74 protein-coding genes and 1 tRNA gene are annotated in these 101958 nt (G+C 50.5%); 47 read left to right on the top strand and 28 right to left on the bottom strand.

Annotation, left to right across the window (positions count from 1 at the left end):
* The first annotated feature begins 167 nt into the window (after positions 1–167).
* The gene (gene pheA / locus HY774_10930) at positions 168–1022 is read left to right on the top strand and encodes a prephenate dehydratase (protein MBI4748994.1); all 855 of its coding nucleotides are present in this window, start codon (positions 168–170) and stop codon (positions 1020–1022) included.
* A gap of 131 nt (positions 1023–1153) precedes the next feature.
* On the opposite strand, the gene HY774_10935 is transcribed toward pheA, so the two are convergent.
* A complete protein-coding gene (locus HY774_10935) occupies positions 1154–4327 on the bottom strand; it encodes an FHA domain-containing protein (protein MBI4748995.1) in 3174 nt (1057 codons plus the stop codon).
* A 579-nt stretch (positions 4328–4906) separates the two neighbouring features.
* Complete coding sequence (locus tag HY774_10940; GenBank protein MBI4748996.1) at positions 4907–5293, bottom strand: hypothetical protein; 387 nt, start codon at positions 5291–5293, stop codon at positions 4907–4909.
* 260 nt (positions 5294–5553) lie between these two features.
* Here HY774_10940 and queG point away from each other — a divergent pair, with 260 nt between their 5' ends.
* The 9 genes from queG to HY774_10985 all read left to right on the top strand — a co-directional run bounded on the left by queG (position 5554) and on the right by HY774_10985 (position 22591).
* On the top strand, positions 5554–6537 hold the full coding sequence (gene queG / locus HY774_10945; GenBank protein MBI4748997.1) for a tRNA epoxyqueuosine(34) reductase QueG: 984 nt from the start codon (positions 5554–5556) through the stop codon (positions 6535–6537).
* Positions 6538–6550: 13 nt separating this feature from the next.
* Positions 6551–7819, top strand: a complete 1269-nt coding sequence (locus HY774_10950; protein MBI4748998.1) for a hybrid sensor histidine kinase/response regulator — start codon at positions 6551–6553, stop codon at positions 7817–7819.
* 98 nt (positions 7820–7917) lie between these two features.
* Positions 7918–10245, top strand: coding sequence for a M20/M25/M40 family metallo-hydrolase (locus HY774_10955; protein ID MBI4748999.1), 2328 nt, complete (start codon positions 7918–7920; stop codon positions 10243–10245).
* A gap of 175 nt (positions 10246–10420) precedes the next feature.
* Positions 10421–11701, top strand: coding sequence for a hypothetical protein (locus HY774_10960; GenBank protein ID MBI4749000.1), 1281 nt, complete (start codon positions 10421–10423; stop codon positions 11699–11701).
* Between the two features lie 272 nt (positions 11702–11973).
* The gene (locus tag HY774_10965; protein ID MBI4749001.1) at positions 11974–17352 is read left to right on the top strand and encodes a GAF domain-containing protein; all 5379 of its coding nucleotides are present in this window, start codon (positions 11974–11976) and stop codon (positions 17350–17352) included.
* Between the two features lie 12 nt (positions 17353–17364).
* Positions 17365–19698: a response regulator gene (locus HY774_10970; protein MBI4749002.1), complete on the top strand. Its 2334-nt coding sequence runs from the start codon at positions 17365–17367 to the stop codon at positions 19696–19698.
* A gap of 125 nt (positions 19699–19823) precedes the next feature.
* Entirely contained in the window at positions 19824–20522 is a 699-nt protein-coding gene (locus tag HY774_10975; GenBank protein MBI4749003.1) for a hypothetical protein, read from the top strand.
* A gap of 323 nt (positions 20523–20845) precedes the next feature.
* Entirely contained in the window at positions 20846–22234 is a 1389-nt protein-coding gene (locus HY774_10980; GenBank protein ID MBI4749004.1) for a S8 family serine peptidase, read from the top strand.
* A 126-nt stretch (positions 22235–22360) separates the two neighbouring features.
* Positions 22361–22591: a hypothetical protein gene (locus HY774_10985; protein MBI4749005.1), complete on the top strand. Its 231-nt coding sequence runs from the start codon at positions 22361–22363 to the stop codon at positions 22589–22591.
* Positions 22592–22785: 194 nt separating this feature from the next.
* Here the strand turns inward: HY774_10985 and HY774_10990 are convergent, their stop codons facing one another.
* From HY774_10990 to HY774_11005, 4 genes are all read right to left on the bottom strand, one after another.
* Positions 22786–23460: a hypothetical protein gene (locus tag HY774_10990; protein MBI4749006.1), complete on the bottom strand. Its 675-nt coding sequence runs from the start codon at positions 23458–23460 to the stop codon at positions 22786–22788.
* A 79-nt stretch (positions 23461–23539) separates the two neighbouring features.
* Positions 23540–23926 (bottom strand): HEPN domain-containing protein, encoded by a 387-nt coding sequence (locus tag HY774_10995; GenBank protein ID MBI4749007.1) that lies wholly within the window; start codon positions 23924–23926, stop codon positions 23540–23542.
* Positions 23898–24227 carry a nucleotidyltransferase domain-containing protein gene (locus tag HY774_11000; GenBank protein ID MBI4749008.1) on the bottom strand — a complete coding sequence of 110 codons (330 nt, stop codon included), beginning with the start codon at positions 24225–24227 and terminating at the stop codon, positions 23898–23900. The genes HY774_10995 and HY774_11000 overlap by 29 nt, the downstream gene beginning before the upstream one ends.
* Positions 24228–24250: 23 nt before the next feature.
* A complete protein-coding gene (locus HY774_11005; GenBank protein ID MBI4749009.1) occupies positions 24251–24841 on the bottom strand; it encodes a dCTP deaminase in 591 nt (196 codons plus the stop codon).
* 267 nt (positions 24842–25108) lie between these two features.
* Here HY774_11005 and HY774_11010 point away from each other — a divergent pair, with 267 nt between their 5' ends.
* Entirely contained in the window at positions 25109–26323 is a 1215-nt protein-coding gene (locus tag HY774_11010) for a hypothetical protein (protein MBI4749010.1), read from the top strand.
* A gap of 107 nt (positions 26324–26430) precedes the next feature.
* On the opposite strand, the gene serS is transcribed toward HY774_11010, so the two are convergent.
* From serS to HY774_11025, 3 genes are all read right to left on the bottom strand, one after another.
* Complete coding sequence (gene serS, locus HY774_11015; GenBank protein ID MBI4749011.1) at positions 26431–27708, bottom strand: serine--tRNA ligase; 1278 nt, start codon at positions 27706–27708, stop codon at positions 26431–26433.
* A 107-nt stretch (positions 27709–27815) separates the two neighbouring features.
* The gene (locus tag HY774_11020) at positions 27816–28655 is read right to left on the bottom strand and encodes an amidohydrolase family protein (protein ID MBI4749012.1); all 840 of its coding nucleotides are present in this window, start codon (positions 28653–28655) and stop codon (positions 27816–27818) included.
* A gap of 69 nt (positions 28656–28724) precedes the next feature.
* Positions 28725–32396 carry a protein kinase gene (locus HY774_11025; protein MBI4749013.1) on the bottom strand — a complete coding sequence of 1224 codons (3672 nt, stop codon included), beginning with the start codon at positions 32394–32396 and terminating at the stop codon, positions 28725–28727.
* A 498-nt stretch (positions 32397–32894) separates the two neighbouring features.
* On the opposite strand from HY774_11025, the gene HY774_11030 reads away from it, so the two are divergent.
* The 9 genes from HY774_11030 (at position 32895) to HY774_11070 (ending at position 44197) form a co-directional block, all read left to right on the top strand.
* A complete protein-coding gene (locus HY774_11030; protein ID MBI4749014.1) occupies positions 32895–33536 on the top strand; it encodes an NADH-quinone oxidoreductase subunit C in 642 nt (213 codons plus the stop codon).
* 146 nt (positions 33537–33682) lie between these two features.
* Complete coding sequence (locus tag HY774_11035; protein MBI4749015.1) at positions 33683–34819, top strand: NADH-quinone oxidoreductase subunit D; 1137 nt, start codon at positions 33683–33685, stop codon at positions 34817–34819.
* A 256-nt stretch (positions 34820–35075) separates the two neighbouring features.
* Positions 35076–36341, top strand: a complete 1266-nt coding sequence (nuoH, locus tag HY774_11040; GenBank protein ID MBI4749016.1) for an NADH-quinone oxidoreductase subunit NuoH — start codon at positions 35076–35078, stop codon at positions 36339–36341.
* A gap of 190 nt (positions 36342–36531) precedes the next feature.
* Positions 36532–37143: an NADH-quinone oxidoreductase subunit J gene (locus HY774_11045; protein MBI4749017.1), complete on the top strand. Its 612-nt coding sequence runs from the start codon at positions 36532–36534 to the stop codon at positions 37141–37143.
* A gap of 29 nt (positions 37144–37172) precedes the next feature.
* Positions 37173–37574, top strand: coding sequence for an NADH-quinone oxidoreductase subunit NuoK (gene nuoK / locus HY774_11050; protein MBI4749018.1), 402 nt, complete (start codon positions 37173–37175; stop codon positions 37572–37574).
* 187 nt (positions 37575–37761) lie between these two features.
* Positions 37762–40149 (top strand): NADH-quinone oxidoreductase subunit L, encoded by a 2388-nt coding sequence (gene nuoL / locus HY774_11055; protein ID MBI4749019.1) that lies wholly within the window; start codon positions 37762–37764, stop codon positions 40147–40149.
* A gap of 210 nt (positions 40150–40359) precedes the next feature.
* The gene (locus HY774_11060; protein MBI4749020.1) at positions 40360–42072 is read left to right on the top strand and encodes an NADH-quinone oxidoreductase subunit M; all 1713 of its coding nucleotides are present in this window, start codon (positions 40360–40362) and stop codon (positions 42070–42072) included.
* A gap of 82 nt (positions 42073–42154) precedes the next feature.
* Entirely contained in the window at positions 42155–43786 is a 1632-nt protein-coding gene (locus HY774_11065; protein ID MBI4749021.1) for an NADH-quinone oxidoreductase subunit N, read from the top strand.
* A 36-nt stretch (positions 43787–43822) separates the two neighbouring features.
* Complete coding sequence (locus HY774_11070) at positions 43823–44197, top strand: hypothetical protein (GenBank protein MBI4749022.1); 375 nt, start codon at positions 43823–43825, stop codon at positions 44195–44197.
* Here HY774_11070 and HY774_11075 read toward each other — a convergent pair.
* The gene (locus HY774_11075; GenBank protein ID MBI4749023.1) at positions 44185–44652 is read right to left on the bottom strand and encodes a macro domain-containing protein; all 468 of its coding nucleotides are present in this window, start codon (positions 44650–44652) and stop codon (positions 44185–44187) included. The genes HY774_11070 and HY774_11075 overlap by 13 nt on opposite strands.
* A gap of 839 nt (positions 44653–45491) precedes the next feature.
* Here HY774_11075 and HY774_11080 point away from each other — a divergent pair.
* The 3 genes from HY774_11080 (at position 45492) to HY774_11090 (ending at position 50900) form a co-directional block, all read left to right on the top strand.
* A complete protein-coding gene (locus HY774_11080) occupies positions 45492–48413 on the top strand; it encodes a hypothetical protein (GenBank protein ID MBI4749024.1) in 2922 nt (973 codons plus the stop codon).
* An 87-nt stretch (positions 48414–48500) separates the two neighbouring features.
* A complete protein-coding gene (locus tag HY774_11085; GenBank protein MBI4749025.1) occupies positions 48501–48689 on the top strand; it encodes a hypothetical protein in 189 nt (62 codons plus the stop codon).
* Between the two features lie 48 nt (positions 48690–48737).
* Positions 48738–50900, top strand: coding sequence for a S9 family peptidase (locus HY774_11090; protein MBI4749026.1), 2163 nt, complete (start codon positions 48738–48740; stop codon positions 50898–50900).
* A gap of 114 nt (positions 50901–51014) precedes the next feature.
* Here the strand turns inward: HY774_11090 and HY774_11095 are convergent.
* Positions 51015–51088 (bottom strand) — tRNA-Glu (locus tag HY774_11095).
* Positions 51089–51250: 162 nt separating this feature from the next.
* On the opposite strand from HY774_11095, the gene HY774_11100 reads away from it, so the two are divergent.
* The 9 genes from HY774_11100 to cyaB all read left to right on the top strand — a co-directional run bounded on the left by HY774_11100 (position 51251) and on the right by cyaB (position 61049).
* Positions 51251–51523, top strand: a complete 273-nt coding sequence (locus HY774_11100) for a DUF4404 family protein (GenBank protein MBI4749027.1) — start codon at positions 51251–51253, stop codon at positions 51521–51523.
* Between the two features lie 335 nt (positions 51524–51858).
* On the top strand, positions 51859–52392 hold the full coding sequence (locus HY774_11105) for a cytochrome c (GenBank protein ID MBI4749028.1): 534 nt from the start codon (positions 51859–51861) through the stop codon (positions 52390–52392).
* A gap of 87 nt (positions 52393–52479) precedes the next feature.
* Positions 52480–53541, top strand: a complete 1062-nt coding sequence (ychF, locus tag HY774_11110; protein MBI4749029.1) for a redox-regulated ATPase YchF — start codon at positions 52480–52482, stop codon at positions 53539–53541.
* Positions 53542–53677: 136 nt separating this feature from the next.
* Positions 53678–54622, top strand: coding sequence for a signal peptidase I (lepB, locus tag HY774_11115; GenBank protein ID MBI4749030.1), 945 nt, complete (start codon positions 53678–53680; stop codon positions 54620–54622).
* A 120-nt stretch (positions 54623–54742) separates the two neighbouring features.
* Entirely contained in the window at positions 54743–55669 is a 927-nt protein-coding gene (locus tag HY774_11120) for a sugar kinase (GenBank protein MBI4749031.1), read from the top strand.
* Positions 55670–55780: 111 nt separating this feature from the next.
* On the top strand, positions 55781–56635 hold the full coding sequence (locus HY774_11125) for a diaminopimelate epimerase (protein MBI4749032.1): 855 nt from the start codon (positions 55781–55783) through the stop codon (positions 56633–56635).
* Between the two features lie 36 nt (positions 56636–56671).
* Complete coding sequence (locus HY774_11130) at positions 56672–57409, top strand: hypothetical protein (GenBank protein ID MBI4749033.1); 738 nt, start codon at positions 56672–56674, stop codon at positions 57407–57409.
* A 499-nt stretch (positions 57410–57908) separates the two neighbouring features.
* Complete coding sequence (locus HY774_11135; protein ID MBI4749034.1) at positions 57909–60020, top strand: anaerobic ribonucleoside-triphosphate reductase; 2112 nt, start codon at positions 57909–57911, stop codon at positions 60018–60020.
* 429 nt (positions 60021–60449) lie between these two features.
* Positions 60450–61049 carry a class IV adenylate cyclase gene (gene cyaB / locus HY774_11140; GenBank protein ID MBI4749035.1) on the top strand — a complete coding sequence of 200 codons (600 nt, stop codon included), beginning with the start codon at positions 60450–60452 and terminating at the stop codon, positions 61047–61049.
* An 84-nt stretch (positions 61050–61133) separates the two neighbouring features.
* Here cyaB and HY774_11145 read toward each other — a convergent pair whose 3' ends face one another.
* Both HY774_11145 and HY774_11150 read right to left on the bottom strand, forming a co-directional pair.
* Entirely contained in the window at positions 61134–61832 is a 699-nt protein-coding gene (locus HY774_11145) for an SDR family oxidoreductase (protein ID MBI4749036.1), read from the bottom strand.
* A gap of 249 nt (positions 61833–62081) precedes the next feature.
* Positions 62082–62270, bottom strand: a complete 189-nt coding sequence (locus HY774_11150; protein ID MBI4749037.1) for a twin-arginine translocase TatA/TatE family subunit — start codon at positions 62268–62270, stop codon at positions 62082–62084.
* 185 nt (positions 62271–62455) lie between these two features.
* On the opposite strand from HY774_11150, the gene HY774_11155 reads away from it, so the two are divergent.
* On the top strand, positions 62456–62872 hold the full coding sequence (locus HY774_11155; protein ID MBI4749038.1) for a M67 family metallopeptidase: 417 nt from the start codon (positions 62456–62458) through the stop codon (positions 62870–62872).
* A 75-nt stretch (positions 62873–62947) separates the two neighbouring features.
* On the top strand, positions 62948–63781 hold the full coding sequence (locus tag HY774_11160; protein MBI4749039.1) for a purine-nucleoside phosphorylase: 834 nt from the start codon (positions 62948–62950) through the stop codon (positions 63779–63781).
* A 115-nt stretch (positions 63782–63896) separates the two neighbouring features.
* Here the strand turns inward: HY774_11160 and HY774_11165 are convergent, their stop codons facing one another.
* Together HY774_11165 and HY774_11170 are read right to left on the bottom strand one after the other, a co-directional pair.
* Complete coding sequence (locus tag HY774_11165; GenBank protein MBI4749040.1) at positions 63897–64700, bottom strand: glycosyltransferase family 2 protein; 804 nt, start codon at positions 64698–64700, stop codon at positions 63897–63899.
* 230 nt (positions 64701–64930) lie between these two features.
* Complete coding sequence (locus HY774_11170; protein ID MBI4749041.1) at positions 64931–65986, bottom strand: class I fructose-bisphosphate aldolase; 1056 nt, start codon at positions 65984–65986, stop codon at positions 64931–64933.
* A gap of 470 nt (positions 65987–66456) precedes the next feature.
* Here HY774_11170 and HY774_11175 point away from each other — a divergent pair, with 470 nt between their 5' ends.
* A complete protein-coding gene (locus HY774_11175) occupies positions 66457–67242 on the top strand; it encodes a hypothetical protein (protein ID MBI4749042.1) in 786 nt (261 codons plus the stop codon).
* Positions 67243–67375: 133 nt separating this feature from the next.
* Positions 67376–68296 (top strand): tetratricopeptide repeat protein, encoded by a 921-nt coding sequence (locus tag HY774_11180; protein ID MBI4749043.1) that lies wholly within the window; start codon positions 67376–67378, stop codon positions 68294–68296.
* 91 nt (positions 68297–68387) lie between these two features.
* Here the strand turns inward: HY774_11180 and HY774_11185 are convergent, their stop codons facing one another.
* From HY774_11185 to HY774_11195, 3 genes are all read right to left on the bottom strand, one after another.
* A complete protein-coding gene (locus HY774_11185) occupies positions 68388–71546 on the bottom strand; it encodes an SBBP repeat-containing protein (GenBank protein ID MBI4749044.1) in 3159 nt (1052 codons plus the stop codon).
* Positions 71547–71758: 212 nt separating this feature from the next.
* A complete protein-coding gene (locus HY774_11190; GenBank protein ID MBI4749045.1) occupies positions 71759–72880 on the bottom strand; it encodes an XdhC family protein in 1122 nt (373 codons plus the stop codon).
* Between the two features lie 477 nt (positions 72881–73357).
* The gene (locus HY774_11195) at positions 73358–73732 is read right to left on the bottom strand and encodes a hypothetical protein (GenBank protein MBI4749046.1); all 375 of its coding nucleotides are present in this window, start codon (positions 73730–73732) and stop codon (positions 73358–73360) included.
* 399 nt (positions 73733–74131) lie between these two features.
* Between HY774_11195 and HY774_11200 the strand changes: the two genes are divergently transcribed.
* From HY774_11200 to HY774_11210, 3 genes are all read left to right on the top strand, one after another.
* On the top strand, positions 74132–75961 hold the full coding sequence (locus HY774_11200) for a peptidoglycan-binding protein (protein ID MBI4749047.1): 1830 nt from the start codon (positions 74132–74134) through the stop codon (positions 75959–75961).
* A 136-nt stretch (positions 75962–76097) separates the two neighbouring features.
* The gene (locus tag HY774_11205) at positions 76098–77219 is read left to right on the top strand and encodes a glycosyltransferase family 4 protein (protein ID MBI4749048.1); all 1122 of its coding nucleotides are present in this window, start codon (positions 76098–76100) and stop codon (positions 77217–77219) included.
* Positions 77220–77549: 330 nt separating this feature from the next.
* A complete protein-coding gene (locus tag HY774_11210) occupies positions 77550–81158 on the top strand; it encodes a sigma 54-interacting transcriptional regulator (protein MBI4749049.1) in 3609 nt (1202 codons plus the stop codon).
* A 345-nt stretch (positions 81159–81503) separates the two neighbouring features.
* On the opposite strand, the gene HY774_11215 is transcribed toward HY774_11210, so the two are convergent.
* Together HY774_11215 and HY774_11220 are read right to left on the bottom strand one after the other, a co-directional pair.
* Positions 81504–82709, bottom strand: a complete 1206-nt coding sequence (locus HY774_11215; GenBank protein ID MBI4749050.1) for a hypothetical protein — start codon at positions 82707–82709, stop codon at positions 81504–81506.
* A gap of 85 nt (positions 82710–82794) precedes the next feature.
* Positions 82795–83928, bottom strand: coding sequence for an FHA domain-containing protein (locus HY774_11220; GenBank protein MBI4749051.1), 1134 nt, complete (start codon positions 83926–83928; stop codon positions 82795–82797).
* 332 nt (positions 83929–84260) lie between these two features.
* Here HY774_11220 and HY774_11225 point away from each other — a divergent pair, with 332 nt between their 5' ends.
* Both HY774_11225 and uvrB read left to right on the top strand, forming a co-directional pair.
* Positions 84261–84644 carry a hypothetical protein gene (locus HY774_11225; GenBank protein MBI4749052.1) on the top strand — a complete coding sequence of 128 codons (384 nt, stop codon included), beginning with the start codon at positions 84261–84263 and terminating at the stop codon, positions 84642–84644.
* A 382-nt stretch (positions 84645–85026) separates the two neighbouring features.
* On the top strand, positions 85027–87021 hold the full coding sequence (gene uvrB, locus HY774_11230) for an excinuclease ABC subunit UvrB (protein MBI4749053.1): 1995 nt from the start codon (positions 85027–85029) through the stop codon (positions 87019–87021).
* Positions 87022–87199: 178 nt separating this feature from the next.
* Here the strand turns inward: uvrB and HY774_11235 are convergent, their stop codons facing one another.
* Together HY774_11235 and HY774_11240 are read right to left on the bottom strand one after the other, a co-directional pair.
* Positions 87200–87766, bottom strand: coding sequence for a hypothetical protein (locus HY774_11235; GenBank protein ID MBI4749054.1), 567 nt, complete (start codon positions 87764–87766; stop codon positions 87200–87202).
* Positions 87767–87943: 177 nt separating this feature from the next.
* On the bottom strand, positions 87944–88585 hold the full coding sequence (locus tag HY774_11240) for a hypothetical protein (protein MBI4749055.1): 642 nt from the start codon (positions 88583–88585) through the stop codon (positions 87944–87946).
* A 181-nt stretch (positions 88586–88766) separates the two neighbouring features.
* On the opposite strand from HY774_11240, the gene HY774_11245 reads away from it, so the two are divergent.
* Positions 88767–89651, top strand: coding sequence for a cation transporter (locus HY774_11245; GenBank protein ID MBI4749056.1), 885 nt, complete (start codon positions 88767–88769; stop codon positions 89649–89651).
* Between the two features lie 104 nt (positions 89652–89755).
* On the opposite strand, the gene HY774_11250 is transcribed toward HY774_11245, so the two are convergent.
* Both HY774_11250 and HY774_11255 read right to left on the bottom strand, forming a co-directional pair.
* Complete coding sequence (locus tag HY774_11250; GenBank protein ID MBI4749057.1) at positions 89756–90850, bottom strand: NAD(P)-dependent alcohol dehydrogenase; 1095 nt, start codon at positions 90848–90850, stop codon at positions 89756–89758.
* Positions 90851–90951: 101 nt separating this feature from the next.
* Positions 90952–91704 (bottom strand): SDR family oxidoreductase, encoded by a 753-nt coding sequence (locus tag HY774_11255; GenBank protein MBI4749058.1) that lies wholly within the window; start codon positions 91702–91704, stop codon positions 90952–90954.
* On the opposite strand from HY774_11255, the gene HY774_11260 reads away from it, so the two are divergent.
* From HY774_11260 to HY774_11280, 5 genes are all read left to right on the top strand, one after another.
* Positions 91703–91891 carry a hypothetical protein gene (locus HY774_11260; GenBank protein MBI4749059.1) on the top strand — a complete coding sequence of 63 codons (189 nt, stop codon included), beginning with the start codon at positions 91703–91705 and terminating at the stop codon, positions 91889–91891. The genes HY774_11255 and HY774_11260 overlap by 2 nt on opposite strands.
* A 34-nt stretch (positions 91892–91925) precedes the next feature.
* Positions 91926–92855 (top strand): AraC family transcriptional regulator, encoded by a 930-nt coding sequence (locus tag HY774_11265; GenBank protein MBI4749060.1) that lies wholly within the window; start codon positions 91926–91928, stop codon positions 92853–92855.
* Between the two features lie 385 nt (positions 92856–93240).
* The gene (locus tag HY774_11270; protein MBI4749061.1) at positions 93241–95328 is read left to right on the top strand and encodes a PAS domain S-box protein; all 2088 of its coding nucleotides are present in this window, start codon (positions 93241–93243) and stop codon (positions 95326–95328) included.
* Positions 95329–95438: 110 nt separating this feature from the next.
* Positions 95439–96557 (top strand): response regulator, encoded by a 1119-nt coding sequence (locus HY774_11275; protein ID MBI4749062.1) that lies wholly within the window; start codon positions 95439–95441, stop codon positions 96555–96557.
* 159 nt (positions 96558–96716) lie between these two features.
* Positions 96717–97880 carry a hypothetical protein gene (locus HY774_11280; protein ID MBI4749063.1) on the top strand — a complete coding sequence of 388 codons (1164 nt, stop codon included), beginning with the start codon at positions 96717–96719 and terminating at the stop codon, positions 97878–97880.
* A gap of 132 nt (positions 97881–98012) precedes the next feature.
* On the opposite strand, the gene HY774_11285 is transcribed toward HY774_11280, so the two are convergent.
* The 4 genes from HY774_11285 to HY774_11300 all read right to left on the bottom strand — a co-directional run bounded on the left by HY774_11285 (position 98013) and on the right by HY774_11300 (position 101726).
* Positions 98013–99137, bottom strand: a complete 1125-nt coding sequence (locus HY774_11285) for a nucleotidyltransferase family protein (protein ID MBI4749064.1) — start codon at positions 99135–99137, stop codon at positions 98013–98015.
* 366 nt (positions 99138–99503) lie between these two features.
* Positions 99504–100214: a glycosyltransferase family 2 protein gene (locus HY774_11290; protein MBI4749065.1), complete on the bottom strand. Its 711-nt coding sequence runs from the start codon at positions 100212–100214 to the stop codon at positions 99504–99506.
* Complete coding sequence (locus tag HY774_11295) at positions 100207–100887, bottom strand: glycosyltransferase (protein MBI4749066.1); 681 nt, start codon at positions 100885–100887, stop codon at positions 100207–100209. Before HY774_11295 ends, HY774_11290 begins: the two co-directional genes overlap by 8 nt.
* Positions 100888–101036: 149 nt before the next feature.
* Positions 101037–101726 (bottom strand): glycosyltransferase family 2 protein, encoded by a 690-nt coding sequence (locus HY774_11300; GenBank protein ID MBI4749067.1) that lies wholly within the window; start codon positions 101724–101726, stop codon positions 101037–101039.
* Positions 101727–101958: the final 232 nt, after the last annotated feature.

Consider the following 101958-nt stretch of genomic DNA (forward strand, 5'->3'; position numbering starts at 1 on the left):
TCATCCGCGACTGCCCTCGCTTGAGTTCTCCTCAGTCTATTTGTCAAAGATCGATGGTCAACTTCTCTTCCAACCCCACCAACTTCTCAATAAACCCGGTTGGATTTTTACAGATTGAGTTCTGCGACACGCTCTAACTACTAACCACTAACCACATTCTTCATTCCATGACTCCTCTTATTGCCTTTCAAGGCGAACCCGGTGCCTATAGCGAAATTGCCGCTGGACGACTTGGCCGTCCCGAAGGTCGCCGCCGGTTTGTTGATGTCTTCGAAGCTGTTACCACCGGACAGGTCGCACTTGGGGCAATTCCGCTTGAAAACAGCCTTGGCGGGACAATCCACGAAAATTATGATTTGCTCTTAAAATATCCGGTGCGAATTGTGGCGGAAACCTATGTCCCAATTAACCATTGTTTGATGGGACTTCCTCAAGCCGCTTTTGAGCAGACCCGGCAGGTTCTTTCGCATCCACAAGCACTTGCCCAGTGCGATGTCTTTCTGGCATCACATCCGGAGTGGGAGATTGTTCCGGCTTATGACACGGCAGGAAGTGCCAAAATGGTTCGGGAGGCGGGCGATCCAACCCGGTTGGCCATCGCCAGCGAACAGGCCGCCAGTCATTACCAGCTCCAGGTCCTGGCTCGCAATATTGCCAGTACCACCAATAACATCACCCGGTTTGGCTTTATTCAAGCTGAAGCAAACCTGTCTTCACTGCCGGTTCCACAATCATCAGACCTGATTTCGACCAGTCGAAAAACCACACTGGCCTTTACCCTCGCTCATAAGACGGGGAGTTTATTCCAGGCCCTGTGTGTATTTGCCTTTCGCGAAATCAATCTCACCAAAATTGAATCTCGTCCCTTTCGTGAACAGGCATTTAACTATATGTTTTATGTGGATTTTATCGAACCTGAGGACCCCAAGGTGAGTGCTCGCGCCCTTGATCACCTGACTGAAATCGCACCCTTTTTCAAAATTCTGGGCAGCTATCCCTGTGTGGGAACAATGGAGTTTTGACAAAGTGACATCTGACAGGATGACAGGATGACAAGGTGACAAAGTGACAAAGTGACAAGGTGACAAGGTGATTTTTTTCATCCCTCATCCTTCATCCCTCATCCCTTGAAAGAGAGCCCTGCCCCCTGACCTCAAAGCACATCCTTACTCTTTAAAACCAGACCGGTCAGGATCAGCAGTACAACAAAAAAGATGCCTAAAATGGCAAAGTTGAGCGGAATGCTGCCATAGGTGGTTCGAAATCCGACATATTCACGTTTGTCATCAGGTGGGTATTCGATTTTGGGGGCTTTGGGGGGATCCCCAAGGGATGGCATCGGACCTGGATTTCCACCGCCGCCATACATGGCATTATCAGCCCGGCGCTTATAGTCGGTGAGTTTTTGTTGTTCTTCCTCTCGGTACTCTTCCAAATCATCTTCAAATTTCTTGATTGCCCGATCATTGGCGGCTTTTACCCGCCCGATTTCTCCGTCTTCGTCATATTCGTCATTGATTCCCCGCATGACATCCAGATCGCTGATGTGTTTGAGCAGGTCATATGACCACATCGCCGGCATGGCAAACCCAATTGCCTCAGATGGACCTTTGTTTGGTAACACAAGTCCCCCGAAGAGAATCTGGGGAATCAAAACCAGCGGCACTAAACTTGTGGCAACTTCCGAAGTTCGAACACCAGCCGAAATCAGCAATCCAATCCCAATTCCGGTCATCGTTGTAAACAACATGCAGAGATAAATCAGCACCGGGTTTCCTGGAACGGCTTCGACCACCGCGCCAACGCCATAGAGCAAGGCACACTGCAACATGCCTATCAAAACCAGGATAATCAGCTTGGAAAAGATATAGGGCAGAATCCCTAAGTTTACCATTCGCTCACGTTTATAGACATTGTTTTCCTTGACGATTTCGCGAGCGGCATTCGAGCATCCAAACCAGAGGGACGACAATGCCAGAATAAAATAGGGGAAATCACGGGTCCAATCATTTCCAACCGCCAGGCCCATCAACAACGCAATCACCGGGGCTTGACCGAGCAAAATCAACAAGTTGAATTTATCAGCCCACATGACCTCAAAATAGCGCCGCGCCAGCACAAACATCTGGCGGAGACTCTGCCATAATGTGTTGTCATTGGTGGCTTTTCGGGGTGGTGGTTGGGCAGGCAAACGCTGCAACCCACTCAACGGCTGAATGATGTATTTTTGATACGCGGTGGATTGCTCAAATTTTCGCTGCCAGCCAATCGCAACCTGGTCGCTGTTTGGATCACCCAGGGTGTCAAACAGGTTTTTAATACTGTGAATGCCAAAATATTCGAGGCATTCCTGCGGTGGTCCATACCACACCAGCCGACCGCGCATCATCACCACGAGCTTGTCAAACAGCTTGACGTTCTCCATCGCGTGGGTGGTCAACACAACTGAATGCCCGGCCTCGGAGATTTGCCGGAAGAGTTGCATAATTTTCTCTTCCGTCCCTGGATCCAGCCCTGATGTTGGTTCATCCAGATAGATAATTGACGGCTTGGTGATCAATTCCACTGCAATTGAAACCCGTTTGCGCTGGCCACCGGAAAGCTGGGAAATCGGCACATTTCGCCGTGATGTTAACCCCGTCACATCGAGCACTTCGTTGATGATGTTGTCAATTTCAGCATTGGATGTGTCAGACGACAGGCGCATCTTGGCCACGTAGAACAGCGTCCGGTAGACCGTCAGTTCCCGATGAATGATGTCATCTTGTGGAACATAGCCAATTGATTGCTTAAAGCTATTGATGTTTTCATACAGGTTGAGGTTATTGACCAGAACTGTCCCCTGATCGGCTGGACGCATTCCGTTGAGGGCATCCATCAGGGTTGATTTCCCGGCACCGGATGGACCAATCAGCCCGACGAACTCATTGGCTGGAATTGATAACCGTATCCGATCCAACAACTTAATCATCCCTGAGCCATCGCGGTTTTTCACTTCCTTGGTGAGGTCAATCACATCAATCCGGGATTGGCTACGCGAGTCAAAGACCACGATTCCGGATGGATCCACCTGCAACATATAGGGCCCAATCTGAACCAGGTCGTTTGGGCGCACCTGACATCGGCTTACTCGCTGGCCGTTCACATACACGCCATTGGTGCTGCCGGTGTCTTCCACCGTCACCGTTCCACCCTGACGAACAAATTTGGCGTGGTGCTTGGAAATCTGCAGGACATCGAGCTGTAAATCAGTGTCAGAGCTGCGCCCAAGGGTGAGTACATCTTTGGTAAATTCTTTGCGGACAACGAATTGGCGGCGTTCACCTGGTGTGGCTCCAGTAGGGGGTTTCTGGCCGCGGACAATCACGGTACCCGCGCCTTCTTCGTGGGCACTGGCAATCACCATCGCAGCCGCCTGGGCCGGATTAACAAATCGAAGTTCTGGTCCGCCAAACCCAAGCTGGATTCGATTTCCATGGCGCAGGGGGGTGGGCGAAGCAATCCGTTGCCCATCCAGCAATGTGCCGTTAAATGACCCCAAATCACACAGCAGATATTCGCCGTTCCTGGCTTGAATTTCAGCATGGCGGCGGGACACGGTGGGAAACACGGCTGGATCCAACCGAATCTGGTTGGTTTCTTCCCGCCCAAGCAGCATCGTGCCGCTACTGGCAAGCTTGAATTGCTCCGTTCGATTCCCATTGAGCAACTCCAGGTACACACTGACCGTAACCGGACCATTTCCGCCACTGGATGGCGGTGATGAAAGGGACGGAGACGAAGGAGGGAGTGAAGGGGTTGACGAAAGTGGAGGTTGTGGTTCAGCCGGAGGCGTGAAACGCACCGAGGCCGGCGGCTGTCCACCACCCCCTTGTGAAACCGGACCAGGCATTCCCGAAGGTGGCCGTGTCATGGGCTGAACTGGTGGCGAAACCGCCGGAATGGCATTTGGACTTGAACTTACCCCGGCGGCAGGAGATGCCAGAGGTAGTGGTGAGACTTCGACTTGCCCGTGCGGATCAAAACTATCAATCCGGATCACCGGGCCACCTTGTCCAAACTGCACGATACACCCAGGTGTCAGCAGTACAGGTCGGTCAATTCGATAATTGTTGACAAATGTCCCGTAGGTACTTTGGAGGTCAGTCAAAACCAGCAAATCGTTATGGAGTCGAATCTCAGCATGCCGCCGCGAAACACCCGCATCATTTTCTCCGAATGCAAGCCGGCATTGGCTGGGATCACGACCAATATAAATTAAAGGGTCGCCAATTTCAGTTCGGGTGTTGGCCAAAGCCCCTTGTAAGTAGGTAATGACAAGTTTCATGGAATTGCCGCCTCAAAGCGCAGACACCAGATCAGCTTTGATCCAGGGCACCGCAGATGGGAATCTGCCAAAGCATGCCACAGGACTTGCACAGACCCATACTGGTCCGGAATCAGGCCGGACAACTATGGATCCAATCACAACCAGGGGTCAAATTTTTGGGAAAGAGATGAGGAACCGTGAGGTTGAATGCAGGCTGGAATGTACTATAGGGCTGGAAGAAGGAACAAGGGGGCGCTTCTGGCTAAGCGGCAAAATGACAAGGGGACAGGGGAACAAGGGGACAGGGGGACAAGGGGACAAGGTGACAGGGTGACTGAAGGACAGATTGTCACCTTGTCATTCTTTGGTCTGCCTGGAATTTCGATGAAATAAAGAACAAGTCAAACTCACTCCAATAGCAAGATAGCGAAAGAGCGAAAGAGCGAAAGAGCGAAAGAGCGAGCCTTGTGATTGGCTACATCGCTGTCAACAACGAAACTCTGTTCAGTGGATTTTCTACTTCGCTATTTCGCTATTCACTATTCGCTCTGCTTGCTACTTCGCTATTTGGCTCTGCTTGCTCTTTCGCTATTCGCTCTACTGATTGGCTGGCTTGCTGTAAGTGGTTGATTTGGTTCCGGATTTGGTCTGTCCGGTTTTATTGCTTGTGGCTGAACCAGTGCTGGTCTTGGTCACTGTTCCATCGCCGTTTTTATCGTAGTCAGTATCCTTGCTCGCGGTTCCGCGTACGCCGGTGGCGGTTCGCGTTTTTGAAGCACTTCCATTACTGGCTGATTTGCTGGTTTGGACATTGCCATATGCCCCGTTGACCTGCGAGTCACGCGAAGCGGTTCCGTTCCCAGCAGTTGCGGTTGTGGTTGATCCGTTCTTACTGGTCCGGGTTTTGGATTTCTGAGCCAAAGTGGCTCCGGTCGTTAAAAACAAGCACATCACGAGCACACTGACGAATTTTACTTTTTTCATAAACAATTCTCCTAAAATAAGTTGTGATAGCTGCATATAATCTGGAAACCACATTCTTGAGTGATTTCCGTACTGCGCAGCACCCTATCAGTGTCTGGGGGATGAACCTATCAAAACGACTTTAGTGACTGCAGTTTGGGTGTGAATGACCAAAAAAGAAGGATGAATGACAATCACTTCAAACTTGAAAAATTCCAAATATTTCCTACTCCCAATGTCTTCAGCCCCAGGCTCAAGATGCTTCAGCCCGATGAACAAATATGGCCGATCACTTCACCGAAAAAGTCAAAACCAAAGCGCTTGAACTGGGATTTACCAAAGTCAGCATCGCGGAGGCAGTTGAACTTACTGAAGAAAGCGCACGCCTGCGCGAATGGCTACAACTCGGATATCACGCCACGATGGGCTGGATGGAGCGCACGGTTGACCGACGCAGTGACCCACGGCTGTTCTTTCCCGAAGTCAAATCGGTGATTGTGGTCGCACTCAATTATTTTCAACCACACCAGCGTTCGGAAGATCCTCAAATTGGAAAAGTCTCGCGCTATGCCTGGGGGGACGATTACCACGACGTACTCACTGACAAACTGCAGCAGTTGCTGGCCTGGATGGAGCAAGAAAATCCTGAAGTTCGTGGAAAAATCTGCGTAGATGCCCAACCAGCCATGGATAAAGTCTGGGCCGTTCGGGCTGGTTTGGGATGGATTGGCAAACACAGCAACCTGATCACCATGGATCACGGATCCTGGGTTTTTCTTGGCGAATTGATGGTGAACCTGCCTCTGGAAAGCACGTCCAAACCGATTCCGGACCACTGTGGAAGCTGTACCGCCTGCCTCGATGCCTGCCCAACTGAGGCCATTGTCCAACCGTATGTGGTGGACGCCCGGAAGTGCATTTCATTTGCCACGATTGAATCGAAAGAAGATTCCTTGAATCTACCTACCGAAGGCTGGATTTTTGGGTGTGATATCTGTCAAGATGTGTGCCCGTGGTCGCGATTCTCCCGACCAACCTCTGAATCCCGCTTTTCCCCGCACGAAGATTTTCAGGCACCTGACCTGGCCCTATGGCAGCACCTGACGCCAGAGGACTTTGCCCGCAAGTTTACCGGATCGCCAATCAAACGTGCGAAGTACCGGGGGCTGCAGCGCAATATCGCCCACGTACAGTCACGATTGAGCGAAACGAAACCGGATGCCCCCCAGCCGGTTCCTGGTTGTGTACCTGAAACTGAAAAGTAAGGAGGTTTGGCCCATGACGGGAGGAAATCAATCTGTTTCCCAGGCCCGAGCGCTGAAACATCAACCACTTCAGACCAAGGACGTGGCAATGCCCCAAGGCGATATCTTTGTCATTGATGACAACCCAATCAATCTCAACTTGCTGGCCCATCTCCTGCGTGAGCGTGGCTATCAGGTTCGGATTGCGACCAGTGGCCGGCGTGGGATTGTGGCGGTCCGCACTTCAGTTCCGGATCTCATCATGTTGGATATCACCATGCCGGAGATGAATGGATATGAGGTCTGTGAGCAACTTAAATCAGATGAATTGTTGCGCGATATTCCAGTCATTTTTATCAGTGCTTTGGATGATGCCCTCGATAAAGTCAAAGCGTTTGAAGTCGGTGGGGTTGACTATGTGACCAAACCCTTTCAAATCGAGGAAGTTCTGGCCCGGATTGAAAATCAGTTGCGGATTTCTCACCTCCAGAAAGAACTGCGCGAAACCAATAATCAGCTTGAACGCCAGCGCGCCCAGTTGCTCGAAGCCAATCAGAAACTCAAAGATGTCGAGCAGGCCAAGGCCGACTTTACGGCCATGCTGGTTCATGACTTGAAATCGCCACTCACCGTTGTCAAAACCATGCTGGACCTGCTCCAGTTTGACGAAATCATCAACCAGGCAATTGCCGACCAGGGCTTGACGGATGTCATGGTGGCTTCCGAACGCAACGTAGACAAAATTCTCGACCTGATCCAGGAAATCCTTGAGTTTTCGCGCATCGAATCCCAGAACCTGAGCCTGGATATTGAACCAGTTAGCGTTGAAGGCATTCTCAATGACTGTGTGATCACCACCAGCGTCACTGCACTCCAAAACCACATCACCGTTGAAGCCGATATTCAGGAAAACCTGCCGCTGACCCTCGGGGATCGAGTCAAATTGGAGCGCGTGTTTTCAAACCTGCTTTCCAATGCGGTTAAATTCACTCCAACCAATGGAAAAATTACCATTGAGGCCCGGCAGATTAACCAGTCTGATTCTTCATCATCAAGTCCGAACCTGATTGCGGTTCACATCAACGATACCGGCGAAGGGATTCCAGCGGAAGAAGTTCCCTACGTCTTCGAACCTTACCGCCAGGCCACCAAACGCAAAGGACGTCTGGGTGTTGGACTCGGATTAGCCATCGTCAAACGGATTGTCACTGCTCACAAAGGCCAACTGTGTGTTGAAAGCCAGCTTGGGATCGGCAGCCGGTTCACAGTTTTGCTTCCAGTGCTTTCCGCATTGAGTGACTAGCGAATGAAAAGCGAGTAGCCAATCAAAGAGCCAAAACAAAATCACCCTGTCACCTGTCACCTGTCACCTGTCACCTGTCCGTTGTCACCGATTTCATCATGTCGTCTGACCACCCTTCGAACCGCACGTATTTTCTGACCTGGATTCTGGCCTTTTTCCTCCCACTGGCTATTGCCACGCTCAGTATTTTCCACATCACCACTCCGCCAGCCGTTATTCCGACAACGGCACCGCCGACTGAATTTTCAGCCGAACGGGCCATGACACATCTCTGGACCATTGCCCAGCGTCCGCATCCATCGGGATCTATCGAACACCAGAAAGTCCGTGAATATCTGGTTGCCCAGTTGCAAAACCTTGGGCTTCAAACCGAAGTCCAGGAAACAACAGCCCTGGTTGACGCCTGGGAGACAGCCGGCACGGTTCACAACATCATTGCCCGACTCCCTGGCACCAACCCAACCAAAGCCGTCATGCTGGCGGCGCATTATGATTCAGTTCCAACGGGACCCGGGGCCAGCGATGACGGCGCCGGCGTGGCGGGTATCCTTGAAGCCATTCGTGCCTTAAAAAGCAACGGCCCGCTTCGCAACGATGTCATTGTGCTTTTCACTGACTCTGAAGAACTTGGCCTGCTCGGGGCATCAGCGTTTGTGAAGGAGCACCCCTGGGCTAAAGACGTCGGCGTAGTGTTTAACTTCGAAGCACGCGGAAATCGTGGGTGTTCGTTGCTGTTTGAGACCAGCGAGCAAAACGGTTGGCTCATGGCGGAAGTAGCCAAAGCTGGGACCTATACCATTGGAAACTCTTTGTTTTATGAAGTGTATCGCCTCCTGCCAAATGACAGCGATATGACGATGTTTAAGCAAGGAGGCATGATCGGCTGCAATTTTGCTTTTTCGCAAGGAATTCTGTTTTACCATTCGGCGCTCGATCACCCGGCGTACATTGAACAGCGGAGCCTGCAACACCACGGCGGGTATATGCTGAACCTCACCCGGCATTTTGGAACGCTTGACCTGAGTAATCCTCCACGACAGGCAAATGTGGTTTATTTCGAACTTCCCTTTGGAAAACTGATCTGGTATTCGCAAATCTGGAATCTCATCTGGTTAGGTGGCTTGATCTTCCTGATACTGGCCGTCGGTGTGATTGGGGTGCGCAACCAGCAGCTTTCCCTGTCAGGGATGTTCCTTGGAATCCTGGCAATGGTGACAGTGTTGATCCCTCCAGCACTGGTAGTGTGGGGACTGTGGAGTTTGATCTATGCTCTTTCGGCTCACTATCAGACATTTTCCTATTTTGAGGATGCCTATCAGCAGCACTGGTATCTCCTTGGATTTACAGCCATTACGGTCGCAATCATTTCATTTCTCTGGATGACCGCCAGCCGAAAGGTCTCGTGGCCCAATCTGGCTTATGGGTCGCTGCTCATCTGGACTGTGCTGGCGATTATCACAACCCGATTTTTTCCAGGCGGGGCGTTTCTGTTCCTGCTCCCAACCCTGACCAGTGCCTTGAGCCTGGGAATTATCTTTTTGCGAAAGTGGGACGATTGGACCACCTGGCAACCTGGGGTGGTGTTGAGCCTGGGAATGCTTCCGGCGCTGTACTTTATGCCGCCGCTCATTTTGTGTCTGGTAGTAGCGTTGACGCTCAAACTGGCCTGGATTGCCATGATTGTGGTTGGGCTGTTGCTTGGGGTATTGCTCCCGCAAATTGGGGTTTTACATCTGACAGTCCCGAACCGGCTTCCCTGGCTGGCACTGGGAGTGGGAATGTTGTGCCTGATTACGGGTGGTTTAAAAACCAAAATTGACCACGATCACCGCCAGCCAAATATGATTTTTTATGCCTTGAATGCTGACACCAGCCAGGCTTTCTGGGGTTCAGACCTGAGCCCGGTGGACGATTGGGAACGCCAGTTCCTTAAAGACAATCCAACCCGTCGCACGCTCCCGGATTTTTTCCGGATGAGTTCAAGTGAATTTCAGGTCAATCCGGCAACCGTGGCGCCAGTCGAACCAGCAACGGTTGAAATTGTTTCCGACGAACGCACAGCCGACTCGCGAAAAGTGCAGATCCGGGTGCGATCTCCGCGACTGGCCGAGCGGTTGTTGTTGTATTTCGAAGAAACCGAACTTCGATCCCTGGCCGTCAATGGCAAATCTTTCCAAAAACTCCCCAAGTTTCAGACTAAATCTGGCCTGAAGTATAACTTTGACTATGTGGCCCCACCCGCTGAGGGTATCGTGATTGATCTCGAAACTGTTGGAAACAATCCCATCAAACTGGCGATTGTGGACCAATCCTTCCGGCTGCCACCACTTCCTGGGTTTATGTTCATCTACCGTACCGAAGAAATGATGCCCAGCATTCGAAGCCTGACCGATTCGACCTTTGTAGTGAAGACAGTGATGCTTTAGGGCTGGGTTTTGGGTTCTGGGTTCTCGAATAAGTCAGTGTGTCTCCCTGTCTCCCTTCTCTTGATTTCATCTTTTGAAACATCTAGCGGGTTTCTGCGCTGCGTAGCGGGACGTGTCAATCCAACCTTCCCCAGCCAATTCCAAATTTCGAATTAGCAGCAGAAACTACAGATTCATGAACACACCTTCCGAATCGCATTTCCCTGGGCGAATCGCATTTAGATTCGTCTTTATCTATTTCATTTCCTATAATTTGCGATTTTTATTAGCTGATCTTCCGTTCATCGAACCCCTTGGCAAACACTATGAAAACACCCTGCGCATTATTGTGCCCTGGGTTGGCAAGCACATCTTGCATTTACAGAATGACATCACCGTCTTTACTCGAGGCAGCGGAGACACAACCTATGATTATGTTCTGGTGTTGTGCCTGATTGTAATTTCAGCCGGAGCAGCCTTGAGTTGGACAGTTCTTGAACGAAAACCAGTTGATTATCAAAAACTCCATCAGTGGCTGCGGGTGTATGTGCGGTACTCGCTCGCGCTGGCGATGATTACTTATGGCGTCGTCAAAATCATTCCCGGAGGTCAGTTCCCCGCCCCAACACTTGACCGATTGTTGCAACCGTTTGGAGACGCCTCGCCGATGGGGTTGCTCTGGACATTTATGGGCGCGTCGAAGGGCTACAACATGTTCGCTGGTGCTGCGGAAATTGCGGGCGGATTGTTGCTCATCACGCCGCGCACGACTTTGCTGGGTTCGCTGGTGTGTTTCGGAGTGCTTACCAACGTTGTCATGCTCAACCTTTGTTATGACGTCCCGGTAAAGCTGTATTCCTTACATTTAGCAATGATGTCAATATTTCTGGTGTTTCCCGACGTGCGGCGGCTGGCGGATTTGTTGCTCTTCAATCGCCCGGTTGAACCAATCGAGCATCGCCCGTTGTTTACCCAGAAACGGCTCAATGTAGCGGCACAGCTTTTTGGCATCGGGTTTATGCTGCTCTTTACTGGCTGGTCGCTGTATGACTTACACACTGAACTCCAGGCAGAAACCAGTCCTGCCGCAAGATCACCATTTCACGGTATCTGGTTTGTTGAAGAATTTGAAGTTGATGGGCAGGTTCGTCCGCCGCTTTTGACCGATGGCGAACGCTGGCGGCGCGTCGTGTTTGATTATCCGGAATGGATGGCTATCCAGTTGGTGAATGATTCGCGCCGACGCTTTTTGTTGGACCTCAACCTGGAGAAGAAAACGCTCACGCTCGGCAACCGGGACAATCCGGACTGGGAAGCCGTGCTGACCTTTGACCGCCCGGAATCAGAAATCCTTTTGGTAGAAGGCGATCTGGACAACTATCATCTCCGCGCCCGGTTGCACCGCATCCCGGAGCCACAATTTTTGCTCAAGAATCGAGGCTTCCACTGGGTCACCGAGTATTCATTCAATCGCTAAAATAAAACTGAGAATGGTTGGAGATTTAGCCAGTTTGTTGGCCTCATTTTTTATTGGTTTCCGCTTCTATAAGGTAGGAATCAAAATCTCAGAAATCTGCTATAGATTTTCAGAATAAGAAACCACGAAACACACGAAATACACGAAAAAGAAATCCAAATCTTTCAATGGTTTCTGAACTATGACCCCGAAAACACCACGGAAATATTTATCTGAAAAGCTATAGCTGGCAAAAGACCTTATTCAGATCTTCCTCAGGTAAGAGGTGGCCCATGTCTGTAGGCTCACGAATTCTTTTGGTGACCAGCAATCCAACACTCCCAACTGAATTGCAGCGCACCTGGCCTGAGCATACTGCAATTCAGTTTGAGTCACTCATCCCCAACTCCGCAGGATGGGCAGTATTATGTCACGGAGATCAACTTGCTGAAGTAATCATCCTTGATCAAGCCTCTTTCAGTCATCAGGACCTGGAATTCAATGAAGAGAATCTGGTTCTCAAAACCAGGGAGTTGTCAGCGCAATCCGAAGTGATTTGGCTTGGTGATGGTCAGGGGTCGCTCAAAACCCAATTCTTGCAGTCAGGTGCTTTTGCTGTTCTCTCACCTCCCCATGACTTCGAAGATCTGATTCATTATGCTCACCAAGCAATCAAACTTCATCAATTCAAACAGGATGCTCAAGAAAAGCGGATTTTAAATACCTTACTGGACCGGGCCACACGGATTCTGAGTGGACATCAGCCAGACGAGGTTCTTGAGAGTATCTTGCAAGCAATTCAAAGCATTGGGTTTGATCGGGTTCGACTCTACACGTTTTCAGATGACAAGCAGTATCTGATCGGACAAAAACACATCGGCATGGACGATCAGTTTTTGCACTTATATCGTCGAATTGATGACGATCTCTGTATCAACATACTGTACAAAAATAACCAGCCGCAAATCTTCAAGCGGGCAGATGGATACCCAATTGTTTTTGAACCTGATGATGGAAACCTCTCCGAGTGGGGATGCGTGCTCATGGTTTATCAGGGCAATAAGATTGGCAAAATCTCTGTTGACAATAAGTTGAGCCGCCGCCCAATCCAGAAGAAAGCGTTGGAATATGTCCAGGGCTTTGCCGAACTGGCGGCGGCGGCGTTCCAAACGATCTGCCTGGTTACCGATGTCAAAACTCGGGTTGAGAACCTCAGCCGGTTTTTGCAGGTTTCCACCACCGTTATTTCAAGCCTTGAAATGGAAAAAACGTTGACCGCCACTTGCCAATCAGCGGTTCAACTTCTGGGTGTTGACCATAGCGGCTTTGTGGTTCGTGCTCCAGACGGTACCACAGCCAGAGTGATGGCGGAGTATCCTGGTCAAAACGCAATTGGCAAAGAAATTCGAATTGCCGGAATTCAGTTGGAAGAAGATCTGTTTCAGCAAGGTAAAGTAATCAATGTGCCGGATGTGACACAAGCTAAAGAACTTAGAAGCGTTCGGAATCTACTTCTGAGTCTCGGAGTTCAGTCATTGTTGGTTGTTCCAGTGGTGATTCGAGGCCGCGTGTTTGGTTCTTTAAGTCTTGATTCCACCAACCGAAAGCGCACATTTACCGATCATGAAATTGACCTGTGTACGGTGTTTGCCAAACAAGTCGCGATTGCAATTGAAAATGCCCGGCTTTATGAAGAAGCCACTCAGCAAGCGAAGGAAAGTACTCGACTGCGGGCGAATGCTGAACGTCACCGACAGATGCTTGATGCATTGAATCAGAAACTTTTTTCGATTCAGGCCATTAAGGAATTACCTCGGCTTCAAAAAGAAACCGTTCGCCTTGCCGCTGAACTCCTGGGATGCAGTGCCGGCGCACTGTTTGTCAACCACCTCCATTCCAGAGAGCTTGAGCTTGTCGCGGAGTACCAGCTTGGCACACACGTGCTGCAAACCCGGTTGTCACACCAGGAAGGATTGGTTGGAGAAGTGGCCCGGCTGAGAAAAACAGCTTCCACTTCAAACTATGCTGAGTGGCCAGAACGCGAAGCTATATTTCAATCCTTTGATTTCCAATCTGCAATGGCTATTCCGCTGATGAGGGCTGGGGAAGTCGAGGAAATCTTGTTTCTCGGCGATCAAATGCGGAAACGCGATTTCGATCCTATTGAGCAGGAAATACTAGAGCGCTTTGCAGCTCGGGCAGCAATTGAAATGGACACTTCCAAATTACTGAGCAATGAGCAGCGTATGCTCAGTTATTCAACGCTCTTCTTAAACCTCAGTACCTTTATCCTTACCTCACAGCAGCTTGATCAGATTTTACACGCCATTTTAACCGTGATCACTGCCGGGTATGGGCTTGGTTTCAATCGTGCAGCATTGTTTTTAAAAGACGGAAACCATTTAGTTGGAAAAATGGGGATTGGGCAATTAACTCGCGAAGAAAATCGGGAGGTTTGGGACAACCTTTCTCATCCACCAGACGCATTTCGGGCTTACCTGGATCAATTACCTACTGAATTTGCCCAAACTTCGGTCTTTGAAATCATTGATGGCCTACAATTGCCGATTGACCTCAGTTCTGATGACTGTTTTTCACAACTTATCTCAGAAAAGATCCCGTATGCCCATCTGGTTCAAAAAGAAGAGCTTGTTCACCTTCCAAAGACTTTTATCCAACATTTGAATCCCTCGGTGGAAGCCATCATCGTACCGCTCAAAGCTCAGGGAAAAATCCTTGGGCTGATTTATGCGGATAACGAGTTCATTGCCGACCCAATTACCGAAGTTACCCGGGAACTTCTTTTGACCCTGGCTGATACGGCAGCCCTGGCGATTCATCGAACCTTGCTCTTTCAGGAAACCGAAGAAGCGAGGCAGCAATTCCAGGACTCTTTGGTTGCCGCGATTGAAGTCAACACCGCTCAGGACCCGGTTGATGTGCTCGGAGATGTTGTGGAGCGGATTTTATTTGCCGAACGGGCGTCTCGCGTGGATTTGTTTTTGATTGATCAAGCCACGAAGGCCGCGCATTTGTTGGTCACGGTTGGAGAAGATCGCGATGATGATTCTTTCGATGAACTGATACGCCCAGAAGGTATCTCAATCCAGGTCTTTGAAGCAGGTGTTCCACAAATTATTCCGGAGATTGAAAAAGAGCCGCCAGGCCGATTAAATCTGAACCTGCTTGGGTCAACCTCCAAAGCTGCCTTGTGTCTTCCTTTTTCCCTCCCAGAGCGCAGAATTGGGGTGGTGTGGATTCTGTATGATTACCCACGCTCTTTCCCAGAATATGAAGTGACGGCACTGCAACACTACATGAATCTTGCCGCGTTGATATATCAGTTTAAGCGACGGAGCCGCAGGCAGGAAGCCTTGAGACAGGTGTCAGAAGCCCTGGCGAAAGTTCAAAATCTGGCGGAAACCCGACAACAAATCATTGAAGGCGTAGAAGGCATATTTGAAGCCAGTTCGGCGGTACTCTGGTCATATAATTCAGAACAACAAGCCTTTGACCCGCAAACCTCCGTAGTGGCTGGAATTTCAGATGAACTCTGGAACAAATTACAAAAATTCCCTCCGCGCCCAGAGGGTATGACAGCGACGATCCTCCAAAGAGGCTGGGTTGGGATTTCAGTGGTTGACGAGCATCAATATCCTTCGCTGAGTCCAGATATTCAGCAGTTGTTGAAGGAGGTCCAGGCTGTCAGCTTCCAGGGAGTTGCTCTCAAGGTGGGTGAAGAGATTTTTGGTGTGCTTTATATTAACTCTGACTCAGTTCAAAGCTTTTCCGAGGAAGCTCAACAAATTGCACGCTCTTTTGCCAGTCAGGCAGCGCTGGCATTGAAGAAAGCCAGATTGATTGAAGAATTGGAAAAAATCAAACAACTGGCTCAACGCATTGCAACCGCCATGACCCAAAATATTGACTCCACCCTGGAAGCCATTGCAGCGGGTATTCAGGATACACTCCGATGCGATGCCGTTACCCTGTATCCTTATAAAGAAGACGCTGTTGGTTCACGAACCGGGCGTATCAGCCATACCCCAAAATTTATCGGTGTGCGGAATCCAGACAAATGCGCTCGTCCTTCTGAAGTGACACCAGAATCAACGCTTTCCCGGATGCTTCACGAATTACCAGCCATCTACCCCGTACCGGATGTTGAACAGGATCCCTTGTTTTATCAGCGCTTTGCCCAGGAAGAAAAAATTCTATCGTGTGTTGGTATCCGTCTGGAAGTAAATCATCGCATCGTCGGCATTTTATTTGTCAACTATCGCACTCGACATCAATTTACTGACCAGGAGGTTGAAAATATTACATGGCTGGCCAATCTGGCGGCCATTGCCATCAGCAATGCACAACTGTTTTATGAGATTGAGCAAGAAGCCAAAATCCTGCAAGCCTTGTACGGCACCACAGAACCAACCAGGGGCTCATTGTTGAATCGGACATTTGAGGAAATCGTCAACCAAGCCTGTGAACTCACCAATATTGAGCAGGGGATTATTTATGCGGACATCCGGCTCGTTGAAGGCGAAAAGACCATCCTCAAAGCGTTCTTTCCCGAATCTGAATTGAGTGAACCTGCGCGACGGAATGCAGTGATTGATTTGCGAGACCCCAAAATTGGAGTTACCGGTCGTGCAGTGAAAGAGAAAAAAATACAAATCGTGCCAGATGTCTCAGATGATCCTGATTATCGGGAATCTCACCCGGAAACCAGATCTGAACTGACTATCCCTATCTTTCATGCCGATACCGTGGTTGGAGTGATCAATGTTGAAAGTAACCAAGCTCATTACTTCAAACTCGAACATTTATCAATTTTGATCATCTTGGCAGATGTAGCTGCTTTTGCCATCGAAAAAGCAGCCATGACGGAGCAGCTTATTAAAGCTGCAATGAAGGAAGAAATCATTAAGGAAAAAGCTCGACATAATCAAATTCTCTCATTGACGTTCGGTGGAATTGCCCATGAGGTAAAGGGTCATAGCATTGCCATCAAAGACAATGTAGAAGATCTGGTCGAGCGGTTTCGAGAAGGGGAATCCGTCTCTCAACAAGAAATTCTTGAAATTCTTGATCTTACTGAACGACATGCATCATCAATGACCCACATCGTCAATGATTTTCAATGGTTTGTGCATTCACATCGAGATACAACCGATGAATTTACTGAAACCGTTGATTTGGAAGATTTGATCAAGAGCGCCATCAAAGAAACAAAAGATCGTCTAAAAATAGAAGACCCGAATCCTTTACAGGTAAAAACAAAAACTGAAACGTCCATCATTCTTTCTTGCCGAGCTAATTTGCTTCGCCGAGCTATTATAAGCTTACTCGTAAATGCAGTGGAAGCTATTCAATCCATTAGCAAAGAGCTAAAAGATGGGGACGTTTGGGTTGAATTGGGTAAAAATCAGAATTCTACTCATTGTGTCATTTCAGTTTTTGATCGAGGTCCCGGCTTCTCTCCCTCGGAAGACCTGTTCGAACCTTTTTTTACAACCAAAGGTAGTCGGGGGCTAGGACTAGGGCTGGCTATTTGCAAGTTCATTATCGAAGCACATCGAGGAAGTATTGAAGCAGCCAAAAACGAATTGGGAGGCACAGTTTTCATGGTTACCTTACCAGTCCAACCTTTTTCTACACTCAATCAAAACTGAGGAGAAAACATTATGAGTGACATCACCATTCTAATTGTTGATGATCTGCCTGATCACCGCAGACCGCTCAGAAGAAGGCTTGAAACCAAGTTGAAAGTTCGTGTTTTGGAAGCTGATGGCCAAAAAGAAGCCTGGGACATTTTACAAGAACATCACCAGAATATTGCTCTGGTTGTGGTTGATCTTCATATGAAGACAGGTCCTGACGAAGGAACCCAACTTATCGAACAAATTGTCAACTCTGGGATGGATTGCCGGATTGGTGTTCGAACCGCTCATGGAAGAATAGATGATCAGGTTCTAAAAACTAGAACTCCAAGAGTTGATTTTTATGCGAAGAAAGATGATGGGATTGACTCATTACTTCAATATATTCAATCAGCTATCAATAGTTTACTTGACTTAAAAATTGCTGATCATCAGATAAATCAGAAGCACCAGGTCTTAGAAAGATTAAAGGAAAGCCAAAACATCCGGTGGACAGTTCTTGAACCCACAACAGATATTTCATCTGACTCTTCCTCTCAGGAAAAAATTGCGATACGGCTGTTTTTTGAAATGTGCAGTTGGCAATCAGCAAAATTCAGCACTCAGGAAGGTACTTTTTACAAAATCGAGGCAGAGGGAACGCGCCAAACAACCTCAGTTGGTTCTCCCGCACTCTTTGAGGCAATTCAATATATTGCACTGCCGTCTCCGACTACGGATCTTACAGCTCACGTTGTCGCTGGAACTGAAATTTGGCATCCCTGTGAAGGTAAATTTCGCATTTTGCCTCTTCCTGCACCATACATTGAGGGCCAGGAGCCAACTTATCAAATGAACCTTGGGGTTTATCTCAAGAATCAATTTTTACCGGAGGCAAATGTAAGGATCCAAAAGGAGAGCATCTTTTTTGATGGAGTACCCTGCGCATCTGTTTCTATTATCCCAGTGAGGCACAACCCTCGGGTTGGAAATCTTGAGATTCTTTCTTCAGTAGAGCTTGAAATCAATGGGAAGTCACAACCAGGTAGTGCTGACCAAAAGTTCCAGCCCAAGATAAACTCACCGCTACAAACCATTGTTTTAAATTGGGCAAATGCTTTGCGAGGATATACAGCTAAATCGTCATCTCGACTAACCTCAATGGCTATCAATTCCGAATTTGATGAAACAACAGACACACTTAAAATACCAGATTTGCCTGCCTTACCAACAAAACCAAATTATTGGATTTTTGGGACTCAAAAAGGCATTGAAGCCATTCAACCACTTCTTGATGAGCGCGGGAAAACTTTTAACGTCGTGCCGTTCATTCTTGGGGAAGGAAGACTCTCGTTCTCAAGTGACCTCTCCGCTGAGGAAAAAAGAAAGGCGATTCGGGACTTTTTACAGGAACAATCAGGTGAAACGACCAAACCCAATGACCGACCGGATTATGTTCTGCTGGTCGGCAATCATGAAGTTATCCCTCATTTTCACTTTGTGGAGTATCATTGTCTTGGTGACGGCACGCTCGACAAAAAAACTCGTCAAGAAATTCAAGGAATTCCGATCTTATCCGATTCGCAGTATACCTATTTCCCCGAGATCACTGATGATCCAGGCCCTCGCTTTGCCCTGGGACGGTTGCCGTTCAATGACCCTCAAAAACTGAGAGACTTGTGTGTCAACTATGTTGCAGGAAAGTTTTGCACACAACTTTCCAATCAATGGAGATTTTTTGTTGGCCTGGATCACGTTAAGCCAAATAAATTTCAACGGCATATCGAAGACCGAATCAGGCCGCTGGTTGGAAATAATGCTGATTTTCTGTATTTAGATAGTATGGTTGACCCCAACCGTATGGTTGAACTTGCGCTACGGAATCCCACCCGGTTTGTTACCTATCGGGGTCATGGTTCGTGCATTGAATGGCAAATCAACCCAAGCCTCAAGCCAACTTTTTTCCAAACACGTCATTTATCAGAAAAAAACTATGCAGTTCAGGGAGTAATGGGAATCGCCTGTTGTACCAACGCGCTTCGCCTTCATCCAGCAACCCAAGTCACGGGAAACAGCCGGTGCAATTTGGGCTATTGCAACACTCATCAAGAGCCGTTTGGCTATACCTGGGTCAAGAATCAGCTTTCTCCCTGGTATCTTGGCTCGACTTCTAAGAGCTTTTCGTTGGCCAACGATGTGTTCCATGAAGAGTTGGTTTGTCAATTGATTAAACCTTCTGTTTCAACCATCGGAAGTGCTTTCCGCTCTGCTTTAATTGAATTCTTGAAAACGACTGAGATGGAGGTTCAACCTCATGTCCGTGACAGTGTGGCGATGTACTTATTAATCGGCGACCCAGCCTGGCCACTGCAACGCTAGTTGGATAATCATAATTTTTAGAATCAATCGTTTACAGGTGAAACTGCTCGTTCGAAACCGTCTTGCCTTGCTGTCGTGAAAGGAGTAGTATGGCAACCCCGATATTAAAAGTTGAAGGTGACATGATGTCAAACCGTTCTTGGCTTGCAGTCGTGCCAGGGGGGGAAATCAATCAAGCTCCGTTGCGTGAACTTTCATATCAACCCGACCTGACCGACACTTCACGTGTTTGGATTCGACTCAATTACCAGGTGAAAGGGTTTTGGATCCATTCGAATCACACAACTTCCGACCAAACGATCCATATTCCAGGCGTGCGAGTAATGGCAACACCGGGCGCTCCCAAGCTGCCGATGGATGTGTTTTCAATTGCCATCCCTCGCAAAAGCCGTGTGTCTCAAGATGGACTCCGAGTCGAGGTGCGTCAGCAAACCAGTGTTCCAGGCACGTACCGGATTCCTCCGGAGCCGCCATTTCAACTCGAACGTGAATCTATTCCAGCAGCTCCGGATCCTGTGATTTACGAGTCTGGAGCGTTCTTCCCTGAGACAGTGGCGGCTTGCGGCAAAGTCTATACTATTGATGGCATGAATCAGGTGGTCATTTCTGTTTTTCCAATTGCCTACGCACCTCAACTCGGGCAGTTGATTGTAAGGAATTCCATTCAGGTTTCCCTCCTGTGCTTGAATGGCAGCGCTTACGCGCTCGACGAAGTGAAATGGCACTCTCCGGCAGTTCAAAGTATCGTCGGATACAATCATACATTTCTTCGGTCTCGATTCTCTGGAACAACCCGGCCAAGCGGCCCTGTCGCTGCTATCTAAAGGTACACCATCGAGTTATTACCTCAGATTGATCTGCCATTCCTGGTCAGACAGAGGGAATGTGTGTTTCTAAGGCGCAAATAACCCACACCATAAACACCTGAAGAGAAAAATACCTGTGGTCATTCAATCTATTTTCCGTCTTCATTTTCTCACTAATTTATACAACGGTATCTAATACAAACCTTCTTTAAAAAGCTATTTAGTAATTTTATCAACTGAACGAGTTAAATAAAGTCAGCGCCCTATTTCTCCCTGGGGTTTGGATCGCTGAACGTCCAAACCACCCTTCAACCCATCACCAATACAAGGAGTAATGCAGTATGGCTAAAGTACGTGTGCTTGTTGAAATTACACATTCTCAACCTGAAGCCTTTGCGGTTCGGGCTAGCTTGTTTGATTCTCCGGTTGACTCAGTCCGGGCAAGTGAAGGTTTATTAACGAATTTGGCTGGCTTTGGACTTGAGGTCACTGATGAGTTTCCACCGGTCCCCATGTTTGCCGACACTGTGGTTCAAGCGGAAACCGTTGGGTTTTCAGCGTTTGACAGCCCGGAAACAAGCCCTGATGCTGAAGCGGCATCAGTGGTCGTATCCTGTGAAGTCGAACGGTCCAAGCTTCAGGAACTACAGGCTCAAGCTGGGGTTCAAGTTTGGCCAGATGCCGAGATAACACTTTTCCCGGATGAATGCTGTTCCTGTAGCCTTGGATTCGAAAGTGATGACACAGAACATCCCTTCGATCTGGCTCGATCAAATGGCGGAACTGACTGCCGCCCATTTCGCCCAGGAGTTTCAATCCAGGTCATCCGCCAGTTGCTTTCAGTTGGAGCAGTGTGGAGAGATGGGTTTCGAGGTCAAAATATTGTCGTTGGAATCGTTGATGAAGGAGTCAACGGCCAGGTATACCCAGTGGTAGGCGGCTTTAGTTCTTCAGGTAGCCCTCGGCCAGGCAGTGCGGCCATTACCAGCCACGGCTCGATGTGTGCGGCTGATGTATTGGTCGCCGCCCCTGCCGCCAAATTATATGACTACCCGTTTATGCAATCTGCCTACTCTGGAACATCATTGCGCATGTTTCAGGCAGCACTGGATCAACGCCGTTTGGATGGCACACCTCATATCTTGAACAACAGTTGGGGCTTTCGCTGGGTTTCACAAGCCAGTTCTCCCGCCCACCCCAATTGGGATGCCAATCACCCATTTAATCGAAAAGTGCGTGAAGTTGTGGCTTCAGGTGCGGCTGTGTTCTTTGCGGCTGGCAATTGTGGCCAGCAATGTCCAAGTGGAAACTGTGTTCCTGGCGAGATCGGCCCAGGAAAATCCATTCTTGGACCAGGCAGTTTAAAGAATGTCATCACTGTCGCCGCTGTTAACAGCCGGCATGAGCGAATCGGATATTCCTCACAAGGTCCAGGATATTTCACCGCGCAAAAACCCGATATTGCCTCATATTCTCATCTGTTTGGCAATTTTGGCCCAGGTCGCCCCGGCGGTAACGATCCTCCCTTTGACAACGGCACAAGCGCCGCAACTCCGGTGGCAACAGGTGTTGCCGCGCTTTTAAGAAGTGCGCTGGGACCAATTCCGCCAGAACAGTTAAAACAGGCTTTGATCCAAAGTGCCATTAATCTTGGCGTACCTGGTTGGGACACGGATACCGGATTTGGAGTCATCAATGCTGGCGCTGCCTATGCTCTCTTGCGTCGGTAGCGGTTCGGGGATAAGGTAAAAGTCTCCTATGTCTGGAGTCACCACAATGACAAGGACTAAGCTCATGTCATTTTCCAGATCGCTAAAGCTATGGGAGTAAATTACCTGAGCGTTGGAGGTATGTATATGAAATGGTTGGTTTCAACTGTCCCCTCTATTGACCAAACTCAAATCCAACACAAACTTGCCCAATGGGATGCAACTTTAGATAACGAGATGCCACCAGTCAAAATGGACACGGGAGAGCAGGTTTTTGAAGTTGAAGGGCCACCTACTTTACCAGAGTTAGCTTCCCACGATGAGAGCATCGTATCAGTTGCCCCCAATGCGGAAATCGAATTGTTCTCTCGATTCTAAACCGCTTCAACAGAAGTGTTCGGCAAACTAATTGCTCAGGTTAAGAAGCCAGGATTGGTAGTCATTCAGGAATCCAGAGTGCTGAAAAACCCGCTCGCACGCGAGTGGCGCTGACTTCCAAGTCATCCTTATTTTGTTTCCTGCAACAACTTTGTCCAAACACTTCTGTTCCCTACTGATTTCTCATCAAGGATTTACTGAATAATCTCCCCTTCAGTCTTAAACCTTCGGTTGCTGGAATGAAACCGTTCGATCTTGCGTCGAATATCATTGCCAATGTCCTGGATTTCTTTGAAATCACTTTCGCTGAGATGTTTTTTGAGAATTTCAAAAACCTTGCCGAGTTCAACTCCATACTTGCCGAGCAAAATCTCAATATCGCTTTCGTAAATGCTGACCTTTTCAAGCCGTCCCTGACGATAGAGTGATGGCAATGCATAAAACTTCAGAATCAAGAGCCCTTCAACCGTCGCGCAAGGAATTGCCTTCCCGCCAAAATATCGCACTGTGGCGTATTTCTTTTTGATCAGATTGAACAATCTGTTCTTTGTCAAAAGGAAGTCAACTTTGAGCCCTTGAAACCGCCCATTGACGAAGGTCTCGGTTCGATTTTCAATCGAAATTTCGGAAAGCGAATTCAAATCTTTTGTGCTGATAATAAAATCAATATCTTGCGTGTTTCGGCCTTCAAAATAGCTCAGGAGTGCCACTCCACCCACAAGGAGAAATGAGATTTTTTTGGCTTCGAGGGTATTGAAAAACGCTTCGATAATCTCGGGCAACGCATGGGCCGAGGACGCCTTGCCTTCCCAGTTCTTCATATCAAATAAAACCCCATTTTTGATGATCTCTCCAATTGTGATATCCATATTCTTTTCTTCACTTTCCAGATCAACCTGGAGCGATTTCCGGCACTTTATCCGTTTGCCTGCAAAATGAGTAACTGGGCTATACTGGAAGTCCAAAAGACCCTCGTATCAGTTGACGAATCTGCCGGCATCGCCTCAATGCATCTTGAGCCACGGCTTTATTCGCTGAGCTTCCCGGGTATCGAAAAGAGACGGCATACGTTGTCAAAACCCCCAGATCAGTGCTTAATCCACCCCAGGTTGGTTCAACCGAAAGCACATCGTTCAAAAGTATCAACAAGTTATGAGTTCTTTGAATTGAAAGACCCGCTTCTTCAAGCCGGGCTTTCAGGTATTTTTCAGCACATTGTTGGGCATGAAAACAAGCAGCGTCGAAATTTGGGCTTTTTCGTGCTCTCAGTTCACGTTGTGCTGACACCCAATCGCCTTCTGCTTTGTCAATCCATTCGGTGGTTGTGAGCCTCATGAAGCACCTTTCCTTGACTGACAATTTCCTCTACAAAACGATCTCCAATGCTGAGACGTGCCTGAATCTGTTGGGGTGTCCGAACCAATAAATCCACAGCAATTGACGGATTAACCTGGGTAAGAATCTCGGCTGCTTTGAGAAGCGGATGACCTTCAAAAGGCATAACCACCAGTAAATCCACATCGGAATCCCACCGTGGCTGACCATAGGCGTGAGATCCAAATAAGACGATTTTCTCAGGATGAAACCGCTCAACAATTTGGTCACACAGACTTTGAATTTCACGTGTGGAAGTCATTACCGCTTCTCCTTTGCTTACATTCAGACTTTCGCCAGCGTTAGCCCCTGCTGGTCCTGGTACTTGCCGGAGCGGTCCTGGTACGACGTGGAGCATTCTTCGTCAGATTCAAAGAAAATAATCTGGACAAAGCCTTCTTCGGCATAGAGCCGCACCGGAAGGTTGGCGGCATTATAGAGTTCGACTACCAAACGGCCACGCCAGTTAGCCTCCAGTGGTGTTGTATTTACAATTAGTCCGCAGCGTGCATACGTCGATTTCCCAAGAGCAAGAGCAGTAACATTCCGTGGCATATGAAAGCGTTCAATCGTCACACCCAATGCGTAGGAATGCGGCGGCAACAGCCAATAATTTGAACCATCGGTGTCTTTGCGGAGTGGAATATCCAAAAGACTGCTCGAATCAAAGTTCTTCGGGTCAATTTCCGTTCCCTGAATTGGGGAAAACACTTTAAACTCATCTTTTGCCAGCCGGCAGTCATACCCGTAACTCGACAACCCGCAACTAATCACTTTGCGGTCTTCAACCTGGCGAATCAGTTTTGATTCAAATGGGGTAATAAGTTGGTTCTCTTCGCACATCCGAAGAATCCAGCGATCTGATTTGATAGCCACGAAATGTTCACCTGTTTTTTTGGAATTTAGTTTGTAGTCAGTAGTCAGTAGTTGATAAGTCAGTAGTCAGTAGAATTTAGTCAAAATCTTTTGGCAATGACCGAGATTCGTTCCGTGTGAAAATGTGATAACTGAAGATATTTGACACCAATTTACAAGGAAATCCTCGTGTTAGAAAACAGTCAAAGGATTCAACCAAATAAACTCAGTGAACTACTGACTACTGACTTATCAACTACTGACTACTGACTACTTTAGGATACCTATATGCGAACTCAGAACGCAATCTCTCGCAATCTCTGGTGTTTGATCCTTATCGTAGCGGCTGGCTTGACGCCCGTGGTTCAGGCTCAGTCGGGAAATCGTCGGTTGCCGCCTCCACGCGACATTGACCCGCCGGCCACAGTTTCGCCGAAACCAGCTTCGCAACCGGCCCAGACGGAACCAACCGTTACCGAACCACTCACCGAACGTGAGTTCTTTGGCTTGCTCCAGCAGGTTCAAAAACGTGGAGTCACCCAGGGAGACATTGCCGGAGCACTCGATGAACGTGGCATTGCTTTCGAAGCCACTGACGCCCTGATCGAACGCGCCCGCAAGGCCGGCGCCCAGTCGTTTCTGGTCGCGGCGCTCCTCCGGGCTGAGGATCGCCGCAAACGGGCCCGCTACGCCGATGAAACCGCGCCGCCACCTGGCCAGCGACCCGTCTTAAAACCGGCGCCAACCGAAACGGAACCGGACCAGCCGTTTGACCCCGAAGCAGCCGAACAAGAAATGCTCAGCCGGCTCTCTTTGCTGGAACAAACCCGCTATCACGTGCTCAAAAGCGTGGATGATTTCCCCAACTTCATCGTCCGTCAAAACATCCGCCGCCTGAAAAATAAGGGCGGCGGCTGGTATGAAGACGATGTACTGGGAACGGAAATTACCTACGAGCAAGGCGAAGGCGAAAAAGTCAACCTGTTGACCATCAACAATGTACCGACGTCAAAAACCTTTGCCAGCGTCGGGGGGTCAACTTCGATTGGTGAGTTTTCATCCCGGCTCCTGGCACCCTTTGTGCGGCAAAGCAAAACAGACTTTAAGGAGGCTGGGCGGGAAAATTATCGCGGGCGGGACTGTGCGATTTTTGATTTTTCCGTGGCACAGGAAAACTCAAACTACTCTATCGAGGGCGTGGGGCCAGACGGACAACGACAACAAATCATCGCGGCTTATGATGGTCGGATGTGGATTGATCGGGCATCAAAACGGGTGGTTCGGATCGAACAATCTGCGGTTCGGATGCCTCGCGACTTTCTATTTTCGCAGGCTGAAACCGCCGTCGAGTATGACTGGACCGAGATCGGAGAAAAACGGTACTGGCTACCAATTACGGCAGAAACCCTGATTGGCAGCGACCGCTATGACTACTATTCGCGCAACGTTATCAAGTTTTATGACTACCGCAAGTTTGAAGCGGATGTGAAGATATTGGATTAGGGTTGAAGACATTGGGCTAGGGGCTCAGGGTTGGGGGCAATCGAAGGGATGAGGGATGAAATAAAGCCAATTTCTTCAGCCCCCAGCCCTCAGCCCTGGTTTTTTCTCTACCGAATCACTTCCAACCCACCCAGATATGGCCGCAGGGCCTTTGGAATTTCAATCGAGCCATCTTCCTGCTGATAATTCTCCAGAATTGCCAGCCAGGTCCGACCGACAGCTAAACCCGAGCCGTTGAGGGTGTGGACCAGCTCCGGTTTGGCCCCGGCTTCACGACGAAACCGAATACTGGCCCGGCGCGCCTGAAACGCTTCGAAGTTTGAGCAAGACGAAATTTCGCGATACGTTTTTTGGCTTGGCAGCCAGACTTCCAGATCATAGGTTTTGGCCGATGCGGCGCCCATATCGCCCGTCGCCAGCACGACTTTGCGGTAAGGCAATTCCAGCCGCTGCAAAATCACTTCGGCATTGGCCGTCAGCTTTTCGTGTTCGGCATAGGATTCTTCAGGTTTGGTAAATTTCACCAGCTCCACCTTGTCAAACTGATGCTGGCGGATCAATCCACGCGTGTCGCGGCCATAACTTCCAGCTTCGGACCGGAAACACGGGGTGTAGGCGGTAAAGGAAATTGGCAGCTTCGCTCCGTCCAGGATTTCGTCCCGATAGTAGTTGGTCACCGGAACCTCAGCCGTTGGCGCCAGATACAGACCACGCTCATCTGTCAATTTGAACAAATCCGCTTCAAATTTCGGCAGTTGTCCGGTTCCAAACAGCGAAGCGGCGTTGATGATGAACGGCGGCAACATTTCCTGATAGCCGTGTTCCTGGGTGTGGATGTCGAGCATGAAATTGATCAGGGCACGTTCCATCCGGGCGCCCATGCCGTTGAGCACCGAAAACCGGGCGCCGGTGATTTTGACGGCCCGTTCCTGATCCAGAATGCCGAGTGCCACGCCCAGGTCTACGTGATCTTTGGGCTCAAAGGAAAATTCACGCGGTTCACCCCAGCGGGAAATTTCCTGGTTGGCCGATTCACCTCCGACTGGAACTGACGAATGTGGCATGTTTGGAATAGCGGTCACCACCTCACTTAGTTTGACTTCCACCTCAGCCAGTTCTTTTTCCTGGGTTTCGATGGTGACTTTCAGCTCTTTCATCTCAGCCCGTTTGCCGTCGGCTTCTTCTTTTTTGCCAGCTTTCATCAACGCCCCGATTTCAGGACTGACGCGGTTTAACAGGGCTTTGTTTTTTTCCGACTCACCGATCAATTGGCGGCGTCGGGCGTCAAGTTCAACAAATTCATCAATGGTTAAGGCACTCCCCCGATTGACGAGCATCTGTTTAACCTCGTCAAGGTGGGTGCGAATAAAATCAGCAGCAAGCATAAAATCCTCTTGTAAAAGGGTTCAGGGTTCAGGGTTCAGGGTTTTTGAAGGAATGAGAAATAAGGGTTGAGGGCTGAAATAAATCACCTTGTCACCTGGTCATCCTGTCACCTTGTTATTTCGGTCACCTTTGTTATCTTGTCATTGATCAGCCTCTCCGCATTGAGCCTGAAGAGTTTCGACTCGATTTCCGGCCCTAACTCAAGGCTGCGAAGACCTGCCAGTTGATCGGCATAGGGGTAGGGAATGTTCGGAAAATCTGAGCCGTACAAAATGCGATCCTGAAAGCGGAGAAAGAAATCGCGACCAGGGCAGTTTTTCTGAAAAACCGTGGCGTGAACACAGTTCATCGCCGTGTCAAAGTAAATCGTTTCAAAGTCTTCGGCAAGGGCTCGATAGTCGTCATATTCAAAAGCACCACAATGCGCCACGATGACCTTGAGCTTTGGAAACGTCTCAACGACACGCCGGAGCCGCTCAGCACCATCTTTGAGCAAGTACACGGGCCCCGAGCCAGGATGACAGAGCAGGATTTTTTCCATCCCTTCCATCACTTCATAAGCTGGGAAAAACCGTTCATCATCAAGCATTTCCTGTGACACAAACGGGTGGAGCTTGATCCCATGAAAACCATATTCCTCAAAAATCCGTTGCGCCACTGCCGCCGTGTTGCCATCACCAGCAAAAATTGTCCCAAATGGAATCAGTTCGGGGATTTCCTGGGCTGATTCACGCACAAATTCATTCAAAAAATGAGCCATTCCAGGGCGATGGGCATACACCAGCGACGTAAAGCGTTTAACGCCCTGCTGTTTGAGCGTGGCGACATGTTCTGGCCCATGGACCTTATAATGGACTTTCCACAGCCCGAAGCTTTCGGTTTCAAAATAATTCCAGATCGCTTGAAACACCCTGGACGGGAAAAAATGGACGTGAATATCAATCACGGGAACCTCCTGCTCTTGTTCAATATACCCGAACCTGAGTCAAATTCCAGTTGTGGGCGGTAGAGCGGTTCAATCGTTTCCGCTTGAATATGGGTTGAGGATTTCGCCGGTCACCTGGTTGTTGAGTGAGGTTTCCGCAGTCGAACGTGAGGGTATGGTAACGATTTGGGTTACCTGATCCGCGAGCGGCATGTCCAGTGGTTGCTGCAAGCTATCAAGGGCAACGGTGGGTTGATCCGCTAACCGTTGATGCGGGCCCTCAACCTCGTCATCAGTATCATACTCAGCAAACTGCTCAGTCAGTGCTCTGAGTAAATCCGCAAACTCACGTGCCGTTGGACGGGCCTCTGGTTGCTTGACCAGTGCCTTGAGGACGGCAGCATCAACTTCTGGTGGAATCGTTGGATTAATTGATCGGAGCGAGGGCGGCAATTCATTCAGATGCGCCACAATCAGATGATAGGCACTGTTGTTTTCACTCACAAAGGGCGGACGACCACATAGACACTCGTAAAACATGATTCCAACGCTATAAATATCTGATCGTCCGTCATAGGTGCCGTCCCAGAGTCGTTCAGGTGCCATATAAGTCGGGGTCCCCACGATGCCGCCGGTTACCGTTAATTTCTTTCCGCTGGCTTCCGAATCATCAAGCATCTTGGCTACCCCGAAATCCACAACTTTGACGACTTCGCCTTCCGGTGACCGGTGTAAAAAAATATTGGCTGGTTTGATGTCGCGATGGATGATCCCCAGGCGGTGGGCTTCGGCGAGTCCTTCACACACGGCGCGCATCACCCTCAGGGTCCGGCGGAGGCTCAATCGTTTTCGAATATGGAGTTCCTCGCTGAGCGAACATCCATCCAGCAACTCCATCACCAGATAGGCAATGCCTTCAGCCGAAATTCCAGAGTCAAACACCTGAATGGCATTCGGATGGTTGATGCGTGACGAAGAAACCCCCTCCAGGCGGAACCGTTCAACCGCATCCGCCGAATCGTTTCCCGGTGCCGGGCGAAAGACTTTGACGGCAATCGGACGATGAAGCACCAGATGCGTTCCACGAAACACAGCCCCAAAGCCGCCAGAGCCGATTTTCTCTTCAAGCCGGTACTTCCCTTCCAAAACCGTTCCCGGCAAGGCTTCTGCCAGAGCCGAGAAAATCCGGTCCGCCTGCTGATGAGAAATGATCAAATCCTGATTGGCCCGGTCGAGTGCGGCAACTTTCTGATCCAGTTCGGTATTTTTGCGCTCGGTTTCAAGCTTGGCGAGTCGAACCTGTTCAATATTTTCAGCCAGTTCGGCATTTTTCGTGGCCAGTTCGGCGGTGCGCTCGACCACGACGGCTTCAAGTTGGGCCGCTCGCCGATTGAGTGCCCGTAGTCGCAGCCGAACCCCGCCATACACGCTCCCGGCAATCAGAGCGAATCCAGCCAGATAGGCCCACGGTGTTTGGTACCAGTGCGGGCGAATTCTGAACGTAAAAGCGGCTCCGGTCTCATTCCAGACGCCATCGTTGTTGCAGGCCAGGACTCTGAACCGGTAGGAACGCGGCGGCAAGTTGGTGTAGCCAATCCGTCGTTGATCGCCGGTTTCAATCCACGCCCGGTCATAGCCTTCGAGCATGACCTTGAATCGAACTTTGGCTGGTGCCAGAAAACTGAGCGCAGTGTAGCGAAACTCCAGTTTGTCCGCCCCTGGCGCCAATTCGACTGATGCCGCCAAATCAACCGACTTCCCATCAACCAGAACCTGTTCGACCGCAATCGGCGGCGGAACCGGATTCCGCAGGATGTGATCCGGGTGAATCGTGATCAGACCGGCCACCCCGGCAAACCAGAAGCGCCCATCACGTCCACAAATCGCCGCCGGTTGGGCAATCCCGTTGCACTGGTTATTGCGCATGCCATCGTCACGGGTGAAGGCTTCATGGGTAAATGATGGACGCTTGCCATCGCAAAAATCCTCGATATCCTGTTTGCGTACCCGCGAAATGCCCCGATTGGAACTCATCCAGAGGTATCCGCTCCGGTCTTCCAGCATTGAAAACACGGCGTTATCCGCCAGCCCATTGCGAGTTGTAATCGGGGTCATCCGCCCGTTTTTGAGCCGGGCCAGTCCACCATTCGTGCTGACCCAAACAGTGCCAGCCGAATCAACCGCGAGTGAACGGACGGTGTCATCAGGCATTCCATCTTGAGAGTGCCACACGCGAAACGTCTCATCTTTGAAATAGTGCAACCCCAAAAATGACCCAACCCACAGACCATCGCCGATTTTGTCTTCCACCAGGACCACCACTGAGTTGTGTGCCAAACCATCCGCCGTGGTGTAGGTCCGAAAAGTACCGTTTTCATATCGGGTGAGGCCGCCAGCGCGAGTTCCAAACCACATCGTCCCGTGGCGGTCCTCCAGAATGGCATACACGGGTTGTTGCGTTTGCCCAGGGTGACCCTGAAAGGATGTCACCTGACCATTGGCAATCCGCACCACGCCAGAACCATTGAACCCAACCCAAATGGCCCCGGTGTGGTCTTCAGCGAGTGAGCGAATAAAATTGTTAAGTAAGCCAGTTTCAGCAGTATAGGTCACAACTGACCGATCAGGCTTGAGGCAATTAAGCCCATTGCCGTTGGTGCCGATCCACAAATTTCCCTGACGATCTTCAAGCACCACCCGCACGTTGTTATCCGCCAGCCCATGGCGCTTGTTGTAGACGGTAAACTTCTCATCTTTAAAGCAGTTGAGCCCGCCGCCAGTGGTACCAACCCAGAGATTGCCTTCCTGATCTTCATAAATGGTTCGGACCAGATCATTGGTCAGGCCGTCTTTTTGAGAAAAGTAGGTAAAATGTCCAGCGGTCAAGCGTCCTAAACCACCGCCTTCAAATCCCATCCACAAATTGCCATCTCGATCCCGATACATAACACTGATTTGGAGCGGCAGCAGGCCATCGGCAACGGTGTAGGTGGTAACTTTTCCGTTGACCAAATGATGGAGTTTCCCCAGGTTTGCCCCCCACAGGGTGCCATCGCGGTCCTGAAACAGGCAGGAATGTTGATTGTCAGCCAGGGCATCAAACTCACTGGCCAATGAAATCTTGACAGTTTCCGAAGGTGTGACCCGCACGATGCCGACATCCGGTGTAAAAGCCAGGAGCCCCTGCTCGGTTTCGCCAAACATCACGGAATGTTGGTTGAGAATGTCGAGAGATCCAGGAAATGAGGAAATTTTCCCGTTTCGGATCACGGCGTATCCGCCAAAGGTGTTGACCCAGATGGAGCCATCCTGTGCGGTATATACATCCTGGGTGACTTTATGGGGTAATCCGTCTTCGGTGGTATAACTGGTGAATCGGTGGTTCCGATAGGAAAGCAGTCCTGTGCTTGAAACCGCCCAGAGTGTTCCATCAAGTCCAACACAGATCGGACCGACGCTGTTTGATTTGAGTTCTGGGGTGTTTCGGGTATCAAAAACGGTGAACTGCACTCCGTCAAAGCGAACCAGTCCTTCATAGGTCGAAAACCAGAGGTATCCATCCGGGGTTTGAGCCAGGCGATGGACGGAATTTTGCGGCAATTCCTCCTGCCAGGTAAAAAACCCGTACTCAGTGATCGCTTTGTTTGGGTCAAGCGCAACCACTGGCGATGACAACACCAGACACCCAAGAAACGACCACACCCAGGCCAACCGCCAGGGGGACAGAGCTTTCCAGCTTTTCAAAATGAAGCGACCGAGCATGGGTGTTGTTTACCGAAATTATGAGTTATAAAGAGTCTATCTCATTGATTCACAAATATTTGACTATTTTATACTTCATAATTCATCGAAGTCTGGTTGTCGTTTGTCGTTTCGCCACCGAATGATTTGGATTGGCCTGGTGAAAAGAATGGCTGAAGAAAATTGCACTGAAGGCAGGCTTTCCGACCTGGATAGTACCCCGTTGATTGAAGAAAAAGAACCTGTTCCAACTGAATTTGGCTGAGCAATCAAGCCAGCACAGGGTTGAAATTTCAGGAATGGTCAGCCTGAGATTGCTCTTTCAGAAAGGAGAGCACATATCACGAAGAGGCTTAACTCAGGAAAAACTAGCCGTCGCCAGACTTTTCGTGTAGAGTTCCGGCTGCTCGTTGCCCCAGTGCGTCTCCAAAAAACTCTTTCCACCGCCTTCATCTCGTTGTTCAACCCAGCTCAACCGAGCACGCACAACCGAAACAAGTATCCCCTTGCGAGTGAACTATGTCGGATGAGACCCCGAAGGCCGAGAAGCCTAAACCAACTCCCCCAGCCAAACCCGCCGGAGGTGCCGCCAGGCCGACACCGACGAAGAAAGAAGCCGTCCAGGTTATTTTTGAACTGACCGGCGACCCGTTGATCGAAACCCTTAAAGCCAAATTTCCGGGTGCGATCAAGGAAGCGCAACTGATCCACAATCAACAGGTGATCCGTGTCGCGTTGGAGTCAACCTATCAGGTGCTGTGCTTTCTCAAATCAGAAGCCGACCCCGATTTTAATTTTTTGACCGACCTGACCGCCGTTCACTTCCCGGACCGTGGGTTTGAAGTCATTTATCAGTTGTATGCCATGGATGAAGCTCGTCGGTTACGGGTCAAAACTGATGTCACCGAACAGGACAGCGTTCCATCCGTGGTTGATCTCTGGAGCACCGCCAACTGGCTAGAGCGCGAAGTCTTTGATTTGTTCGGCATCCGGTTTGCCAATCACCCGGACTTGAGACGGATTCTGCTTCCGGAAGGCTGGGAGGGTCACCCATTACGCAAGGATTACCCGCTCGAATATCAGGATAATCAATGGGTTGCCGATCATTTAAACATCCTTGAACTCCCGGTCAATGCAGATTTGACGGGGAAATTTGAATAGAAAGCGAGTGGCGAGTAGCGAGTAGCGAGTAGTCAACCAAAATGAGTTTTAAGAACAGTTGAAGAAGCCCAGTTCAATTTCAATCTGATTTTATAACTCGCTACTCGCTACTCACTACTCGCCAGGTTCGCTACTTCGCTAAACCTATGACGAACCGCCCAGTTTCCAACTTTAACTTTGAAACCACGCTTCATCCAGATGAGATGATTGTGAGTATGGGACCGCAGCACCCAAGTACCCATGGGGTGTTGCGCGTGGTCTTAAAGCTCGATGGTGAAACAGTCACGGACCTGGATTGCGACATTGGCTATTTGCACCGTGGTGCGGAAAAGATCTTTGAACATCGGGTCTATCCGATGATTGCCCCCTATTTTGATCGGCTGGACTATATTGCGGCGGTTTCAAACGGGCTGGTGTATGTGGAAATCGTTGAAAAAGCCATGGCGATTGAAGTTCCTCTTCGGGCTCAGTATTTGCGCGTGATCTTGACCGAACTCAACCGGCTGTCGAGCCATTTGCTCTGGCTTGGCACCCACGCCCTCGACATTGGCGCGTTCACCATCCTGCTCTGGGCGTTTCGTGAGCGCGAAGAAATTCTTAAAATCTTTGAAAATTTCTTTGGGGCACGCCTGACCTGCCACGCCTTTCGCATCGGCGGGATGACCTATGATGCCTATGACGGGTTTGAAGCTCAGGTCACGGCTTTTACCGACATGTTCCCCAAACGGCTTGAAGAGTATGAAACCATGCTCAATGAAAACCGCATCTGGCTTGGGCGAACGGTTGGGGTCGGTATCATTTCCGGGAAGGATGCGATTGATCTTGGGTTAAGTGGGCCGCCGCTTCGCGGGTCAGGCGTGGAATACGATGTCCGCAAATCGCATCCATATGAGTGCTATGCCGATCTGGACTTTGACATCCCAATTGGTGAAAACGGTGATACGTTTGATCGCTATCTGGTCCGAATGGAAGAAATGCGGCAAAGTCGCCGCATCATTCAACAGGCACTGAAGAAGCTGCCAGGCGGTCCGGTGATGGCAAAGGTCCCCAAAGTTCTTCGGCCACCAGCCGGCGAACTCTATCATTCGAATGAAAGCCCGAAAGGCGAACTGGGCCTGTTTTTGGTCGCTGATGGATCAACCCAACCAGTCCGGCTCCGGGTTCGCCCTCCATCATTTGTCAATTTGCAGGCACTCAAGAAAATGGCGGTTGGCTCGCTCATCGCTGACGTGGTGGCGGTGATTGGAACACTTGACATTGTCCTGGGTGAAATTGACCGCTGAGGGGAATGAAGAATGAAGAATGAAGGGTTGGGAAACATAGATTCCGCCCAACCACCACTCTGATTCGTCACTTTGTCACCCTGTCATTCTGTCACCTTGTCATTCTGTCACTTTGTCATTCTGTCACCTTGTCATTCTGTCACCCTGTCATTCTGTCACCTTGTCACCTTGTCACCTTGTCATCTGGAGAGTTTTCGAAATGAATTTGCTGACATTAAGTTTATTTGTTCCGCCAGATGAATTTATTTTCCCGTTGATGCGGCTGGGGTTATCGCGCGGCCTGATTGAGTATGTTGCCTGGCCGCTGGTCCAAATTGCCGTCATGCTCACGATTGTGATGACGGTGGTCGCCTATTTGACGCTGGCCGAGCGGAAAATCAGTGCCTGGATGCAGGTTCGAGTTGGACCAAACCGGGTTGGGCCCTGGGGATTGCTCCAACCCCTGGCCGATGGGCTAAAGTTGATTTTAAAGGAAGACATTATCCCGCTGGGTGCCGATCACGCCATGTTTTCGCTGGCACCGGTGATGAGCATGGTGGCCGCGCTGACGGTACTGGTCCTGCTTCCCTACGGCCCGCTCTTTGCCAGCATCACGGATGTCAACATCGGGCTGCTTTTCATTTTCTCATTTTCATCCATTGGAATTCTGGGGCTGATCCTGGGTGGGTGGGCGTCAAACAGCAAGTATCCGTTGCTTGGGGCGCTTCGATCATCAGCGCAAATGATTAGCTACGAGGTTGTTTTGGCAACGTCCATTATCGGTGCGCTGATGTTTACTCGAACCCTTTCGATGCAGGGAATTGTCGAAGCCCAGAAGGCAACTGGCATCTGGTTGGGACTCTTTCAGTTGCCGGCGTTTGTCATTTATCTCTTCTCAGCCATTGCCGAAACCAACCGCGCCCCCTTTGACCTGCCCGAAGCCGAATCGGAACTGGTGGGTGGGTTTCACACCGAATACAGCGGCTTTCGGTTTTCAATCTTTTTCATTGCCGAATATGCCAACATGGTGGTGGTTTCAGCCATTGCGGTCACGGTCTTTTTGGGTGGATGGTATCTGCCACTGGGTGAGACGTTGTCAGCCTGGGTTGATGCCCGCCCGACGATCCAGGTGGCGCTTGGGGTTGTGGTGTTTTCCGCCAAAATTGGGCTGGTCCTGTACCTGTTTTTCTGGTTGCGTTGGACATTTCCTCGCTATCGCTATGACCAGTTGATGGATATCGGCTGGAAGTGGATGCTGCCGGCGGCTCTGGCCAACGTGATCCTGACCGCATTTGTGTTTGTGATTGGACAGCAGCTTGGGTTGGTGCAACGGTCAGGTCTGTTCCTTCAAGTTTCGCCAGTTGGAAAACTGTACTTTTTTGGAATGAGCCTGCTGTCCATGATTCCGATTCTGATCTTGCTCAACGTCATTAATCGCGACACCCGGATGTTTAATCTTCGGGCGCAACGAACCAAAATTCCATTCAGTACACGCTATGCCCGGCGTGCCGAACCCAACCCAGCTCCGGCAACGGAGGGGTAAAACAAACTGGTGTTTAGTGCTTCGTTCCTGGTGCTTCGTTCTTCGTTCTCTGGTTGGTATTGAACGACGCTCTTGTCGGGTTTGGGACTCGTCGTGACCGTGGGCTTCGCACCACGGCTATCATACGACGCCCCTTCGGGCCTGAAATCCTTATCCCGGCGCTTATGCCCTTAACTCCTCAGGTCTGTTTATGTTGCTCACCGGATGGGAAGCTTATTTTTTCTATGCACTTGCTATCACGGCACTGATGATGGCGTTTCAAGCCATTTCGACCCGAAGTCCGGTCCACTGTGCGATTTACCTGATTTCAACTCTGATCAGCACGGCAGGATTATTTCTCTTACTGCAAGCTGAATTTGTCGCCGGTGTGCAGGTTCTGGTCTATGTCGGCGGGGTGATGGTGCTGTTTCTGTTTGTGGTCATGCTGGTCAGACAACGTCATGAAGAAACTCAGGCCATGTTTAGTGACCAGACCATTCTGGCCACGATTGTGGCACTGTTTTTGGGGTTGACCTTGCTCGGGGTTGTGATTAGCACCCAGCGAACGCTCTTTTTTAAACCGCCGCCGCAAGAAGTCAACCTCCCGGCTTCGGTGAAAAGCGTGCATGCGCCAACTGGGGCGATTTCAAACGACTCGCAAACACTGGGGCAGGCGCTCTACACAACCTCGGTACTCCCTTTTGAAATCGCATCGGTGTTGCTGCTGGTGGCAATTGTCGGAGCCGTTGTACTGGCGCGAGATCGGAAACAAGAAGACCAATTTGAAGCCCCAACTAGCCAATCAGCCGAGGGCCAATCATGAATCTGCTCATACATTTCGGAACACAGTGGATGTGGGGACTGCTGGCACTGTTCTGGCAAGAAACAACCACGCCGGCGAAAGCGCCCGCCGGCTGGCTCTCCGGTTATCAACAAGCTGACATCACGTCGTTTCTCTGGCTCAGCGTGATGATGTTTTCGGTCGGAGTCGCCGGCGCGCTGACCCGGCGCAACGTCATCATTATTTTTATGTCAATTGAGCTGATTCTGAACGCCGCCAATATCAACTTCATTGCCTTTGCCCGCTACTGGCAAACCCAGGGGAGTATCAGCGCCATAAATGGACAGATTTTGACCATTTTTGTGATTGTGGTGGCGGCGGCAGAGGCAGCGATTGGGCTGGCGATGGTCATTGCCTATTACCGCAACCGTGAAACCATCGCGGTTGATGAAATTCATTTGTTGAAGTGGTAATCGTTCGTAGTCAGTAGTCAGTAGTCAGTAGTCAGGTGTTGGGATTATTCATTTTTCATCCGATGTATCTTGTTCTAAAAACGCAGCTTATGAATCCTTTTTGAGGGAATTTACTGATGAATGATCTTGGATTTTTCTACTGACTACTGACTACTGACTCTTTGCCTACAACCAACTGGTGAACTCTATGGATCTTGTGATTTTGGTTCCGTTGTTTCCGCTCCTTGGATTTTTGATCAACGGACTGCTGGCCAAACGATTGGGATTTTCAGAGAAGATCATCGGCGGTATTGCCTGTCTGATGGTGGCCCTGTCATTTTTCTGTTCTGTTGTGGCCGTCTTCCAGTTTAACCAGTACGCTCATAGTCCAGCCACCCAGCAACAATATCGCCAGCAGGAACATACGTGGCTGGAACAATTTAACAGTACACATCAGGTCAAGGAACCGGCTCACACAGCGGCAAAATCACCTGGTCACCACGAAGAACTCACCGCCACACCATATGTGCGGCAGGTGTTTCAATGGATTCCAAGCGGCGCGGCACAACCAACCCTGGGTCCACAGGCGCACACCCGAACCATCGAATTTTCCATTGATTGGGCCTACCAGTTGGACCAGCTTTCGGGCCTCTATATTTTGTTCATTACCTTTGTCGGCTTCTTTATTCACCTGTTTGCCATTGGCTATATGCACGGCGAGGCGGGGTTCTCTCGGTTTTTTGCTTACCTGAACCTGTTTATGTTCATGATGTTGACTCTGGTTCTGGGAGCCAACTTCCTGGTGATGTTTGTCGGCTGGGAAGGTGTTGGGTTGTGTTCCTATCTGTTGATTGGATACTACTTCACGAAAGAAGAAGCCGCGCTGGCCAGCAAAAAAGCCTTTGTCGTCAATCGGATCGGAGATCTTGGGCTGATGTTGGGGATGTTTGGCGTGTTTGCCGTATTTGGCACGCTCGACTATAACCAGGTGATGGTCCTGGCAAAATCACTTCCAATTGAACCGTTTGGATTGAGTGCCTTGAATTTAACGACGGGGGTGCTGACGCTGATTACCCTGGCGTTGTTTTTAGGGGCCGTCGGGAAAAGCGCCCAGATTCCATTGTTTATCTGGCTTCCAGATGCCATGGCCGGCCCAACACCGGTGTCAGCACTCATTCATGCCGCCACGATGGTGACAGCCGGGATTTATCTGGTCGCCCGGTGCAACCCGCTCTTTCAACGAGCCCCCACGACCATGTTGATTGTGGCCTTGATTGGGGGTCTGACAGCGTTTGTGGCGGCTACGATTGGCCTCACTCAAAACGACATCAAGAAAGTCCTGGCGTATTCGACCGTTTCTCAACTTGGATTTATGTTCCTGGGGTGTGGGGTTGGGGCGTTTGTGGCTGGAATTTTCCACGTTTTCACCCATGCTTTTTTCAAAGCCCAGCTCTTTTTGGGATCGGGAAGTGTCATCCACGGTGGTTCACCGAGTGGCCACGAACAGGACATGCGGTTTTATGGTAACTTCCGCAAGTACATGCCGATTACCTACAAAACCATGATGGTGTCGCTGTTTGCAATTTGCGGCATCTTTCCGTTTGCCGGTTTTTTCAGCAAGGATGAAATCCTGGCGAAAACGCTCCACACCGAAGTTTTTGGAAAAGGTTCGGTGCTGGGGATCGTGCTCTACGGACTGGGTTTTCTGACCGCCGGGATTACGGCCTTTTATATGACCCGGCTGATGTGCATGACATTTGGCGGTGATGACCGCTGGAAAGAACATGCCGCCACGGCCCATCACGCTGACCATCACGATTCTCACTCACCTGCAGATTCCCAGCCCCCAGCCCCCAACCCCCAGCCCCAGGCGTTCCATCCCCATGAATCTCCAGCCGTGATGTGGATTCCACTCGCGGCCCTGGCTGTTTTTGCCGGGGTGGCGGGATTTTTGGGTGTGGCCGAAGAACTCACCGGTGGCGCCGTGCCCAATCTGGTTCATCACTGGCTGGCCCCAACGATTGACTCACTTGGACACGCCCCAGAAGCTGTTCATTTTGAACCAATGGAATGGGTTCTGGCGGTCATCAGTGTGCTCTGGGCTGGTTCGATGATGTATGCCGCCTATTACTGCTACATCCTCAAGCCGGCATTGCCCGGCCAGATTGCCGAGCGCTTCCAGGCCATGTACCAGTTGAGCTGGAACAAATGGTACTGGGACGAATTGCTGGATGTGCACTTTGTCAATTTGGTGAAAGCCTTTAATGACGGGCTGTGGAACGTTGATGCTGAGGCTGTGGATGGTGGCGTGAATGGCACGGCCTGGCTTACCCGCCTGGGAAGTACTATTTCAGGCTGGATTGATCGCTGGATCGTGGACATGGCGGTCAATCTGGTGGCCTGGATGACACGCCTGGGCTCGCTGCTGGTCCGGCAGGTTCAAACCGGACTGGTTCAAAACTACATGCTGGTCATGATGCTGGCGATTCTGGTTCTGGTCTTGACCATGGAGTCAAAGATTTTCCGAAACCTGGTCGAAAAAGAAAAAACCACGGCGCCAGCGCCGCCAGCCATTATTCATCAAGATGAACACTGAAAATCAGGTCAGTACCGCCTGCGTGAGCAGGTGGGGTTGACTTCTTTTTTTCTCCCTGCCCTGGCAGATGATACGGACTTGTAACCCACCCGCTCACGCAGGTGGTACTGACTTCAGGAGTTTCTCATGCTCGCTGCGTTGTTCCTTTCCGGATTTCAGCCAGCCGAACTCAAACCGTTCGGCATTGGGCTGTTGTCACTGGTGCTCTGGATGCCCGTGCTCGGGGCGCTCATCCTGATTTTTGGCATCAATAAAGACAAAGCGAATCTGATCAAGTACTTCACCACCGCCTGGATGGGTGTGTCGTTTGTGCTGATGTTCCCACTCGTTGCCTTGTGGAAGCACGAGGTGCCAGGGCTGCACTTCATCGAAGACTACACCTGGATTCCAATGATTGGTGCCCGCTATCAACTGGGAATTGACGGATTGGCGCTGGTGCTGGTGCTGCTGACTGGATTTCTGGGGGTCATCGCGGCGCTATGTTCGTGGAACTACATTGAAATCCGGCTCAAGGAATATTATGCGTTTTTGCTGTTGCTCCAGACCGGAATGTTAGGCGTGTTTGTCGCGGCGGATACCTTTCTGTTCTATGTCTTTTTCGAAGTCATGCTGGTGCCGATGTACTTTCTGATCGGCATTTGGGGCGGCGAACGGCGGGTGTATGCAGCGATTAAGTTCTTTTTATACACGCTTTTCGGATCGGTCTTGCTCCTGCTGGCAATCCTGAAAATGTATTTCCTGGCACCGGAAATTGCCCGGGCGCACCCGGCTGAAGTCAAAGCCGCCGCAGTTCAACTGGCTGGCGACAATCGCCCGATGTTGCAGATGATCGAAGCTGGAATTGAAACCGCCAAACAGGCCGGCGCCCGGTCTGAGTCACCGGCGGGAACGCTCAATATTTATGCGATGCAGGCAATTGGGAGCGCCCGTGACGTGCAGGGGCTCTCGTTTATTCCGCTCATGGTGCAACTCTGGGTGTTTGGTGGCTTTGCCATCGGTTTTATGATCAAGGTGCCGATGTTCCCCTTTCACACCTGGCTTCCGGATGCCCACGTCGAGGCACCCACGGCGGGGTCAGTGGTTCTGGCAGCCGTGCTACTCAAAATGGGGACGTATGGGTTTCTGCGATTCAATATTCCAATGCTCCCTGACGCCGCAACTCACCCGCTCACCCTGTCCGTGATTTCGACGCTGGCGATTATCGGCATTATTTATGGTTCGCTGGTGGCCATGGCGCAGACCGACATGAAAAAGCTGGTGGCCTATTCATCGGTGGCCCACATGGGGTTGTGCATGCTCTCGATGTTTGCGCTTAACCCAAATGGGATCAACGGTTCGATTTTGCAAATGCTCAATCACGGCATCTCAACCGGGGCGCTCTTCCTGCTGGTCGGAGTCATTTACGAGCGTCGCCATAGTCGTCAAATTGCTGAATATGGTGGACTTGCGGCAGTTACGCCACAATATGCAACCGTCTTTCTGATTACCACCATGTCGTCAATCGGCCTGCCGATGCTCAATGGGTTTATCGGTGAATTTGTCGGACTCCGAGGCATTTTTGAAGCCAATTTGAAGTGGGCTGTCTGTGGTGTGTTGGGCATCGTCCTTGGGGCAGCCTATATGTTGTGGCTGTATCAACGGGTATTTTTCGGGGCCGTGACCAATCCGAAAAATCAGACGCTGCCTGACCTGAGCGTCCGCGAATGGGTCTATTTGACGCCGCTTCTGGTGCTGATGTTCTGGATCGGAATCTATCCTAAACCGGTGATGGATCTGATTGACGGCCCGACGGATACCATTGTGCGGCAGGTCAAACCGGACTATTTCAAACCGGTACCTCCGGCTCTGGCACCGCCAAAAACAGCCGAATCAGCCGACGCACCACATCCACAGGTAACTGCCACATCACCCGTGAAAAAGTAACCCGTGCTTGAGAACCTGACCGCCTGAAGGCAGAACTCTGAACCCTGAGCTACTGTAGCTCCAAGGTTGGAACTCCGAAATTATGGCCTTTCCCGTGCTGACCAATTTTCCCACATTTTCAGACACGCTGGTGATCATGCCAGAGTTGATGCTGACGCTCTTTGCCTGTTTTGCGCTGGTCATTGATGTCTTGCTGCCACGTGAAAAACGAGGGTTGACAGCACACTTCTGCCTGATTGGAATTGGGTTCTCAGCGGTGTCGTTGTGGATGCTCTATAGCGGACTGCGCCCGTTTTCAGTCCAGACCGCCTTCTATGGCACGGTCGTGGTGGATGGATTTGCGGTCGTCTTTAAGAGTATTTTCCTGCTGGCTGCACTGCTATCCATCATTTTATCAATAAGATACCTTGATACCGAAGGGATGCAGCGCGGCGAATACTATGCCCTGATCTTGTTTGCGGCGGTCGGCATGATGTTTATGGCGTCAGGGATGGACGTGATTGTGCTCTATGTTGGCCTGGAGTTGATGGCGCTCTCAGTCTATGTTCTGGTTGGCTTTCTCAAACAACTCAACCCAATTACCAGCGACGACACAACCCTGGGTGAACTGCAAAAACACGTCAATCGATCAACCGAAGCCGGCTTGAAATACTTCCTGATGGGGGCGTTTTCATCCGGAGTGTTGCTCTATGGACTGTCATTGCTGTTTGGGGTGACAGGGACAACCTACCTGCCAGATATGGGAGAGGCGCTGTTTCAGTACCTGACACCCAATGCGCGCACTGGAAACCCACAAATGTTGATCCTGCTGGGGATTATCCTTACTGGGGCTGGATTGCTCTTCAAAATTGCGGCGGTCCCCTTTCATATGTGGGCCCCAGATGCCTATCAGGGAGCACCGACGTCAATCACAGCCTTTATGTCCGTGGGTCCAAAAGCCGCCAGTTATGCATTGCTGGCCCGGATTTTTCTGGTGGGATTTGAACCGTTCCGGACGATTAACCAGTTGCCGGGATGGGCGATGATGCTCGGTATTGTCGCTGGACTGACGATGACGGTTGGGAATATTGGGGCGCTCACCCAATCCAACGTCAAACGACTGCTCGCCTATTCGAGCATTTCACATGCCGGATATATTTTGCTCGGAATTGTTGCTGGGAATGAATTTGGATATACGGGCGTAGTCATTTACCTGCTGGTCTATGTGTTGATGAACCTCGGTGCGTTTGGCGTGGTGCTGGTCCTGAGACGCCAGGATCTGGCCGGGGAGAAACTGGATGACTTTAACGGGTTGTTCCACAAAGCCCCAGGTCTGGCGGCAATGATGCTGATTTTTCTGCTCAGTCTGGCTGGGATTCCAATGACAGGTGGATTTATCGGCAAATTTTATTTATTTGGATCGTTGCTCCAAAGCAACATCAAGTGGATGAATATCTTAGCGGTGATTGCGGTTCTCAATACGGTCGTGTCGCTCTATTATTATGCTCGCTTTATCCGCGCCATGTTCCTCAATCCAGCTTCAGAGCAGGTTCAGGTGCAACTGACACCGACCTTGCGATGGACACTGACCGCCGCTGCATTCCTGGTCATCGTGATTGGGGTGTATCCGTCGCCGTTTATCCGATTTTCCAAACTTGCCGCTCAAAATATGTATGTTCGGTATGAACGACCTTCGAAGGAACCGCTCTGGAAACCCAGGTTTTTGAAGTTTTGAAGCAGTGATTCCAAAGCAATCAAAGGTGGTCAGCTTATGGATACCCCACACCGATTCAGCACTGGTGGCTTCATCACAGCCACCCTCACTGTGATTCTTGGGATCCTGGCCTACCTGAATCTTTCACCATCTCCTTATCAAGGTGAAAGCGTCATCTGTATTGTGGGTGCATTTGGTGTGACGGCAATTGCGTTTTTGATGCGCAGCTTTATTGGACCTATCCATGTGGGACGAGGAGGCATCGCCTGGGTAGGGGGCATGCTGCTGGGTTTTCTATGGGGATGCGGGTTATGGGAATCGAAGAATGGCGGCAGCGGAATGCTTTTGTTTTTCCTGTTGGGATTGGCTCTTGGTGGTCCATTGTTACGCATCGGATTACGCAAACCATCATCATCACCTCAGGAAGACTGAAACTGTACAATCCGCACCGCTGCCGTTGATGGGCATTGCATCAACTCATCTGTCATCAAGTCGAGTGCTTTTCCAGCCTTAAATCCACCAGATCCCGCGCCGATAATCGGAAACGCCACTGACGTAAAGCGTTCACGATCAACAATCTGCATGGCGTTTTTTACCGATTGACGGATAGAATACTCCGAAGCCCGCCACAGCATATTGATCCCGGCCACATGAATAATTCCACGAAACGGCAGCTTCCCCGCCGAAGTCAACACCGCCTGTCCAAGTGGAATTGGCCCAAAGGTGGCCAGTTCCCGAAACGGCTGATACCCGCCGTGCCGCTTGATGGCGACTGACACTCCCTGTGGCAAGAGCAACCACCACGGAATGATGTTCCGATTCCAGGTGTTGACAATCACCTCAACCGGCTGGTCAAGCAAATTTCCCTGAACAAGTGTGATGAGCATGGTGTTTGGCGCAGAGAAAACCTGGGCTGAGGGCTGGGGGCTGAAGACTCGCACGCTCGGAGCAGAAGACATCGGGTTCAATACTCAAAGCCCATTTCTTCACCCCGATTTCTTCAGCCCCAAGCCCTGAGCCCAAGGTTTTCAGCCCGCTGTCTTCAGCCTGGAGTCCACCCCTACAATTTGCCCACGTTCCCTGAGCCGTAATAGTCTGAACTCACTAGCATCCGTAAGGAATTTTGCTGAACTGAAAGGCTGACAAAACGGGATTTGCACACTGGGCAAAACAGCGAATCTCCAGCTTGAGGCTGGGCAACCGTTGAGGAAATCGGTTGAAAAAACTTTGCTTTCATCTCAATTTTTGGTTCCGGTCCGATGTATTGATAAATCTCTGAATTGCAGAAGGTGCAGACGACTGTTTTCATAAGAATGAAGAAAGTGGTTAGTGGTTAGTGGTTAGTGGTTAGTATTTGGTGTTTAGTATTTGGTGTTTAGTATTTAGAAGTCAATGCTTTCAAAGTAGTACCAGTCACCCGATACCAGGCACTAACCACTAACCACTAACCACTAACCACTAATCTGTGCTATGCTAGCCCGAACTTACAGAATTTTCTTCCGATCAATCGATCAACCGCCGCTTTTTCAGTCAATCACCCAGTTCGAGCGGTCCCCAATAACCCTTGTTAATAGAACATATCCTTGATTTTGAAAGCCGAGTTCTGCACCGCACTTCATTTCCTCCAGGTCATTTCGTTTCATCAGCTTGCTGGATGGACGATTTCTCAAGTAACTTGTCTGTCCCAGGGTTGAGCAAACAGGAAAACGTTTTTTGAGGCATTGCGATGAGTTCCAATGTACCGAATCCACCTGAATCATCCCCGATCATACCGAATGATTCCGGTGACCTGCGCCCGGAAGAGCAGACTCTGGTTGACATTGAAAAAGAACTCAACGAGCGGCTGGTTGCGCTTGGGTTACCACTTTTAACCGGCGGAAGCGCTCCGGCTGGCCGCCAAACCCAGGTCCTCACCAAAAGCACGGGTGACGGCGGAGGTACAACCCAGGTCCTTGATTTGCGTGAACTTCGCACAGCGCTCAACCAGCAGATTCGGATAGCGGAAATTAAGGAACAAGTCATTGAAGTCATCAATGACTGGCTGGCCTGTATGGCGCGCACCGATGGGCTGGTGGATCCGTTTGAATTTGAACTCCGCGCTGCCGCGCTACTCATTCCCTATTGCCGCGAACATATCCCCGAGTTCCCCACCTCACTGCATCCGGCTGAACTGGCGATGGATTTGAATTTCCAACCGATGCTCCGTGAAGAACTGGGACGAAAAAATCAAACTGGCCCGCTGACCGAAGATCAAATTGAGGATTGCGCCGTCCAGATTATTCAATCCCTTCTGAACCATCCGCTCCTGCCCCAAAAAGAAGCTGACCAGATCGAAATCAGCCTCCAGACAACTACCCTTCGCGACAAAAACGGCACGTCGGTGTATACCCCTTCCGATGGCAAGTTTCTCAAGTTCCTGATTGAAGAACGCCAACTCCTCAATCGGGACGGGGAAATCGGACTTCTGGCCATGCTCATCAGCGGTCGCAAATGGAACAAAATCGAAAGCGAACCGCTCTTTGTCGCCGCGATTGAATACACGCTCGAAGCGCTGGCACGCAAACGGGGCATTGATCAAATCATCATTCGCAGCCAGGGGCCAGATCACCCGGTGGCCTATATTTTGCGTGAATTTATTCTCCACAATATTTCGCTCTCACTTGAAGAGCAGATGTCGTTTGTCGAGGGCTTTATTGGAATGACCAAAAATGTCCTTGACCGACCGCCAGAGGAATTTGTCGAGGGCATTCGTCGTGAATATGTGCCGCGCATGAAAAAAATCTTCCACGATTTGATTCATGATTCGATCCATCGGTTTTTGCAGACCTTTGAGCGAGAGTTTCTGGAATCCAAACGCTCAATGCGAAGTAAACTTTTTCTTCTGAAACGAGTTGGCGACTGCTGTGAGTTAACATTCTACTGCTATGAAGCTGTCAGGAGCATGGAATCACCAACCGGAGAGATCTATGCCCGCGAACGAATGTGTGAAGGAACGGAGCACTTTGCCCGCCGCAATAACATTCCGGTTTCGATGGGAATGGATTTCTTTAATCGGAAAAATACCCTGGCGGAATTAATTGTTGATGCGCTCAAATATCGCCGCGAACAGCAGTTGCGCTCGCATACCGGTGGCCTGCGATCACCAGACCCAGAGGTCGTGCGAACCAAATGGCGACAACTTTCCAGCGTCCTGATGAGCGACTTACTGTTCTGTTTTGACCAGATGCGGCGCATGTTTGATCACGATTATGCACGCGGGAGGGAAAGCGGGTACGAAAACTATCAAGCCTGGAAGGAAATGGTGGTCCGCTGGTGCGACAGTTATGCCCGATTTCTGTTTGGACGAACCCTGACCGATGTTGACCGCTATCGAATTGAAAGCCTGGCCAGCCAGCAAATTGAAGAAGATCTGGCCTTTGTCAACATGCATTTGCCATCGGTGTTTCGCCAGGGAAGCCAGGAACTTGGATTCGAAGGCGCCATCCGAACCCGGCAGCCGGAAGATATCATCAAAGAAAACTTCCTCACCTTCATTAAAAACTTTCATTCCAAACTGATTGGCAGCGATCAACAGCAGATCGAGCAACAAACCAAGTTTTTTGAAACGTATCGGTCACGCACCGGGCCCACGCTCACCCAGGAAGACTTACAGAAACGGGTCTTTCTGGCACGAAGCGATCTTCCCTTGAGCACCTACACCCTGGAAGTATTAACTTCATTTCTGGCCCCGGAAACCCACGACCGGGCTGTGTTGCTACAAGCATTGGAAACTGGACTCGAACTAGCCCAGAAAGCCTATATTGCCGAAGAAACCCGCGCCGTGCGGGTGTTTCTCAAGCAGCTCCAGCAACGTATCGGGCTGTTGGTGATTTTGACCGAGGTTGAACGCGCCAATTTTGACGAACGATTAACCCTGACCATCAAGGAATTGCTCTCACGTGAACCAATCGGGTTGGCGTCCTATATCCTGGCCCTCAAAGAAATTGAGGATCTGCGGTTGTCGGATGAACGCATTTTAGAGGAATGGAAAAACGTCGAAACCAGCATCCAACGGCTACAACAAATCAAGGTCGTTCTGATTTTGACTCGCCGGCGAGCTGAGATTCGAGATCAGGTCGAAGCATTTTCAAACTGGTTGAGTATTACCCCGATTTCACAAGAGTCACCACGCCGGCGGACCTTTGACGCCCGGCTCCAGGAAATCCGACAACTGGTGACCCAAAATCAGATCCAGCAATCGGTGTTACGGCTGATTCTGCGCATTGTGCGCTATGTGCAAATCATTGCCTCGGTGCAGAATTGGAATCCGCCGGGTGATTACATCCTTGAAGACTTGCTGACCCTTGAAACCCGCGCGCGTCGAATTCGGGAGCTGGAAGCAATTCTGGCCGTCTACCCGATTGATCAACTCGATGAGCTGGTGCATAAGTTTCACACCACGTTGTGGGAGCGATTTCAGGAAAGCAGCCAGTCCGTCGCCTACTATGCCCCTGAAGAACGTGAAGTATTAACCCGCCGCCTGGAACGACTCCAACAATTACAGGCCCGAAGCGATTGGCAGATTACACGCTCTCGCATCGCGCAAAAAATCCTCAGCCGGTTGGTCAAACCATTCCAAAAAGTCCTGGTCGCTGAAGAACAGGTTTGAAGTCAGTACCACCTGCGTCAGCAGGTGGAATCTCTGACATTTCCCACCCGCTGACGCAGGTGGTACTGATCCATTTCAGAGTTAGATATGAGCAAATCAAAAATTGTTGGCGTCGCCTTGATGTTTTCAGGGTTGATTTTCTGGGGATTGGCTTTTGCCATCAAACAGGGAATGATTCCCGAAGGGAACAATACCCAACTGATTTTTCTGATTTTTTGTGCTGTTGGCGCGCTGGATCTCCTCATTGGACTTGCCTTCATCTTCTTAAAAAGGTGATAGTCCTGGTTTCTTCCATCTACACTTTATTGATCAAGGAGTTGCGCTATGGCACTTTTGAAGCACTTCTCTGCCCGAGCAACCAGTTGTCTGCTGGTACTTGGGTTGTTTGCTCCACTTCTTTCTACCTCCGCCTATTCTTCACCCCAATCCAACAAATCCATGGTGTACCCACCCGCCAAAAAAGTAGATCACGTTGATGACTACCACGGGACCAAAGTCCCGGATCCGTATCGGTGGCTTGAAAATCCAGACTCAGAGGAAACGCGAGCCTGGGTCGAAGCCGAAAATAAAGTGACCTTCGGGTTTCTGGAAGAAGTTCCAGCCCGCGCCAAAATCAAAGACCGACTGACGAAACTCTGGAACTATGAAAAGTATGGGGTTCCAGCCAAATTTGGTGATCGCTATATCTATTCGAAAAACAATGGGCTGCAAAATCAGAACGTCCTGTATACGACCACGTCGCTTGGCGGACAGGCCCAGGTACTGCTTGACCCAAACACGCTTTCAACTGACGGAACAGTTGCCTTGTCCAATTATGAAGTCAGTGACGACGGCAAATTGTTTGCCTACGGGCTGTCAGCCTCCGGGTCAGACTGGATGGAATGGCGAGTTCGCGACATTACCACCAGCAAAGACCTGCCGGATTTGATCAAATGGGTGAAGTTTTCATCGGTGTCGTGGCTCAAAGATGGGTCCGGCTTTTTCTATAGCCGGTATGATGAGCCGAATGAAAGCACCAAACTACAAAGCGTCAACTATTTCCAAAAACTTTATTTTCATAAACTTGGCACGCCACAATCAGACGATGTCCTGGTTTATGAACGCCCAGACGAAAAAGAGTGGCAGTTTGAAGGAACCGTTTCGGAGGACGGGAAATTCCTGATCATCACCGTTACCCAGGGCACCAGCCCCAATACGCGGGTCTTTTATAAAGAATTGTCCGACGGAAATGGCAAGGTCACCGAACTGCTCAACAAATATGATGCGTCCTATGAATTTTTAGGAAATGACGGCACCACCTTCTGGTTTAAGACCAATCAAAGTGCTCCGCGTGGCCGCGTGATTGCCATTGAGGCTCAACATCCACAGCCGGAAAACTGGAAAGAACTGGTTGCCGAAGCCGCTGAAACCATGCAATCGGTCTCAATCGTCAATAACCAGTTTGTGATCAATTATTTAAAAGATGCTCGAACTCAGGTGAAATTGTTCCAACTGGATGGCAAATTTGACCAAGACGTTACATTTCCAGGGATTGGAACGGCCACCGGATTCAAAGGCAAGCGCAAAGACACCGATACCTTTTACTCATTTACCAGTTTCACTACACCGACCACGATCTATCGCTATGATCTGAAAACTGGCAAAAGCAGCGTTTTCCGTCAGCCGAAAGTTGGATTTAAACCAGGTTTGTATGAAACCAAACAGGTGTTTTACACCAGCAAAGATGGCACAAAGGTGCCGATGTTCATCAGCCACAAAAAAGGCTTGAAGCTCGATGGAAACAATCCGACGGTTCTGTATGGTTACGGCGGATTCAATATTTCCCTCACACCCACATTTTCCGTGTCCAACCTGGTCTGGATGGAAATGGGCGGGATTTTTGCACAACCCAACCTCCGGGGCGGCGGCGAATATGGTGAAGAGTGGCACCTGGCCGGGACCAAACTCCGCAAACAAAACGTGTTTGATGATTTCATCAGCGCTGGTGAATGGTTGATTGCCAACAAATACACCTCAACGCCGAAACTTGCGATTTACGGAGGCAGCAACGGCGGATTACTCGTCGGTGCCTGTATGACCCAGCGACCGGATTTGTTTGGTGCCTGTATGCCCGCCGTCGGTGTGATGGATATGCTTCGCTTCCAGAAATTTACGATTGGCTGGGCATGGACCTCAGATTACGGTTCATCAGACAATCCGGAAGAATTTAAGGCACTCCATGCCTATTCGCCATTGCACAATATCAAACCGGGCACGGCCTACCCACCAACCATGGTCACCACGGCTGACCATGACGACCGGGTCGTTCCGGCGCACAGCTTCAAATTTGCCGCCGCCCTGCAGGCAGCCCAATCAGGATCGAATCCGATTTTGATCCGCATTGACACCAAAGCCGGACACGGCGCTGGCAAGCCAACGGCCAAGATCATTGACGAAGCCACGGATCGGTTTGCCTTCCTGGTGCGAGTGCTCAATATCAAGATGTGAGGATTAGGGCTGAGGGCTGAGAAAACCAGGGCTTGGGGCTGAGAGCTGAGGAAAGTGAGTATTGGAACCCCAAGCCCGTTTTCTTCAGCCCCAAGCCCTCAGCCCTAAAAAAGATACCGCTAACGGGGCTCGAACCCGTACTCTCTGCCTTGAGAGGGCAGCGTGTTAACCACTTACACCATAGCGGCTCAAAGGAACAACCTGATTTTCAAATGAAGGGAAACCCATTATAGGCGTTTACCTTTCAAACGCAAGCATCTTATTTGCAGCCGTTTACCTGATACAAACCACAGACGCTTGATTCAAGGAAGCATACTTTTTGAATCAGGCGTCTTTTCATCACCAACTCTATGGAACCACAACAACTTCAAGATTTACTGCGTCAGCTTCACAGCGAGCTTGGAACAGTCAAAAGCGTTGACGATGCCACCCGCGAACTGCTCCAAAACCTGCAAGCCGACATCGAAGACGTAATGGATCGGTCACTGAGCAGTCAGGAGCAACGGTACCCAAAACTTTCACAACGCCTTCAAAACACACTGGTTGAACTCGAAAGCCATCATCCAACAACAACATCCGTCATCGGTCAAATTGCCCACATTTTGAGCCAGATGGGGATTTAGTTAGGGGTTGATAAGTCAGTAGTCAGTAGTCAGTAGTCAGTAGTCAGTAGTCAGTAGTCAGTAGTCAGTAGTCAGTAGTCAGTAGTCAGTAGTCAGTAGTCAGTAGTCAGTAGTCAGTAGTCAGTAGTCAGTAGTCGAGTGTGGGGATTTGAGGACTTGTGTCAAGTGGATTTGGTTCTATTTGAGTCAGTTAGGAACAATTCTTTTCAAGAATTCCACGGATTCAACGATCCGGGTTTTATCTACTGACTACTGACTACTGACTCATCATCTACTGACTACTGACTTATCAACAACTGACGAAGTACCAATCCCCAACAAGGAATGATCAAGTTATGACGAAATGGAAATTAACCGCCGTGATGGCATTGGCCCTGACAACGGGCCTGGTGACTGCTTGTGGAAATCAACCAACTCCGGTGGGAAGCACAAGTGCTCCAGCCGGTGAGACCAAGAAATCAACCCTTCCACCCCAACCCAAGGCCCCGCAAACACCTGAACCAACACCAACTTCTGCCCCGCTCGATCCATTGGCCGAACAAGGGAAAGGACTCTACAACGGTGAACCGGGGCGATGTGCTGGCTGCCACGGATTAGATGGAAAGCCAACCGTTACCTTTAAAAACATTCCGAATTTCACCGATGCGGCCTGGCAAAAGAGAGAATCAGACGCGGACCTGGCCAAGATTCTTAAAGAAGGTAAAAACCTGATGCCCAAATATGAAGGGCCTGAATCTGACATTCCGGCTTTAGTGGCCTATGTGCGTGCGCTTGGAAAGAGTGCCACACCTGAAAAATCGAAGAGTGAGCCAAAAACCAAAGCCACCACGACTGAAGGTGACCCACCAGCAGAGAAAGTGAGTCCATAACTTCAGGCACGCACACTGAAACCAGGTGTGGACCACCCTGGGCCAAACCTTTGAATTTTGATTTTTTGTAAAGATTGAGACAAACCCATGAAAGTTGGAATCGTAGGCTTCGCTGGATCCGGCAAAACCACTATCTTCAATGCTCTGACAGGATTACGAGCTGAAGTTGGTGGGTATGGCGGAAAAGACAAAGCCAATTTAGGCATTATTAAGGTGCCAGATGCCCGCATTGAGGCGCTGGCAGAGATTTATCACCCCAAGAAGAAAACCCTGGCGGAAATTTCCTTCATTGACGTGGCTGGCCCCGAAGCCACTGAAGAAAAAAGCAATACCGGGCTGGATTCAAAGATCGTCAACAATATGCGCGAAGTCGAAGCCCTGGTGCATGTTATCCGCGCCTTTGACAATCCGGCCCTTGGTCAGACTCCAGATCCAGTCCGCGATATTGTCAATTTTGATTCGGAATTGATCCTGGCGGATTTGATCATCGTCGAAAACCGCCTCAACCGGATGAAAAAAGAAAAGGTCAATCCGAACGAAAAGGCACTGTTTGAGCAGTGCAAGGAAGCCCTCGAATCCGAAAAACCTCTTCGCAGCATTGAATTTGGCGAAGAAGACCTGCATCTGCTGTCAGGGTTTCGGTTTCTGTCCCAAAAACCCCTGTTGCTCTTACTCAATGTCAGCGAAGGCGATATTGCAGCCGGGACACCGGAATCGGTTCAAACGGTGGCCACCGAACGCGGGCTGACTGTGATCACCATGTGCGGACTGGCCGAAATGGACATTGCGGAACTGGCGCCGGAAGAACAGGCTGACTTTTTACAGGCCCTCGGCATTGCGGAACCCGCCCGTGATCGGTTTATCCGTGCGGCGTATGGAATGCTCGACTTGATCAGCTTCCTCACGGCTGGCGAAGATGAGTGCCGCGCCTGGACCATCCGCCGGGGAACCAAAGCTCAGCGCGCCGCCGGGAAAATCCACTCTGACATTGAGCGGGGTTTTATTCGGGCTGAAGTGGTTGCCTTTGATGACTTTATGCACTACAAAACCGAAGCCAAATGTAAAGAAGCCGGGAAACTCCGCCTCGAAGGCAAAGAGTATCTGGTGCAGGATGGCGACATCATGCATTTTCGATTTAATGTATCCTAAAACAGGGCTGAGGGCTTGGGACTGAAGACTTGCAAGCTCGGGGCTGAAGAAAATGGGTTTCATACCCCAAGCCCTCAACCCCAAGCCCTCAGCCCTGTTTTTTTCAGCCCAACCACAAAGCACCAAGGAAATGTTCATGCCAGAAGTTGATCGAACAATCGAAGAACCAATGACTTCACCGACTTCAGTCACCTCGCCTGCGGGTTCAGAATCCGGGGTATCTCAACCTGAACCATCCACCCAACCGGTGAACCCTGTTCTGAAAGCCATCCGTAGAGTCATCCATTTTTTCTTCGGCTTGCCGGAAAACCCACCGCCCCCTCACGTCAAAACGATCTATCGTGAATATGCTGAATCAATTGTGGTCACAATTGTGATGGCAATGTTTGGGATCACATTTGTGGTGCGGTCGGTGAACGTTCCTACCGGGTCAATGGAAAACACAATCCACGCTGGTGATTTTTTACTGGTGAACAAATTCATTTTCGGACCGGACGAAGGCAACCTGACCACCTCGAAAACCCCAATCAATTTCAACCTGGATGCAATCCTTCCCCATCGGCCAATCCGACGAGGGGACATCATTGTTTTTAAATATCCACCGGATCCAACCCAAAATTATGTCAAACGGGTGATTGGCCTGCCGGGTGAAACGATTGAGATTCGAGGCAAACGCATCCTGATCAACAAACAGGAGCTTCCGGAATTGCAGACGCTGGTTGAGCAAGACCCAAATGACAAGGGCCGGCTCATCGAGCAGGCCACGGAACCCAACCCGGCAGCCCGCTACAAAGTCTTTTATGAAAGTGAGTTTGCCTATGAACTTGACCGGCAGGTCTTTGCCGTGGGCCAACCCTACAAGATTCCGGAAAATTGCTACTTCGCCATGGGCGACAACCGGGACAACAGCCTTGATAGCCGGGTCTGGGGACCTGTCCCAAGGAACAACATCATCGGTCGGCCACTGTTTGCCTATGCTTCGGCCATTCCCAGCGAAGATAAAGATGGCAATCCACAGGTCACACTGGGCGATCTGGCCAAAAACCCTCGCTGGTACCGGGCAGGAACCGTCATTAAGTGATTAGCGCCTGGTTCTTGGTTCTTGGTGCTTAGTTCTTCTTCGAAAGTATTGATTTCTAACCACTAACCACTAACCACATTCTTCATTCTGTTTTTATTCTTCATTCATCAGGTCTCATTTATGTCACTTCTCGTCGTTGGTAGCGTAGCGTTTGACTACATCAAAACACCTTTTGGTGAACAGGATAATATTCTCGCTGGGGCTGCGACTTACTTTTCAATCGCAGCTTCTTTTTTTACTGACGTGCACGTGGTTGGCGTGGTTGGGGATGACTTCACCCCTGAACACGAAACCATTTTTACCTCACGAGGGATTGATTTATCGCACCTGGAACGCAAAACCGGGGGCAAATCATTCCGGTGGGGTGGCGAATATGGGTTTGATTTCAATACCCGGACCACGCTTTTTACTGAACTCAACGTGTTTGCTGATTTTCAGCCGAAGCTTTCACCCCAGTTGTGCGAAACCCCAAATTTGTTCCTGGGGAACATCCATCCGGATTTGCAATTCGATGTCAGACAACAAAGCCAGGCCAGGCTGGTGGCCATGGACACGATGAATTTCTGGATTTCAGGCACGAATGAAAGCCTTTTGCGCACCCTGAAAGGCATTGATTTGTTGATGATCAATGATGAAGAGGCGCGCCAACTGGCTGAAACTTCAAACATTATCCGTGCTGCCCACAAAATTATGGATATGGGGCCCAAGCGCCTGATTATCAAGCGCGGCGAATATGGTGCGGCACTCTTTGGTGAAGATAGCTATTTTGCGATTCCCGGCTATCCGCAACTTGAAGTCAATGACCCAACCGGTGCCGGTGATTCCTTCGCTGGAGGCGTGATGGGATATCTGGCCGCAACCGAAGCCACGATTGATGATGACGAAGCTCTTCGCCGGGCCATGATTTACGGTTCGGTGATGGCGTCCTACACCATCGAAGCCTTTGGAACGGAGCGACTTCAGACCCTGACGCATCAGGAAATCAACGACCGCTTCCGCGAGTTCAAATACATCACCCACTTTGAAGAAAAGGCTCATGCGTTTTAGGGTTCAGGGTTTAAAAGGACAAAAGGGACGAAAGGGACATAAATTTCGAAAACCCGGAACCCGGAACCCGGAACCCGGAACCCGGAACCCCGAACCCCGAACCCTCATGCTATGCACTTCACCAAATTTCACGGACAAGGAAATGATTTTCTCTTGCTGGAAGCCGCCGATTTTTCGGGCGCGGCGGCTTCGGTAGAGGCACAGGTCACACTGGTTCAGGCCATGTGCAACCGGCACTACGGCGCCGGGGCAGATGGGTTGATTACTCTGGAACGCGACCTCACCGGTGCCGCTGATTTCAGAATGCAGTTATGGAATGCAGATGGCAGTCGTGCTGAGATGTCGGGCAACGGCGTGAGATGCGCGGCAGCCTATGCGTACTTTACCGACCAGTGGACAGCACCGGTCATGCGGATTGCAACCGATGCCGGTATCAAAACCATCCAGCATCAGGGGCGCAAAGGAAAAGAATTCCAGTTGGAAGTGGATATTGGCGTTCCCCGATTGCAAGCGGAGGAAATCCCGGTTTTACTTGATTTGCCATCGCCGCTGGTTGAGATTCCAATTCAAGCAGGCAATCGGGAAATTTGTGCCACACTCACCTCAATGGGCAATCCGCATTGCTCGTTGTTTGTTGAAACCCTTGATTTCGCGGAAGTTTTGGAGCTTGGGCCACAACTGGAACGTCACCCGCTCTTTCCAGCTCGAACCAATGTTGAATTTATCCAGGTGATCTCACCTGACCGCCTGCGGGTTTTGTTTTGGGAACGCGGTGCCGGCCACACGCTTTCATCCGGCACTGGCTCTTGTGCATCATCAGTCGCGGCGATGCTGTGCGGCAAAGCTCACCGGAGCGTCACGGTTGAAACCGAAGCCGGGGAATTGCAGATTCGCTGGCCGGAAAACGGCTCGGTCGTGTTAACTGGGCCTGCTTGCTTTGTTTATCAAGGGGAGTTCGAACCTTAAAGCGGTGTCAAACCGCTGCACTCCAGGGCTTTATCTATGATGCCTCTTCACCACTGGATCCGCCTGGGTTTGGCCTCGATGTGCCTGATGGTTACGGCATACCTGGGAGACCCAATTGTTGGGCAACAACCCTCTTTGGCCAAACCGCTTCCTCCACTGCCAGCCAATAGCCGGCTGGTTGACCAGTTGGTGGCGTCCGTCAACGGTGAAATCATTACCCAAAGTGATTTGGTTTGGCTGATTGGACTCAATCCCAAAGCCATCGTCACCAATATCGAAGAAGACCGCCTGCGCGAAGCCCTCTCCCGCAAAATTGATCAGGTCTTGCTTGATCAAGAAGCCCGCCAGCTTCCCAACGTTGTGATTACCCCAACGGATATTCGGCAATATGAACGCCAACTGGTCACGCTTTTCGGCTCGGAAGTGCTCTTCCGGCAACGACTTGAGGCCATCGGATTGAATTCGGAAATGTTGTCTGAGCTTGTCCGGGCGCAGATTGAAATTGAGAAATACACCGACTTTCGGTTCCGGTCGTTTGTGCTGGTCACTGACGAGGAAATCAAAGCCGCATACACAGCCGAACGCGAACAATCAAAATCGAGCGGAACGGTACTCCCGGAAGACCCTTCAGAGGAAACCTACGACCGGCTTCAAAACCAGCTCCTGGAACGCAAAGTCCGCGAAGAAATCCAGTCCTGGCTAAAAACGGCCCGAACGCGGGCTGAAATTATCCCGCTGGCCCCATTTGCCCAGTCAGTTGTGGCAGGACAGTAAGCAAAGGCCGAGGGCTGGAGGGAACAGCAGAAGCGCCAGGATAAGAAATCCCGTGTCCTTTCCGTTGGTATTGAATGATGCTCTTGTAGGGTTTGGATTTGATCCTGGCCGTGACCGTGGGCTTCGCACCACGGCTATTACACGACGACCCTCCGGGCCTCAAACCCTTATCCTGGCGCTTATGGGTAGCACCCATGCCCACTTGCGAAATTCAGGCAGTACGCTGAAGGAACCTGTGGTATGATCGCGCTTCAGTTTATCCAGTACCCCCAATCAAAAATCAGTTTGGTTTGATTCAGTCCGGTGACTGATCCTTTGTGACTGGAAACAGGTTGTTCCACTCATCAGGTATCAACCGCCACTCAGAGGTATCTTTTCAGAAGTTTCAAACTCAAAACACTCCAGGTAATTTTTCACCTGGCAGACCGGGCAAGTTCCGCTTTTCTCACACCTTTATGCCTGCAGGGAACCAACCCGCACATCGGCACAGGATTACGCTATGGTGGACGAAACCTTGAGCCCTGTATCATTTACCAGTACTGCCGCAGCCCCTGGGTCCAATGAATACTCCCCGGAATTGGATCTCCTGGTACGTCATTCAGACGAACGCATTGTCCGCTTTGATCGCCGCCGAATTGTGACCACGCTAATTCGCGAAACGGGCCTCAATCCTGAACTGGCAGACAAAATCAGTTATGAAATCCAGGCCATGCTGAGCCGGGCTGGCGTGACCAAAGTCAGTTCGTCCCTGATTCAAAGCCTGGTGGATGCCAGGTTGATTGAACATGGACTGGAACGTGAATTTGTCGTCCATTCACGGTTGGGGATTCCCCGCTACGAACTGGACCAGATTATTCATCAATCAGCACGGGCTGAGCACACCCAACCGCTCGGCCCTGAAGGCACCAGCCTGCGACTCGCCGAAGCCATCAAACGCGAATATGCCATTTTATCGGTTTTTTCCGAGCCAGTGGCGAAAGCCCATTTGATTGGCGATATTTACATTCAGAATTTAGGTGGGGTTGACCGTCCGCGACTGCTGGTTCAATCGCTGGATTCCATCAAACGCTATGGCATTACCCTGCCTCAATCATTTGCCAACTGGCGACCGGCACGCCACCCGGAAGTCCTGGTGGCGCACCTGGTTAAGTTTTCCGCCGCGCTCCAGGGCTACATCAACGGCCCCATCGAGTGGGATGCCGTCAATTACTGTTTGGCACCATATGTTGAGGACCTTGACGCCAAATCATTGAAACAACTGGCTCAGGGACTGCTCTTTGAACTTTCCTCACCATCGGCGGCCCGCGGCGGGCAAATGCTCACCTGTACCCTCCACCTTGATTGGGAAGTGCCGCCTTACATGCGCGACCGGATTGCGATTGGCCCTGGCGGGGAAAGTACCGGGCGTTCGTACCGGGATTATTCGGAAGCCGCCCAAAAGCTCTTGCGCGCGATTTATGAAGCCTACCTCGAAGGCGACGGCCAAAAATTGCCATTCACCGGCGCGCAACTGGTGCTTCATATTGCCCAGCATTTCTCGGAAAGTATTGGATATAAAGGATTACTTGACACAGTGAGTCAGGTGGCAACCGGTCGCGGCGGCATTCACATTGTGTTTGATCGCAATGACACCCAGAGTTTTTATCGTCGGTATGGCGTGCCGCTCGAAGGAGCCCTCAGTCGAGCCGAAACCACCGAATGGTGCACCGCGGTCTTTCAGGCTGTCGGAGTCAATCTGCCCCGAGCAGCCTATCGCGCCGGATCCACCAACCACCTCGCTATTTTCGAAGAATTAACCCGATTGATGGATGTCGCCGCGCAGGCCCATCTCGAAAAACGGATTTTCCTTGAGAAATTGATGGCGCTTGGCGAGCAAGGACCACTGGCGCTCCTGGCGATGCGTCGTCAGGGCAATACATTTTTGCGGTTGACCCGAACAACTCACTGGCTGTGTCCAATTGGGTTAAATGAACTGGTCTGGGCGGTCACCGGGCAACAGCTCCACGAATCACAAGAGGCCCGCGAGTTCGGAAAACGAGTCATTGCCCACATTGCCGCCGAAACCGCGCGCCTGTCGTCACGGCATAAAACCCGCTTCTTGCTGGCTGAATGCTCCGCCGAGGAAGCTCCTCATCGCCTGGCACAACTTGACCTGCAATTTTTCCCGGATGATTCAGCCGAGTTTGTCCAGGGACAGGTCCAAACAGGCGATGTGTTTTATTCCAACGGTGTGAAGCTGAATTCCAAAGTACCGCTTTCAGCGCTTGAAAGAGCCCAACTTGAAGGCTTTTTACACAACGATCAACTGGTCAATGCCACGAGCGAAATCTGGCTTGGCAGTAGACCAGTGGCCGCCAGTACCGTCGCCGTTTTTATCTCACAGGCATTTTATCGTTCGCAGGCCAATGGTCTGGTCTTTGCCCCGGAATTTACGGCGTGTCTTGCCTGTGGTTCGGTAAGCTACGGATTGCACTCGCAATGCTCCAGTTGCGGTTCAGCCCACGTTGATGGCATCGCCCAGGCCGGCCTTTCTTATACTCGAACGTCCAGCATGTCAGAAAGCCAGATGATTGAATTGAAGAATCGCTACCGGGAGAGTCTCAGAGATTAAAATTCTTTGAGTCAGTCGTCAGTCGTCAGTCGTCAGTAGCCAGTAGTCAGTAGTCAGTCGTCAGTCGTCAGTCGTCAGTCGTCAGTCGTCAGTCGTCAGTAGTCAGTAGTCAGTAGTCAGTAGTCAGTAGTCAGTAGTCGAGTGTTGGGAATTGAGAGTTTTTGTCAAGTGGATTTAGTTCGATTTGAATCATTTAGGAACAATTCTTTTCAAGAATTCGACGGATTCAACGATCCGGGTTTTATCTACTGATGCCAGTTAAGGGTTGAAAAAATTGTTCGTTGAAAACAAAGGACTTATCAAAATCTCAAGTTTCAGACGTTCAATCTGCTGTCTGTAAGTTGTTGATTTTGAAGTCTCAATTTCAACCCTTAATTCGCATTACTGACTACTGACTACTGACTCATCAACGACTGACTGGGAAAAACTATGAACCTTGAAACCGAAGTCAAAGTCCGCGGACAAAACCCGGAAGAAACACTCGCCCGGCTGGCTGAGCAAGGATTTGCAATCACCATCGTTCAACCCCGCCATTTTGAAGACAACTGGCTTTTGGATACCGCAACCTCGGATCTGCGCGCCAAACGTTCGGCACTAAGAATCCGGCTGGCGGAAGGCAAGACTATTGTCACCTATAAGGGCTTGCCACCAGCAGAGTTGCTTCAGGAAAAGTTAAAGGTGCGGGAAGAACTTGAAGTCGTGGTTGATGATGCAGAATTGATGGTCAAGATTTTTGAACGGCTTGGATTCCGATCCTTCTTTCGGTACCAGAAATATCGAACGTCCTACGAAATCGAATCAGCGTCACTGGGAATTTCGCTGATTGCCACCTTTGATGAAACGCCGCTTGGTTTTTTTCTGGAGCTTGAAGGACAGGCCGATGCGGTTCGCGCCACAATTGCCAGCCTTGGCTTTACACCGGAACACCTTTCAACGGACAGCTACATTGCCCTGCAAAGCGCCCATTGCACAGCACGAGGATTGCCTCTGCAGGATATGGTTTTTGCTCTGAGTGAAGGAGTGAAATAGTGAATAGCGAAATAGTAGGAAATACAGGATTTTAGGGATTGACAGACCAAAACTGGAAACCAGGACTGAAGTATTTCGCTATTCCTAACTGATTGGGATTGCAACCCCGTTGACGCCAGTCATGGCCGGGCTGCAGAGGGTAAGGATGGTTTGGGCAATCGTTTCGGGTTTGGTCCAGGCAGCGAAATTGGCATCCGGCATAGCGGTGCGGTTCGCCGGAGTATCAATCGTTCCAGGCAAAACCACATTCGCATTGATTCCAACTGGGCCAAGTTCCAGAGCCAAAGCCTGAGTCAGGGCAACCAAAGCGGCTTTCGAAGCAGCATACACGCCTATTCCTGGGGCAACCTGGACGGCACTCCGCGAGGCAACCGTGACAATGTGGCCTGATTTCTGGGGTTGCATCATGGCGGCACTCGCCCGCACAATCAAAAAGGCCGACTTGAAGTTCATCACCACCATTTTGTCAAAGGTTTCAAGTGAAGTTTCAGCAATTGGCGGCCCGCCAGCGAAGCCTCCAACAAGATGAACAGCGTTATCCAGCCGCTGAAAATCACGCTCAATCGTTGAAAACAGTTCTTTGACAGAGGGTTCATCCGTCACATCGGCAGGGATCAGAGTGAGGTCAACGGATTGACCTTGAGTGAGTTGGAGCAATTCATCGCGGCCACGCTCAGAACTCCAGGTCACAATCACACGGTCTCCGCGCTGCAAAAAAGCCTGAGTGACTGCCTGACCAAGTCCACCGGTGCCACCAGTGATCAACGTGATGGTTCGATCCATAATTTCCTCATTCTGGGAAAAAGAAGAAAGGACTTTACACCGCCACTGGCAGGTAAAGTCCTGATAATGAAAAAAATCAGCGAATCAATCGAGGGAAGATAGCAATCAACTGAGCGAGGGATGAAAACGATTGTAGATAATTACACGAGAGCCACGCTTCATTGAGAACGTGTTTTGCTCACGGCTCTGCCAGCCACAAACACACGAATTTGAAAGGCAGTGTGAGCACTGAACTTATTGTCGGAAATGCTACTTGGCTTCGGGTTTGGGCGCCCCGCCCTGGGCATCTTTTTCGGGGTCATCATTGAGCGCTTTTTTGAAATTGCGAATTCCGGAACCAATTCCGGACGCCAGATCAGGGATTTTCTTTGCGCCAAACAAGATCACCACAATCGCCAAAATCAGCAGCAATTCAGTCGTTCCAAGAGAACCAAACATATAAAACTCCTTTTGTTAATCGGGAAAAACGATTCTAGTCTGAGGGATAGGGAGTGTCAATTCAGACTGTTGTGGGGTGTTCCTCGAAAATCCCACTGGTTTCTCAAATAATCCGGTTCCAACCAGTTTACTGAGCGAAAAGAATTTTGAGTGTGTTGAGGGTACGGCTACATTGGAGACTGAAGATGCCCCAAAAGACGGTAAAAATTACAGATCACGTCTATCAACTTATCCTTCAACTGGCCCTTCGTGAATATCCACGCGAATGTTGTGCCCTGCTCGGGGGCATATCAGGGCTGTTTTCGAGCTGGTATCCGCTCCAGAACATCGCTGACTGTCCAGAGCGTCAGTACGCCGCCCCACCCGAAGCGTTATTTCAGGCCATGCGTCAAATGCGGGAACGCAACGAGACCGAACTGGGGATTTTTCACTCGCATCCATCATCGGCAGCCTATCCTTCGCAAACAGATATTGAACTCGCCTTTTATCCTGACGCAACTTACTTTATTCTAGCGGTTCACCCTTCCCCATTACTGCGCGCCTTTCATATCGTGCACGAATGTGTTGAACCTATCGAAATCCAAATCCGTGCCGCTCCTTGATTTGGTCCATGCGGTTCACGCCCACAGGGTCGAGAATTCTATTCAATCACAAAAATAAGCGAAGGAAACCCACCTATGACCACTCTGTATGAGAAGGCCCTGGAGGCCGCCCAGTTTTTGTCCCTGCAAGTTGATCGAACACCTGATGCACTTGTCATTTTAGGTTCTGGCTTAGGAATTTTTGCCGATGCCCTCGAAGGCGCGAAACACGTTGCGTACCATGCAGTTCCACACTTTCCGGTTTCAACGGTTGAAGGCCACCGTGGTCAGTTTGCGATTGGATATTGTGGTGATGCCTTGTTACTGGTGATGCAGGGTCGCTTTCACTACTATGAAGGCTATGACCTGGATTTGGTGACGTTGCCAATTCGGGTCGCCAAACTGATGGGCATTCAGCGGATGGTCGTCACCAACTCGGCTGGTGGATTAAACGCCGATTTTCAACCCGGCGATTTGATGCTCATCGAAGACCATATCAACGGCCTGGGTGCCAACCCGTTGCGCGGGCACAACGATTCCCGGTTTGGTCATCGCTTTCCGGATATGACCAATGCCTATGACCCGCTGTATCGAAAAATTGCCACTGAAGAATCAGAAAAAATGGGGATGCGGCTTCAAAGCGGGGTCTATATTGCTCTCAGCGGACCGTGTTTTGAAACTCCGGCGGAAATCCGCATGTTTCAACGACTTGGCGTAGATGCTGCTGGGATGTCAACGGTGCCGGAAGTCATTGTTGCCCGGCATATGGGAATGCGGGTGCTGGGAATGTCGTGTATTTCCAATCTGGCGGCGGGAACCACCGGGGAACCACTCAATCACGAGGAAGTCCTTGAAACCGGTCTGCTGGTCAGCAAGAAGTTTACTGAATTGTTGCAGCGAACCATCCCCCGGCTTTGTCAGGAAGGATAGAATGAAGAATGTGGTTAGTGGTTAGTGGTTAGTTCTTGGTTCTTCTTCTAAAGCATTGATTTCTAACCACTAGCAACTAACCACTTTTTTCATTCTTCATTCTTCATTTGTTTTTTCAGGCAACTGATTTTTCGCCATTTTCACACCCGGCAGGATCAGGTTCATCAGTTTCGAACTGGTACCGTCCACGCGCATCGCGATAGCGAATCACCAACAAATCACTAAAAGCTTTGGCCCCGCGCAAGAGGCTGACCTTTGAGCCATCAACGTCGTTCCAAATGACTGGAATTTCACAGAGTCTTGCCCGGCGTTTATTGGCCAGATACAAAACTTCAACATCAAACCCAAACCCGAAAATTTGTTGCTGTTCAAAGACCGGGCGGAGCAATTGCCGTCGGAACGCCTTGAACCCGCACTGGGTATCAGCAAACGGAAGTCCAACCAGTTGTTGCATGACCAGATTAAAGGTTCGCCCGGCAGTTTCCCGCAGCCACGGTTGATGACGTCCAACCAGTGACCCGGGCAATGCCCGCGAGCCAAACGTCACGTCATACTGGCCATCGGCAATCGGCTGAATCAGTTTCGGTGTTTCAGAAATGGGGGTTGACAGATCGGCATCAGAAAAGAGCACAATCTCGCCCTGAGCCTTCAAAAAACCGTGACGGACCGTGAAGCCTTTTCCACGATTGCCACCAGGGTTGGTCACAAGCTGTAAGGTCAGGTTGGATTGTTCAAAGACGGGGATGAAATCACGCACAATCTGCGCCGTTTCATCAAGAGACCCATCATCAACGACAATCACTTCACTCACAAAGGGCTGAACCTGTAAATACTCAGCCACGGTGTGCAAGGTCTGCCCAATCCGGCAGGCTTCGTTGTAGGCTGGGATCACTAAACTCAAAAGCGGCGAAAACGACATAGTACGGAAAATCAATTCAGGGAAAAGCAAAAACAATTTCTGGGAGCACCAGCCAGAGACAAGTGCTCCCAGAGTGAATGAGTTGAACTTTTTGGTTCTTGGTTCTTGGTTCTTCTTCGAACGTATTGATTTCTAACCACTAACCACTAACCACTCTTTGGTTCTTAGTTCTTGGTTCTTGGTTCTTGGTTCTTGGAAGGTATTGGTCCCTCAGCCCCAAGCCCCAGGTTCTAAGCAATGGTCACATCCTTGGACAGATACACATCCTGGATGGCGTTGAGCAGGCTCACACCTTCAGCCATTGGCCGTTGGAAGGCTTTCCGGCCCGAGATCAACCCGGTGCCGCCAGCTCGTTTGTTGATGATTGCGGTGCGAACCGCTTCGGCCTTATCACTGGCGCCTGACGAAGCACCACCCGAGTTGATCAGCCCGGAGCGTCCGGCATAGCAGTTCAACAACTGATAGCGGGTTAAATCAATTGGATGATCAGTGGTCAGATCAGAATAGACCTTCTTGTGCGTTTTTCCGAACTTCAAAGCATTATATCCGCCGTTGTTTTCGGGCAGTTTCTGTTTGATGATATCGGCTTCGATGGTCACGCCCAAATGGTTGGCCTGTCCGGTCAAATCGGCTGAAACGTGGTAATCAGTGTCAGCGGTCTTAAACGCGTTGTTTCGGGTATAGCACCACAAAATGGTGGCCATGCCGAGTTCATGGGCCCGATAGAAGGCTTCGGAGACTTCCTGAATCTGGCGAGTTGATTCGGCTGAACCAAAGTAGATGGTTGCCCCAACCGCAACCGCGCCCATATCCCATGCCTGTTCAACCTGGCCATACATCACCTGGTCAAAGCGGTTTGGATAAGACAGCATTTCATTGTGGTTCAATTTCACGATAAATGGAATCCGGTGCGCGTATTGGCGAGACACGGAGCCCAAAACACCAAAAGTTGAAGCCACGGCGTTACAGCCGCCTTCAATCGCCAGTTTGACGATGTTGCCACCATCAAAATAAATCGGGTTTGGTGCAAATGAAGCGGCGGCGCTGTGCTCAATTCCCTGATCCACTGGCAGGATCGAAACATACCCCGTGCCAGCCAGTCGTCCAGTTGAGAAAATTTGCTGCAGGCTTCGCAAAACCTGCGGGTTGCGATCAGTTTGGATCCAAACCCGTTCGATAAAATCCGGTCCGGGCAAGTGCAGTGTTTCTTTTGGAACAGCGGTGGCTTTATACTCAAGCAACTGTGAGGCTTCGTCGCCCAGTAACTTCTCGATTTCCTGAATCATTGGAATACCCTCTCTAGCAACTATGTTGAAATTCTCCCCAGGACCAGGTGGTGGTCCCAGCCTCAGTATGTGAGGTTAAGGTTGTGGATGGTTCTGATGAAAGAGGCCCGCGCATCATATAAGGGAAACGGCTCTCGGTAAAGCATCTTGTGCTTTGCGACTGTGCCAGGAAGCGGGCCACTCACCCGATGAGTTTCATCCAAAATATATGGGTTGAAATACAAGACACCCAGCGGTGTAAGGGGCTGTAAATATTTCGGTTATAGCCTGGCAAAGATGAATTGCCAGTGCAGCCTGTAGTTTGCGATAGCTCCTTAATCCACACGTTTCTGTTTTTCATCCAATAAATATCTTTTATCCCTGGCTGTGGTTGACTTGCAAAATCAGGTGACACCGATTATCAAACTTAACCCACACTTTCTGAATAAGTTGGTGGGAATCACGTATCAAGAATAAGTGAGTAGAACGAAATGACTCAACCCGGCGTGTGTATTGTTGGCCTCGATGAAGTCGAGCACGAAGAAATCAGATCAGGCGCGTTTGTGCGGTTGATCGGCCACGAGTTGCTGCCAAAAATTCAAGTGGTGGATGGTCAACTCCTGGTTGAATCAAAGCGTGGTCCGTGGTTTGTACCAGTGGATAAAGTGCTCTTCCACGGGATTTTCGAAGACGACCTGGAATTTATTGCCGCCCTGGCCCTTTGGGGCGGCCCCTGTTTGCCCAACGCCCGGGCGATGATGGATTGTCGGCTGCGAATCCCCTGCCTGGTACGCGCCCTGGAATTTACGCGCTTTGGGGCGCCGAAACGATCATACTCCGGTCCAAATGCCGGGTTTATCTCTGAGATTGAACGGGTGGCAAAATGGGGAAACTGGCATTGCGGTGAAAACAAGGAGCGATTCACCGGCGACTGGAAAAGCGATCAGGCGTGCCTGATCGAACCATTTCTGACTGGTTCTGCGGTGCGGGTGGTCTTCATTGGCGATCAATACTGGCAAATCAAACTTGAAGGTGACTCCTGGTTAAAATCCATTCACGCGCCAAATGCGGCATTTATGGAACCTGATTCCGAACTGGTCGAAGATACCGACCGGGTCCGTAAAGGATTTGGACTCGAAATCGTGGCCAATGATTATATTGTGACACCGGAAGGCAACCGCCATCTGCTCGAAGTCAATCACATCCCGAATGTCACCCGCTTCCCCGAGCTTTGGAAAGCCTATCGTGATTTTGCCGTTCGGTGGATCAATCAATAAAGCCGGGTTCAGGGTTCAGGAAAAAGACAAAAAGGACCAAAAGGACCAAAAGGACATAAATTCGAAAACCCCGAACCCGGAACCCCGAACCCCGAACCCGGAACCCCGAACCCCATTCTTCTAAGTGAGATTTATGAAAATTATTACCTGCTGCTTCTGGCTGATGATCATCAGTTTGGCGTTCACGTTTCCGGTTTCGGCACAGACGGTCACCTGGGATGATCTGATGCAATCTGGCAATCAAGCCCTGACTCAAAATCGCCCGGCTGAAGCTGAACAATCGTTTCGCGATGCGCTCAAGCTGATCGAAAAATCCGGCGAGAAAGACCCGCGAAAACCTGTGACCCTGATCAAACTGGCTGCCGTCTGTGACCTGCAATCCAAACGAGACGAGGCTGAAACTCTTGCCAGTGAGTCAATTTTGGTTCTTGAGAAGTTGTCATTTTCATCAAAGGTAACCGATGGGGTTAACTTTAGTGCTGCGTTAAATACCACAACTGAGCTTTATGAGTTGGCGGCTGGTTTGTTTGCATCTCATCAAAAATACCCACAGGCTGAAACCCTCTATCAAAAAAAGATCAAATTTTGTGAGAAAGTTCTTGCCCTCACCAAAGAGCAACCAACAAGCAATGACGACTTCCTTCGATTCCTGGTTTTGGCCACATCGGGTATTCACGAAAAGTTGACAGCGACTTATGACAAACTGGCAAATTTATACTTTGCTCAAAAAAAATATGACCAGGCTGAAAAAATGCTCAACCAATCACTCAAAGAAAAAAAGGTAGTTTATAAAGATGATTCACCGATTGTTGCTTCAGCGCTGGCTAATCTGGCGAGCCTTTTTGCAGCTCAAGGGAAATATGAGAAGGCCGAACCACTTTATAAACAGGCTCTTTCCATTTTTGAACAGAGCCAAGCCCTGGGGCGGCCAGAAGTAGCATCCATTCTCGGAAATTATATTCTTTTGCTGAAAAAGACTGGGCGGGAGGCCGAGGTAAAAGGTCTGGTTGAGCACCTGAAAGCTCAAGCCAATCAAACACAACCGGTGAAGTAGCAAGTCGCAAGTCGTCAATCCAGTAAAGCGAGGAGTGGTAGTCAATTTTTCTGACTCCTCGCTCCTCGCCACTCGCTGCTCACTTCTCCATTCATTTCTTCACCTTAAAATCCGCATCACTGACATCAGTGGCCTGATTCCCGGCTTCATCCCTGACCAGCACCTGCAATCTGGCACGTTTGGTTTTGAGGGTTCGGCGAGGAATTTCAAAATCAAAGCTTTGCACATCCCCTGAAAGCCCTGAAACAATTTCGACTGAAAACGTCGCGCCGCCATCGGTTGAAAGTCGCACATCCTGGCGTGTCACCTGTCGGTTGTCGGAAGAAAGCCATCGGAAAGTGACGATTTGACCGCCTTTGAAAACTTCCCCGCCATTTGGGAAGACAATCTGGACCTGTGGTGGCGTTTCATCAGCGGGATTGATGGTAAAATCGGCATCCGAAGCATCCTCTCCTTGATTGCCAGCACCATCCAGCACCGTCACCCGGATGCGACAGGTTGTGGTGGACAGGTCAGCGGGAGGAAGAAACAAAATTTCCGTAATTTCCCCGGCAAGTCCAGCCGCCACAACCAGTTCAAATGATTGTCCCCCATCCGTTGAAAGATCAACTGTCTGTTCAACCACGGTTCGGTTGTCTGCCGTTGCCCAGGAAAGAGTGATGGGTTCCTGACGGGCAAATTGTTCGCCTCCGTTCGGAGACAAAACCCAAACCATCGGTGGCTCTTGATCATCAACTGGAAGCGTTTTGGCTTGCGCTTCATTGGTATAGCCTGAACTCCCACCAGCATTGACCGCTTTGACCCGGTAGCGATACGCAGTTGCCGGCTGTAACCGGTTGTCCCGAAATCGGGTTTGACTGGCAGGAAGGGTTGTCAGTTCAACAAATTGAGGCTGATCTTCGAATTGTCGTTCAATGACAAAACCTGTTTCCGTGGTACTTTGGTCAGTCCACTCCAGGTCAATTTCAGTGGCGGAAATCCCAAGTGCGGTCAGCCCGGCTGGAGCTTCAGGAGGTGCCAGAACAGCATCAATTCGGGCAATAAAAGCACTTGTGTCACCGCAAAACTCAGGCTGGAGCGGATCAACGGTTGGGAAATTGACTGACACGGTGTTGCCAGCTAAAACGATGTTGGCTTTTGCATCAACCGCCAGTGCCGTGACCTCATCGCTGGCAGTTCCACCAATGAAGGTTGAGAAAAGCAACCGGCCTTGAATCGGGTCAATTCGGGTGACAAATCCATTGAAATTCAGGTCATCCGGGCTGGCCTGGGTTGGCTCGACCAGCGGAAAGTCACCGGACTGGGTTTTTCCAGCAACACACACGGTTCCAGATGTATCAATGGCCAGCGCCTGAACCTGATCTGTGTTTCGTCCTCCCAGGTAGGTGAGAAAGTTTGTTTTGAGACCGGTTGGGTCAAATTTGGCAACAAACCCATCGGTCGCTCCGAGTAACGTATCCTGAACAGGATTTACAACCGGCAACCGGGGTGATCGAGTCTCACCCGCCACATAGACATTTCCAGCCGGGTCTACGGCAATCCCCTCCCCGCTGTCAAACTCGCTCCCGCCAAAATACCGGCAAAATTCCAGTTTTGAGCCTGTCGGATTGATTTTTGCGACGAAGGCATCCGTGACACCTCCAAATGGAATCGTGAAGGCCGGTACAGCAGGAAAAGTTTGGGCATTTGAAGCGGTACTCCCGGTGAGATAGGCATTTCCAACCGCATCAGCGGCAATGGCATATCCGGCGTCGAAATCAACGCCGCCAAGATAAGTGGCATAGACCAGTTGGGTTCCAGCCGCGTTGATTTTGGCGACAAACGCATCTGTTAAATTGCTGAAGGCTGGCTGAACGGCACGAACGACTGGAAAATCAGCGGATTGTGTCACCCCGGCGATATAGACCTGATGCTGACGGTCAATTGCCACTCCGTATCCGGCATCTTGAGCACTACCACCCAAAAAAGTGGACATTTCCAGGGCATTTCCGGCTGGAGACAATCGCGTGAGAAACGCATCTGAGGAAACCGCATCCGGAAATCCTCCAAACTTTGACTGGATTGGTTTTTCCAACGGGAAATCCGGAGAACGGGTTGTTCCAACCACAACCACTGCCCCTGTGGTATCAACCGCAATTGACTCAGCTTCGTCGTCAAAACCACCACCTAAAAAAGTGGTAAACACCACCGATGAACCAGTTGGGTTCAGTTTGGATACAAATAGATCAAAACCACCTTGATTCGACCTTGGACTGGTCACACCTGGAAAAAGAAGCGCGCTGGTCGTGCCAGCAACATAGCAATTTCCATCTGAATCAATCGCAACGGCGTGAGCGGCATTCTCACCGTCGCCACCCAGAAATGTGGCATATTTCACCACGGGGTCAATGACAAGCGGCAACCCGGTGTCATATGAATCCAGATCGAAAGTGACCTGAAACGCACCACTTGAAGTCAGTGCCCGTACCCGATACCTGCCCGAAATTTCCTGCCGCTGATCAGAGACACATTGATACATTGTGGGCTGATGCTGGATCAGCGTTCCGTGCGGGGTTTCAATCTGCAAATTCCCGGCAGCATCAGGTTCAACCCGGCTGGCCCCCGCAAGCTCCAAAACAATCCGGGCAGGGTCAGCCTGGGGTGCCACAACGAAGTCATATTCAAGCAGTCCTTCGCTGCCATACCCAACCAAATCAATTCCTGGATAGAGGTTCTCGTACCGGATCCGGGCGCTTCCTGGAATATCCCGCACCCATTTGTTTTTCTCAGCTCCCACAAAGAAATGACTGTATCCCGGAAGCGGTTGCTCAAAGTTCAACCTGGGAGATGGTGACGCTCCGGCAAAAGCAATTTTGAGCGGAGGACGTTCAGGCGGCGTAGCTTGCTGGCACGGGTTGGGCGGCTGCTTTTGAGAAAGGTTTGTTTTGGCTGGCAATGAGTGGGGAAACCCAAAAACAATGGCCTGCCCGGTGAAAAAAGCCGTGTAGTTTTGAGTTCGGCAATATGCTTTCACCTCTGGATCAGTCTGACCACGGTTGGGCTCAAACCGGAGCGGTTGATCAGCAACCGGTGAAAACCCAGATTTGAACTCGCTACTTCGTTTTGATTGAAGGTTCAATGATGGAAAAGCCTTGATGAGCCTGAACCCTGAACCCTGAACCCTGAACCCCAACTGACATTGCCCACCACTCCACATCACCATCAAGAGACAGCATAGAACCGGCATCTTTTCCAGAAAACGTGAATTCATAGGCGTGTGAGTACCGGAAGGTGATATCTGATACCATTTGGGGCTGAGGATATTGGGCTCAGGGCTCAGGGAAATACAATTCTTTCAATAATTTAGCCTTCTCGTAATACGATAGTTTCATGGCAGAGTGGTGGGAAGCTACACAAAATGATCTCACTCAAGCTGACCCCATTTTCTTCAGCCCGTCTTCTTCAGCCCCATGTCTTCAACCCTCAATGAATCGGCCCCATTCGCTGCCGCAAGAAACCAGCCTGGTGACCGCTGATCACCGCCCGAATTTCAGCAATAATCGAAAGTGCAATTTCTTCAGGGGTTTCGGCGCCAATATCAAGCCCGACTGGGCCAAAAATCCGCTGTCGCTGATCGGGAGTTATTTCAAAGCCTGCTCCTTGAAGATCGTTGAGCAAGGCATCGGTTCGGCGTTTCGGTCCGAGCATCCCAATGTAAGGCAATGGAAATGGCAGCAAGGCTTTCAAAATTTCGCCGTCACGTTGGTAGTTATGAGTCATTACCACGGCGACCGTGCGCGGCGTCAATTTGACGTGGTTGGAAATATTTTCGGGATGGCTCTGAATCACCTGATTGGCCAGTGGAAAGCGCTCCGCCCTGGCAAAAGCTGGGCGATGATCAATGACACTCACCTGCCAGCCGAGTTCTTTGCCCAATGCGACCAGAGGAAGTGCGTCATAGCCGGCCCCAAAAATGACCAGAGGTTGTGGCGACTCCAGAAATTCAAGGAACACCTCGGTGGCCACACCTTCAACCAGATATTCCTTCAATTCACTTTTTTGGTGACGAAAGACCTGTCCGGCATCCGCCACCAGCAATTTGGCCAGTGCCTGGTTGGGGATTGAACTTTCCACCGATTCATCACTTCGCAGCAGAAGATGTGAACCAACCGAAACACTGTTGAGATCAGTTGTTTTGACCACCATTGCCCAGACCAGAGGGGCAGATTCGCTCAACAGCGTTTCAAGCATTTTGATTGGATGTGGGTCGGTACCTGCAGAAACCGGTTCAATTAAAACCTGAACTTCACCGTTGCAGCCCATCCCAAGCCCCCACACCGTGTCGCCATCCGACGTGGTGTCATATACCACAAGCTGGGGTTGGCCCGAAGTCATAACCTGAGAGGCACGTTCAACCACATCGCCTTCAAGGCAGCCGCCGCTGATGGCGCCCAGGCTGTGTCCCTGGGTTGAAATCAACATGCGGGCCCCTGGTCGCCGGTAGACCGAGCCTTTTACGCTGACCACAGTGGCTAACGCGACCAGTTCACTTTCATTGCGGAGCAGTTCGCGATACGCAGCTACAATCGTTTGAATCTCTTTCATGGTTTTTGAATGATGATGGCATCACCGTGGGTGGAATTTTTGAATGGGGATGCGCGGATTATAGAAGTGCTTTGGCCAGAAAGGATTGTTTTTTTGTAAAAACTCCGGGTCGGGCCAATCCTCAGCGACCGGCAGGTGACGAAACATTTTCGAGGTCGTTTCGTACCACAGGGGCTAAATCACCCCAAAAAATCCAACTTCAACCGAAATTTTATACCTCAAGCCTCTCAAAAGGCATCGTTTGTTGCCTCTTATTTCAGCCATTCGCCAGCTATCTGAGATTCTTGTGTAAGAAAAAACCTACAACTTAATCTCAAATTAATATTCAAAAAATTCAAAAGAAATTCAAAAAAATTAAAGAATTATTTAATACAATTATTCTATGATTTTGGTCTTTTTATTTTTGCTAATCAACAAAGAAAAACCCCAGGTGCAATCAGTTGCACCTGGGGTTTTTAAATCCTCTCAAAGGATTAATTATTGTTGTGGGGTTGCCGCCTGGGCACCGCCATTGATGACGATATTTTGATTTGAGCCTTCAAACGCAAACCCTTGCAGGCTGCGATTATCACCGTTTTGCGTGTAGAGCATTTCCAGTCGAATGGCTTTCTTTTGGCGATCTTCGGTCCGGGTCGTGGCTTTCACCAGTTCTTCTTTTCCCTTACGGATCGACATTTCACCGGTTTTGTCGTCATACACAACCTGGTATTTGCCTTTCTTGACCAGCGTTCCGTTGACGGTCACGTCACTTGAGAAAGAAACGTCTTTCTTTGTTTCACCTGCCAAAGCAGAAGCGCTCACTACGATTGAAAGGGCCAGAACAGCAAACAAACGGGTCATCAGATTTTTCATTTCAGTGTCTCCTCACAGTTGATGAATTTTTTCGGGTCGTCAGATAATTTAATTGATTTATTGTGTCAGCACCGACTCAAACGTGATTACAAAATGAAAGTTCCAGAAAATTACGAAACTGTAAAAATTTTAATTAAATAAAATAATTAAATAAATCCTATTCATTAGAGATCATGAGCTCACTCCGTCCATAAAGACCTAGCCGATAAGGCATCTTTCGCCTATGCTCACAGCATCATTCGCAATACCCTCGTCTGGATTTCCGTACCTTTTCAATTAACGTCTCATCCACAATCAACCTTCGGCTGGACATGACTGGTCTTTCCCAGGGCCGGGATTGGTCCAACAACGTCATCTTTAACTCATGATTTTCTGGAACCACTTCATAGGAGGGAAGTTATGGCTTTGCCATTGAAATTGAATCAGCTTTCTCACTCATCTTTACCAACCGGTGTGATCAAAACGGTTTCGGTGTCCTGTCTGGTGTTTGGGTTGACCCTGACATCAACCTCGCTCCCGACACTGGCTCTTCATGTTCGGGATCTGACTGGTTCTTCCGCGGTCAGCAACCAGAGTTCACGCTATCGGAGTTATGAAATTCCGGCTGGCGCCGTCTTGAAACTCAAACTGAATTCACAACTCACTTCAAAAACAAACCGGGTCGGCGACACCTTCACCGCTACGGTCTTTGAACCATATCTCATTGATGGAAAGGCAGTTGTTCCACAAGGAACTCAAGTTGAAGGCCACGTTTCAAGCGTTGAGCCAGCCCAGCGGGATCGTTCCGGAACCATTGCCGTCGATTTTGATTATTTGATTTTTGAAAATGGCAAAAAGCTCGATATCGGCCAGGTTTCTGAATTGACCAGCCTCAAACGCGACGAAAAACAACAAATTGACGCTGAAGGAAAAACTTCAGGTGGATCAACAACCAAACGCAAAATCATCTTTACGGGTGGTGGCGCCGGGGCTGGGGCTGTGATTGGCGCGATTGCCGGCGGCGGCAAAGGCGCGGCGATTGGTGGTGCCATCGGTGCCGGGGCGGGAATTTTGACCGCGCTGCTGCTCAAAGGTGACGAAGCCGTGGTCAAAACTGGTCAGGAATTCGGCCTCGAATTTCTCCAGAAAACCAGAGTGAGCGACGATTACCTCACCGCCCGATCAACCACGGACACCACTGACCGGGATCGGAACACTCGCGACCGGGATACCACTGACCGGGATACTCGTGACCGGGATACTCGTGACCGTGACACCCGCGACCGTGACACCCGTGACCGTGACACCCGTGATCAGGATACTCGTGACCGCTATACCGGTTCTGGCCGCGATCCATATCAGGAATATACGGATCCACAGTTTATCCGGCGGGCGCAACTCGAACTCCGAACTCGTGGTTTTTACACCTCAACCATCGGTACCACACTAACTTCCGGTGTGCGTTCGGCTATCACCCGATTCCAGCGTGATCAACGCCTTGAAGAAACCGGGAAGCTTGATCTGCCAACTGCCCAGGCACTGAATCTGGTTGATCGTGACGGCAACGAAATTCGACTCGTCAAGGTCCTGGCGGCCCGTGCCGTTCGTCAGGCTGACCGCAGTATCCAGGTCGTGATGGATACCGAGGTTCCGTCCGGCGGCTGGGATCTGTATGGCGACTATGAAATCCGGACCGACAAGCTTGAAGTCTGGGCCCGTGGCGTGGCACCAGCCGGCGCCGCTTCACAGGTCATCACCAAAGGCACCATCGAAGTCGTTCCACGCGAAGATGTCTCACGCATCCAGACCGTGTTGATTCACACCGACACCAAAGATCTGACGGTGGCGGTTGAAGATATGCAAACGGGCATTGCCAAATCACTCAAGGCCACGGCTGACCGCATGTTGAGCACGCTCAGAACTCAGTTCCGAAGTGAACAACGCGGCGCCACCCGCACCGCCCCAAGCACAATTTCCTGGCGCTTGAATGAAAACGAAGCCCGACTCTATTCAGCCGTGGTCAGTCTGGCAGAAGCCACCCGGTTTTATGCCGAACTGGTCGAAACCCGAGCCACCGAAGAGGCTCAGCGCGGTGCCGCCGAAGCCCTGGCTCGTGGCCTCAACCGGGTTGACCGGGTCATGCGTTCTGGTCGCGTTGGTGATCGAATCCAGCGCGATGTGGATGATTTTGATAAAGCGGCTCAGCAATTAACCGACTATTTCCGGATTGATGCTCGTGGAAATGATTAAGAGCGAGTAGCAAGTAGCGAGTGGCGAGTAGTAAAACCACTTGTTCCTCTAAAAACAGTGAGTTTCTGGATCTGAAAACCAACAAGATCAAGAAGCTCACTGTTTTTGTCATTCTGTCAGTTGTCACCTTGTCACCATGCGCCTTCTGCATCTTAGTTCCGGGAAGGATTTTGGCGGCGGCGAGCGTCACGTACTGGAACTCACCCGTACGCTGGCGGCTCGCGGACACACGCTGCACCTGGCGGTCCGTCCCCAAAGTCAGCTTCAAGAAGTTTTGACCCAATTTCCCCACCTTCACGTCCATACCTTTGGTTTTCGCAATGCCCTGGATTTATTGACCGTCAAGGACTTGTGTCGGCTCATCACTGATCAGCAGATTGAAGTTATCCACGCCCACTATGGTCGGGACTACACCCTGGCCGCGCTAGCTGTGCGATGGCTGCGAAGAACTGGCGCTTCCCTTCCAGCTTTTTTCTTCACTCGACACCACTACCTTCCGCTTTCAACCAATCTGGCCTACCGATGGCTGTTATCCGCAGCCGATGGCGTCATTGCCGTATCGAGGAGCGTTCAAACTACAGTTTGTCAGTCTCTGAACTGGCCGGTGGAACGCGTGCGGGTCATTCCCAACTGGGTTGACACGGCTAAATTTCAGCCTTCCAACGACCAGAGCCAGGCCCGCCGTCAATTTGGACTTCCACAAACCGCAAAACTGGTGGGTGTGATCAATCAGATTGCCCCGGAAAAAGGCCAGGCCGAACTTCTCGAAGCCATATCTCGCCTGACACACCACGTTCCGGATCTCCATCTGGTGCTGGCCGGGAAAGAACACGGCGGCGACCGGTTTACCCAATCTCTGAAAGAAATGGCTGCCCGCTTTGGATTGACGGAACGTGTTCACTGGCCTGGATTTGTCACCGATGTGCCGCAACTCCTGGCAGCGCTTGACGTGGTGGCGATTCCATCCTGGAACGAGGCGTTTTCCCTCAGCGCTCTTGAAGCACTTGCCACCGGCGTGCCCGTGGTGGCCTCCCAGGTTGGAGGGCTGTGCGATATTCTGACCCAGAATCAGACAGCGTTGCTGGTGCCGCCTCGCAACGTCGAAGCACTGGCGCTGGCCATCCAGCAGCTCCTGGAATCGGTTGAACTCCGGAACCGTTTGCGAAAGGCCGGGTTAGAGCGGGTGCATACATTTTTCTCACGCGAGGCAATTGTCACCCAGGTGGAACAACTGTACACAGACACACTCCGTAAGTAATTACCTTCCACACCGGCCAAATGGCACCAGACTATCCAAGGCAGAATTATGAATTATGAATTATGAATTATGAAGAACGGGTGATACAGAATGGAATAATGGAGGCCAAGGCACAATCATCATAGGATTACTGCTTATTTTTCAACTATATAGCTCTCAGAACTCGATTCCGATATATTCAAGATTGGGTTTCAGAATCGTCTTTCAACAATTCTTCATAATTCATAATTCATAATTCATAATTCAATTGACGAAAGCATTCCTGACCAGTCATTCTTACCTATCTCCGCACTCAAATACTTTCATCTCTTCCCAGGAGACCACGCACTGATGTCCAAACCGCTTTTTGTGCGTCCCGTGACGGTCGAGGAACGGTATCAATTGGAAATTTCGGTTGACGCTGAAAACCCTGAACTCCAGCGTCGGGCTCAGGCTATTTTGGACTCAGCCGATGGCAAAACCGCGCACGAGATTGCCAGCCAGCTCAAAACATCTGCCGAAAACGTCAAGCGCTGGTTGCGTCAGTTTAATGCCAGCGGGCTTGAGGGTATTCAACTCCGAAAACGCGGACCTGAGCCCCGCTTTACCGAAGCCCAGATTGAAGCCATTCGGGCCCTGGCGGCGCGCAGTCCGTTAATTTTAGGGTATCCGTTTGAGCACTGGTCGTCCCAAAAACTGGCCGAAGCGGCACGCCAGCAAGGGATTGTGGACAATATCAGTCACGTCACCATCCAGAAAATTCTGACGGATCTCCCAAATTACCGGCAATCTGCGACATCTCCTCCCCTGCCGGCCCGGAATGGGACGACATCGGCACCCCGGACAACCTCACCGCAAATCAATGGCTCGGTTCGGAGCCGCATCACCCAACTTGAAACCCGACTCCGACGTGGACACCTGCTTCCAGTTGACGAAGCCGCCGTCCGCTGTGCGCTCAGTGAAGCGTTTGAAAACATCGGCGGCTATGCTGAAACACTTACTGCCGTGGAACATTATGACCATGTGCAGCCACCTGACCTGTCCAACGATTTGCTGTGGCAGGCACATACCCGGCTGCGGCTTGGGTGGGGATATACCTGGCATGGCAATCAGCCACGGGCCCTGGCGCGCATGAACGAAGCGTTGCGGCTGTTTTTGGACGGAGGCTGCCTGGATGGTGTCAGCGCGGCCCACTATGCAATTGGTCGCACCTATGCCGAAATCAATGAATTCAAGATCGGGCGCGACCGCATCTGGCAGGGACTGCGGCTCTTGATGAAACAGATTGAAACTGGTGCCGAATATAAATCGTGGAATCCAGAGTGGGTCGAAGACACCGTCAGCACCTGGCGCACCCGGCTGATGGCGCGCATGCACCTCAGCCTCGGAGTGATTGACTATTGCGAAGGGAATTTTGACGCTGCCAAGAAAAATTATGTCCGGGCCCTTGAACTCGCCACCAGCGCCGCCCATGACCGCAACCTCCTTGGACTGGTTGCTATGAATCTGGCGTTGATTCATGACCAGGTTGGCGAGCGACGTGATGCGAAAAAATATTACGAACAGGCAATTGAAGACTTTACCAAAGGCGGCCACGAAGGGTTTCTTGCCCGGTGCCACAACAATCTGGGCGAAAGCCTGATGCACCACGGACTCTGGGTTCAGGCCGTCCAGCATCTGGAAAAAGCCCTGGATTTGGCCGAGCGGCATCAAATTCGCGAAAATGAAGCCCTGACCCTGATTACCCTGGCCGAGTTGCGCCTCCTGCAAGGTCAGATCAGTGTTGCCGAACACCATCTCTCGCGGGCCGTCCAGATGCTGATTGATGGTGACAAGTGGGCCGAAGCCTATGCCCAACGCATTTTCGGCAAAATTCTGCTGGCTCAAGGAAAAGAAATCGAAGGGCTGGGAAAGCTCCAACTGGCGCTCCAGATGACCACCGATATTGGCGACCAGTATGGTCAGTGTCTTTCATACCTTGAACTGTCGGATTATTACCTTCATCACGCAAAACTTGATCAATCCGAATCATCGCTTGAAATGGCGCGCGAACTCCTGCAGAGCAACTCCGGGTTTTATGCCGCCGGAGTTGCCCAGCGGATCACCGGAAAACTCGAAGCCGCCCGTCATCGCTATCCCGAGGCACAGCAACACTTACTGCAAAGTATCTCGATTTTTACCGCCAATGACGATCAATATGAAGTTGGTGTCAGCCGCCTGGAAGTCGGTCGGTTGTTTCAGGAACTGCAGGATTATCCTCAGGCTCACGTCCATTTTGATCAGGCGGAAACCCTCTTTGTGCAGTTAGGCGCCGAAACAGCGATTGGACGCGTGCGCGAATTGCGCCAAAAACTGGTCACCACGCCACGCGCAACCATCGCGCCAGCCAATGTGGCGATTCCTCCGTCAGAATCACTCCTGCTCCAACGATTGATTGAAGCCTGCAATGCCCGCGAACTGCTGTTGCAGGAACTGGCCGCCATTCTGCAGGAAAACTTTGCTGCCCAACAGGTTGTCGTCTGGGAACGCGACGAGTACGGCGCCTTGCGCGTGCTTCTGGCACACCACACTTCGATTGATCCGATTCGACTGGTCCAACGTGGCGAAGATTTGCTGGCTCAAGGCCGCCGTGGCAGCGACCGCACCGGAGACGAATCAGCCACACCGGAATGGGCGCGATTGGTTTTTGAACGTGAACTGATTCGGATTGGGTTGTATGTCCAGTGTGATCCAGCGGCGATCAAAATGCCATTCAAGTACCTGCAACCACTACTGAAACAGGTCTGGTTGGGACTGGAAATTTCGGCGTTGCGCTCCGCACGGGCCTCGGTTGCCGCTCCGGCCCCGCCGTTGCCGCTCCAACATCCAACATCATTGATTCCTGGGTTTATCTTTTGCAGCCCGGCGATGTGCGAAGTGGTGGACCATATTCGCAAAATTCGAACTTCAGACGTCACCGTGCTCATCACGGGGGAATCCGGCACCGGGAAAGAATTGATCGCACGTGCCATCCACGGCGGTTCCGCCCGCCGGGACGCGGTGTTCTTGCCATTTAACTGCACGGCCACACCGCGTGATTTAATCGAAAGCCAGCTTTTCGGACATCGGCGCGGGGCGTTTACCGGTGCCGTCAGCAATTATTCAGGAATTATTCGGGCTGCTTCGGGTGGAACATTGTTTCTGGATGAAATCGGAGACCTGACGCTTGAGACGCAACCCAAGTTGATGCGCTTTTTACAGGAAGGTGAAATCCAGCCGCTCGGTGAAACCAAGCCGCTAAAAGTGGATGTTCGGGTTCTGGCCGCCACCAATGTTGACCTGGAACGTGCTGTCAAAGAAGGCCGCTTCCGCGAAGATCTCTATCACCGCCTCAACATCATCCGCATCCACGTTCCGCCGTTGCGAGAACGGCGGGATGAAATCCCGATTCTGGCGAATCATTACCTCGATCACTTTTCCAAACGCGACGGGAAAAAAGACCTGCGGTTTTCACAAGAAGCCATTGAATTGATTAATGCCTACGACTGGTCGGGAAACGTGCGGCAACTCCGCAATGAAATCGAACGGATTGTGGCATTTGCCGTGGCTGGAACGGTGATCGGAGCGCGTGAGTTATCGTCTGATATTTCACGCCAGCGGTCTCATTTTGCCTCGCTCTCAACCCCCATGCCGACACCTGACCGATTTTCGCAGCCATCTGCCTTCTCACAGCAGAATACCCCCATGCCGACCTACTCAAGTGCCAATGGGAGTGATGGCCACGCCACGATCAGCTACCCGGCGCGGGCCACGCTCCGCGAAGCCACCGAACGGCTTGAAGTCCAGATGATGACCCAGGTTTTGGAGCGAACTGGCCACAACATTTCGCGGGCCGCCCGTGAACTGGGCCTTTCCCGCCGTGGCCTGCGGCTCAAGATGGAACAACTGGGATTGGGCGCGGGAATGAAAAATGAAGAATGAGGCTAGTGGTTAGTAGTTAGTGGTTAGTGGTTGCAAATCAATGCCTTCCGAGAACCAGGTTTTCTTCATTTCCCCAATTTCGCCCAAAATATCACCACGTTGCTGAAAGATCTGTGCTGACAGTCCGGGACCTGGTTCACAATGGGAACTCTCGTCGAGCCGTGAGTCGCATCACACTGCACCACACTCTTCTGGTGACTCCCTGTACCTGACTTCCACCTGGTCCTTTTTGTCCTTTCTGTCCTTTCTGTCCTTTTTTTCACCACATTTGAGACCAAACCTGAGCCAACAGTCGGTATTTTGGGCGAAATTGAAGGAATGAAAAATATGGAGTGCTGTGACTTGTCACAGCTTTGAATCGAATCGGCTTTTCTGTTTCAGAATATTTTCAATCACTTCACTGACCTGCTCAGCCCGGACATCCCAGGTGCTGCCCATGACAGCCTGTTGCCGGGACTGGCGTGATTCGGGCGAATCCGCGGCCAGTACCGATTCGATACATTCGATGAAGTGGTCGTAACTCCGAACAATCCGCAAGATGCCGTCCAGCGGTTCATATTCATAGAGCGGCGTAATGACGACGGGTTTGCCAGTGGCGAGATATTCGCGGACTTTGATCGCGCTCCCGTAGTTAACGAATTCGTTGTTCGTCACCCACGGCAACACGCAGACGTCAAACTGCCCGGCAAAAGCTGGAAGACTGGCATAGGGTTGGGATGAAATACAGTGGACGTTGGGCAACGATTCGATGTCCAGTGGGCTGGTCTTCAAACCAATAAACACAAACTGCCAGTCCGGATGCCGCTTGGTGACATACCGGATCAAATCCTGATCAATCAACCACGTCTCAATCGCTCCGAAATACCCCAAAATTGGTTTGCCTTTGGCCTTAATTTCTTTCAGTTCAGGCGGGCAATCCCAGGTTTTCGATGTCGTCGAAGCAAAATGCTCGAAATCAACCGCCTGCTCAAGCAAGCGTGATTTTTCCAGTCCAGCCGTGGCATCAGCCAGCAATTTCCGGCCAGAGTAATAGACGACATCTGCCGCCTCGATCAGGTCAGCGTGGAGCTTGCGAATCAAGGCTGACCGGTCACCATGATCCATCGTGTTGGCGTCATATTTGTCTGAAACCTGGTAAATCAAGGCCGATTCACCCAGCCGTCCGACCATATCGCGAGCGGTGGGAATCGCCACCCAGAGCACTGGCGACCGAAATCCTAAAATCCAGGCCAGAAATCGAATTTGAAACTGGAGCAACCCCAGGTTGATACTCCGTCCCAATGAACTCGAAAAAAATGGAAGGACAATCGGGGTCACCACCCAGATCCCTTCCGGAGTACGGCGCACAAATTTCAGGTAACTTTTGAGCTTGCGACGAACTTTCGCGAAAAAATCCCGACTTCTGACGCTGGGCAGCCCCATTGAAATCGAGTTGATGAACATCACGCGGTTGTGGCGCACAAACCGCTTCATGAGGTGATTTTTGGAATGTGGATGGTGATACCACCAGTCCTCACCAGCAAAACAAATGATGGATTGATTTTGGATCACAATGTCGGGTTCCGGGTTCCGGGTTCCGGGTTTATTAAAAGTTTTTGGGTTGAAGGACCAGATCGCGGGGTCAAGTGTCCGCCGCTCACTGCTTTGAATTGCCGAGAATCAACTGTGCGGCGCCCCAGATGGCAATCCCAATGCCTAACACCATCACACAGGCCATAAACCCCACCAGAATCGCCTGACTTTTGAACACAATGGCGACCACGGCGCCGAGAATCAAGAGCCCAAACCCCAGTATCAACTTGATAACTGCCATCAAGCGACGTTTCTGGGCAGTGGCGTTTTGATCCGGCAGGGTGTGCTGGTTTCCAGATGGGTGCGGTGCGACTGTCCGATTGCCGCCAGTTACCAGCCCAGCCTGGGCGCCTCCCTGGTCAACGGTTGATGGAATGAAGGGTGTTTCACTCTGTGACTCAGGAATGGGGCGATTCAAAAACTGGGGGCCGCCTGGCTGGGGCGATGAATCAGGGAGAGGTCTGGGAGTAATCAATTCTGGCGGGGGTGGTGCATTCCGCGCCCAGGCGGGAATATCATTTCCTCGAGGTGTTTCAGGCATCCGGTTTTGATCTTTTTGCAGCAAGACTGGCCCCGGAGCCCGCTCGGCCTTGGGTGTAATCAGGGCACCCGGGATTGCAGGGCCAGAAAATGAATCAACATGAACTGGCGGCGGTGTGGCTACCATCCAGGGCATATCAAACCGAAGCTTTGGGCCGCCGATTCCAAACTCGATCACATCGCCATGGGTTAACACGATCTCTTTGACCCGGTTGCCTTTATGATAGGTCCCATTGGTGCTGCCAATATCGCGTAGAATGAATTTGTTTCCTTCAAAGAGCAAATGGGCGTGTCGGGTTGAAGCCAGCGTATCATTCAAATCCATCTGCAACATACTGCCGGGATCGCGTCCAACAGTTGCCGGAAAGGTTGAAAGAATCAGTTTTTCACCCTTGCGCAGTCCAGTCAAAAACACGACTTCAATAAACGGCGCTCCAGGTGGTATAGCCTCAGAACTCACGGTGATCACATTTGAAGGCTCAGCCGAAGCTGGCGCTTCAGCCGTCAAGGTCTCGTCGGCGCCCATATCCCGGAGCATCATTCCGGGCTGGCGGTATTTCGCTCCACGCGCCCCTCCTGCCGGAGTGAGTGTTGAACCACAGCGGGTACAAAACTTTGCGTCATCTCGATTGACGATACCGCAGGTTGGACATTGCATAACGCACATTCCTAAATGGGGTATAGATTTCCACACGGGTTGCCGCAAGTCTAACACGGTCAACAAACATTTCAAGATAAGGCCAAAATTTCACCTGAGGCTTCAAATTTCTGCAGCAGTTCAACGTCAAATTCAGGGCAACCCTGTGCTAGGATTTCGCTTCTGCTGGATAAATCCATCTCTTTTCCCCAATTACTTTTTCATCTGGGCTTTTAGTCAGTAGTCAGTAGTCAGTAGTTTTCTAAAGTTGTTTACTTGAATTACTTAGCTGTCTACCTGCCGGAAGCGATGATTTTATTTTTGTATCAATTCTCAGATAGGAGCCGACGCATATGACACCTTCTTCACGTTTTGGCTATCAAGGTTCCGCGATTCGAAATCCATTTATTTCCACCAGTTTATTGATTCTGATTTTCGTGGTTGGTTTCTGGGTCACTGCGACTGACGTCGCCGCACAGGAAACTTCGACTCAAAAACCGCGAGTTCTGTCCAAAGGGCGAACCAAAAGCCGCGGAGACCGGCCTCCGCGCGGCATCAAAAGCGAGTTTGGCGAATCTGGCCGCTCAGCCGGACGTGGCGGCAAGGGCTTTGGGAAAAATATCGCCAAAGGTCGGGTTCTGCGCGCCGGTAAAGAATTTGGCAAAGGCATGGGCGGCTTTGGCAAACACCTTGGCAAAGGCGTCGGCAAAAGCGTCAAGCATGCCTTTAAACCATAGTCGGGTTCCGGGTTCCGGGTTTTCGAAGGAGGGCGCGGTTCAAAGCAACAGCGCCCTTACTTTCCTATCCCCTATCCCCTACCCCCTATCCCCCATAAGCGCCAGGATAAGAAACCCCGTGTCCTTTCCGTTGGCATTGAACGACGATCTTGTAGGGTTTGGATCTCGTCCTGGCGTGACCGTGGGCTTCGCACCACGGCTATTAAACAACGACCCTGCGGGCCTCAAATCCTTATCCTGGCGCTTATGCCCCTATCCCCTATCCCCTATCCCCTATCCTCTATTCTCTTCCCCAGCTTGCAATCCCTCTGCCCCTTCCTCTACCCTTCCTGGTTTACCCCTGAATCACAATTTTTGACGATGTTTTGCAGGAAGTACCTTGATGAAATTTGAACTTGTTTCGCCCTATAAACCAACCGGAGATCAACCGCAGGCGATTGAAACTCTGGTTCGCAATGTTCAAGCTGGGAGTCCATCTCAAGTCTTACTCGGCATTACCGGCAGTGGTAAAACCTTCACGATTGCCAACATGATCGAACAACTCCAGCGCCCAACGCTGGTGATGGCCCATAACAAAACCCTGGCGGCACAGCTCTTTCAGGAATTTCGGGGATTTTTTCCGAAAAACGCGGTTGAGTACTTCGTCAGTTATTATGACTACTATCAGCCAGAAGCCTATGTCGCTTCGACTGATACATACATTGAAAAAGAAGCCACCATCAATGAAGAAATTGACCGGCTTCGGCTCTCAGCCACCCGGTCGGCCTTTGAGCGCCGCGATTTTGTGATTGTTTCTTCAGTTTCATCAATTTACGGGATTGGCGACCCGGATGCCTATTTTGGAATGTCGTTGTTTATTGAACCAGGTCAGGTCTTGAAACGCCAGGAACTCCTCAAGCGACTGGTTGAACTCCAGTATGACCGCAATGATGTTGATTTTGTCCGGGGTTCGTTTCGGGTTCGGGGTGATGTGGTCGAAATCTATCCAAGCTATTCGGAACAGGCAATTCGAGTTTCGTTTTGGGGTGACGAAATTGACACCATGAATGTCGTTGACCCGTTGCTGGGTGAAATCCTGGAACCAATCACCCACCGCTACCCGATTTATCCGAAATCGCACTACGTTATGCCCAAAGACGTGCTCAAACGGGCTGTCGTAACAATCAAAGAAGAACTCGAAACCTGGGAACCGCAACTCCTGGAAATGGGCAAACTGGTCGAGGCGCAACGGCTACGACAACGCACAATCTATGATCTGGAAATGATTCGCGAACTCGGTTTCTGTCGCGGGATTGAAAACTATTCACGGCATTTGACCGGTCGCCCGGCAGGTCAACCACCTCCCACGTTGTTTGACTATCTGCCAAAAGATACCCTGATTGTGGTGGATGAAAGCCACCAGTCAATTCCGCAAATTCGTGGAATGTATGAAGGCGACCGCTCACGCAAATCAACCCTGGTCGAATATGGCTTTCGATTGCCGTCCGCGATGGATAACCGCCCGCTCAAGTTTGCAGAATGGGAAAAACGAATTGGCCAGACCATTTTTGTGTCGGCCACGCCCGGTCCCTACGAGTTGCAAAAAACCGGCGGTGAAATCATCGAACAGATTATCCGCCCGACCGGGCTGCTTGATCCGCTGATTGATGTCCGCCCGGTGCGTGGTCAGATTGATGACTTGCTGCACGAAATCAGGCTGCGAACGGCCAAAAAACAGCGCGTGATTGTGACCACGCTGACCAAAAAAATGTCAGAGGACCTGACTGATTACTACCTTGATGTCGGGGTCAATGTCCGCTATCTCCATTCAGAAATTGAGACATTGGAACGCATTAAAATTTTGCGTGACCTGCGGCGCGGTGATTTTGATGTGTTGATTGGAATTAATTTGCTGCGTGAAGGGATGGACCTGCCTGAAGTCTCGCTGGTTGCGATTTTGGATGCCGACAAGGAAGGCTTTTTACGCAGTGAATCATCGCTGATTCAAATCATTGGCCGTGCCGCCCGTCATTCTGAAGGCCAGGCAATTCTCTATGCTGACAAAATGACCGACTCGATGCGGCGTGCCATCAATGTCACATTGTATCGGCGGGAAATCCAGGAACGCTACAACACCGAACACGGCATCACGCCCCAAACCATCATTAAACCGATTGAAGCCACACTGGTTACGGCTTATGAAGCCGATTACTTCAAAGTCCCGCTTGATCTCGACAAATTTGAGGAATACACACCGGAAAACCTCGACACGACCATCAAACAACTCGAACACGACATGCGCGAAGCCGCCAAAAAGCTGGAGTTTGAACGTGCCGCCGAGCTCCGCGACAAACTCAAATATCTGAAAGAACGGCAGGTACTGAGGAACGAAGGGTAGGGTTTGGGGTTTGGGGTTCGGGGTTCGGGGCAGAAAAGGACAAAAAGGACAAAAAGGACGAAAGAGACCAAAAGGACGAAAAGAAAATCAAATTCGAAGAACCCTGAACCCTGAACCCTGAACCCTGAACCCTGAACCCTGAACCCTGAACCCTGAACCCTGTGAACCCTAAAATGCCCTAGTCATCATCGTGGTCGCGGTCACGCCCGCGTGACCGGTCAGACTGGGGACTCGGAGCGGTCGAGACCGTCGCTTCGGGTCGAGCCATGGCTGAGTGGATGCCAGCCTCATGAACCAACCGTCCTCCCTGATGAGCAGCCAGCCCTAAAACACCGGCACAAACAACATAGGCCAGGAGGAAAACCACATGGGCGCCAATCCAGAGTGGTTGGGCAATGGTTTTCTTGAGGAGAACCGGCAGAAATGACAGTCCGGCAAACGTAGCGGTCAGCCCGAGAAATAACCATTGGGCCAGTTCAGCCAGGTCTTCGTGCCGTTCCAAAATGGCTTCGGCCTGGGCCAGATGCTCAACCGGCTCGGAGGCAGCTTCACCAGTCTGTACCGCCACGACCGCCGCAATGGTGCCAATCACCATCAAAACCAGCGCCGAAACAGTAAAGGCTTTGGCGCTCTTTTGAAAAATCAAACTCAGAACAATAAAAAGTGGCGCTACAAAGAGCAGCGCAATCGGGAAATGGATCACAATCGGATGTAACTCGCTCCAGGTGGGCAGTGATGGGAACATTTTTAGGGCCTCCGTTTATATTGAATTATGAATTATGAATTATGAATTACGAAAAGCTAAAACCTTGCTATTCAATCAGATAATTCATTTTCAAATATTCAATTGTCTTCTTTGCGGCTTGTGTTTTGAGTGTAGTGGGAGACACCTAAATACAGCATAAATGCAGACAAGCTAGCTCTATATTGACCAGCCATCGTGAATCAGGCCAACCACATACCATTCGTGGTTGAATTCTTCGAAAACAACTCTCAAGCTGCTCCAATCGCGGTAATCAATTGTCTTATCGCGACCTGGAACATAGTACTCAACAAAGATTCCCTGTGGGTAAATCTCCAAGACATTATTTACCGTGTTGCCTTCTCCAATCACCTGATTAAAAGCGATCTTGGGAGATTTCAGGTAATCCCGTTGATAGAGAAATTGCGAAAAGTACTGTTTCGGAGTCAGTCGAATTGACGCTCCGCTTCCATCTGACTCACCCCACGCATAGCGTTTCTGGATCGTGAAGAGGTTTTTCACCTGAGTTTGTGTAAAAACAATGTCAGATTGAGGATTTACATAAGCTGAAGGTGAAAACCGGACTCCTTTCTTTGGATGGACAAAGCTGGACAAGGCTTTCATGTCACGATCTCGAAGCGCGACCACAACAGCACGGGTGCGGTTACCAACAAGTTGTTCAACCTCTCTTGATGTCATCCGCTTGGTTTGAACCATAGCTGGTCGGACTTTTACCATTGCCGGGAGCGCAAGGTTCTGAACCAAACCTGTAATAAAAACCCCCAGGCAAACACTCACGCTGAGTTTTAAGTATCTGGTCATTCTGATTCTCCCTTGATTCACACGCCCGCCTGACAGATCATTGGGTTCACCTGAGCCAATTGCATTTCGAATGAACTTCATAATTTTTACTTCCCTTCGATATTAATTTCATACCTGTTCAATTTTGTCTTTGAAGCAGTCCTTGGCAATCCACATTCCAGAGCTGGACAGATACCTTTTTATGCCAGAATCCCACCAAGAAACCGGATATATCTCCAATCAGGTCCAGCGAGTGCTGATCTGGTTACTGGTCGCCAACGTGGCCGTCGTTATTGCCAAAGCCACCGCCGGATGGCTGGCCGGGTCCTTGAGCGTGATGAGCGATGCGGCACACTCGCTGACGGATTCACTCAACAACATCGCCGGGATTGTCCTCATTCGACTGGCAACTCGTCCAGCCGATTGGGATCACCCTTACGGACACAGCAAAATTGAACAAATCGGCGCCTTTGGAATCACTGGCCTGATGTGCCTCACGGCTTACGAGATTGGCCGCGAAGCCATCTCCGGCTGGTGGCGGGGTGAGATACCAGTGGTAAATATCTCAACGCTCACGCTTGGCGTGATGGTTGGCACACTGGCTATCAACATTGCCGTCGTGTGGTATGAACGCCGGGCTGGACAACGTCTGCAAAGCATTTTCCTGATTGCAGATGCCCAGCACACCATGAGCGATATTTATGTCACGATTGGAGTTTTATCAGGGCTGGTTTTTGTCAAACTGGGGTATGTCTGGATTGACCGCTTTGTCGCGCTGCTGGTGGTTTGCGCGATTGTCTATGGAGCATTCAATGTCGTGCGGGAGGCAGGCTCGGAATTGATGGATACGGTGGCGGTTGATGCGAAAAGTCTGGCTCAACTTGCGAGCGAACTTCCAGATGTGGTGGAGGTACGAGATGTCCGGTCACGAGGGCGTGGAATGTATGGATTTGTTGAATTAACCATTGTGGTTGATCATAACGACCTTCGCCGCGCCCATCGCTCAACAGAAGTTCTGGAAAACAACATCCGGCAAAAATACAACCTGCATACGGTGACCATTCATATCGAACCATCAGGGGAATGAAGAATAAAGAAGCCTTCTAGTGGTTAGTGGTTAGTGGTTAGTTTTTGGCTCTTGGTTCTTCTTCGAAAGTATTGATTTCTAACCACTAACCACTAACCACTTTTTTATTCTTCATTCTTCAGCGACGCCATATCAATCACAAAGCGGTACTTCACATCGCTTTTGAGGAGCCGTTCATACGCCTGATTGATTTGCTGAATTGAAATGAGTTCGATGTCGCTTGTGATGCTGTGTTCAGCGCAGAAATTGAGCATTTCCTGGGTTTCGACAATCCCACCAATGCCTGAACCAGCAAAGTTGCGGCGCGGCAGGATTAGATTGAAGGCACTGACCGGTAATGGATGTTCTGGCGCGCCGACCAGCACGAGCGTTCCATCCAGCTTGAGCAACTTGAGGTAGGCGTTGATGTCATGGTCAGCCGAGACGGTATCCAGAATAAAATCAAAGCGATTCTTGTGTTTTGCCATTTCATCCGGATTGGTTGAAATGATGACTTCGTCGGCGCCCAATCGGTGCGCATCAGTGGCTTTTCCGGGTGAAGTGGTAAACAGCGCTACATGAGCCCCAAAAGCATGGGCAAATTTGACGCCCATATGGCCAAGTCCGCCAAGCCCAACAATCCCAACCGTTTGGCCGGGGCCGACTTTCCAATGGCGAAGCGGCGAATAGGTGGTAATCCCCGCACACAGGAGTGGTGCCGTGGCGGCCAGATCAAGGGTTCCAGGAACTTTGAGAGTATAGGCTTCATCCACCACGATGCTTTCCGAGTAACCGCCAAAGGTAACTCCGCCCAGATGCCGGTCTTCGGAATTATAAGTAAAGATCGTTGTCTGCTCGCAATATTGCTCCAAACCCTTCTGACAGCTTGGGCAGGTGCGGCACGAATCAACCATACACCCGACAGCCGCCAGATCGCCTTCCTGAAATTTTGTCACGGCAGAGCCGACTTTCACGACTCGACCGACAATTTCGTGACCCGGTACACAAGGGTAAACCGTGTTGTGCCATTCATTTCGCGCCTGATGAAGGTCAGAATGACAAACACCGCAATAGAGAATCTCAATCACCACGTCCTGTGCCAGCGGTTCGCGACGTGTCAGAGTAAACGGTGACAGGGCTGAGGTGGCTGATTGGGCAGCATAGGCTCTGGCAACAGCGGCGCGTGGTGATGAATGAGTATGAGTCGAAGACGTAGACATAACAGAATCTCCTTGAAAAGCGGTGAAGCCCGGCCTTACCTGCCAAACTTCAAATATTGATAGTTGTCGTGGTTTTTGTGTTTATTTAGATATGCTCATCATCAAAATGGGCTGGCAGTTGGGCGAACAATGATTTCGCTCACATCAACGTCATCAGGTTGGGAAATAGCAAAGGCAATCGCCCGGGCAATCGCTTCAGCCGGAATGGCGATTTTCCGAAAGACGGTCATTCCCTGACGGGCTTCCGCATCTGAAATGCTCTCTGCCAGTTCTGATTCAGTCACTCCAGGAGAAATAACTGTGACCCGAATGTTGTCAACTTCCTGGCGCAACCCGTCAGAAATAGCCCCTACGGCAAACTTGGTCGCACAATACACCGCACCCGTCGGAACCACCGCGTGACCACCAATTGACGAAACATTGATGACCTGACCAAATCCCTGTTCTCGCATGATTGGCAAAGCAGCCGCGATACCGTGCAAAACGCCTCGAATGTTGACATCAATCATCTGATTCCATTCGTCAACCTTGAGAGCTTCCAGCCTGGAAAGTGGCATGACTCCAGCGTTGTTGACAATAACATCAACTTGCCCAAAAGTTTGGCGGGCAAATTTGACGAATTCATCCACATCCTCGCGTTGGGTAACATCCAGCCGGCGGGAAACGGCTGATCCATCGGCACTTTTGATTTCCGCCACCAGGGATTCGAGTCGGTCTGTGCGACGAGCACCCAACACGACATGAGCACCACGGCGAGCCAGCAACCGGGCCGTTGCTTCGCCGATGCCGCTGCTGGCACCCGTAATGACAACCACTTTACCTTCGATTCCAGATTTTCCATTGATTTCTGACATGATGAAACTCCTTGATTTTGGGGTTGAGCCCGGCGCGGTTGAGCACCAGAGCAGGAACAATCGTGTTGTACAGTGGGCATATCGTAGCGAGTGGTCGGTCAAAAGCGGTAGACAAATGCTGGCGGATCCTTGCCTGATCCTGCAAAGTTCGGTATGTGCTATAGACACCAAAGCCAGAAGCGGGTAAACCAGGAAAACCACACTTCCCAGGGGGAAAAGCGATGTCAGTTCAGATTCTTTCAGACACAGCGTTGGAGCAATCTTTCCAGGAAAAGCGACTCGAACTCGCCGCCTTGATTGAACGATTCACCAGCCAGGATGGGGCTCACCAAACGGCAATCACACCATTGTGTTTGTTTCGTGCTTCGAGCCCATCCGAACCAGTCCACGCGGTGTATGAACCGGCATTATGTCTGGTTGCCCAGGGTGCCAAAGAAGTCCTGCTGGCTGATGAATTGTACCGCTATGATCAGGCAAACTACCTGCTGGTTGCGGTTGACCTGCCAATTGTCGGCCAGGTGATCGAAGCCCGGCCAGAGGTGCCCTACCTGGGCTTGCGTCTGAATCTGGACCCACGTGAAATCAATGCCCTGATGATCGAAGCCGGTATTCCGGCACCAGCCAGCCCAGGTTCTGGACGCGGTCTGACCGTCAGTCGGATCGAACCCCAATTACTCGATGCGGTGGTTCGGATGGTTCGACTCCTGGAAACACCGCAGGACATTCGCCTGCTGATGCCGCTGATTATGCGGGAAATTTTGTACCGGCTGCTCACAGGTGAACAAAGCACCCAGTTGCGCCAGATTGCCCTGGCCAACAGCCAGACCCAGCGTATCGCCAAAGTCATCAACTGGCTCAAGTTTAATTATGACAAGCCGTTACGGATTGAGAACATCGCCCGTGAAGTCAATATGAGCCCGTCGGCGCTCCATCATCATTTCAAAGCCGTCACTGCCATGAGTCCGCTTCAATACCAGAAGCAGATTCGACTCCAGGAAGCCCGCCGCCTGATGTTGAGCGAAGCCCTGGATGCCGCCACAGCGAGCTTCAACGTCGGATATGAAAGCCCCTCACAATTTAGCCGTGAATACAGCCGACTGTTTGGCGCCCCGCCGCAACGTGACATTGCCCGGCTGCGGAGCGCATCGTAGGATCGGGTTCCGGGTTCCGGGTTCCGGGTTCCGGGTTCCGGGTTCCGGGTTCCGGGTTCCGGGTTCCGGGTTCCGGGTCTTGTCATTACCCAAATTTTTTTGACTTGCCTCTAAACCTCAGCAAATTTAAAGAGTTACTGAAATTGTTTTTCGGCTATTGTCTGAGTTGACCACTGATTATCCTGAAAATCCCAGAACCCAGAATCAACAACTTACAAATTCCGGGTTCCGGGTTCCGGGTTCCGGGTTCCGGGTTCCGGGTTCCGGGTTCTTCGAAGGTATTGATTTATAAGCACCTGGCACTCAGACATTCTTCATTCTTCATTCTTCATTCTTCATTTTCCCACCCGCTGACGCAGGTGGTACTGACTTCTTCATTCCTTCTATGCGTCGTACGACCGAAGCCGATTTTCGCCAACTCTTTGAACATTCGCAGGATGGGATGTACTTCATGTTCTTTGATGGAGGAACGGGCATTCCCTGGGCAGCAACTGCCTCGGATGAGCAAAAGCGACTCTGGATCGAACATACCCTGAACAATCTGCGCATGACTGAAGTGAATCAGGTGATGGCGACAATGTTCGGCTTTTCACAACCAGATGAACTGTATGGCGTGGCAATTAAACACTTCTTTGCTGATTCCGATACCGTTGGGGAGCAACTGACGCGGTTTTTTGATCAGGGCCGTATGACGGCCACGACCAGGGAAAAGACCCGAACGGGTGAAATTCTCTGGATCGAAGGTCATCACCTGTGCCTGTATGATAACAACCGGTTGGTGGGCGTCTGCGGTATCCAACGTGACATCACCCAACGCCACGAACGCGAAGCCGAAATCGCCCGCCGGACTGAAGAACTCCATACACTGCAGTCAATGAGCACGATTTTGAGCACCACACTGGATGCCAACGTCATCATGCAATTGATTTTGGAACGAGCGGTGAACCTGCTCGGAGCTGATGGCGGGTCACTCTGCCGCTACAACTGGGAAAAAGACGAAGAACTGGTGGCACTGGCGATTGGGGTTGATAAACCAGTCGAAGGCTTGAGAATTCCGATCTCAGAAAGTGAAAGTGGACGGGTAGCCCAAAAACGCCGCCCCGGAATTTTCCCCTGGGAACATCACCATCGTGAAGGCTATAAACCCGCCATTGAGCTGCTGCCTCCGAAACACACGATTATGTCGCCGATGATTGCCCGCGACCGGGTGGTGGGTTCCTTGATTTTAAGCCGCCGACTCAACCGCCCGCCGTTTGTCGAACGTGATCTGTCGCTGCTCTCCACGCTGGCCGAACAAATGGCGATGGCACTTGATAATGCCGAATTGTATGAAGCCGTCGCGGCCTCTGAGGAACGCTATCGCTCGACACTCAATAACCTGGTTGAAGTCGTGTACAGCCGCGGCCCATTGCCGGATTTTGAAATGGTTTTGATCAGCCCCAGCATTGAGCGCCTCATTGGTCACCCGGCTTCAGAATTTTCTTCCCGGCCAAATCTGATTCTGGAGCTGGTTCATCCTGACGATCAGCCGGATGTTCAAACAAAACTCACCGGGTTGTTTGAAAACGGAATTGAATTTATCGCCGAATACCGCATCCAAAATGACCAGACCGGCACCTGGTGCTGGGTGCGCGACCACCTCCGGCCTCGTTTTGGCATCGCTCAACAGATTGTCGGCTATGACGGTGTGCTGGTTGACATTACCGAACGCCGCCAACTCGAAGCCGATATTGCCCTGGCCCGAGATCGCGCTGAAGAAGCCAACCGCCTGAAATCGGAATTTCTGTCCAATATCTCACACGAACTGCGCACGCCGCTCCACGGCATCCTGAGCTACGCCCGGTTTGGACTCAAACGGTATGACAAAGTCGAACGCGAAAAGCTGCGAACCTATTTTGATGAGATCCGCGATAGCGGCGAGCACCTGCTTGGATTGATCAACGACCTGCTCGATTTATCCAAAATTGAAGCTGGTAAGATGGATTTTGAGTTTCAACCACTCCCGATTGGACATATTGTGGATGGCGTCTATTCCAAACTGGTCCATCTGGTTGAAAGCAAAAATATTGATTTTGTCTGCCCTCCAATCCCTGAAGAATGGATCGTCGAAGGCGATCAAACCAAACTCCTGCGGGTCTTTATCAATCTGGTGGGAAATTCGGTGAAATTTACTCCGGCTGGAGGAAAAATCATCCTCAATGCCGAGGAAGTCACCCCGGCAAGCTATTGTATTTCCGTTTCCGATACCGGCCAGGGGATTCCACCGGAAGACCTGGAGCATATTTTTGACAAATTTGCCCAAAGTCGCCACGATCCAACCCATCATTTCAGCGGTACAGGGCTAGGACTGGCAATTTGCCGTGAAATTATCGCCATCCACGGAGGCCGCATCTGGGCCGAAAGTCCAGGATTGGGCCAGGGCAGCACGTTTTACTTCACGCTCCCGAAAACACGCCCTGAAAATGCAAAGTAACCCAGTTCAGGGGTCAGTCTTTGAAAAGACAGCCAGGACAAAAGGGACAAAAAAGAGCAAAATCCGAAAATCCTGAGAACCCTGAACCCTGAACCCTGAACCCTCATCTTATGCCACTCCCCAAAATCCTGATTGTTGACGACAATGCCAAAAACCGGGCCATCTGCGAAGAAATCCTGATGGACGAATATGAACTCTGTCACGCCGTGGATGGAATCGAAGCCCTGGAAAAAGTTCCGGTGTTTCAACCTGATTTGATTCTGCTGGATCTGATGATGCCCCGCATGGATGGGTATGAAGTCTGCCGCCGCCTGAAATCAGACCCGCATACCACCAATATGATGATCGTTTGTGTGTCGGCAAAGGGACAGACGGCGGAAATTGTTGAAGGATTTCAGGCCAAAGCGGATGATTATATTGTGAAACCGTTCAGCGAAGAGGAGTTACTGGCCCGAGTCCGGGCGGCGCTTCGACTGAAATTGACTCAGGATGAATTAAAGCGGGTCAATTCCAATCTTGAAGAAATCGTCGCCAAACGCACCACCCAGTTGATTGAAGCCGAACGACTGGCCGTGATTGGCCGCAATGTTGCCCAAATGGCGCATAACTTTCGTGGGGCACTCACCACCATCACCCTTTCAGCTCAACTAGGTGCAGCCGGTGTTGGTGAACCCAATGAGCATTTCAGTCGGGTGGAACGTTCGGCCCAAAACATCATCAAAGTCATCGCCACCACACTGACCCGCATCAAGCAGAAGGAAACAATTCATCCCGAGCCGACGGATATCAATGCGATTTTGCAGTCTATTCAGGAATTTCTCGACCTTGACGCCCGCTATAAAACCTGTCAGGAAAAGTCATTTACCCTGGCTGAAGGGTTACCTTCGGTGACAGGTATCCCGAGTGATTTTCAGCAAATTTTTGAGAATTTGATCTACAATGCGCTTGATGCCATGGAGGAAAGTGCCCGACGCACACTGCATGTGCGGAGTTACTGGAATCAAGCTGAATCAGCCGTGGTGGTCGAAGTCAAAGACAGCGGGAGCGGGATTACCAAAGCCAATCTGGCCCGGATTTTTGATCCGCTCTTTACCACCAAATCAAGCGGAACCGGTTTAGGATTGGCCAGTTGTCAGCAATTGCTGGAAACATATGGCGGATGTATTCGGGTTGAGAGCATCCTCGATGAAGGTTCCACCTTCACGGTTTTGTTACCCGTGAAGGAATGAAGAATGAAGAATGTGGTTAGTTTTTAGTGGTTAGTGATTAGTGGTTAGTGGTTAGTTTTTGGTTTTTGATTTTTCTTCGAAAGTATTGATTTCTAACCACTAACCACTAACCACTAGATAGTTTCTTCATTCTTCATTCTTCATTCACTGGTTGGGGGTATGATGGACCAACATTTGAAAAAGACATTTCAGATTCTTGAGGAAAAAGCTGCCACCCGGTGTGATATCTGCCACCAGGCGGATTTGTTTGACCCGATTTCCGGAACGTGCCAGCGGTGCGAGCCGATTGCCACTGTGGCGCTGGCCCAGCTTGCCGAAGAACAGGCTGAAAATTTCCATCCCGAACCAACCCCAGTCCAAACCCCGCCCCCAGTTGTTACATCCCCATTAGCCACCTACCACCCAACGCTCTCAGCGCGTGACCGCTGGCTGATTTTGCGCGAAGCATTTGGACTCTATCACGATCATTTCCATACATTTCTGAACCTTACTCTCCGAATTGAAGCCCCGCTGGTGGCAGTTTTTCTGATGGTGGCGTTATTTCCTTCAAAACTACTCTGGCCAGTCGTTTTGCTTCTGGGGATTGTACTTTCGTTGTTTCCAATCAAGGAAATGCGGGATGGCAGCATTATCTGTGCTGTTTTTGACAGCCTGCCAGATCGCTTTCCCAGCGTCGAGCGAGCGATTCAATTTGCCAATCGTCGCAACCGTCAACATCTGTGGTCGATGTGGAAGGTCAAAGCCCAGCGGTTGCTAGCTGCGGCAGCCGGTTTTTTCTTGACGACAATCTTTATTGGTTTGATTTTAGGTCATTTGGCTGGCCCGATCCCAATGGGCATACTGACGATATTTTTTGGATTTTGGTTTTCGTGGCTGGTGCTTTCACACAATGCTTTTTATCGGCAAATCATTGTGCTGGAAGGACGTTCGGCTGAAGAAGCCTGCCGTCGAAGCAATTGGCTGACAGACCATAATCTAAAATGGATTTCGTTTTTGAATGAAGTGAACTGGCTGGGAATGTTGCTGGTGGCGTTTTTGGGTCTGGCACCTGGAATCAAAACAATTGCAGTTGGCTGGCTCGCGTTATGTAGTCCGGTGGCATTCGGAGTTTTTGCCGGAATCCACCCCGTATGGTTTGTGGCCTTGATGGCGCTGAAAATCCTGATCACCCCTCTTCTGACCATTACTGAAACCCTGTCTTATCTGGTGCTCCGGCGGCGGGCGGAAGGCATGCAGTTCCAGTTTCAATACACCAAAGATGAAGACGAGCGTCTAAAGGAATTTATCACTCAGGCCACCAGAAACCTGCCACCAATAGAATGAAGAATGAAAAAAGCGGTTAGTTTTGGTTCTTGGTTCTTCTTCGAAAGTATTGATTTCTAACCACTAACCACTAACCACTAACCACTAACCACTAACCACTAACCACTAACCGCTTTCTCAATATCTTCATTCTCAATTCTTCATCTGACTCTCCAACCGCCGAACGCCTCCTGCTATCACCAGCCATGGGATTTTATGGACTGATTCAACTCCCCAAAGGTGTTGCAGAAACTGAGGAAACTGCCAGATGTGTGGTGACTTGTCCGCACCATAGGACCACTGTTCAAACTCCCGCCAGTATGCCCAGAGTGTCAATCCAGGGCCTCGCTGCTCTGGGGGCACGGTCCAGGCTCGATAATCCAGGCGATAGGCAAATGAAACCAGATGTTGGTTCAACTCCGCCAGCACGGCCTCTGGAACCTCAACCCCAAGCAACCAGGCCAGATACCCCAGCGTGTCGCGTAACGGCAGCACCAGCCCCATTCGAGTCGCCTGCTGGACTAACCGATTCCAATCAATTGTCGAATGCTCCAGGATCACAACGGCATCAGCCAGCCAGCGAAGCGGAGGCACCGGATTCCAACGCGCTCCGTGGACACATACATGCAGAAACTGGTCTGTGGGATTGAGCACTTTGACTGGAACGCCGCCCACTTTGGCGGGTTCAGCCAGTTGCCAAAAGGGATCATCAACTTCAACTCGACAATTTTCAAAAAAGAGATTCCAGTGCAGGTCGCATTCGGTGCCATCGCTTTTTCGAAAAACCTGCGCGTGTGGTGCGCGGAAACCAGGCGTCCAGCCAGCCTGACCAAGCAGTTCAATGGCCTGATTGGCGCTCTGGCGCGGAACCAGTACATCAAAATCTCCCATTGGCCGCAAGCCGAAGTTCTCGTAATATCTTGTAATCAAAGCCGTTCCTTTTAAAACAATCGGTTCGATACCCGCCTGTTGGAACATCTTGAGAACTGGGGTCATCCCGTGCAAGAGCGTCTGATTTTTGACCCAGGTATGGCGGTGGATTCCTTTCATCACCTGCAACCAGGGATGCTCAACCCCCAACGCTTTCAAATTTTGGTAGAGCAATGGCAGCAACCGAAACGAGCCATCATCCAGCGTCTGTAAGTCAACTTTCGCACACCAGGCTTCCCAGGCAGCACGCGCTGGATCTCCTTTGAGCAAAGCAGCTTGCAACAGCAATTCCTGCTCCGGGTTGGGACGATGGGTTTTGAGGTGAGATGGAAATGGCGGCTGAGGCATGGTTTGAGGGTCCGCGGGAAGATGACAAATGACAAGGTGACAAGGTGACAAGATGACAAGATGACAAGGTGCCAAATGACAAGNNNNGGTGACAAATGACAAGGTGACAAGATGACAAGATGACAAGGTGACAAATGACAAGATAATCCCATTTTGGAATGAAGCCATCGTATCAGAGAACAGTTAAGTTATTTGATCGAATAGAGTTAGTGGACTATTGACTACGAGCTACTGACTACAAACTGGTATAACAAGGTGACGAAGTGGTCAAAAATTGACTGGCAATCAGATTGTCACCTTGTCATTTGTCACCTTGTCACCTTGTCATCTTGTCATTTGTCACCTTGTCATCTTGTCATCTTGTCATCACATCTGGACGCGACGACGGTCAAGAACGCCTTTCAGCATTTTGACATAATCACTTCGTGAATCCCGCTCGCGGAGCGTCAGGTTGGTGGTGTGCAACCGGCGGCGCATCACGACGTCATTGAGCATCAACATTTTGAGTCCAGCATCGGTCGCCCGGCTGTGCCAGTCAATAAAATCTCCCAGCTTTTGGACTGGATTCAGCAACCCAACCCGAAAAAAGGATTCGCGTTTGATCAACATTGTTCCAGGAAGGAATCCTGGCATCGGGTCTGGTGGGCACTTTAAGCGGTTTTTTACTTCATCACTGAGTTCTGGACTGACAAACTGCTGAACGTGCCCAAAGACCGCATCAAGGTCTGGATCTTGTTCAAACGCAGAGAGTTGAAGTCTCAATTTGTGTTGAGTCCACACATCATCGGCATCCAGAAATGCCAGCCAGTTACCGGTTGCCGCCAGGATTCCAGTGTTGCGAGCAGCCCCTGGCCCAGCCTGCGGTTGAGACACCAAATGTACCTGTGGAAACCCAGCCACAACCTCAGGACTGCGATCAGTTGAACCATCATCAACCACAATGATTTCAAGCGGTTGATATGCTTGATCAAGCACGCTTTGGATAGCTTCGACCAGATAGCCTTCACCGTTATAAACCGGAATGACCACGCTGATGAGTGACGGATTTGGTTTGAGAAGTGAAGGAATTTCAGTCATGTCGTTTGCGAAGAATTGAGCGACGAAGTGCGGCGAGCATATTCTGGTTATTTTCGGTCGTGGTGAGCGAAAGGTTGGTTGAATGAATCCGCTTGTGAAGCAACACTTGAGGAATCACTGCTTTGGCAAGCCCCAAATCAGAAACGCGCGCAAACCAGTCAAGATCTTCTCCGGTTGAAAGCGCGGTGTCAAACAAACCTACGTGCGCAAACACTTTTGGTCGAACCATCAGGGTTTCCATAATCTGGCCCACCTGATCACCTACCAGCCACGACTTGCGAAAACCCGGCGGCGGCGACTCACCCGGCTCAAGGAAAAATCTCATATGGGTGAGTGAAAAGTCCACTTCTGGATGATCAACCATAAACGTGACCTGAGTTTCCAGCTTGTCAGGTGTCCATAAGTCATCGTGTGACAAAAAGGCAATCAATTCTCCTCGGGCCAATTGGATCCCGCAATTGTAGGCATCACCAATTCCCTTCCCAGCCTGCAAATGGTATCTGACCTGGGAGAAAGAGCGGGCAATGTCAGCCGTCCGGTCGGTTGAGCGACCATCAATCACCAGTATCTCAAATGGGTCAAGCGTTTGTTTTCTAATACTTTGCAATGCCTGCTCCAGAAATCGCTCACCATTTCTGACAGCCACGATGACGCTCACAGGTGGATAATTCATGTGGGTGCTCCAAATGTGAATTATGAATTATGAATTATGAATTATGAATCCTTCCCAGAAGGGATCAATATTGCCCATGTGACATGATATTGCTGGGTTCCTTGTTCATCGCACAGTGTGGTCAAAGTCGAAATTTCATAATTCATAATTCATAACTCATACTTTGTTCTACGGCGGCGATCCAGCGAACGCTTGACCGCCATCAGTAAATACCGGTCCCGAGCAGCTTTATCACTGGTTAGATTCGTGTCGTGAATCCGGTAAAAGAGTGAAATTTCCGAATGATTGACAAGTTTGACATCAGCTTCTCGGGCACGAACCAGCCAGTCCACATCTTCACTGTGCCGCAATTCAGGATCAAACCTCCCGACTCGATCAAAAACTGACCGGCGAATCAGCATGCTTCCGACGTTGACCGACGCCCAGGGCTCGGAAAATGGTTCAAAGCGACGTGAGGTAGCATCCATCAACCGCCAGAGTTGAACCTGCCCGACAACAATTTCAGTCTCTGGGTTTGCATCAAGCACTGAAAGCTGAGTTTGGAGCTTGTCGGGCGGCCAGACATCATCCGCATCCAGAAAACCAATCACCGTTCCCTGAGCGGCATTGATTCCAGTATTGCGGGCAGTGGCTGGACCGCTGTTTGGTTGCTGAATCAATCGGACTCCAGCAAATGACTGCGCAATCGCCGCTGAATCATCGGTTGAACCATCGTCCACAACAATGATTTCAAAGGGTTTAATGCTTTGAGATTGAAGACTGGTCAGCGCTTCGGCCAGATATGGTGCAGCGTTGTACATCGGTACAATAACACTTACCGTGAATTGATCTTGCGGCATATCCACAAACAGGAGTCTTTCAGTTGGGAGATTCAGGGTGCAAAGTTGAAAAATTTAGACGAGATAGCGCATGCTGGGAAGTGAAAAGTTCATCAATAAAGGTTATTACGATTTATGATATACTGATCCTTCTTTAAAAAGGAGGCTCAAAGATGGGAAACTTAAGATACAGCGAAATCAAGAAGAACCCAATCAAGGTATTGGATTGGACAAGCTTACTGCCGGAGGAATT

It is taken from the genome of Acidobacteriota bacterium, from assembly GCA_016208495.1.
Lineage (GTDB): Bacteria > Acidobacteriota > Blastocatellia > Chloracidobacteriales > Chloracidobacteriaceae > JACQXX01.

Bases quoted from the DNA above. Each gene is read 5' to 3' on its own strand.
- pheA (MBI4748994.1), top strand. From the start codon at position 168: ATGACTCCTCTTATTGCCTTTCAAGGCGAACCCGGTGCCTATAGCGAA.
- HY774_10935 (MBI4748995.1), bottom strand. From the start codon at position 4,327: ATGAAACTTGTCATTACCTACTTACAAGGGGCTTTGGCCAACACCCGA.
- HY774_10940 (MBI4748996.1), bottom strand. From the start codon at position 5,293: ATGAAAAAAGTAAAATTCGTCAGTGTGCTCGTGATGTGCTTGTTTTTA.
- queG (MBI4748997.1), top strand. From the start codon at position 5,554: ATGGCCGATCACTTCACCGAAAAAGTCAAAACCAAAGCGCTTGAACTG.
- HY774_10950 (MBI4748998.1), top strand. From the start codon at position 6,551: ATGACGGGAGGAAATCAATCTGTTTCCCAGGCCCGAGCGCTGAAACAT.
- HY774_10955 (MBI4748999.1), top strand. From the start codon at position 7,918: ATGTCGTCTGACCACCCTTCGAACCGCACGTATTTTCTGACCTGGATT.
- HY774_10960 (MBI4749000.1), top strand. From the start codon at position 10,421: ATGAACACACCTTCCGAATCGCATTTCCCTGGGCGAATCGCATTTAGA.
- HY774_10965 (MBI4749001.1), top strand. From the start codon at position 11,974: ATGTCTGTAGGCTCACGAATTCTTTTGGTGACCAGCAATCCAACACTC.
- HY774_10970 (MBI4749002.1), top strand. From the start codon at position 17,365: ATGAGTGACATCACCATTCTAATTGTTGATGATCTGCCTGATCACCGC.
- HY774_10975 (MBI4749003.1), top strand. From the start codon at position 19,824: ATGTCAAACCGTTCTTGGCTTGCAGTCGTGCCAGGGGGGGAAATCAAT.
- HY774_10980 (MBI4749004.1), top strand. From the start codon at position 20,846: ATGGCTAAAGTACGTGTGCTTGTTGAAATTACACATTCTCAACCTGAA.
- HY774_10985 (MBI4749005.1), top strand. From the start codon at position 22,361: ATGAAATGGTTGGTTTCAACTGTCCCCTCTATTGACCAAACTCAAATC.
- HY774_10990 (MBI4749006.1), bottom strand. From the start codon at position 23,460: ATGGATATCACAATTGGAGAGATCATCAAAAATGGGGTTTTATTTGAT.
- HY774_10995 (MBI4749007.1), bottom strand. From the start codon at position 23,926: ATGAGGCTCACAACCACCGAATGGATTGACAAAGCAGAAGGCGATTGG.
- HY774_11000 (MBI4749008.1), bottom strand. From the start codon at position 24,227: ATGACTTCCACACGTGAAATTCAAAGTCTGTGTGACCAAATTGTTGAG.
- HY774_11010 (MBI4749010.1), top strand. From the start codon at position 25,109: ATGCGAACTCAGAACGCAATCTCTCGCAATCTCTGGTGTTTGATCCTT.
- serS (MBI4749011.1), bottom strand. From the start codon at position 27,708: ATGCTTGCTGCTGATTTTATTCGCACCCACCTTGACGAGGTTAAACAG.
- HY774_11025 (MBI4749013.1), bottom strand. From the start codon at position 32,396: ATGCTCGGTCGCTTCATTTTGAAAAGCTGGAAAGCTCTGTCCCCCTGG.
- HY774_11030 (MBI4749014.1), top strand. From the start codon at position 32,895: ATGTCGGATGAGACCCCGAAGGCCGAGAAGCCTAAACCAACTCCCCCA.
- HY774_11035 (MBI4749015.1), top strand. From the start codon at position 33,683: ATGACGAACCGCCCAGTTTCCAACTTTAACTTTGAAACCACGCTTCAT.
- nuoH (MBI4749016.1), top strand. From the start codon at position 35,076: ATGCGGCTGGGGTTATCGCGCGGCCTGATTGAGTATGTTGCCTGGCCG.
- HY774_11045 (MBI4749017.1), top strand. From the start codon at position 36,532: ATGTTGCTCACCGGATGGGAAGCTTATTTTTTCTATGCACTTGCTATC.
- nuoK (MBI4749018.1), top strand. From the start codon at position 37,173: ATGTGGGGACTGCTGGCACTGTTCTGGCAAGAAACAACCACGCCGGCG.
- nuoL (MBI4749019.1), top strand. From the start codon at position 37,762: ATGGATCTTGTGATTTTGGTTCCGTTGTTTCCGCTCCTTGGATTTTTG.
- HY774_11060 (MBI4749020.1), top strand. From the start codon at position 40,360: ATGCCCGTGCTCGGGGCGCTCATCCTGATTTTTGGCATCAATAAAGAC.
- HY774_11065 (MBI4749021.1), top strand. From the start codon at position 42,155: ATGGCCTTTCCCGTGCTGACCAATTTTCCCACATTTTCAGACACGCTG.
- HY774_11070 (MBI4749022.1), top strand. From the start codon at position 43,823: ATGGATACCCCACACCGATTCAGCACTGGTGGCTTCATCACAGCCACC.
- HY774_11075 (MBI4749023.1), bottom strand. From the start codon at position 44,652: ATGCTCATCACACTTGTTCAGGGAAATTTGCTTGACCAGCCGGTTGAG.
- HY774_11080 (MBI4749024.1), top strand. From the start codon at position 45,492: ATGAGTTCCAATGTACCGAATCCACCTGAATCATCCCCGATCATACCG.
- HY774_11085 (MBI4749025.1), top strand. From the start codon at position 48,501: ATGAGCAAATCAAAAATTGTTGGCGTCGCCTTGATGTTTTCAGGGTTG.
- HY774_11090 (MBI4749026.1), top strand. From the start codon at position 48,738: ATGGCACTTTTGAAGCACTTCTCTGCCCGAGCAACCAGTTGTCTGCTG.
- HY774_11100 (MBI4749027.1), top strand. From the start codon at position 51,251: ATGGAACCACAACAACTTCAAGATTTACTGCGTCAGCTTCACAGCGAG.
- HY774_11105 (MBI4749028.1), top strand. From the start codon at position 51,859: ATGACGAAATGGAAATTAACCGCCGTGATGGCATTGGCCCTGACAACG.
- ychF (MBI4749029.1), top strand. From the start codon at position 52,480: ATGAAAGTTGGAATCGTAGGCTTCGCTGGATCCGGCAAAACCACTATC.
- lepB (MBI4749030.1), top strand. From the start codon at position 53,678: ATGCCAGAAGTTGATCGAACAATCGAAGAACCAATGACTTCACCGACT.
- HY774_11120 (MBI4749031.1), top strand. From the start codon at position 54,743: ATGTCACTTCTCGTCGTTGGTAGCGTAGCGTTTGACTACATCAAAACA.
- HY774_11125 (MBI4749032.1), top strand. From the start codon at position 55,781: ATGCACTTCACCAAATTTCACGGACAAGGAAATGATTTTCTCTTGCTG.
- HY774_11130 (MBI4749033.1), top strand. From the start codon at position 56,672: ATGATGCCTCTTCACCACTGGATCCGCCTGGGTTTGGCCTCGATGTGC.
- HY774_11135 (MBI4749034.1), top strand. From the start codon at position 57,909: ATGGTGGACGAAACCTTGAGCCCTGTATCATTTACCAGTACTGCCGCA.
- cyaB (MBI4749035.1), top strand. From the start codon at position 60,450: ATGAACCTTGAAACCGAAGTCAAAGTCCGCGGACAAAACCCGGAAGAA.
- HY774_11145 (MBI4749036.1), bottom strand. From the start codon at position 61,832: ATGGATCGAACCATCACGTTGATCACTGGTGGCACCGGTGGACTTGGT.
- HY774_11150 (MBI4749037.1), bottom strand. From the start codon at position 62,270: ATGTTTGGTTCTCTTGGAACGACTGAATTGCTGCTGATTTTGGCGATT.
- HY774_11155 (MBI4749038.1), top strand. From the start codon at position 62,456: ATGCCCCAAAAGACGGTAAAAATTACAGATCACGTCTATCAACTTATC.
- HY774_11160 (MBI4749039.1), top strand. From the start codon at position 62,948: ATGACCACTCTGTATGAGAAGGCCCTGGAGGCCGCCCAGTTTTTGTCC.
- HY774_11165 (MBI4749040.1), bottom strand. From the start codon at position 64,700: ATGTCGTTTTCGCCGCTTTTGAGTTTAGTGATCCCAGCCTACAACGAA.
- HY774_11170 (MBI4749041.1), bottom strand. From the start codon at position 65,986: ATGATTCAGGAAATCGAGAAGTTACTGGGCGACGAAGCCTCACAGTTG.
- HY774_11175 (MBI4749042.1), top strand. From the start codon at position 66,457: ATGACTCAACCCGGCGTGTGTATTGTTGGCCTCGATGAAGTCGAGCAC.
- HY774_11180 (MBI4749043.1), top strand. From the start codon at position 67,376: ATGAAAATTATTACCTGCTGCTTCTGGCTGATGATCATCAGTTTGGCG.
- HY774_11185 (MBI4749044.1), bottom strand. From the start codon at position 71,546: ATGAATTCACGTTTTCTGGAAAAGATGCCGGTTCTATGCTGTCTCTTG.
- HY774_11190 (MBI4749045.1), bottom strand. From the start codon at position 72,880: ATGAAAGAGATTCAAACGATTGTAGCTGCGTATCGCGAACTGCTCCGC.
- HY774_11195 (MBI4749046.1), bottom strand. From the start codon at position 73,732: ATGAAAAATCTGATGACCCGTTTGTTTGCTGTTCTGGCCCTTTCAATC.
- HY774_11200 (MBI4749047.1), top strand. From the start codon at position 74,132: ATGGCTTTGCCATTGAAATTGAATCAGCTTTCTCACTCATCTTTACCA.
- HY774_11205 (MBI4749048.1), top strand. From the start codon at position 76,098: ATGCGCCTTCTGCATCTTAGTTCCGGGAAGGATTTTGGCGGCGGCGAG.
- HY774_11210 (MBI4749049.1), top strand. From the start codon at position 77,550: ATGTCCAAACCGCTTTTTGTGCGTCCCGTGACGGTCGAGGAACGGTAT.
- HY774_11220 (MBI4749051.1), bottom strand. From the start codon at position 83,928: ATGCAATGTCCAACCTGCGGTATCGTCAATCGAGATGACGCAAAGTTT.
- HY774_11225 (MBI4749052.1), top strand. From the start codon at position 84,261: ATGACACCTTCTTCACGTTTTGGCTATCAAGGTTCCGCGATTCGAAAT.
- uvrB (MBI4749053.1), top strand. From the start codon at position 85,027: ATGAAATTTGAACTTGTTTCGCCCTATAAACCAACCGGAGATCAACCG.
- HY774_11235 (MBI4749054.1), bottom strand. From the start codon at position 87,766: ATGTTCCCATCACTGCCCACCTGGAGCGAGTTACATCCGATTGTGATC.
- HY774_11240 (MBI4749055.1), bottom strand. From the start codon at position 88,585: ATGACCAGATACTTAAAACTCAGCGTGAGTGTTTGCCTGGGGGTTTTT.
- HY774_11245 (MBI4749056.1), top strand. From the start codon at position 88,767: ATGCCAGAATCCCACCAAGAAACCGGATATATCTCCAATCAGGTCCAG.
- HY774_11250 (MBI4749057.1), bottom strand. From the start codon at position 90,850: ATGTCTACGTCTTCGACTCATACTCATTCATCACCACGCGCCGCTGTT.
- HY774_11260 (MBI4749059.1), top strand. From the start codon at position 91,703: ATGATGAAACTCCTTGATTTTGGGGTTGAGCCCGGCGCGGTTGAGCAC.
- HY774_11255 (MBI4749058.1), bottom strand. From the start codon at position 91,704: ATGTCAGAAATCAATGGAAAATCTGGAATCGAAGGTAAAGTGGTTGTC.
- HY774_11265 (MBI4749060.1), top strand. From the start codon at position 91,926: ATGTCAGTTCAGATTCTTTCAGACACAGCGTTGGAGCAATCTTTCCAG.
- HY774_11270 (MBI4749061.1), top strand. From the start codon at position 93,241: ATGCGTCGTACGACCGAAGCCGATTTTCGCCAACTCTTTGAACATTCG.
- HY774_11275 (MBI4749062.1), top strand. From the start codon at position 95,439: ATGCCACTCCCCAAAATCCTGATTGTTGACGACAATGCCAAAAACCGG.
- HY774_11280 (MBI4749063.1), top strand. From the start codon at position 96,717: ATGATGGACCAACATTTGAAAAAGACATTTCAGATTCTTGAGGAAAAA.
- HY774_11285 (MBI4749064.1), bottom strand. From the start codon at position 99,137: ATGCCTCAGCCGCCATTTCCATCTCACCTCAAAACCCATCGTCCCAAC.
- HY774_11290 (MBI4749065.1), bottom strand. From the start codon at position 100,214: ATGACTGAAATTCCTTCACTTCTCAAACCAAATCCGTCACTCATCAGC.
- HY774_11295 (MBI4749066.1), bottom strand. From the start codon at position 100,887: ATGAATTATCCACCTGTGAGCGTCATCGTGGCTGTCAGAAATGGTGAG.
- HY774_11300 (MBI4749067.1), bottom strand. From the start codon at position 101,726: ATGCCGCAAGATCAATTCACGGTAAGTGTTATTGTACCGATGTACAAC.